The sequence below is a fragment of the Nocardia sp. alder85J genome (genome assembly GCF_020176955.2).
Taxonomy (GTDB): domain Bacteria; phylum Actinomycetota; class Actinomycetes; order Mycobacteriales; family Mycobacteriaceae; genus Nocardia.
This window is the reverse complement of record NZ_JAIUCZ020000005.1, coordinates 227,123-342,465: the sequence shown is the minus strand read 5'-3', so window position 1 is coordinate 342,465 and position 115,343 is coordinate 227,123. Positions and strand designations below refer to the sequence as shown.

The window sequence follows — 115,343 nt, the reverse complement described above, 5'->3', positions numbered from 1 at the left end:
GGATCGCGGTCCACCACCCGCGGATCGTCCTCGTCCTCCTCGTCGGAGCGGGCCGAAACCTCCAGGGCCAGTGGCCGATAGCGGATCTCCACCGGATACGAGCGGCCGGATACCTCGACGATCGGCGCGGGCGTGCCGTCGGCGGCGGCGAAATGCCGGGCGAACAGTTCGGGATCGATGGTCGCCGAGGTGATGATCACCTTCAGATCGGGCCGCTTCGGCAGCAACTGCTTCAGGTAGCCGAGCAGGAAGTCGATATTGAGGCTGCGCTCGTGCGCCTCGTCGATGATGATGGTGTCGTAGCGGCGCAGCATCCGGTCGCGCTGGATCTCGGCGAGCAGGATGCCGTCGGTCATCAGCTTCACCAGCGTCCGGTCCGACACCTGATCGGTGAATCGCACCGAATAGCCGACCACGTCACCGAGTTCGGTGCCGAGTTCCTCGGCGATGCGTTCGGCGACGGTGCGCGCGGCCAGCCGCCGCGGCTGGGTGTGGCCGATGACACCGCGGATTCCGCGACCCAGCTCCAGGCAGATCTTGGGGATCTGCGTGGTCTTGCCGGAGCCGGTCTCACCCGCGATCACCACGACCTGATGCGCGGCGACGGCCGCGGCGATGTCGTCGCGGCGGGCGGACACCGGTAACTGTTCGGGATAGCGGATCGCGGGCACCGCCGCGCGGCGGGCCCGGATCCGGCCTTCGGCGGCCGTGATCTCGGCCTCGAGATCGTCGAGATTGCCGCGGGCCTGGTCGAGCCGCTGGCGCAACCGGTGTTCGTCGCGGATCGAGAGATCGGCCAGGCGGGTGCGCAGCTCGCGGGGAATGGCGGCGGTCCTGGTCATTGCACTGTTCAGGGTAGCGAATCGTGATGCGGGGTGACGGACGGCGGTCGGCTACTGCGGTTACCGAACGGTTGCTATCCCGGCGAGAGCCTCGTCGCGGTGCAGGCGATATGTGACGATTTTTCGCATGACCGCTGGCAAAGGAACCCCGTTCTGGATCCGTCTACTCAGAGTTGCCTCACTTTTGCTGGGTATCGTGTCGCTGATTCTCACCCAGGCCCGGACGCTCGCGGAACCGGCTGCCTCGGCGATGCATCGCCTGACCGGGCGCACCCGATTCGGGCACCGCGAGTCGGCCGCCTGATGGCCTCGCCGCGCGCTGTGCGATTGCTCGTGGCGGTGCTGGGCGTCGTCGCGCTCATCCGCGCCTCGGTCGCCCGCACCACGGACCGGGACCGGCCGGACCGGCCCACCCGGCGGACCGGCCCGCCGCCCCCGGCCACCGTCCCGGTGCCCGAACCACGCACGGCCCCAATCGGACTCGCCTCACCGGCACCGGACGGCGAGCCGGCCGCAGGCGTACCCGGGCTCCCCGTCACCGGAAACCCGCCCGGGACGCCGTCCGCTTTCCCGGCATTCCCCGCGATCGCCCACCGGCTGGGACAGGGTGCGCCGGACGCCGGTCCGGCTGTCGCGACGGTCGAGGCCACCGGTGGGAGGCCGGGCCTGGATGGGCCCGCGCCGAACACACCGCTGTGGCAGGTGGCCGGCACCGCCCTCTCGCCGGTCGACACGACGTGGCCCGCGCCAGGCGGGGCCTCGGCGCTGGCCGTATCCGGCGCGCACGACGGGGTCCGGTCGGTGGCCGGTCGTCTCGGATCGCTCGGGACCGCGTCGGACACGGACGACGAGGTGGACATGTTCGCCGAGGTCCTGCGCGACACGCTCGCGAATATGCGCGAAGCCACCGACGGCATGTCCGCAGAGGATCAGGCGATGGTGGCGGAGTGGTCGGCGATCGGGGCGGCCCTGGATGATCCGGTCGAAGCCCGGGCGGCGGAGCGGTCTGTGGCGGGCGCGGCCGTGGCCGGTCCGGTCGAGGACCGGGTGGGGGAGCGGTCGGCGGTGGGTGCGGTCGTGGACGGTTCCGCCGGGGCGCGGGCCGCGATGCCGGTGCACGCCGTGAGCGAGCTCACCGCATCGGCGGGGGGCGACAGCGGCGCGGGGACCACTGCCGGTGGGACCGGGGCCGGGCAGTCCGGAGGGTGGGATGCCGCGGTCGCGGGCCGTCCGGCCGGACCGGCCGAGGTCGGTTCGGGGGCCCGGACCACGCGCGGGGGCGGACTGGTGCGGCCGGCGCGCGGTCCGGCCGACACGGCCGTGCTCGAGGCCGTGGTGTGCGACGATCCGGAGATGGACGGTGCCGGTCCCACGCCCGGATGGGTTCGGTTGCTGCGGATCGGGTTCGCTGTCCTCGGCGTGGTGGCGCTGGCGTGGAGCGGGACGCATCTGTCCGGGCAGCCGCAGGCGGACCACTACAGCTACTTCACCATCCAGTCGAACATCGTGGCGGCGGTGGTGTTGCTGGCCGGTGGCCTGTTCGATCCGCGGGGGCGGATCTGGCAGCGGGTGCGCGGCGCGGTGACGCTGTATCTGCTCATCACCGGCATCGTGTACGCGGTGCTGCTGGCGCATCTGGAGACCGCCGACCACTATCCCTGGGTGAACGACGTGCTGCACCGGGCGATGCCGATCGTGCTGCTGCTGGACTGGGTGGTGGTCCCGGTGGCATTGCGGCTGACCGTGCGGCTGGTGGCGGCGTGGTTGCTGTATCCGGTCGCGTACGGGGCGTATTCGCTGCTGCGCGGGCTGGTGGTGGACTGGTACCCGTATCCGTTCCTGAATCCGGTGCACCAGGGCTACCTGTCGATGTCGCTCGGCCTGATCGTGCTGGTCGGCGTATTCTCGCTGCTGGCGGTCGCCGTCGTCGCCCTCGGTGACCTCGCCGCCCGGCTGCACGGTCCGGCGCCGCGATAGTCGCGGCCGGGTGCGGCGCGGCGAGTCGACACCGGAATACCGGGATACCAAGAGGAGATCGATCGTGGGTGCGTTGTGGCATGGGTTCGCGGACATGGGCGCGGTGGAGCGGGACGGAGCGTTCGTGGTCGCCCGTGGCGAGGGCGCCTACGTCTGGGATGCGGAGGGTAACCGCTACCTGGACGCCACCGGTGGCCTGTGGTTCACCAACGTCGGCCACGGCCGCCGGGAGATCGCCGACGCGGTCGCCGCGCAGCTGTCCACGCTCGCGCACTACTCCAACTTCGGCGATCTGACCGCGCCGCCGACTGTGGAACTCGCGCAGCGCCTGGCGGATCTGGCGCCGGTACCGGGCAGCAAGATCATGTTCACCTCCGGCGGTTCGGATTCCGTCGACACCGCGGCCAAACTGGCCCGGCGCTACTGGGTGGAGCAGGGCCGTCCGGAGAAGACGCTGCTGGTGGGGCGGCGGCTGGCTTATCACGGCATGCATGTGGCGGGGACGGCGCTGGCCGGCATCCCCGCCAACCACGACGGGTACGGCGAGCTGATGCCCGCCGCCCGGACCGTCGACTGGGACCGGGCGGCGGCGCTGTCCGACCTGATCGGCGAGGTCGGCGCCGATCGGATCGCGGCGTTCTTCTGCGAGCCGATCATCGGCGCGGGCGGGGTCTATCTGCCGCCGGAGGGGTATCTGACCGAGGTGCGGAAGGTGTGCCGGGACAACGACATCCTGTTCGTCGCCGACGAGGTGGTGACCGGATTCGGCCGCATCGGCGGTTCCTGGTTCGCCTCCACCCGGTTCGGGCTGGAGCCGGATCTGATGACCACGGCCAAGGGGCTGACCTCCGGTTATCTGCCGATGGGCGCGGTGTTCGCGGCCCCGCACGTGGCGGAGCCGTTCTTCGCCGGCGGCGTGTGGTTCCGGCACGGCTACACCTACGGCGGTCACGCCGGCGCCGCGGCGGCGGCGCTGGCCAACCTCGACATCGTGGAGCGCGAGCATCTGCTCGATGCCAGCAAGAACCTGGAATCGCTGCTGCACGAACACTTCTCGCCGCTGGTGGAGCATCGGCGGGTGTCCGAGGTGCGCAGCGGCCTCGGCGCCGTGGCCGCGGTCCAGCTCGCCGACCCGGCCGAGGGGCCCGCGATGGTGAAGGCCCTGCGCGCACAGGGAGTTTCGGGTCGCGCCGCCGGTCAGGGCGCCTTGCAGATCTCGCCGTCGTTCGTCGCCGGTGAGGAACAGATCGCCGAGATGGCCGCCGCCTTCGCCCGCGCCCTGGGCTGATCGCGGAGTCGCCGCGTTCCGGCCCGGAATCCCGTGCGGGTTGCGGGCCGGCGCGCGTCCTGGTGCGGCAAGGGCAGCGCAGTGGCCGACAGGGGCGGCGGGAAGCGGAATTCCTGTCGGGGGGTGGTGTCACCATGAAAGCCGAGGGCGTGTTCCGGGCATCGTCGCGACCATCGTGACGCCGGTCGGTCACGCGGATGCTCGGTGGCCGGAAGGTGGTGGGGCGTGGGTGCTTTCGCGGGTGAATTCGCCTGGTCGCGGTGGGTGGTGGTGGCGGCTTTCGTGCTCACGGCGGGGCTGGTCCTGACCAGGCTGGCCGCCGCACCGGCGCCGGTCGCCGGAATCTCTGTGGCGCACCCGGTTTCGCGTCCGCGCGACCACGAGTCGGATGCCGCGCATCTGCTGATGTGCCTGGTCATGGTGGCGATGCTGATGTTCCCGATCGCCGCGTCGGCCGCCGCGCAGACGGTGCTCACGGCGATGGTGGCGGTCTTCGCGCTGCTGCTGGCGGTCCGGTTGCCCGAGCGGCACACCCGCGGCCCGGCGGCCCCGGTGGTGTTCGGCTACCACCTGCTGGCGGCGGGGGCCATGCTGTACGCGATGTCGGGCCATCACCATGGTCACCGCGGCCCGGTGGCGCCCCTGCCGGCGCTCGCGGTCCTGTTCCTCGCCGACGCGCTACTGATGTTGCTGCCGGGCACGAGACGCCTACTGAGACACGTCATTGCGCACCCAGCCGGTTCGCTGGCGGGCGTGCCGCACCTGGTGATGGATCTGGGCACCGCCTACATGCTGCTCACGGCCGCACTGGGTTGAGTGTGCGGTGTCAGATCACCACCGGATGGTCGAGGACCACCCGGCCGCCGAGGCGCACCCAGCCGTCGGAATCCCACTCGGTGAACAGCTGGGAGCCGGAGCCCTGGGTGAGGAGCAGGCTGCGGCGGAGCTTCGAGGTGAGGGCGATGGCCGCGGCACCGGTGGCCTCGTCCTCCTGGATTCCGAAGGCGGGCGCGAACATCCGGCTGCGGACGGCACCGCGGCTCTCGTCGGTCCAGCCCCAGACGTAGTGCTGGCCCGCCGGGAAATCGGCCGGGTCCAGCGTGGACAGCAGGTCGAGGCTGTCGAACTGGTGGAATTCGAAGGCGGGCGCCCAGTCCGCGCGGGCGCGGATCCAGGTGACCCCGCCGTCGGGCGGTGAGACCTCGACCGGGCCCGCCGGCACCTCCAGCACCCGCACCGGGGTGCCGCGCTCGACCAGCCACCAGGCGGTGCCGACCGTCGGATGCCCGGCGAAGGGCAGTTCCAGCGTCGGGGTGTAGATGCGCATCCGGGCGCGCTCGTCGATCGGCTCCTCGACCACCACGGTCTCGCTGTAACCGGCCCGGGCCGCCAGCGCCTGATGATCGACATCGACGACATCACCGGCGCGAGCGATGCCGAGCGGGTTGCCGAACCGGCCCGCCGCATCGGTGAACACGCGCACGACCTCGACCTGTGTGCCATCGCTCTCGGGGATGCCCATGACAGTTCAGCGTACCCGCAGCGACGCCGCTCACCGGGCTCCGGACCCGGCCGCGGACACGACGATGCCCCTGCCCGCGCACGGGCAGGGGCATCGCCACGTCGACCGGTCACATCACCCGGGAAACACCCGGTGGCCTGGCCGTCGGGGCGTCAGACGCCCGCGGCGGCCAGCGCCTCGGTGGACTGCACGGCCTGGCCGACACCGGCCACGATCGCGGCCACCCGCAGCGACTCGAAGATCACCTCGCGCGACACGCCCGCTTCGCGGAGTGTGTGCTCGTGGGCCTCCAGGCAGTGCTGGCAGCCGTTGATCGACGACACCGCGAACGACCACAGCTCGAAGTCGGCCTTCTCGACGCCCGGACTGCCGATGATCTGCATGCGCAGGCCCGCCCGCAGATCGTCGTACCGCCCGCCGAGAAACGCCTTGCCTCGGTAGAACACGTTGTTCATACCCATGATCGAGGCGGCGCCGAGGGCGGCGTTGTAGGCCTCCGCCGACAGGGTGTCGGCGGCCTCCGCCGCGATTTCGCGCAGCGTGGTGGCGGAGCGGGTCGCCGCCGCGGCGGCCAGCAAGGTGCCCCACAACTGCTGCTCCGTCAGCACGGTGGTGCGCGCGATGGACGACAGGTTGAGCTTGAGGTCCTTGGCGTACTCCGGCAGCGAATTCTTGAGATTCTCGATGCTCATGGGTCCTCCTGTGTTTAACCGAGATCGGCGGGCTACCGAGATCGGCGGGCTACCGCGACCGGTGACGACTGTCGCGAATCAGACGGCGGCGGAGAGCAGTTCGCCGGCGTTGATGGTCGGGTCGCCCTTCTTCCAGTTGCAGGCGCACAGCTCGTCGGACTGCAACGCGTCGAGCACCCGCAGCACCTCGTCGACGTTGCGGCCCACGGAACCGGCGGTGACCGAGACGAACTGGACGATGTTGTTCGGGTCGACGATGAAGGTGGCGCGGTCGGCGACACCGTCGGAGTTCAGCACGCCGGTGGCGGCGGCCAACTCCCGCTTCAGGTCGGAGACCAGCGGGAAGGGCAGGGTCTTCAGATCCTCGTGCTGGGCCCGCCACTGGAAGTGCACGAACTCGTTGTCGACCGAGGCGCCGAGCACCTGGGCGTCGCGGTCGGCGAACTCGTCGTTCAGCTTGCCGAACGCGGCGATCTCGGTCGGGCAGACGAAGGTGAAGTCCTTCGGGTAGAAGAAGACGATCCGCCACTTGCCCGCGTAGTCGTCACTGGTGACCTGGGTGAAGTAGTCGTCGGGCTGCTGGGCGTTCACCTGGGAGAGGTCGCCACCGATCACCGCGGTCAGGTTGTAGGAGGGGAACTCGTCGCCGATGGTCAGCAGGGGCATGCTTCTGTCCTCGTTTCCTTCGAATGTCGGATCGTGTCGCATCAAGGTCTGTTCGCGGCCGGCTCGCATCGGGATGGTCCGTGCGGAGGCTCACCTGTGATCTTGCCCGGCCATCGGTAAAAGGTAAAGGTGATAAGTTGCACTACACTGATAGGCGTGCCTGATCAGACTTATCAGCCCACCCTGTCACAGCTGCGTGCGTTCGTGGCGATCGCCGAATACCGCCATTTCGGCACGGCCGCCGCACGACTCACTGTGAGCCAGCCCACGTTATCGCAGGCGCTGGCATCGCTGGAAAACGGCCTCGGATTGCAGTTGATCGAACGCAGCACCCGCCGGGTCCTGGTCACCGCGGCGGGGAAACGACTGCTGCCGCAGGCGATGGCGACGCTGGAAGCGGCCGATCGATTCGTGGCGGCCGCGGCCGGCGACGCGCTCGGCGGTCATCTGCGCATGGGCATCATCCCGACGGTTGCCCCCTATGTGCTGCCGAGTCTGTTGCCGGAGTTGCGGCAGCGATTGCCCGCGCTGGTCCCGCATGTGATCGAGGACCAGACCGCCCGGCTGCTGGACGGTCTGCGCAGCGGGGTGCTCGACGTGGCCGTGCTGGCCCTGCCCACCGAGGTCTCCGGCATGGTCGAGATCCCGCTGTACACCGAGGCATTCGTCCTGGTGCTGCCGCGCGGCCACGAACTGGCCTGGCGCACCGACGTCTCCGTGGGGGCGCTGGAGGATCTGCCGCTGCTGCTGCTCGACGAGGGGCACTGCCTGCGGGATCAGACCCTCGACCTGTGCCGGTCCGAGGACGTCCGGCCCGGCACGGTCGGCGACACCCGGGCGGCGTCGCTGGCCACGGTGGTGCAGTGCGTGGCCGGCGGGCTCGGCGTCACGCTGATCCCGGAGATGGCGGTGGGCGCCGAAACCGGTCGCGGCAAACTGGATCTGGCCCGTTTCGCCGACCCGGTCCCCGGTCGCACCCTGGGCCTGGTGTTCCGCGGTTCGACCGCGCGCACCGAGGACTACGAACAGTTGGCGGAGATCATCCGGGCGCAGCGGCCGGTGTGAGCGCGGGCCGGGGTTCGCACTTCATCGAATCCTCATACGAGCGTCCCTAGTGTGGCCGCAGGTCGCACCCGGACGGCCGGAGTTCGCCCCTCGGAAGGCTCACGAGATGACTGTCCCCTCCCCGTCGAGCCGCCGCCCCCGCCGTCCGGGTGTGACCGTCGTCGTCCTCGTGACGGCCGTGCTGGCCGCGGTCATCGGAACCAGGGGCGGCGCGGCCGGTGACCCCACCCCGGATCCGGCGCGCTGGCAACTGGTCTGGCGCGACGAGTTCACCGGCGCGGCCGGTACCCGGCCGGACCCCGGCAACTGGGGTTACGACCTCGGCGGGGAACCGCAGTGGGGTAACCACGAATGGCAGTACTACACCGATCGCCCGGCCAACGTGGCGCTGGACGGCCAGGGCCATCTGGTGATCTCCGCCCGCCGCGAACAGCTGCCGGGCATGACACCGTGCCCGGACGGCCCCTGCGACGTCACCTCCGGCCGGATCACCACCCTCGGCCACTTCGCCCAGACCTACGGGCGCTTCGAGGCGCGCATGAAGATCCCGGCGGGCAAGGGGTTGTGGCCGGCCTTCTGGATGATGGGGACCGCCGACCGCCCGTGGCCGGACAACGGTGAGATCGACGTCATGGAGACCATCGCCGACGATCCGGGCACGGTGTACGGATCCGCCCACGGTCCCGGATTCGCCGATCCGGGCTATTCCCAGGGCCATACCGGCAGCGCCCGGCTCGCCGACGACTTCCACACCTACGCGGTGGAGTGGGGTCCCGACCGGATCGACTGGTTCCTCGACGACACGCTCTACTACTCACTCGGCCGATCCCAGCTGAAACCTGAGCACACCTGGGTGTTCGACCAGCCCTTCCACCTGCTGCTCAATCTCGCGGTGGGCGGCGGCTGGCCCGGTCCGCCCGCCAGTGACACGGCCTTCCCGGCGGATCTGCTCGTCGACTACGTGCGGGTGTACCGGGCGGCCGGGCGCTGACGGCGGGAAGGGCAGGACCGTCGCGGTCGGGGGTATGGTGGCGTCGGCGAAATCCTGATTCGCGACTCGACCAGCCGGAGTGCGCGTTCCGGTGGGTGGCGTTCCGGGAGCCGGAGCATCGGATGGAGTAGGCGGCGTGCGGATTCATCACCTCAACTGCGGCAGCATGGCACTGGGTATGGTCGACCACTGCCTGTTGATCGAGACGAAAGCCGGTCTGGTGCTGGTGGATACCGGCTACGGGCTGGGCTGTGTGCGGCAGCCGGGTCGCATGGTGGGTCCGAGCCGGTTCCTGCTCGGGGCCAGGCTCGCCGAGCACGAGACCGCCTACCGGCAGATCCAGGGGCTGGGCTACGACCCGGCCGACGTGCGCCACATCGTGCTCACCCACCTCGATTTCGACCACGCCGGCGGATTGTCCGACTTCCCGGACGCGGTCGTGCACATCCACGGCCCGGAGTTCCGGGCGGCGATGGCCGGGCGCACCGCGGCCGAGCGGCTGCGCTACCGCGCCGCGCAGTGGTCGCACGGGCCGCGCTGGATGGTCAACGAGGTCGAGGGCGAGGCGGAGTGGTTCGGTTTCCGGGCCGTGCGCGACCTGCCCGGACTGGCGCCGGAGATCCTGGTGGTCCCGCTGCCCGGCCACACCCGCGGCCATATCGGGGTCGCGGTGGACACCGGCCGGGGCTGGCTGCTGCACGCGGGGGATTCCTACTACGTCGGCAGCGAGGTCGATCCGGCGCAGCCGCGGACGCCGCTGCTGTGGCGGGTGGCCGAACTGGGTTCCACGGTGACCGGGCCGTCCTTCCGCGACAACCGCCGCCGCCTGGTCGAATTGCAGCGTGCGCACGGCGGGGAGGTCACCGTGTTCAGCTCGCACGATCCGAAGGCGTTCCAGCGGCTGGCTGGCGTGGCGGTCCGGCCGGCGGGATAGACGACACGCCGTGTCCACCGGTTCGGCGCGCGCCGATCGGCGCCGCGGGATGGTTCGATGGATCGATGCACGACTACGGGGCCGCCCCGGGTGCCGGGGATGCCGAAGCCAGCGAACCGGTCGACGACGACCAGCCGCATCCGGCGTTTCCCCGTTCGAATTCCGCCGGTGACGAGCTGTTCGCTTACGGCACACTGCAATTCGCGCCGGTGCTGGAGGCGCTGCTGGGCCGGGTCCCGCCGTTGCGGCTGGGCGTCACGAAGGGCTGGCGGGTGGCCGCGCTGCCCGATCGGGTGTATCCGGGGCTGATCCCGGATTCCGAACGCATCGCGGTGGGCATCGTCGTCGCCGGTCTGACCCGCGCCGAATGGGAGATTCTCGACCGGTTCGAGGACGCCGAATACGATCTGCGGCCGATCCGGCTCGTGCGGCCCGCCGCGGCGCCGGGCACGCACCGGGCCGATCCGGGATCCGGCGCTGCGGTGGTCGCGGCGTACGTGTGGACCGCGGCGGTGACCGCCGACGACTGGTATCCGGAGGTGTTCGCGCGGCAGCGACTGGCCGAGTACGCGCAGCGCTGCGAGCGGTGGCGCGAGCGGGGGATGCCGGCGGACGGCTGGTGAGTTGCCGGGGCCGTCCGGTGGCTCGCACTCTGCACCGTCGATGCACGATACCAAACTGCCAAATTGGGCATAATGCTCAAATTGCCGCTTATCTCTTGTTCACCTGACTTATTCGGTCCAGCATGTTGTCATCGAAATGCTCAGTGATTCCCGGCGCTCGCCAGCGCCCGACGGACGGGTGGCACGATGACCGAACTCGCAGACCGCGGCGCGGACCCCGTGCTCTCGGCGCCCTACGATCCGGCCGACCGATTCCGGGCCGGGGGCGGGCCCGCCGTCCTGACCGGGGTGCAGGCGATCGCGCGGTTGCTGGTGGAGCAGCATGCCCGGGACCGGCGGGCCGGACGGCGGGTGGGCACGTTCGTCTCCGGTTACCAGGGTTCGCCGCTGGCCGGGGTGGACAAGCTGCTGGCCGGCATGCCCGAGGTGCTGGCCGCGCACGACGTGCGTGTCGTACCGGGGCTCAACGAGGAATTGGCGCTGACCGCGGTATGGGGCAGTCAGGCCGCACTGCCGCGGACCGGCGCCGCCTACGACGGTGTGGTGGGCGTCTGGTACGGCAAGGGGCCCGGACTGGACCGGGCCACCGACGCCCTGCGGCATGCCAACATGTACGGCGTCGACCCGCGCGGCGGCGTCCTGCTGCTCGTCGGCGACGACCCGGCGGCGAAATCGTCGACGGTGCCGGCCGTGTCGGAACGATCGCTGGCGGCGATGAACATCCCGGTGTTGTTCCCGCGCAACGCCCGCGAGATCGTCACCCTCGGCCTGCACGGGGTGGCGCTGTCGCGGGCCTCCGGATGCCTCGTCGCGCTGAAGATCGTGGCCGATGTCGCCGACGGGGCCTGGACCGTGCCCGCGGCGTTCGCCGGCCCGGATCCGGTGACGCCCGAAATAGTCTGGGAGGGGCGGCCTTTCGTCTACCGGCAACGACCGATGGGGGCGCCCGCGGACAGTCTGCCCGCGGAGGCGGACCTGTACGGGCCGCGGCGGCGCATGGTGGAGGAGTACGCGGCCCGCAACGGCCTGGACGTCATCGAGGTGAATCCGCCGCACGCGCGGATCGGAATCGCCGCTGCCGGAACCTGTTTCGACTCGGTGCGGCAGGCGCTGGCCGACCTCGGGGCCGACGACGCCGCGCTGTACCGGGCCGGGGTGCGGCTGTTGCGGATCGGAATGCCGTATCCGCTGTCGCCGCAACGGATCCGGGAATTCGCCGCGGGCCTGTCCGAACTGGTGGTGGTGGAGGACAAGACCGCCTTCGTGCAGACCGGGATCGCCGAGATCCTCTACGGCGGGGTGGATGTCCCGCGCCTGCTCGGCAAGGTCGACGCCGCCGGGCGGCCGCTGTTCCCGGCCGACGGTGAGCTGACCGCCGGGCGGATCGCCGCTCCGCTGCGCCGCGTGCTCGGGGACCGGCTGGAGCTGAGAAGACCGCTGCCGCAACCGTTGTCGCTGGAGCCGTTACCGGTGTCGCGCACCCCGTACTTCTGTAGCGGCTGCCCGCACAACCGCTCCACCGCGGTACCCGAGGGCTCCCTGGCCGGCGGCGGCATCGGCTGCCACACCCTGGTGATGGTCTCCGACCGGGCCGACAGCCGGGTCACCGGGCTCACCCAGATGGGCGGCGAGGGCGCGCAGTGGATCGGCCGGGCGCCGTTCACCGACGTGCCCCACATGTTCCAGAACATCGGCGACGGAACGTATTTCCACTCCGGGCAGCTGGCGGTGCAGGCCTGTGTGGCCGCCGGGGTGAACATCACCTTCAAACTGCTGCACAACGACGTGGTGGCGATGACCGGCGCCCAGCCGGCCGCCGGCGCGCTGACGGTCCCGCGGCTGACCCACAAGCTGGCGATCGAGGGCGTCCGGCGGATCATCGTCTGCGCCGACGAACCGCAGCGTTACCAGCGCGGCGAGCTGGCGCCGGGAACGCTGCTGTGGCACCGGGACCGGCTCGACGAGGCACAGCGGCTGCTGCGCGAGGTGACCGGGGTGACGGTGCTGATCTACGACCAGCACTGCGCCAACGACGCCCGGCGGCAACGGAAACGGGGCACCCTGCCGGTCCGGCGCACCCGGGTGGTGATCAACGAGGCCGTCTGCGAGGGGTGCGGGGATTGCGGCGTGCAGAGCAACTGCCTGTCGGTGCAGCCCGTGGACACCGAATTCGGGCGCAAGACCCGCATCGACCAGACCTCCTGCAACACCGATTACAGCTGCCTGGCCGGTGACTGCCCGTCGTTCGTGACGGTGGACCTGCCCGCTGCCGATCCGGCGGAGGCAGCCGAGCGGACGGGTGCGCGCGTGCGGGTGCGACCGCTGCCCGAACCACCGGAGGTTCCCGAGATCACCTCGGCACCGCCGACCGGCACGCGCAACATCCTGCTCGCCGGGATCGGCGGCACCGGGATCGTCACCGTGAACCAGGTGCTGGCGACGGCCGCCGCCCGCGCCGGATACCAGGTGGCGGGGCTCGACCAGACCGGTATGGGGCAGAAGGCCGGTCCGGTGATCTCGCACCTGCGGTTCTCGGCGGGAGCGCTGGAACCGGCCAACCGGCTCACGCCCGGCCGTGCCGACTGCATCCTGGCCTTCGACCTGCTCACCGCGACCGACGCCGCGCGGGCGGCCTACGGGTCGCCCGAGGTCACGGTGTCGATCGCGGGCACCAGCGTCACCCCCACCGGCGCGATGGTCTACGACCGGTCGGTGGCTCATCCCGACACCGGCGCACTGTTGCGGCGGCTGGAACAGGTTTCGCGCTCGGTGTGGAGCGTCGACGCGCTCGCGGCCACCGAGGCGCTGTCCGGCAGCACCACGGCGGCCAACTTCCTGCTGGTCGGCGCGGCGTATCAGACCGGCGGCCTGGGTCTGCCGGCCGCGGCGATCGAGGACGCCATCGAGCTGAACGGGGTTGCGGTGGCCGCCAATCTCGCGGCCTTCCGCTGGGGCCGGGTCGCGGTGGCCCGTCCGGACGACTTCGCCGCGGCGATCGCGGCGCCGGTGCGGCCCGGCGCTCCGGCGCTTCCGCCGGAGCTCGCCGCCGAGCTGGCCGCCACCGGGGAGACCCGGCGGGTGGCCGAACTGCGGGCCGCCGAACTGGTCGGATACCAGAACGCGCACGTCGCCCGCGAGTATCTCCGGATTGTGCAGCGGGCGTGGGCGGCCGAGCGCGCGGTCACCGAGCGCACCGACTTCAGCGAGCAGGTGGCGCGGGGCCTCTACAAGTTCACCGCCTACAAGGACGAGTACGAGGTGGCCCGCCGCCTCACCGATCCGGCCTTCCTCGACGAGATCGCCGCGCGGTTCCCCGGCGGCACGGCCCTCACCTACCGGCTGCATCCGCCGGTCCTGCGGGCGCTCGGGCGGCGCACGAAGATCGGCCTCGGTCCGCGCGGTCACCTCGCGCTGCGCCTGCTCGCCAAGGGAAAATGGTTGCGTGGCACCGGATTCGACCCGTTCGGCTACGCCCGGGTGCGGCGCGTCGAGCGCTGCCTGCTCGCCCATTACACCGAGACGGTGGCGGAGCTGATCACCACCCTGGCGACGGACTACGACCGGGCGGTGGCCATCGCCGCACTGCCGGATGTGGTGCGCGGCTACGAGGACCTGAAGCTCGCGACCCTGGCAACCTATCGGGATCGCCTGCGGGAGTGGGGCATCGAGCCGCCGCAGTTGCCCTGAGCGGACCGGTCAGCGGCGGCCGGACCGCTCGGTGACGGTGCACGGGCCGTCGTGACGGATCTGTACCCGCAGCCGTTTCGCCTCACAGGTGTTGCGGTAGTCGATGCCGTCGGCGCCGCACACCGGGGCGTAACGGGACGGGCAACTCGGCGCCGCGCGGAATGGCGTGGGTGGAGCGCCCACGGTGGGCGCCGCGGTCAGTACGGTCAGCACCGCCGCCACGACGAGGGCGGGGAGCACAGCCACCAGCAGACGAGCCGAGCGCATGCGATCGTCCTTTCCGGACCGGGATGAGGAGGATGCAACGACAACCGTGGAACGGCTACAGCATATCGGCAGCAAACCTCTTCCGGTCCGGAATCGTCGGGCCGGATCAGCCGTCGACCGCGACCTCCCAACGGCCCCGGCCACGCAACCGTGCACACAGCCGCCGGGTCGGGACGTGCAGGTGCAGCGCGAGGACGTGGGCGTGCGGCAGCCCGGCGGCCAGCGGGGCCCAGGTGTCGCCGCCGTCCGCGGTCGTCCAGACTCCCAGCCAGCCGGCGACCCAGGCCCGCTCCGGATCGGCGGGATCCAGGGTGATCGCGGTCAGCGGCAGCCGGGGCAGGGCGCCGGAGCGGTCCTTCCAGGTACTGCCACCGTCCTCGGACCGGAACACCGTGCCGTCACCGGCGGTGCCGTGGACCACCCAGATCCGGGCATCGTCGGCGGCATGGACCGCGATGTCGGCGACGGCGGCGCCCGCGCGCGGCACACGCGTCGGGCGCAGCGGAAGCCAGCGCTGGTTCACCCATGCGGTGTGCAGGACGCGTCCGTCGCGTAGTCCGGCCAGGACCCGGTGCGGGTCCGGAACCGCCAGGCCGGTGACACAGCCCGGACCCGGGACCGGCAGACGGTCCCAGTGATCGCCGTCGTCGCGCGAAATATGCAGCGCGCCACCGCCGATCGCGAGCGTGTGCCCGGTGGCGCGCAGTGGTGGCCGCCACGGCCACGCTGCACCGCGGTTGTCGGCCGAGTGAATGCGGGGTGTGCTGGGTGCCGGGCCGTGATGATTCTCGTCGCCGGCCGGGCGGTGGTTGCTTTCGTTGCGGGCCGGGCCGATTGCGGTGTTGTTGTTGTCGCTCGGGTGGCCGCCATGGTCGTCATCGGCTGGGTAAAGGTCGTATTCGGCGTTTGTCGCGGTGCCGTCGCTGTTCCGGATCGGGTAGGTGCGGTCGGCGGTGTGCGCGTCGTCGATCGGATGGCGGCGGCTCCCGCTGTGGGCTGTGCGGTCGTCGGCGACGGGTTGATGGGCCGTATGCGCGGCGCGGTGGGTTCGGGTATCGGCTTCGGTGCGGCCGGGTGTGGGATCCGGCTCGACGGGATGGCATGCCGGGGCACCGAATTCGGTGTTCTTCGGGCCGTGGCAGTGGTGCCAGGTGATGCCGCGATCCGGGCTGCGGTGCAGGCCGCTGTCGCCGCCGAGGTAGAGGGTGTCCGGGGTTGTGGGGTCGGTGGCGAGGGTGTGGTGCGCGCCGGGGACCGGGGTGTCGGCCGGGCTTCCGGTGAGAGCTCGCCAGGTCCATCCGGAGGGACCGCGGTCGCCTCGGTGCAGGCCGATCGAGCCCGCGTAGATCCGGCCGGGATCGTCGGGGGCGACGGTGAGCAACCAGCTGTAGGGCGCTTGTGTGGTGTCCACGCCGGGCGGGACCTGCTCGGCGGTCCAGACCGCTCCGGTGCGCCGCCACAGGTAGGCGGTGGGGGCGCCGTCGGCGTCGTACGGGGCGCCGGCGCCCCAGGCGTAGGCGACCGCCGGATCCGCCGGTGCGACTGCCACTGCCAGGCGGATGAACGGGGTGGGGGCACCCGGCAACGGTGTGGCGAGGAATGTGGTGCCGCTGTCGGTGGAACGCCACAGTCCGTCCGCGCTCGCCGCCAGGACCTCACCCGCGCCGAGTGCCACCGTCCAGGTGCGGACGGTGCGTCGCGCGGTCCAAGTGGCGCCGCCGTCGCTGGAGGTGGACAGGCCGCCGGTGGTGGCGGCGTAGAGGCGGAGGCTCGACGCGGGGTCCACCGCCAGGGCGAAGAAGCCTTGGCCGAGAAAGGGTTCCACACAGCGCGTGGTCCAGGTGGCACCGCCGTCCGTGGAGGCCAGCAGCCCGGTGCCGAGGAACCATCGATGGTCGCCCTCGCCGGTGCCGCAGTAGACCGTCCGCGGCGACCGGGGATCGAAGGCCAGCGCGCCGACGGCCGGCGCGGGGACCCGGCCCGGGCGTGCCGTCCAGGTGTCGCCGCGGTCGTGGCTCTCCCGGATCTCACCGTCGCCGGTTCCGGCCAGCAGATGCGCCGGATCCGACGGATCGAGCGCCAGCGCGGATACCCGCCCGTCGGCGTTCTCGACCGGACACGCGCAGTCGGAGCTGCCGGGCACGAATCCGGCCGTGCCGCTGCCGATCACGGCGTGCGAGGGCACGCCGATGATGTCCGGCGCCGCGCTGACCGAATTCGGGCTGCTGCCGGTATTCGACACCGGCTGCCATCGAGCCGGCGTCGACGCCGGTAGGGCTGCGGCGGCGAGGATCTCGCGGGCGATGGTGGTGGCGCCGGTGTCCGGTCCGGCGGCGTGCAGTGGCGGCAGCGGCACCCGGCCGGCGGCGCGCTCGGCGAACAGACCCAACTGGCCCGGTCCGACCGCGGCGTGGACGGCCGCGGCGGCCGCCGATTCGTAGCCGGCGTCGCCGAGCAGGCTCAGCAGGTGCAGCAGCGGTGCGCCACCCGGTAGCCGCACTCCGTCGGTGCCGGGGGAGTTGTCGTCGGGATCGTCCACGTCGGCCATAGTTGTCACCGTCCGCTGTCGGTTCGTCGCCTGCCACCCTCCCGGGTACTCGACCGCACCGCGGCGGTCGTCGCGGGCCGACCGCCCCGCGACGACCTGCGGCACCGGGCCGGCCTCGCCCGCCGAAACAGGTGAACCCCACTGCGGCAACGGGATTCGTGCACGAAACGACGGTGTGGACGAGCCGCCGGAGACCGCCGCCCCACCCGGAACGGGCCGGCGACCCCCCTTCGAACCGGGTCACGCTGGCGCGGCGCCCTGTTCGGCACCGCGATGCTCAGAAGCGTAGACCGCGGGCGCCACCGGCGTCCGGCGAATCCGAGGCATCCGGCCGGTCAGAGTTGCTCCGCGGTCACCTGCAATCGCAGGTGTACGTCGGCCCACTGCTCCAGAGCGGTGACCCCGGTCGCCGCCCGCAGCGCCGGGCACAGCCGATCGACCGCCTCCGCGGCCGCCGCCAGTCCCGCCCGGCGCAGTACCGCGGCGGTCGAGGCGGCCCGCTCGAACCAACTCGGCGGCAGGTGCCGTACCCCGCGATGCACGACCTCCGCCGTCAGCGCGAGACCAGCGCTCACCGCGTCGGCCAGCGGATCCGGCGGGACCGCGATACTCTCCGGCACCCACGTCGATTCCCCGGCGGCGAAACACGGGACGACGACCGATTCGCCCGCGACGACCGCGGTGGGCTCGACGACGAGCAGCCCGCCGCGGCGTTCGATCCGGCCGGCCAGATAGCGGACCGGTCCCGGATCGCCGGCGAGGGCACGAGCGAGGGCGTCGAGTGCGCCGGGCGCGATCGCGCTGTGCGAGAACGTGATCCGGGCGGTGCCGGCCGGGCCGCGCAACCGCGCCACCAACCGCTGCTCGCCGGGCAGATAGTGCAGATCGTCGACGGTCTCCACGATCATCGCCCGCACCGACGCGCCGTGCACCCGTGGCCGGATCGGCGCCGGCGGCAGCGCGGCCAGCCGGGCCGACTCCGCTGCCAGATCGCCCACCAGCAGTTCCGGTGGCAGCGCATCCCAGGCGCCGGTCGACGGCAGCACCGAGGTGCGGGCCACTCGCGAATTCGCCAGTCGCACCCGCCGATTCGCGGACCGGACCGCGCTCTCGGTCACCACGTGCCCGGCCGCCAGTTCGGTGAACCGCACCGAGCCCGTGCGCCGCGCCCCCAATTCGGCGGCCTGCGGCGCGGTCGCGCCGGATTCGACGGTGACCGCGCGCACGGCGGTGAGCACCAGGCGAGCCTCCGGATGCGCGAGATACACCTCGACCCCGCGGTTCTCGTCGTCGCCGTACGCCCGCGCGCCCAGCCCGGTCAGCCGCAGATGCCGCAGCGGTGTCTCGGCCGCCTCCTCGGTACCCAGCGCCGACACCGGATCCACGACCGCGGCCCGGCGGCGTGCCACCAATTCGGCCACCAGCGCCGCGGTCCGCAACGGATCGTGGCGAGCGTTGCGCTCCCGATAGGCGGACAGCTGATCCAGCAGTTCGTCCAGCGCGTCGAACGGCCACCGCGCCCGCGCCCGATCCAGCTCTCGCCGCGCGGCCGCGAACACCCCCGGCAGTCCGGTGCCGGCATGCGCCACGCCGTCGTCGAGGAGATCGGCCAGCGGCACACTCACCGCGGCCGCCGCGGTGACGGCCGGTGTGGCGTCACCCGGTTCACCGACGGTCACCGCCATCTCACCCGCGTCCGGATCGGTGGTGTCGGCCACCCGGAACGCCCACACCGCCAGGGCGATCGCCTCGGTCCGGGCGCCTCGCGCGGCATCGGCGCGGGCATAGCCGAGATCACCCGGCACCAGGAAACGCACTGTCACCGACGGTAATTCGACCGACGGCACGGGGTCCGCCGCCGTCGCCCGCCGTACCGTGGCACGATAGCCGGCCCGCCGCGCCCGCACGGCGGCCGCGAATCCCCGCGCACCGAGCCGCTGCCGCATTTCCTCGTCGCCGAACTGCCCGGGCGACCACCGCGTCGGCTCGCTCGCCGCGCCCTCGACATCGACGGCCGAGCGGGGATCGCCTGCCCGGGTCGCATCGCTGCCGGTCGCGTCCGGCCGATCGCCCGGTCGCGACCCGGCCGCCGCTCGATCGGAAGTCGAGTCGGTTCCACCGGCCGCGCCGGATTCCGCGACGGTTCCTGCCGCGCCTGGCGAGGCGGCGCGTGGCTCGGCCCGGTCGATCATCGGGCGGGCGGCACGCGGTCCCGGATCGGCTGCACCGGGCCGGTTCGGAACGGCTCTGGTGGGGCGGTCCGATGGCACGGTATTGCCGGTGCCGGTCGGCGTATGGGCCTGGTCGGAGTGGACGATCGGTGCTTCGGCCGTGTCGGGGTGGCCGGGTGGTAGCGGGGTACCGCCGCCGTGCATGGCCGGGACGGCGCTGTCGCCGGCTCGGTCCGATGCCGGGGCCACAGGGATCGACATCGATTGCCGCGCTCGGCCACTGGCGGGTGTGCCGGCCTCGTCACCCGCCGGGCGCTGCGAGAGGAGGGCGTCGGCTGCGGTGTTCGCTTGCGGTGCAGTGCTGTTCGTGACGAGGGGCTTTGCCGAGCGGACGCCGGGGGCCGTGGCCGCCGGGTGGCCGCCGGCGGCTGCGTCGCCGGGGGAGCCTGCGTCGCCGGGGGAGGCCGGTGGCAGGTCGCCGGTGGGTGGCCGGTCCCGGTACGCCATGACCGTCGCGACGCGGTGGCGGCAGGTGGTGGTGGCGCCGCAGGAGCAGGGGGCGGCATCGACGGTGACGCCCCGGGGCAGCGTGGTGCGGACGCCGTCGGCGAAAACAGCCGTGACGGTGCCGTCCGGGGACTCGTCGAGTTGTGGTGGGGCGGCGGCATTCTCCTTCAGGGCGCGTTTGACGATGCCGCGATTGGCCAGGGTGATGAGGGCGTCGTCGGTGAGGGCCAGCAGGTCCGTTCGCATCGGGTCACCCGATCGTTTCGGCGACGAAGGTGGCCAGTTCGCCGGGGGTCATCGCGCCGACATGGACGCCGACATCGGCCAGGCGCTGCCCCAGCGCGCGGTCGAACACCGGGTCGGCATGCTCGTCGAGGGCGGCCAGGCCCAGGACGACGGTGCCCTCGGCGACCAGGCCGGCGGCGGTGCGCACCAGCCAGGCCGCATCACCGCCCTCGTAGAAATCGCTGATCACGGCGATGATCGCGCGGCGGGGCCGCGTCACCAGCCGGGCGGCGTAGGCGAGGGCGCGGGCGATATCGGTACCACCGCCGAGCTGTACCCCCATCAGCAACTCGACCGGATCGTCGACGTCACCGGTCAGATCCACCACCTGCGTGTCGAAGGCCAGCAGGTGGGTACTGATCCCCGGCAGGCCCCACAGGCAGGCGGCGGTCACCGCGGAGTGGATCACCGAGTTCACCATCGATCCGGACTGGTCCACCACCAGGATCACCTGCCAGCGATCGAGGTGGCGGCGGGTCCGGGAGTGGAAGTGGGCCGTCTCGATGTACAGCCGCCGTTCCGCCGGTCGATAGTGGGACAGGTTGGTGCGCACCGTCTTCGGGAAGTCGAAGTCGGCGGCGCGCGGGATGCGGCCGGGGCGGCGGGAACGGGTGCCGAGGAAACTGGCGCGAATCTCGGTGGCCAGCTTCGCCATCAGATCGCGGACCACCTGTTCCACGATCCGGCGGGCCTGCCGCAGGATCTCGGGATTCATCAGATGTTTGGTGCGCAGGACCGCTGCCAGCAGATCCGCATTCGGTTCCAGCCGCTGGAGTACCTCCGGATCGGTCACCACCTCGTGCAGGCCGAAGCGTTGCACCGCATCCCGCTCCAGGCGCTCGATGGTGTCCTTGGGGAACAGCCGGTGGATGTCGTCGAGCCAGTCGACCGCACGCACCACCGAGGCCTCGCTGCCACCGGTGCGGCGGATGCCGCGGCGGTCCAGATCGCCGTCGCGTTCGTACAACCAGTCCAGTGCCGCGTCCTGGGCGGCGGCGTCACCGTCGAGACCGCCCGCGGCGACCGCCGCGCCGGCCGCGCCGAGGATCAGCCGCCAGCGTTCCAGGGTCGGATCGAGTTCAGTCATCCACGCTCCCTGCGGAATTCGGCGCCAATGCGTAGGCGGTGAGCAACCGGTCCGCCCGTTCTTCGATCGCCGCGGCCCGGGCCAATTGTTCCGGCGCGGCGGAGGTCCGCAGGAGACTCGTCCCGGAACCTGCCAGCCCTCGCCGGGCCAGCAGTCGTTGCGCGAGTTCGGCCCGTTCACGCGGCGGGAACCAGGCGAAGGCCAGCCGCAGCGCGGGGAGCGCGGCCAGGAAATCCTCGGCGCCGAAGCGGTCGACCAACTCGTCCAGCACCGCGAGCACCGGCAGATCGGTACTTCCGTTCTCCAGCACCGTGTCCCGGGCCAGGGCGAACAGGCCGGCGAGGAAATCGCCGAGTTGCCGCGGTACCGCCGCGGAGCGGACCGCGGCCGCCACGGTGTCGGCGGTGCCCGCACCGAGCGCGGTGACCAGCCCGAGCGCGGCCCCGCGCAACGCCGGCGGCCGGTCGGCGGCCGTGCATCGCCGGAACACCCCCACCAGATCGGCGCGGTCGACAGCGAGGGCCGGTGCGGCATGCAGGGCGGCGTCACGCACCGCCACGATCGCGCGCAGCAACCCCTCGTCGGCGGGTCCGGGCCCGCCGCGCAGGCCCTCCACCAGCCAGAGCAGCCGCCGGACGGTGATGTCCGCGAGCGTGCCGAGCGCTGCCGAGCCCGCGGCCGCGAACAGCCGGTCGTGCCGCCACAGTTCGAGGATCACGGTGAGCAGGGTGCCGAGACCCGCTGTGTCCGAGGCGGATCCGATCAGCCCGCGGACGGTGCCGACGATCCTCGCGGTCAGCTCCGGCAATCCGCACAGTGCCGCGTCGAACAGCACCCCGGCCAGCGCGCCGGGATCGCTGCCCGCGGCCCCGAAGCGATCCACCAGGGCCGCCGCGGCCGCCTCGGCGCAGGTCGCCCCGTACGAACCTGCCTCGATCAGGGCAGGCAACCGCAACGGCGAATCCTGGATCGACCACCGCTCGGTCAGCGCCCCTCGCTGCGGCGACGGCCCGCTGCGCCGCTCGAATCCGGGGATGCCCAGGATCCGCAGCCGATGCAGCACCCGCGCCGAATCCAGGCCCGGCGCGGCGGCCAGATCGATGGTGACCTCGCCTTCGGGTATCCCGCAGCGCACGAGCTCGGCGGCGGCATCGTGAACCAGCGGCGGATGCTGTGTGTCCCGATGCAATCGGCCGACCGTATCGCCCGACAACGCCGCCACCATCTCGACCACGATCGGATCGGTCCCGGCCCGCAGTTGCCCCCGCCCGGTCCACGGCAGCGGCCGATCCAGCGCCTCGGTGATCAACGCCCCCGCCAGCCCGTCGAGAGTGTCCGTGCGCGACGGTGATTCGTGCCCGCGCAACCGGGCCAGCCCGAGCGCGAGCGTGCGCGCACCGATCAGATCGGCCGTCGACACCGCCTGCCGCCGCGCCCGCAACCGCCCCACCACGGCCGCGACCAGCCCCTCCGCGGCCGCCGCCGTCCCTTCGTGCCAGACCTGCTGGTAATAGGCAGGCGAGGGCATCCCGGCCTGATATCCGCCGAACGCGTCCAACCGCCGGAACCCGAACGGCACCAGATAACTACCGCCGACCGCGCCCTCCGGAAATCGCGGCACCTCCGGCCACGGCACCCCCGCCGAGGTCTCACCGGTCGCGTCACCCACACCGCCCTCGGCCGGGCTCCCGCCGGCAACGCTGGCAAAACTACTGGTGGCCGACATCGCGGGGGCAGCGCTCGCAGCAGCGCCGGTGGCCGGCATCGCGGGGGCAGTGGACCGCTCGAGCGTGGCGCGGAGGCGGCGGACCAGGGCGGGGCGGTGGAAGCCGCCGGTGACCACGACGATGGGGGACGGTGGTCCGGGGCGGTGGGTGACGTCGGCGACGGCGACCGATACCCAGCGGGCCATGTACTCCTCCCGGGCCGTATCGCCCGCACCGGCCTCGTCGTTGCCGCGCACCAGGTCGAAGTAGGCGGCCAGGCGCTCGGCGAGTACGGCGTTGCCGGTGGTGGCGGAGTCGATCTCGAACAGGTGGTCCCACAGTGTGTCGATGTTGTCGACCGCGAATTCCCGGCACAGCCGGGTGACGGCCGATTCGTAGCGGCGTTCGGTGTCGGAGAACCGGTTCTCGGTGTCGGCGAAGGCCGGATGCCAGGCGGGCAGGTCGATGAACCGCACCTCGGCACCGGCGGCCCGGCCCTCGGTGAGGGCGAGCCATTCCGGCGAGTAGTCGCACAGCGGCGCCCAGGACCGGTGCCGGACATGGTGGTCGCGGTAACCGGTGTAGATCGCGATCGGCAGATCGTGGCCGAGCAGCAGTTCGTCCAGCCGGTCGTTCATATCGGCGGGACCCTCGATCAGCACGTGGGCCGGGCGCCGGGCCCGGATGGTGTCGCGCACCAGCCGGGCGCAGGCCGGGCTGTGGTGGCGGACGCCGAGGAACGTGATCGGCGGATCGGCGGAGGCGGCGGGATCGGTCACGGCTCAGCCCGGCAGCTGGAATCGCGCGTCGTGCAACGCCTTCCACGCGCGGCCGGATTTCCGCGGCACCTGCTGCTCCAGGTAGCGGCGGACCCGGGCCAGATCGTCGGGGTCGTCCTTGGCGGCGGTGCCCGCCAGACAGTGCACGATATCGGCGGCATCGCCCGCCTCACCGCGCAGATACCAGCCGCGCAGCCCGACGGCGTGCGCCACCGACACGGCCTCGGCGGTACTCAGCACGGCCGACATCCGGTCCAGCGGATCACCGGCGACGGTACTGCCGGAACGCAATTCGCGGAAGGTGGTGACCAGGACCTCCAGCACATCGCGCGGCGGCGCCTGCGGTACGCCCGACCGGCGCAGCAGGGTCTCCGCCTCGGCCTGCACCAGCGCCAACTCGGCCGTCAGATCCGGAATGGGGAAGACGGTCTCGAAATTGAAGCGCCGCTTCAACGCCGCGCTCATCTCGTTGACGCCGCGGTCCCGGGTGTTGGCCGTGGCGATCACGTTGAAACCCTCGACGGCGTAGACCATCTCGCCGAGTTCGGGCACCGCCAGCACCCGATCCGACAACAGCGACAGAATCGAGTCCTGGACCTCCAGCGGGCACCGGGTGATCTCCTCGAAACGCACGATCTTCCCGTCCCGCATCCCGCGCAGCATCGGCGCCGGCACCAGTGATCGCTGCGACGGGCCCTCCGATACCAGCAGCGCGTAGTTCCAGCCGTATCGGATCTGGTCCTCGGTGGTTGCGGCCCCGCCCTGCACGGTCAGGCCGGAATCGCCCGACACCGCGGCGGCGAGCAACTCCGACAGCAGCGACTTCGCCGTGCCGGGCTCACCGGTCAGCAGCAGGCCCCGGGTGGTGGCGAGGGTGACCAGCGCGCGGTCGACCAGCGATACGTCGCCGACGAATTTCCTTGCCACACCCAGCTTCTCGTCGCCGACGATGAAGCGCTTCGCGGCATCGAGGCTCAGCTGCCAGCCCGGTGGGCGGGGCGCCTGGTCCTGCTCGCGCAGCCGGGCGAGGTCGCCGGCCCAACGCCGCTCGGCGGGCGGCCGCTGCATCCGATCGGTGGTGACGGTCATCGGTGTCCTGCTTTCAGCCAGGCGAGGTCGCGGAAAGTCTCCGACGCGGTCACCGCGTCGAGCTCGGCCCGCGGCCCCCGCCGGCTCGCCAGATGATCCTCGGCAAGTCCGAGGAACTGCATACACGCGGCCGCCTGGCCGGCCTTGATCGCCAGGCTCGGCGGTGGCAGCAGTCCGCCTCTGCGGTACAACAGCATTCGCCGCTGCGCAGGCGTCGGTGCGAACGTGTCCTCGGTGTTCACGCGGTGCTGCGTGAGAGCGGTCATGGTTCCTCCTCGTGGACGAGCCGCGGTGCGGGTGGCGGGTGCCTTACCGGCCTGGTTCGATCAGTGGATCAGGTTTTCCAGATCGCGCAGCAACTCCGAGGCCGCGAGAGGGCGTAGATCGTCGAACGCGAGCCCGGTCGGATCCGGGTCGTAGCGGTGGCTCGGCTGTCCGGTCGTGATCAGCCGGATCCCCGTCAGCAGCTGTTCGTCGAACTCCAGGGCGGAGCCGGCGAGAATGCCCGGATCGAGGTCGATGACTGCGGTCCGCCCGTCGCCGAGATCCCGGAACATCGCGTCGCACACTCCGTTGTCGTCCGGGGCGCCACGTTCCCACCCGGCGGTGGTCAGGCTCAGCACCTTCGTGGTCGGCACCGTGAGGTCGTCGAACCGTTCCAGAGTGCGGCCGTATTCCTCCGAGGTGAGTGCGTAGGTCTGACGGTACAGCTGCGGAAACGGTTGCAGGATCTCGTAATCCGCGAAGAGTTCGGTCCAGGCGCCCAGGACGCCGGTCAGGTGCAGCGGATGCGCGATACCGATCAGCGCGTCGTCGGTGAGGACACAGATGTCGTCGGCGGTGTCGGCGAGGCTGCGGTCCTCCGCGATCCGGAAGGATCCGGTGACGGCGCCGGAGTCGTCGAAGGTGGCCCACACCAGGCGCCGGCTCAGGTGGCGCAGGAGCGGATGGTCGACGAACACCTGCCGATGGCGTGCCGCGGTCCAGCGGCGTCCGTCGACCATGGCTCGCTCCAGCCGCCGGATCTGATCGGCCGCAATGGTTTTCGCGTCCTTGCGGAGCGCCGAGAAGCGGCGGTGCGCCTCCGGGGCCAGGTCCGGGTCGTCCTTGACGCCGGGTTTCGGAAGCGGCTTGCGTGGCGTGCCGTCGGCATCGCGCACGAGGGGCCGCAATTGTTCGTCGAAACCGACGAGGAACGACCGCGGTCCGTAGTCCAGGCGCAGTGTGCCGTCGCCGTCCAGGCCGAGGTCGGGAACCAGCAGATCGGCGAGCTCATCGGCAGACATCTCGCGGTCCTCGGCGATCCGGTCGATGCGTTTCCGGGCCTCCGTCCGGAGTCCGGCGAACTTCACCTTCCCGGCGATGCTGTCGAGTTGCATCAGCGCGATCTCGCTGCCGATGGCGACCAGCGCGTCCAGCCCGGCCACCGCCCGGGTGTGCGCCTTCTCACCCGGCCAGGCACGGATGTAGAGGGTCAGGCGGCGTGCGGTGTCGTCGTCGCCGAGCAGCCCCAGGGCATGCAGCATCCAGGAGTGTTGTCTGGGAAAACCGGTCAGCTCCCACATCGTGAAGAGGCTCCAGGCGAATTCGGCCAGCGAATCCGGCTCGGCCAGTTCGATCAGCATCGGAACCCCGGCGTAGTCGCCGTCCGGTGAGCACAGCGCGAGCATGGTGCACACGGCCGTGACCGCCTCCGGCGGCAACGCGGAACCCGTGCCGCGCAGCACGATCGGCGCGAGGGCTGCCGGCGTCAGCCACTCGGGCAGCGCGGGCACGGTGGCGGGCAACAGCTGGAGCGGATCGGCGGCGAGTTCGGCCTCGATCGCGGCCCCGGCCAGGTCGCCGAAAGCCGTCGCGGCGGTGCGGATCTCGTCGCCGTGGCCACTCCCGTCCAGCGCACGGAGAACAGTCCAGGCCTGGGCGCGGTCCGTGCCCGGCTTGCCGAGCGCGGCGGGGATCACCTCGGGTAGACCGTCGCCGAGATGGCGTTCGAACCAATCGAGCGCCACCGCGCGGTGCCGCTTGGTACTCAGCCGGTGGGTCATCAGCGCTGTCACCTCGGCGCCGGACACCGGCAGCAGCAGTTCCGCCGGGACGAAATTCCTTGTCACCGCGGGGATCAGCCGGTCGGCCAGCGCATCGCCGAACCGGGCGATCACACGCCGGGTGAAGGCGCCGGAATCGCGGTCGTGGATGTGGTCGGCGGTGAGGGTGGCCAGATGGGGCGCCACCGCTGTCAGCGGTGCGTGCAGCAGCGGCCCGTGCCAGTAGAACGGGCCGGCATTCGGAGTGGCGATCGCGTGGGCGAGGTGGTCGGCCCAGTCGGCATCCCAGTGATGCCGGCCGATCGGTGTTGCGGCCCACCGCTCCTGCTCGCCGGGCTGCCAGCTCAACGTGGTGGGTCGCCCCGGAGCGGTGCAGGCGACCACCGCGGGAGTGGCCCGGGTGCGGTCCCGCTCCCACGGCGGCACGCGCAGCAGCTCCGGCAGTTCCGCCGGTGACGCGACCGGCAGCGCGGGGCCGACACCCGCACGCGGCGACGCGATGCCGAACTCCGCGGCCACGTCCGGCCGAACGGCGGTGATCAGGCGCCGGATCGGCTCGTACCCGCTGCGACCGTCGGTGAGTCGCAGTGCGCGCCGCGGGAACCGCAAGGCGGTCTCCGCGACGATGGTGCGCATGCCGGCGTCGCCGCCGTGCTCCAGGATCAGATCGAACGCGCGATCGGACGGCATCGGCGCCAGTAGCCCGAGCAGGGTGCGCCGGTCGTCGAATGTCGTGTAGCCCTCGAACGACCGCGCCAGGTATTCCGCGGCGGGCGGCCCGACGTGCGCCGCGACAGTCGACAGCATGTCGGCGTTCTCATGGACGCCGTATCCGAGCGACGGGAGCGCCGCCAGCTGTGTGGCCGTCGTCGCCGAGCACGCGTGCCAGAGCCAGTAGCCGTCATTGCTGCCCTGCGCCGGTGTCGGTGTCGACGACCGCAGATCGGCGTCGAGCCAATCCTGTTCGGTCGGAAGCAGATACGAGGTCGCCATCCGCATCGACAAGCTGCCCGGCTGCGAGCGCAAGCGTCGGAGGCATCCGACGGCCTCGACGTAGTCCGCGTCGGACGCTGCCGCCAGCCAGGCACGCAACCGCGGCAGGATGTACCCCATCGGATGGGTGTAGGGCTGGTGGGGTTCGTGCGGCTGTAGGTGGTACGCAATGGTTCTGTCGTGGTGGTGCGCGATCGGCTCCAGGCCCGCTGCCAGCACGCCGATCTCGGCGGCGCGGACCACCCCGTACGATTCGACCCAGGCGTCGGCGAGCTGGTTGCCCGATGCCGAATGGTTCTCCTCGAACGCTGTCGCCTGCATCGCGGTCACGCCGCTCGCCGCGACGCCGAGCGGGTCCGGATCCTCGGCACCGGCGAGAGCGGCACGTGCGGCGCGAGCCAGTTCTCGCTGTCCCGCTTCCGCGGTCAGGGCCAGCCCCTCGGCGAAACGGCTGTGCTCCTGCACCTTACGTAGCCATGCGTTCGGATTCTTGCCGGGCCGGACCGGCCGTACGGGTCCGCGGCCGCGGAAGGGGACGGTCCTGGCCCACCAGTGATCGGGCACCACCCAGGTGTCCTCGTCCGGGTGGTCGGTGTGGTGCGTGGTGGCGGTCATATCTCCCCCGAGCTGAGCCGATTTCGTCATTGGTCGTCGTGACTTTAACGCCGGCGACCGACAAGTTTCACCGATGGCGGTCCGGTACATCCGGAACATCGGGACAACCGAACGGAACTGAGCCCGTGACCGGCGTCTTCGATATTCGCTTGTGTGACAGCCCGATTCGAATCGATGCGGCGAAGCACCCGGCGAACCGCACACGGTCGATTCAGTGGACACGGCGAACCCCGGGGCGAATCGCGTGTAGTGGGCCGGGGCGGGCACCGCAACCTCGGTGCGAACTACCCGCGGTGGGTCCGCCCCGCCGATTTGCGCTTCCTGCCGACGGTGGCGGCGCCGCGACAATCCGTCCCAGCGGCACGACAGTGCCGACACCGGTTCGGCGCGGGGCGCCCCTGATGTCGACGCCGTGCTGCGCGCAGGGGCGCAGCACGATGCTCGCCCGATAGGCGTCGTGGTCCGATAGCCCGGCGCCTCGTGCGTCCGGGTCGAGTTCGGTCAGCCGATCAGATTCTCCAGGTCGCGCAGCAGTTCCGAGGCCGTGACAGGGCTCAGCTGGGCGAAGGTGGGGCCCGAACGGTCGTGCCCGGAGTGCCCTCGGCCGGTGGAGACGATCCGAATCGCCGTGAGCGTCTGTTCGTTCCACTCGAGCGCGTCACCCGCGATGATGCCGGGATTCAGATCGATCAGCACGGTCCGGCCGTTGCCGAGGTCTCGGTACATCTCGTCGATGATCCCGGCGTCCATCGGGGCGCCCCGCTCCCAGCCGTGGGCTGTCATGCCCAGCAGTTTCGCGGTCGCGACGGAGCGGCCGTGGAATCGGTCCAGCGTGTGGGCGCGTTCGTCGGCGCGGAGCGCGCAGGTCCGGCGCTCCAGTTGCGGAAAGGGTTGCAGGATTTCGTAATCGGCGAACACCTCGCCCCAGTCGCCCAGCGCGTCACCGAGGTGCAACGGGTGGGCGATGCCGATCAGCGCATCGTCGGCGAGCAGAGACGTGCCGTCGGTGGCGTCGGCGAGGCTGCGGTCCTCCGCGATCCGGAAGGATCCGGTGACGGCCCCGGACTCGTCGAAGGCGGCCCACACCAGTCGCCGGCTCAGGTGGCACATCAGGGGATGATCGACGAACACCTGCCGATGCCGTGCCGCGGTCCAGCGGCGTTCCTGGACCATGGCCCGTTCCAGTCGCCGGATCTGCTCGGCGGCAACGGTTTTCACGTCCTTGCGGAGGGCGCCGAGACGGCGGTGCGCCGCCGGGGCCAGCTCCGGGTCGTCCTTGGCACCGGGTTTCGGGAGCGTCTTGCGCGGTGCGCCGTCGGCGTCCCGGACAGTGGGCCGCAGCTGTTCGTCGAAGCCGACGACGAACGACCGGGGGCCGTAATCCAGGTGCAGGGTACCGTCCTTCGCGAGGCCCAGATCGGGGACCAGCAGATCGGCCAGTTCGTCGGCCGAGATCCCGCGGTCCTCGGCGATCCGGTCGATTCGTTTGCGGGCCTCCGTCCGCAGGCCCGCGAACTTCACCTTCTCGGCGATGGCGTTGAGCTGCATCAGCGCGAGGTCGCTGCCGATGGTGACCAGCGCGTCCAGCCCGGCGACCGCCCGGGTGTGCGCGCTCTCGCCCGGCCAGGCCCGGATGTAGGGGGTCAGCCGGCGGGCGGTGTCGTCGGTGCCGACCACGCCCAGCGCGTGCAGGATCCAGGATTGCTGGACGGGATATCCGGCCAGTTCCCACATCTGGAATGCGCTCCAGGCGAAGTCGGCCAGCGACTCGGGCTCGGCCGCCGCGAGCAGCCGGGCGATACCGGCGTAGTCGCCGTTCGGTGAGCACAGCGCGAGCATCGTGCAGACCGTGGCGACCGCCTCGGCGGGCAGTGCCGAACCGTTGTCGCGCAGGACGATCGGCGCCAGCGCGGCCGGAGCCAGCCAGGCGGGCGGTATCGGCAGCGCCGGGGGCAACAGCAGCAGCGGGTCGATGTCCAGTTCGGCGCTGATCGCCGCGGCCGCCTGCTCGCCGAATTGTGCTGCGGCGGTGCGGATGGCGTCGCGGTGGCCGCGTTCGTCCAGGGTGCGCAGCACGGCCGAGGCCGAGGTCCGGGCCCTACCCGGTTTACCGAGGGCGGCGGAGATCACCTCGGGCAGGCCGTCGCCGAGGTGGCGTTCGAACCACGCGAGCGCCACCTCGCGGTGCCGCTTGGAGTCGAGCCAGCGGATCATCAGTGCCGTGACCTCGGTGCCCGCCACCGGCAGCAGCAACTCGGTGGGTGCCAGTGCCTGGGTCGCGGCGCCCAGCAGCCGATCGGCGAGCAGGTCGCCGAAACGGCCGAGGACCCGCCGGGTGAAGACACCCGAACCGTAGTCGTACACATGCTGCGGCGTGATCACGTCGAGGTGCGGCACGACCGCCTCCACCGGCGCGTACAGCAGCGGGGTGTACCAGTGCCACCGGTTGGAGTTCGGATTGGCCACGGCGGCAGCGAGTTCCGAGGCCCAATCGCCGGTGCGGCGGATCGTCTCGATCGGGCTGTCGGCCCATTCCTGTTGCTCACCCGGCTGCCAGGCCATCGTGGTCGGCCGGGGTGTGGTCGTGCAGGGCACCACCGCCGGGGCAGGCCGGGCGCCCGCGCGCTCCCAGGGCGGCGTACGCAGCAACTCCGGTAGCTCCGCCGGGGTCGCGATGCCCCGCACCGGAGTACGACCGGCGGGTGCGGGCACGGTGACGCCGAATTCCGCGGCCACCTCCGGATATACGGCCGCGACCACGTCGCGCATCGGCTCCTGCCCGGTGCGGCCGACCGACATTCGCAGCGCGCGGCGCGGGAAGCGCAGTGCCGCATCGATCACCGTGGCCCGGGTGCCGGCCTCCGTCGCATGCTCGAGCATCAGGTCGAAGGCCCGATCGCAGGGCAGCCGGCCGAGGACGGCCAGCACCATGCGCCGATCGTCGGAGGACATGTAGGGCCGCAGCACGCGAGCCAGATAGTCGGCGGCCGCGGGGCCGACATGTGCTGCGGCGCTGTAGATGATGCCGGAGTTGTCGGTGAGCCAGCCCTGGGTCGCGGGCAGCGCCGCCAGCTGTGCGGCCGTCGTCGCCGAACACACGTGCCAGAGCCAGTTGGCGTCGTCGCTGCCGTAGGCCGGGTCCGGGCTCGCCGACCGCAGATCGGCATCGAGCCAATCCTGTTCGGTGGGAAGCAGATACGAGGTCGCCATCCGGATCGACAGGCTGCCCGGCTCGGCGCGCAGCCGGCCCAGCCGTTGGACGGCCTCGGCGTATTCCGCCTCCTCGGCCGCGGCCAGCCAGCCGCGCAGCCGTGCCAGGACGACGCGGATCGGCTGCCCGTAGGGACTCCGGTGCGCGTACGGCTGCACCCGGAACTTGACGCTGGTGTCGGTGCTCCAGATCAGGTTCAGGCCCGCGGCCAGGGCCCCGATCTCGGCGGCGCGGGCCGGGCCGTACAGCTCGACCCAGGCGTCCACGAGTTGCCTGCCCACGCCGTCGTCGCGCAGGCCGTTGCCCACGCCCAGCGCGAGCAGGCCGGCGGCCGCGGCGCCGAGCGGGTCCGGCTGGGCCTCCCCGACCCCGGCGGCGCGGGCCGCGGCCGCGAGCTCCGGCTGCCCGCCGTCCACCGTCAGCGTCAGCGAATCACCGAACCCGTTGTGCTCCTGCATCTTCCGCAACCACGCGCCGGCCCGCCGGCCCGGGCGGATCGGCCGCACCGGACCGCGGCCGCGGAACGGGGCCACCTTGGCCCACCACTGATCGGGCACCACCCAGGTGTCCTCGTCCGGGTGGTGCTGGTCGGTACCGCGGGCGGCGGTGAGGATGGCGGTCATATCTCCCCCGAGCTGGAGCCGGTGTCGTCGGTCGCCGTGACTCTAACGGCACCCGCCGACAGGTTGCGGCGGTGGCCGGTCCGGTACGCCCGGAACGCCGAAACGCCCGCCCGGAACCGATCCCGGGCGAGCGTCTCGACTATTCGATTGTGCGACAGGCCGATTCAGACCGACACGGCGGCACGCAACGCGTGCGGCTCGATCGCGCCGCGGATCAGGGCCCGCTCGTCGATCGTTTCCGCACGGTACGGCAGCTGCGACAGCTTGGCCGTCATCACGGCCACGGGGTCGGCGACGGGGTTGCCGGCGACACCGAACAGGAACGTCCACTCGTGCTCGTCGGACGCGTAGGGGACAACGGTGTCGAACAGCGTGGCGAAGCGGTGCCAGGAACGCTTCAGGGTCTCGTTGCGCCACATGGTCTGACAGCCGGCCTGCGCTGCCAGCACCCCGCCCTCGGACAGCAATGCCCTGCAGCGGGTGAGGAATTCGTCCTCGTACAGCCGGTTGTGCTGCGCGTCCTCGACCCGCTCGTCGGGCAGATCGATCACCACGACGTCGTAGCGCACGCCCTCGGATTCCGCCTGTGCCAGAAAATCCCAGCCGTCGGCGTAGTGCATCCGGATCGCGCCGTCACCGGCGACCGCCGCGGCCAGGTCGGCCTCGGTGTAGCCGTAGGGGAGATGCTTCGCGCACAGCTCCACCTCCAGCTGGTCGATGTCGACATGGTCCACCCGGGACGCGCCCGCGGCCATCGACATCTGGCTGGCGACACCCTCGCCGGAACCGATGATCAGCACGTTGTCCAGCTTCGCGGCCAGCGCGTAGGCCGGCACCAGCATGGCCTCGTGATAGGTCAGCTGGGACAGTTCGGTGGACTGGCGGTCGTCGTCGGAGAACAGCGACACGCCCTGCTCGGTCGTCGCGATCACCATGTGCTGGTACGGGGTGTTCGTGTCGACGATCACGTCGGACAGCTCCCACACCCGGGTCAGGCCCGCACCCACCGGCTCGTGGATCCGCCGGGCGGTGTGCCCGCGCTGCACCACCTCCATGTGGACGCTGCCGGGGGACAGCTCCTGCTGCAGCAGTTCGACCGCCTTGGTGGCGCCCGCACCGATGCTGCCGCAGGTGAAGACGTCCACGAAGATATCGCCCGACTCCGGATAGGTGTGGATCGAGGCGTGCGACTCCGACAGCAGCGCGAGCACCGTCACGCCCTGCGGGTCGAACTTCTTGTGGACGACTTCGCAGATGGTCACCCCGGCGGCGACCAACGATTTTCGGAGCGCTGCCTCGAGTCGCTCGAGATCATCGCAAAGAGCTGCGTCGACTCCACCGAACTCGGCCAGCACATGCCAACCGGTGAATTCTGCCGTCATGGGCAAACTCACTCTCGCTCAGCGCCGATGACACGGACGGTCAAAGGCGGAAAACCGTTGAAGGATACGGACGAATAGCTCGCCGTGTAGGCGCCGGTATCGAGGATCCGAACGGGATCACCGGCTCGCAACGTGGTCGGAAGGAGGACCCGCGTGCGTTGATAGAGTACATCATCTCCGTCGCAGGTCGGACCCGCTATCACGGCCTCGCCCCGCGAATCGCCGTCCCGATCGGTCTCGATCCGGTAGGCGATGTACTCGTTCTCGGTCTCGGCCATTCCGTTGTAGCGGCCGATGTCGAGGTATATCCAGCGCCGCCCGTCCGGCGCCTGTCGCACGTTCACGACCTCGGCGTGGATCACGCCGGCGTTGCCCACCAGGGCGCGGCCGGGTTCCACCACCAGATCGGTGTGCTCCGGGAGGTGGCGGGCCGCCGCGTCGGCGATCACCGCACCCAGCGCGGACAGCTCCGGCGCCGCCTCGACGTACGAAATCGGAAGTCCCCCACCGATGTTCACGGAAGTGACCGGAATGTCCTTGGCCGCCAGCGCCTCGACGACGGCGCCGGCCTGCTCGATGCCGATCCGCCATGCGGCCGGATCCAGCTGTTGCGAGCCCACGTGGAAGTACGGCCCGGCCACCCGCAGTCCGAGATCGCGGGCACGCACCAGCAGCCGCACCGCCTCACCGGGCGCGCAGCCGAATTTGGTGCCGAACGGGGTCTGTGATTGCGGGGCGGATGCCAGGAACCGGCACTCCACCTCGGAGCCGGGCGCGAGCTCGCCGATGCGTTCGAGATCACTTTCGGTGTCGAACGCGAATCGGCGCACACCCGCGGCGTACGCGGCCGCGATGTGGGCGGATTTCTTGATCGGATTGCCGTAGCAGAGGGTGCCCGGGTCGACGCCCAGGGCAATGCACTGGTCGATCTCGCCGATGCTGGCGACGTCGAATTCCGCGCCCCGCGCGGCCAGTAGGCGGATGATCTCCGGCATCGGAGATGCCTTGACCGCGAAACGAATTCGTGTGGGGTAGTCGTCCCCGAGTCCGCTCAGTGCGGACCGCAGCGCATCGAAGTTGTCGCGCACCCGGGCGAGATCGATGACGAGAAATGGCGACTCGGGCGCGTGTGAACCGAACAATCTAAGGGAACCCTCTTTCTTCCGGGCAGTCTCCCGCTACAGGCAGCGAGCGATGACACTATCAGTGAACAGCAGGTGAACACGAACCAGACAGCAGTCGACATGGGCGCACGACCACTCCGGAACCGGGCGCGCGCCGAGGCGCGCGGTGTTCAGAAAGCGGCGTGAGCACCGGGTTTTCGGCGGCGGATGACAGTGATGATGGGGTGCAGGACAGCCCGCACGTACACGTGGGGTGCGCTCATCCGGCAGTCACCGCCAGCTCGTCGAATACCACCTCGCCGGCGGCATCCGATTCGGCGAGATCGACCACGGCGTGCAGCGACCAACCATGGTCGCCGGCGGGGTCGTCGAGAACCTGGCGGACGTGCCAGAAACCGGGCCGCTGCTCCACCTGGAACAGCTGCGGGCCACGGGCGTCGGGTCCGGTGCCGATGCTGCCGTACTCGTCGTAGTAGGGAACCAGCGCGGTCTCCCAGTCGAGACCGTCGCCCAGCTCGTCGAGCGCATCCCAGCGCCGCAACGCCGCCAATTCCACGCGCCGGAACATAGCATTTCGCACGAGCACGCGAAAGGCCCGCTCGTTGGCTGTGATCGGGCGCACGGTCTCCGCACCGAACGCGAGCTGGTCCGAATCGCTCTCCGCGCCCGGGTTCGTCAGCTGCTCCCACTCGTTGAGCAGGCTGGAATCCACTTGGCGGACCAGTTCACCGAGCCACTCGGTGATGTCCTCGAGTTCCTCGGTGCGCGCGGACTCCGGGACGGTGCGCCGCAGGGCCCGGTAGGCGTCGGCGAGGTACCGCAGCACCAGCCCCTCGGAGCGGGCCAGGTCGTAACCGCTGACCAGTTCGGCGAAGGTCATCGAGCGCTCGACCATCTCGCGCACCACCGATTTCGGCGACGGGCTGAACTCCGACACCCAGGGATGGCCGCCACGGTAGGTCTCGAAGGCCGGTTCGATCAGTGCCGCAAGGGGTTTCGGCCAGGTGACGTCCTCGATGAGCTCCATGCGCTCGTCGTATTCGATGCCGTCGGCCTTCATCTCGGCGATGGCGGTACCACGCGCCTTGTGCTGCTGCGCGAGCAGCAACTGACGCGGATCCTCCAGCGTGGACTCGATGACCGACACCACATCCAGCGTATAGGTCACCGCATTCTTGTCGAGCAGTTCGAACACGGCCAGCGCGAAGGGGGACAGTGGCTGGTCCAGTGCGAAATCGCGTTGCAGATCGACGGTCAGGCGGGCGCGGCGGCCGAATTCGTCCGGCTCGTCGAGTTGCTGGACCACACCGGCATTGCGCAGCGCGCGGTACAACCGGATCGCCTTCAGGATGTGCTTGCGCTGCGCCGGACGCGGTTCGTGATTGTCCTCCAGCAGATGCCGCATCGCGTCGAAGCAGTTGCCCGGGCGCGAGATCACATTGAGCAGCATCGAATTGGTGACCCGGAACCGGGACACCATCGGCTCGGGCCGGGCCGCCACCAGCCGGTCGAAGGTCTCCTCCGACCAGGACACGAAGCCCTCGGGCGGTTTGCGTTTCTGGACCCGCTTCAGCTTCTTCGGATCGTCGCCGGCCTTCGCGACCAGCCGCGCGTTCTCCACCTCGTGCTCGGGCGCCTGCACCACCACGGTGCCCACCGTGTCGTATCCGGCGCGACCGGCCCGGCCGGAGATCTGGTGGAATTCCCGGGCCTTGAGCCGACGGGTGCGGACACCGTCGAATTTGGTCAGCCCGGTGAGCAGCACCGTCCGGATCGGCACGTTGATGCCGACCCCGAGGGTGTCGGTGCCGCACACCACCTTCAGCAACCCGTCTTGGGCCAATTTCTCGACCAGGCGGCGGTATTTCGGCAGCATGCCGGCATGGTGCACGCCGATGCCGTGCCGGATCAGCCGCGACAGCGTCTTGCCGAAGCCGCTGCTGAAGCGGAAGCTGCCGATGGCCTCGGCGATCGCGTCCTTCTCCGCCTTGCTGGCGAAATTGACGCTGGTCAGCGCCTGCGCTCGTTCCAGTGCGGCGGCCTGGGTGAAGTGCACCACGTACACCGGCGCCTGCGAGGTGGTGACCAGATCCTCGAGGGTTTCGGTGATCGGTGTGCGCGCGTAGGAGAACAGCAGCGGCACCGGCCGCTCGCTGCCGGCGACCACCGACGTGGACCGGCCGGTGCGGCGTTCGAGGTCGGTGGCGAAGAAGTCGACCTCGCCCAGCGTGGCCGACATCAGCAGGAACTGCGCGCCCGGCAGTTCGATCAGCGGAACCTGCCAGGCCCAGCCGCGATCCGGATCGGAGTAGTAGTGGAACTCGTCCATGATCACCTGGCCGACGGCGGCGTTCGCGCCCTCCCGCAACGCCAGGTTCGCCAGGATCTCGGCGGTGGCGCAGATGATCGGCGCGGTCGGATTCACCGCCGCGTCACCGGTCACCATGCCCACCCGATCGGCGCCGAACACCTCGCACAGGGCGAAGAACTTCTCGCTGACCAGCGCCTTGATCGGTGCGGTGTAGTAGCTGCGCTGACCGCGGTTGAGCGCAGCGAAGTGCGCGCCCACCGCCACCATCGACTTCCCGGATCCGGTGGGCGTGGCGAGGATCACGTTACCGCCGGTCATGAGCTCGAGGAGGGCTTCCTCCTGGGCAGGGTAGAGCGTCAGGCCCTGGCCGGCGGCCCATTCCGCGAACGTCTCGTACAGCCAGTCCGCGTCGACGTCGGAAACGGCGCGATCGGGGACGAGTTCGGACAGCTGCACCGGGCTATTCTGCCGGGCCGCCGATTCGGCCGGTACGCGGCCCCCTTCGCGGGTGTCCCGCTGTCAGTGGGTGTCCTCGGAACCGTCGCTGTCGCCGAAGCCGGACTGTTCGGCCAGGAAGCGCTCGAACTCGGCGCCGATCTCCTCGCCGGTGGGCAGATCGGCATCGCCGGCCAGCAGGCTGGACTGCCGTTCCTGCGCGGTGACGAAGCTGTCGTACTGCCGTTCCAGGGCGTGCACCACCGTTTCGACCTCGGCATTGCCGGCGATGTGCTCGTTGACCTGTTCGCGCACCCGGGCGCCGGCCTCGGTCAGGGCCGCCAGCGGCAGTTGCAGCTCACCGTTCTCGGCCACGTTCTCCAGCAGCGTCTGCGCGGCCTCCGGATAGGCGGTCTGCGCCAGGTAGTGCGGCACATGCACGGAGAAGCCGATCGACTCGTGGCCGTACTGGGCCATCCGGTACTCCAGCAGCGACGACGCGCTGCCGGGCACCTGCAACTCACCCGGCCAGCGCTGATGGTCGCCGATGAGATCGCGGTCGCTGGCGTGCGCGGTGACGCCGAGCGGGCGGGTGTGCGGGATCGCCATGGGAATCGCGCTCAGGCCGATGGTGCGGCGCACGCCGAGCTGTTCGGCCAGCAACCGCACGGCGGTCACGAACCGCTCCCAGCGCAGATCCGGCTCCAGGCCCGCCAGCAGCAGGAACGGGGTGCCGGCGGTGTCCTTCAACGCCCACAGGTTCAGCTCCGGCTCGGCGTAGTCGGAGAAATGATCGGTCTTGAACGTCATCAGCGGGCGTCGCGACCGGTAGTCGAGCAACTCGTCCACATCGAACGAGGCGACCAGTTCGGCCTCGAGGCTCTCACGCAGATGGGTGGTGGCCAGCCGGACCGCGTGACCCGCGTCGGTGAACCCTTCCAGCCCATGGACCAGCACCGGACCCGCACCGTCGTCGGACGACAGCTGCGGAGCGGGGAACTCCAGCTCGTACATTCGCGACTCGTTGTCCATCGCGTACTCCTTCCTGCGGGTCCAGTGCGCCCGGCGGGCGTCGCCACCGGATCGGGCTTCGATCCGACTGGGGCGGCGCCGGTCGTGGCGCGGTTCGCGGACCACCGTCATTGTCTCTCATGGTCTTCGGTCGCCGCGTCCGGTGGGGTGAACCCAGCATCGCTAGGACAACACGCGTGTAGGCCTCCGGCATTCCCGGGGTGGAATTCGGCGTGGCGGCGGTGGCCGGTCCCGGCGGTTCGGCATAGTGAACGCCGTGATGCTGCGGGAGGTGTCGCGCCGCAGGTGGGGCCGGGTGCCGGGCGTGATCGTGCTGGGCGTGCCGGTGCTGGGCGCGCTGGGTTCGGCGTGCGGGTCGACGGTGACCGGACATCCGGTCCCCGCATCCTCGGCGACCTCGGTGCAGCACGTCACCGGTGGTCTGACCGCGCTGCTGCCGCGGCCGGAGCGCTTCCCGCCGCACTACACGATCGTGGTGCTGCCGCCGGAGCAGGCGCGGCGGGCCGCAGGCGATCTGCGCGGCATACCGGCCGGGGCCGAGGTGGAGCCCGCCGCGTGCGCGGCGCCCGTCCCGGAATTCGACGCCGGCCGGGCCGCGATCGAGGTCGGCAGCGACGACGAAGCGCGGGTCACGGTCACCGTCGAGCTGGTGCGCACCGACGAGGCGCTGGCCCGGGTGCGCGAACGGACCGGGCGCTGCGCGCTGGTCCGGGTCCGGCAGGGACCCCTGACCACGACCGTCGTCAGCGTCCCGGAGCCGCTCCCGGGTGTGGCGGCCGACGACGCGTTCGCGCTGCGCCGCACGGTGACCGGAACCCGGGGCGGGGCGGGGCTCACACAGTCGATGCACACCCGGCTGGCGCAGATCGGTGATGTGCGGATCAACGTCACCTGCCTGACCTTCGGCGACGAACTGCCCGATACCGGCACGCTCGACCAGGTTTTCACCGCCGCCGTGGACGGTGTGCGGCACGGCTGAACACCGGCTGCCACCCCGCATCGCACCGGTTGCACGACCGTGCGGCCACAGGTGGCCCGACCACCGTATCAGCTGAGTCCGACACGAAAGTGCCTGCGGCGGCCTGGTTTCCGGCGCCCGCGCACAGCGCGGCACGTTGTCCCCAGGGCAGGGGAAGCCCCAGGTCGCCGGGAACACCGGGCAGCGCGGGCCGGGCAGGCTCTGTGGCATGACCGATCCCGCCGAATCCGCGCCCGCCGTCACGGCCCGATATGCCGTCGCCGAACCTGTCACCGCCGAACCTGCTACCGCCGAATGTGTCGCCACCGGCTGCGGCACAACCGAACACATCGACGCCGGGCATCGCGGCGCCGGGGAGCCGGCCACCCGTGATCTCGCCGCTGGGTATTCGGCGGTCCGGGGTCTCGCTGCCGGGTATCCCGCCGCCGGTGATATCGCCGCTGGGTACGTGGCCGGCGGTTCCGGTGGCCTGTGTGACGCGGAGCGGCCGCGCGCCCGCCGTGTCGAGTCTCGCGAATCCGGTTGCGCGCGCTGGGATCCGCCCGGTCTGCGCATCGACGAGCCGAGCGAGTTCATCGCCGCCGTCCCGGCGTTGCTGGGATTCGTGCCGGATCGGTCGCTGGTGGTGTGCCTGTTGCAGGAGGCCGAGGAGCGTCCCGGTTCGGTCTACCTCGGCGCGGTCGCACGGCACGATCTGCCGCCGGACCACCGCCTCGCGCAGGTCCGGATGGTCCGGCAGCTCGCGGCGATCTGCGCGCAGGAAGGAGCCTGTGGCGCTCTCGTATTGATCGTCGACGATCGGGAGGACACCGCGGGCCGCGATCGTGCGCGGGCCGGCGGCCACCTGATGCGGATGCTGGCCGGGGCGCTGCTGGCCGACGGCGTGGATCTGGCCGACGCCTGGATGGTCGGCGCGATCGGCGCCGGGCAGCCGTGGTGGAGTCTGCTCGATCCGGAAGTCACCGGGACGCAATCGGATCCGGCGGCCTCCCCGGTGGCGCTGGCGCAGGTCCTCGACGGCCGGCCGATCCGCGCGGGCCGCGCCGAACTGGCCGCGGTGGTCGCGGCCGATCCGGAGCGGGCGGCGGAGGTGGCCGGCGTACTGCCCGCGGCGGCGGAGGCCGCGGCCCGCGCCCGCTGCGCCGTCACCTTGCACGCGCATCGGCGCGCACTGCTCGAGCAGGTGCTGGATCGGGTCCGGGCCGTCGCCTCGGATGCGCCGGTACGACCGCGTGACATCGCGGAGCTGGCGGTGGCCTTGCGCGACACCGTGGTTCGCGATGTCCTGTTCGCGCTGCCGCTGACCGCGCACGCCCCCGCCGCGGAGACATTGTGGGCGCAGCTGTGCCGGGCACTGACGGGGCCGGATCGCGCCGAGGCGGCGACGCTGCTCGGTTACAGCGCCTACGCCCGCGGTGACGGCCCGGTCGCCGGGGTCGCCCTGGCCGCGGCGGCGGCCGCCGAGCCGCGGCACACGCTGGCCGCACTGCTGGAGACGGCGCTGCGGACCGGCATGCCGCCGCACGAGGTGCGGCGGCTGGCGCACAGTGGCATGGCCCGTGCCGCCACGCTCGGTGTGGATCTCGGGATCGATCCGAGGTGGCACGCGTGAGGCGGGCGGCCCGGACTAACCGCGCCGGGCGCTGTGCGCGCGGTCACCCAGCGATCGCAGGAAGGTCCAGGCGTCGGAGACGATCTCGGACAGATCGTTGTGCCGGGGCTGCCACCCGAGTTCCGCGACGGCACGCTCGCTGGAGGCGATCAGCACGCTCGGATCGCCGGCCCGCCGGGGTGCCTCGACCGCCGCGATGGGCCCGCCGGTGACCTCCTCACAGGCCGAGATCACTTGGCGCACCGAGAAACCGGTGCCGCTGCCGAGGTTGAAGATGCGGTGCTCACCGGGGCGCGACTGCGCGAGGGCCAGCAGATGAGCCTGTGCGAGATCGCGAATGTGGATGTAGTCGCGGACCGCGGTGCCGTCCGGGGTCGGGTAATCGGTCCCGAAGACCGAGATCGTCTCGCGGTGCCCGAGTGCGGTGTGCAGTACCAGCGGAATGAGATGTGTTTCCACCACCCGGTTCTCGCCGAGACCGCCGTAGGCGCCGGCGACGTTGAAATAGCGCAGGCTGGTCGCGGCCAGCCCGTGCGCGTTCGCATAGGAGGTGATGGCGTGATCGATGGCGAGCTTGGACGCACCATAGGGATTGGTCGGCCGGGGTGCGGCATTCTCGGGAATCGGCACCTGCTCCGGCTCGCCGTACACGGCGGCGGTGGAGGAGAACACCAGGCGCGGGGTTCCGGTGCGGCGGACGGCCTCCAGCAGGGCCAGCGTCTTCACGACATTGCCGTGCCAGTACTTCTCGGGCTGCTGCACGGATTCACCGACCAGCGATTGGGCCGCGAAGTGCAGGACGCCGTCGAAGGATTCGGATTCGATCAGGTCCACACCGGCGGTGGCGATATCGCCCTCGACGAATTTGGCGCCGGTGGGCACTCCGTCGGCATTACCGGTGGACAGATCGTCGACCACGACGACCTCGTGGCCGTCCTCGAGCAGAACCTGTGCGCACACTCCGCCGACATAGCCGGCGCCACCAGTCACCAGAAGTTTCATGCCTTCGATCTTGCCCTACACCAGCTTCACCTGGACGGCGTGCGCCATCTCGTCGGACAGTTCGAATTCCTGATGCCCCGGCAGCGAGATGATGACCGCGCCGGGCCGGACCTCCACGGTGACCCGCGCGTCCGGCACCACACCGGCCTCGCGGAGTTGGCCGATGATCTCCGGATCGGCCTGGATGTGCTCGGACAACCGGCGCACCACCACCGCGGAGGTCTGGCCCACCGGCAGATCCGACAGCCGGATCAGCTTCTCCTCACCGCTGGCGGGCGGGAGGACGCCGAGTTCGTCGAGGCCGGGGATGGGGTTGCCGTAGGGGGAGGTGGTGGGGTGGTTGAGCACTTCCAGCAGCCGGCGCTCGACCTCGTCGCTCATCACGTGCTCCCAGCGGCACGCCTCCGCGTGCACGTTCTGCCAGTCCAGGCCGATCACGTCGACGAGCAGTCGTTCGGCCAGCCGATGTTTGCGCATCACCGACACCGCCATCGCCCGGCCCTTGTCGGTCAGTTCCAGGTGCCGGTCGCCGGCGACCATCAGCAGGCCGTCACGTTCCATGCGGGCGACCGTCTGGCTCACCGTGGGTCCACTCTGTTCGAGGCGCTCGGCGATGCGCGCCCGCAACGGGACCACGCCCTCCTCCTCGAGGTCGTAGATGGTCCGGAGATACATCTCCGTGGTGTCGACCAGATCCTTCACGTATTACCCCTTCGTCGGCACGAATTCTACCCACGTGTGGTGGCGGTTCCGTACGCCAGCATAGGGCGCTCTTCCTGCGGAAACCTTTCCGAACACCGGGGCCGCGGCGTGCCCGCGCCGATTGTCCGGCGCGTCGCGCGCGCTGTATGTATTTCTACTGCATCGCAACCGGAAAGTGGGTTGCTTCCTTCCCCTGGTCAGCGTGGCGAACAGCACGTCGCGGGGGGTAACGGACATATCGGTGCGCCGCGGGCCCGGCGATACAGTGGCAGCCATGGCACCAGGACCGAGCAGCGACGCGGCCGTCGTGTGGACCGACAGGTTCCTCGACTACCGGTGGACGCCGGAACATCCGATGAAACCGGCCCGATTGCAGTTCACGATGGCGCTGGCCCGCGGTCTCGGCCTGCTCGACGGTGTGGAGACCCTGGCGCCCGCGGCGGCGGGGGAGTCCGACCTGCTGCGCATCCACACGCCGGCCTATCTGGAGGCGGTGCGCCGGGCCGAACCGCCGCCGCCGGGTGCGCAGGTGCCCTCGGCGCCGCCGTTCGGGCTGGGCTCGGCGGACAATCCGATCTTCCCGCACATGCACGAGGCGGCCTCGGTGATCGTCGGCGGCACGCTGGCCGCCGCCGCCGAGATCGCCGCGGGCCGCACCCGGCGGGCGGTGAGCATCGGCGGCGGTATGCACCATGCGATGTCCGCCGCCGCCTCCGGATTCTGTGTCTACAACGATGTGGCGGTGGCGATTTCCTGGCTGCTCGACCACGGCTTCGACCGCATCGCCTATGTAGACGTCGACGTGCACCACGGCGATGGGGTGCAGCGGGCCTTCTACGGCGACCCGCGGGTGCTGACCGTCTCGATCCATCAGCATCCGGCGACGCTCTGGCCGAACACCGGCTGGCCGGAGGAGACCGGCGCCGGCGCCGCGGAGGGCACGGCCGTCAACCTTCCGGTCCTGCCGGGCACTCGGGATCCGCAGTGGCTGCGCGCATTTCACGCGGTCGTACCGGGCGCGCTGGCGGCGTTCCGGCCGCAACTGCTGGTGAGCCAGTGCGGGGTGGACACCCATCGTGAGGACCCACTGGCCGATCTGGAGCTGACCGTCGACGGGCAGCGCGCGGCGTTCCGGGCGATGCGGGAGCTGGCCGACCGCTACGCCGAGGGACGCTGGCTGGCCGTCGGTGGCGGCGGATACGGGCTGGTGCGAGTGGTGCCGCGCGCCTGGACCCATCTGCTCGCGACCGCCCTCGACCGCAGCGTCGACCCCGGCACCGAGATCCCGGCGGACTGGATCGCGCAGGTCCGCGAGTACGCCCCGGCCGTGGAACCGCCGCGGACGATGGGCGACGGCGCCGACATCTCGTTCACCCGCTGGGACGGTCCCGGCGGTACCCCAGCTACCGGCGACGAGCGGGCCGACCGGGCCCAGCGGGCCGTCGACACGGCCGTACTCGCCACTCGCCGGGCCACTTTCGGCCTGCTGGGCCTCGACCCGGAGGATCCCCGTGATTGAGCAGTCCGCGTCGTCCACCCCGGACGATCCGCCGCCCCCACCGGAACACTGGTTCGCCGACGTCCTGGCCGCAGACGGCGGCGTGGTACGCCTGCGCCCGATCACCCCCGCCGACGCCGACGCGTTGCAGCGATTCCACGCCGGATTGTCCGACCGCACCCGCTATCTGCGCTATTTCGGCCCGTATCCGCGGATGACGCCGAAGGATCTGTACCGCACCACCCATGTCGACTATCGGGATCGGGTCGGGCTGATCGCCGAACTGGGGTCCACGATCCTCGCCGTCGGCCGCTACGAACTGCTGCCGGAACGCGTCGAGGCCCGCGCGGCCGAGGTGGCGTTCGTGGTCGCCGACCAGCATCAGGGCCGCGGGCTGGGCTCGATCCTGCTGGAACATCTGGCGGGCGCGGCCGCGGAGAACGACATCGAGATCTTCGTCGCCGAGGTGCTGGCCGAGAACCACGGCATGGTGACGGTGTTCCGCGACGCCGGATATCAGGTGCAGCGCAGCCGCGACGGATCGGTGCTGCACCTGGAGTTCGCCATCGATCCGACCGAAGCGCTGCTGTCGGTGCGCGATTCCCGGGAACTCGCCTCGGAGGCCCGCAGCGTCGGCAATCTGCTGGCCCCGCGCTCGGTGGCGGTGATCGGCGCCACCCCGTCGCAGAGCCGGGTCGGTGGCGCGGTACTGGCGAACCTGCTGTCCGGGGTGTTCCAGGGACCGGTCTACCCGGTGAACCCGAACCGCACCTCGGTACGCGGGGTGCGCGCCTACGAAACCATCCGCGACATCCCGGACGCGGTGGATCTGGCGGTGGTGGCCGTGCCCGCCCCCGAGATCAAGGCGGTCCTCGACGACTGTATGACCAAGGGCGTCAAGGGACTGGTGGTGCTGACCGCCGGCTTCTCGGAGACCGGCCCGGCCGGCTTCGCCGCGGAACGCGATCTGGTGGCGGCGGCCCGGGCGCACGGCATGCGCGTGGTGGGCCCGAGCGCGCTCGGCATCGCCAACACCGACCCGGCGGTATCGCTGAACTCGACGCTGGCCGGGGTGCTGCCCGGCCGCGGCCGGGTCGGATTCTTCTGCCAGTCCGGACCGCTCGGCGCCGCCATCCTCGGTGAGGCCGCCGCACGCAAACTGGGCCTGTCGACCTTCGTCTCGGCGGGTAACCGTGCCGACGTGTCCGGCAACGACCTGTTGCAGTACTGGGATACGGATCCGGACACCGATGTCGTGCTGCTCTATCTGGAGACCTTCGGCAATCCGCGCAAGTTCTCCCGGATCGCGCGGCGGGTCGCGCGGACGAAACCGATCGTGGCTGTCTCCAGTGGCCGCAATTTCGCGCGGCCCGCGGCCGATCCGCTGGACCGGGCGCTCGAGCGCGACCTGTTCGCGCAGGCGGGGATCATCCAGGTCGACACCATCGCGGAACTGTTCGACTGCGCGATGCTGCTGGCGTATCAGCCGTTGCCGGCCGGTCCGCGGCTGGCGGTGATCGGCAACAGCGCGGCGCTGGGCTGGCTGGCCGTCGACGCCGCGCGCGGCGAGGGTCTGGCGGTGGACCGGCCGATCGATCTGGGCCCGCAGGCCATGCCGGCGGACTATCTGACCGCGGTGGCCGCCGCGATGGCCGATCCCGGGGTCGACGCGGCGATCGTGATCTTCGCGCCGCCGGTGCCGACGGCGGTGCCGTCGTTCGCGGAGGCGATCCGCTCGGGTGCGCAGCCGGGTACCAAACCGGTGCTCACCACCTTCGTCGCCGGTCAGGGCATGTCGAATCTGCTGACCGTCCGAGGCACAGACGGCACCGTCGAGCACGGATCGATCCCGTCCTATCCGGATCCGGAGCGCGCGGCCCGCGTCCTGGCCCGGGTCCGGCGCTACGCCGACTGGCGGACCCGGCCGGTGTCGCAGGTGGTACGGCCACCGGATATGGACACCGCGCGGGCGCGGGCGCTGGTCGCCGGCTGGATGGATCGCACGCCCGGCGGCGAGTGGCTCGGCGAGCTCGAGGCGGCGGAACTGCTGGGCCGCTACGGAATTCGGGTGGTGGAGTTCCGCGAGGTCCGCGATGCGGCGGCGGCCGAGGCCGCAGCCGCGGACCTCGGCTATCCGGTGGCGGCGAAGGCGACCGGTGAATTGTGGCGCAACCGGCCCGATCTCAACGGGGTGCGGCTGGATCTGTGGCGTCCCACCGAGGTTCAGCGCGCCTACGCCGAATTGGCCGAGGTCTCCGGCAACGAGGTCGTGCACATCCAGCGGATGGCCGTCAAGGGTGTCGCCTGTGTGCTGCGGGTACAGGACGACCCGTCCTTCGGCTCGGTGATCAGTTTCGGTCTGTCCGGCACCATCATCGACCTGCTCGGTGACCGGGTCTACCGCGCACTGCCGCTGACCGAGGCCGAATCGATCGAGCTGATCGACGCCCCGCGCGCCGCCCCCCTGCTGGACGGCAGGACCGGCGTCCCGGGCCGCACCATCGGCGAGCCGGTCGACAAACGCGCCCTCGCCGAACTCGCACAACGCATTTCGGCCCTGTGCGACGACCTGCCGGAGGTCCGCGAACTGGCGATCGAACCGGTGCTCGCCTCCCCCCGACGCGCCTCGATCCTCTACGCCCGCGTCCGCATCGGCCCCGAACCCAGCCGCTTCGACATCGGCCCCCGCCGCCTGGTCTGACATCGCACCCGGTCGACCTTGGCGGACCGCCGACTCGGGGCGTATCCACCCTCGGAGTCGTTGTCCGCCGGGCATACCGGCTCGGGCGGTGCGGCTGGGGGGAGGGGCCGGTGCCGAGGGACCGGACGGTCGGCGCTGCTCGCGTTTCCGGCCGACCATCGCCGGGCACGCCGACACGGGCGATCGGCCCGGGGTCGGTTGTCCTGCGGCCGCATTCGCTCGGGCGGGCCGAGTCCCGGCACCCTGAGGCGCCGCTCCGGACCGATCCGGCCTGCCCGGTGATCCGGCCGGGCAACTCAGGCCGGGCAGCTCAGGTCTTCGGGTAACCGCGGCGCCGGGGCGGGCTGGTTCGGGGCGGGGAAGGGGGTGCGGAAGGTGAAGGCGTGGGCGGTGGGGCCGTGGGTGCGCAGGTGGGTGATGCGTTCCTCGGCGTCGGCGACCGTGGGGACGGTGCCCGCCGGAATCCACCAGAGTGCCTGATACGCCTCGGCGAAGGGGGCGAACCAGTCGCGGCGGCGGCGCATGACCGGGGCGTGACCGCTGCGGTAGACGAACTCCGCCAGGGTTTCCGGGGAGGTCCACACGGTCATGTTGACGATGATCCGATCGTCGCCGAAGGCGCGGATCGCGGTGGCGTCACCGTCCTCGGTCTGGAGTCGCCAGACGAATCCGGGCGCGGCGTCGGCGAGGGCGTTGATCTCGTCGAGCGCGCCGACGAAACCGGCCAGGCGCGCGCTGGTGAGCGGTTCCAGCGGGAGGGCGATGTTGACCTGAGCGAGATGATGGTCGTTCACCGGACCAGAGTAACGAGTCAAATGAGGAGATCTTATCGTTTCGCCGGAACTCGATGGTGTCAGAACGCGCGAGCGGTTTCGATGTGCCCGATACTGGGCGGTATGCGCGAAGATCAGATCGAGGCGGCCACCGCACCGCTGCGCGACGACATCCGATTCCTCGGCGCCATCCTGGGGGAGACGATCCGCGACCACGAGGGCACCGAGGTGTTCGACCTCATCGAACGGGTGCGGCGCGAGGCCTTCCGGGTGCGCCGGTCCGAGGTGGACCGGGGCGCCGTCGGGGACATGTTGCGCGGCATCGACATCAGCATCGGCATTCCGCTGATCCGCGCGTTCAGCCACTTCCTGTTGCTGGCCAACCTGGCCGAGGACCTCCAGCGCGACCGCCGGCGTTCGGCACATCTCGCAGTGGGCGCGCCCCCGCAGGATTCCAGCCTGGCCGCGACCTATCGCAAACTCGACACCGCCGAGCTGGACGCCGCGGTCGTCGCCGACCTGCTCACCGACGCACTGGTCGCCCCGGTGATCACGGCGCACCCGACCGAGACCCGCCGGCGCACGGTGTTCGACGTCCAGGCCGGGATCACCGATCTGATGCGCCGCCGTCAGCGCTACGCGCCGAGCGAACCCGAGTATCCCGAATTCGAGAAGCAGATCCGCCGGCAGATCCTCACCCTGTGGCGGACCTCGCTGATCCGGTTGGCGCGCTTGCGGATTCAGGACGAGATCGAGGTGGGGCTGCGGTACTACGAGCGGACCCTGCTGGAGGTGATCCCGCGGATCAACGCCGAGGTGCGGGCCGCGCTGCGCACCCGCTGGCCGGATTCCGAACTGCTGGCCCGCCCGATCCTGCGGCCCGGCTCCTGGATCGGCGGCGACCGGGACGGCAACCCCAACGTCACCGGCGCGGTGGTCCACCGCGCCACCCATCGGGCCGGTGAGGTGGCCTTCGGCCACTACCTGACCGAGCTGGAGGAGCTGGAGAAGTCGCTGTCGCAGTCCTCCCGGCTGGTGACGGTCTCCCCGGAACTGGGCCGGCTCGCCGACGCCGGTCACGACGATTCGCCGCAGCGCGCCGACGAGCCCTATCGCCGCGCGATCCGCAGCATCCGGGCCCGGCTGAGCGCCGCCGCGCAGCGGGCCCTGGCCGATCTGCCGCCGGTGGCGCCGGCCGCACTGCCGCCCGCGGTGACCGCTTCGGCGGGCCGGGCCGGGACCGACAGTCTCGGCGGCGCGATCGTCGCCGACGGCGCGCAGCCGTACGCTTCTCCGGCCGAACTGCTCGCCGATCTGGACATCATCGACGCCTCGATGCGGTCCACCGGTGACGATCTGCTCGCCGACGACCGGCTGGCCGGTCTGCGCGGTGCGGTGGAGACGTTCGGATTCCACTTGCAGGGCCTCGACATGCGTCAGAACTCGGAGACCCACGAGCAGGTGGTGGCGGAGCTGTTCGCCTGGGCCGGTGTGCATTCCGATTACGCGAGCCTGTCCGAGCCGAAGCGGGTGGAACTGCTCGCCGCCGAACTCGCCACCCGCCGCCCGCTGGTGGCCCCGGCCGCCTACGAAGCGGGCCCGGGGGCCCGGCTGAGCGAGCTGGCCGTGAAGGAACTGGGCGTGCTGCGGGCGGCGAAGGTGGCCCTGGACAGCCTGGGCCCCGACGCCGTGCCGAACTACATCATCAGCATGTGCACGTCGGTGAGCGACATGCTGGAGGCGGCGCTGCTGCTGAAGGAGGTCGGCATCCTCGATCCGGGCGACGACATCTCCGGCCCCAGCGGCCCGGTCGGCGTGGTGCCGCTGTTCGAGACCATCGACGATCTCCGCCACGGCGCCGAAACCCTGAGCGCCACACTGGAAGTGCCCGTCTACCGTCGGCTGGTCGCCGCCCGCGGCATGCGGCAGGAGGTGATGCTCGGCTACTCCGATTCCAACAAGGACGGCGGTTATCTGGCCGCGAACTGGGCCCTGTACCGCGCCGAACTCGATCTGGTGGAGGTCGCGCAGCGCACGGGAATCCGGTTGCGGCTGTTCCACGGCCGCGGTGGGACGGTCGGCCGCGGTGGTGGCCGCAGTTACAACGCGATCCTGGCGCAGCCGGCGGGCGCGGTCCGTGGTTCGCTGCGGCTGACCGAACAGGGCGAGGTGATCTCCACCAAGTACGCCGACCCGAGCACCGCCTACCGCAATCTGGAATCGCTGGTCGCGGGCACGCTGGAATCCACCCTGCTGGACGTGGAGGGCCTCGGCGCCGACGCCGGGCCCGCCTACGAGGTGTTCGACGAACTCGCCGAGGCGGCGCGCCGGGCCTATGCGCGGCTGGTGCACGAGACGCCCGGATTCGTCGAATATTTCCGGGCCTCGACACCGGTCGCGGAGGTGGCGGCGCTGAATCTCGGCAGCCGCCCGGCCTCGCGCAAACCCACCAGTTCGGTGCAGGATCTGCGGGCGATCCCGTGGGTGATGGCGTGGAGTCAGGCGCGGGTGATGCTGCCCGGCTGGTACGGCACCGGGACCGCGATCCAACAGTGGGTCGGCGGCGATCCGCAACGGCTCGCGACCCTGTCGGAGCTGTTCCGGCGCTGGCCCTTCTTCCGGGACGTGATGTCGAACCTGGCCCAGGTCATGGCCAAGGCCGACATGCACATCGCCGCCCGCTACGCCGAACTGGTCCCCGACGAGACCTTGCGCGACACCATCTTCGGCATGATCCGCGAGGAGTACGACCGCACCGTCCGGATGCACGCCGCGGTCACCGGCGTCGGCGAACTGCTCTCGGACAATCCCGCGCTCGCCGAGTCGATCCACAACCGCTTCCCCTACCTGGAGCCGCTCAACGCGATGCAGGTCGACCTGCTGCGCCGCCGCCGTGCCGGCGACGAATCCGAACTGGTCGAGCGCGGCATCCTGCTCACCATGAACGGCCTGGCCACCGCCCTCCGCAACTCCGGCTAGGTACCGTCCGGGCCCCGCAAGTCCGCGCGGGCAGGGTGACTCACCGCCGGGACGAATGACGATGTCACGCAGTCTCTTCAGCCGACTGCCCGGTCGGGCAAGCCCGGTTCGGACTGCGTGGTCAGAACTACCCGGTCTGGACGGCGTGGCTGGGACTGCCCGGTCTGGACGGCGTGGCTGGGACTGCCCGGTCAGGACGGCGTGGCTGGGACTGCCCGGTCAGGACGGCCGGGTCGGTACGGCGTGGTCAGGACGGCTGGTCGGACGGCATGGTCAGGACCGTGCGGCCGGGAGGATGGTGGCCTCGATGCGGTGGATGCGGTCGCCGGTGACGACGAAGGTCTCGGTGATGTCGACGGTGATCAGCCGGCTGCCGCCGAAGCCGGAGTCCAGCAGGTAGCGAGCGGTGACGGTGTCGCCGGAGGTGGACATCCGGACGTCGTGGACCGCCTGGATGACGCTGTACTGCGGACCGTGTTCGAGGTCGTGGGTGAGTTGCGGTCCGGAGAATCCGGTCGGCAGTCCGTCCTCCACGCGGGTGCAGTCGTCCGCGAACGGGACCGCGCTCGCGTCGTGGGTGACCAGTGCGTCGATGTAGGCCTGAGCGATCGCCTCCCGGGCATCCGGTCCGGTGGCGGACGCCGCGGTCGCGACGGCCGGTACCGCCGCGGCGGCCAGGACCAAGACTGCAACCTGTTTCATTTTCATGGCTGGATCGTAGCGGCCCGGGGTTGGACGCGGACCCGGTCCGGCGCGGTCTGCGGCGAGGGCGGACCGGTGCGGCGGGGAGCGCCAACGGGTAGGAATTCCCCTACCCTTGACGCGTAGGAAAATTCCTACCTATAGTGGCCCCGTGATCCGACGACTCGAATCCGGCACCGCCGATCGAGTGTTCGCCGCCCTGGCCAACCCCACCCGGCGGGAGATCCTCGAGCTGCTGCTCGACGGCGAGCGCACGGTGCAAACCATCGCCGAGCGGTTCGACATGACCCGGCCGAGCGTCTCGGAGCATCTGCGGGTGCTGCTGGGCAGCGGTCTGGTCGGTGAGGAGAAGCGCGGCCGCTATCGCTACTACCGGGTCGAGCTCGCTCCGCTGCACGAATTGCAGTCCTGGCTGAGCCCGTTCGAGCGGTTCTGGCGGCACCGGCTGCGCGCGCTGGACGCGGTCCTGGACGACATGCCGGACGCCGAACCGGCCGATGACGAAAACCCCTGTGACGGAGAGGTATCCCACCGATGACCGATGATCTCACGACGATCGAACTGGACCACTTCTACCCGCACCCGCCGGAGAAGGTGTGGAAGGCGCTGACCACACCGGAGCTGTTCGCGCGCTGGCTGATGCCCGCGACCGGCTTCGAGCCGGTGCCGGGCAACGAATTTCGCATGCAGACGCAACCCATGCCGGGGGCCGGATTCTCGGGTAATGTCAGGGGCACCGTGCTGGAGGCCATCGCGCCGAAACGGCTCAGCATGACGTGGAACGACGCCGAGTCCGATATCGAGACCGGGTGGGTGATCACCTGGCAGCTCGAACCGGAGGGCACCGGAACCCGAGTGTTGTTCAGCCACAGTGGTTTCGACCCCGACGATGTCCGCGCGCAACGAGTCCGGACGATCATGTCCAAGGGCTGGAGCGGGATCGCGACCAGCCTGGGTGCGGTGATCGACTCGTTCTGAGCGCCGGAATGCGCGCGACGGCAACCCATCACGACGGGCCCCGCCAGAAGATGTTCCGGCTCGGGCCCGTTCGTCGCGATCCGGGACGGGTGTCACCCGCCGAATCGTGTGATCAGCCGGCTGTGATCAGCTGGCGTAGGCGCGCAACCGGTCGGCCCGCTCACCCTTGCGCAGCTTCGCCATCACCTCGCGCTCGATCTGCCGCACCCGCTCCCGGGACAGGCCGAACAGCTTGCCGATCTGGTCCAGGGTGCGCGGCTGGCCGTCGTCCAGGCCGTAGCGCAACCGGATGACCTGCTGCTCGCGCTCGTCGAGCGTGGCGAGCACGCTGCGCACGTCGCGGTGCATCAGGCCGGCGATGACGGCGCTCTCCGCGGAGGTGGCCTCGGAATCCTCGATGAAGTCGCCGAGCGGAGCCTCCTCGTCGTTGCCGACCGGCATGTCCAGGCTCACCGGGTCGCGGCTGTGGTCGAGCAGATCGGCGATCTTGTCGACCGCGATGCCGGACTCACGGGCCAGTTCCTCGTCGGTGGCCTCGCGACCCAGCTGCTGATGCAGTTCGCGCTTGATCCGGGCCAGCTTGTTGACCTGTTCGACCAGGTGGACGGGCAGCCGGATGGTGCGACTCTGATCGGCCATGCCACGGGTGATGGCCTGCCGGATCCACCAGGTGGCGTAGGTCGAGAACTTGAAGCCCTTGGTGTAGTCGAACTTCTCCATCGCCCGGATCAGGCCCAGGTTGCCCTCCTGGATCAGGTCGAGCAGCGGCATCCCGCGGCCGGTGTAGCGCTTGGCCAGCGAGACCACCAGGCGCAGATTGGCCTCCAGCAGGTGCTGGCGGCCGGCCTGGCCGTCGCGCACCAGGATCGCCAGCTCGCGCTTGCGGGTCGAGGACAACCGCTTGCCGGTCTCCAACAGGTACTGCGCGTAGAGGCCCGCCTCGATGCGCTTGGCCAGCTCGACCTCGTCGGCGGCCGTGAGCAGCGCCGTCTTGCCGATCCCGTTCAGGTACACCCGTACCAGGTCGGCGGCGGGGCTCTGAGCGTCGAGGTCCGACGAGTCGGTGGCGCGCACTTCGGTCGTGGCGGGGCTTGTCATGACTTGCCTCCTGTCGGTGGTGTCTCACTCCGATCAACGGAACCGACATACGGAAAGTTCCCCGGCATCGCGCCGATAAACCCTGCTGAGCTGCGCTTACTTGTTCCTTCGGCTGAGAAGTTCCTAAGAACACACTTCTCGGGGAACCGCAGGCGTTCCTCCGGGGCCGACTGTGGCCGAACGGCAACCGCGCGGCGGCCGGATCGTGATCAACGGGGGTGGACGAGCCCGTGCCGGACCAGACCCGTCACCACGGTGAGCGCGTCGGCGGCGAAGTCGGAGGTGGCCGTGGCGCCGGTGTGCGCCACGGCCAGCAGATCGACCAGTTCGTGCAGCGGCAGGCCGTCGGCGCGCATCCCGGCCAGCAGCGCGGCGGTGGTGTCGTCGATCTCGTGCTGCCAGCGCGGCCCGTCGCCGCGGTGCACCCGGACCACCCGCTCGTCCCAGCCCTCGGCGCCGGGCAGGGAGACCCGTTCCAGGGCGGTCGCCGGATCGACCGCGTACCGGGAGCTCCAGGCCACGCCCGGATCGGCGGCCACCCGCCGCAGCCAGGCGGAACGCTCGAAATAGCCGATCGCCTCCGCCCCCAGCGGGTCGTCGAAGCCGTGGGTCAGATCCTCGGCCAGCAATTCGGTGGGGGCGTCGACGACCCGCAGGTAGACGAAGCCGAATCCGATGCCCTCGACATCGGCGGCCTCGAAGGCGTCCAGCCAGGCCTCGGCGCGCGCCTGCGTCTCCGGATCGCGCTGGTCCAGGCCCGCGTCGCGCAGCCAGGTGCCTACGTAGAGGGCGGGGTCGGCGACGTCGCGCTGCACGATCCAGGCGTCGATGCCGTGATCGGGCAGCCACTGCGACACCCGGGTCCGCCAGTCCTCGCCGGCGCGGTGCACCCAGGACGCCAGCACGGCCGCGGTGCCGCCCGGCGCCAGCAGGTCCGGCACGCCGGAGATCACCAGTTCACTGGCACCGTCGAGAGCCAGGCCGGAGTCGCGGTAGGTGTGCTCGACGCGGGCCGGCCCCACCACGAACGGGGGATTGGCGACCACCTGATCGAAGCGCCGCCCGGCCACCGGCTCGAACCACGACCCCGGCAGCAGTTCGATGTCCAGGCCGTTGAGCGCCGCGGTCGCCTCCGCCAGCCACAGCGCGCGCTGGTTGACGTCGGTACCGGTGACCCGCCCGGCGTAGGCGGCCGCGTGCACCGCCTGCACGCCGCAGCCGGTGCCCAGATCCAGCACACTGCCCACCGGCCGGGTCGGCGTGGCGCGCAGCAGCGACAGCGAGGCGTGCCCCACGCCGAGCACATGATCGGTGGACAGCCGGCGCCGCTTCCAGCTGTGCTCCGGTCCGGACAGCGGTGTCACCGGCACCGAGTCGTCGAGGTCGGACAACACCCAGCGGTTGCCGTCGCCGAGATCCAGCGGGCGCAGGTCCAGTGCCGCCCGCACCCGGTCGCCCTCGTGCTCCAGCAGTCCGGCCGCCACCGCCGCGTCCAGCTCGACCGGGGCCAGCGCCGCGGCCACCTCGTGCTCGGGCATCGCGTCGCCGAGCAGCAGCAGCCGGACCAGGGTGCCGAGTTCGCCGCCGTCGCGTACGGCCCGCCGCACCGGCACCGGCTCACCCCGGCCGAGCGCGGCGTGCACGTCGTCGCCGAGCAGTGCGAGCAGGGTGCCGGTGTCGTAGCCCACCCGACGGAGGGCGGTCCCCAGATCGGGGGCGAGCGCGGCGAGCAGGGACGTGCTGGTCGGCTGTGTCGTCGGCATGAGACGAACTCTGCCACAACGGTTGCAGGCGGCCGGGTGCGCGAGCCCGGCGTCTTCCGTGTTGCCTCGAAGATTGCCGGACAAATAGCAAATCCGTATCGGCGAAGGCGAATTCGAGTCGCTGACCTGCGAGTGAAACAAGTTCTAAATGTCCGAATTCTTGTTAGAGTGATCTGGCTCACCAGGAGGTCCCACGTTGTCAACCGAGCACGAGGCCGGGGTGCCGGCCACCGATTGGGCCGAGGCCTATCAGAGCCCCGACTTCCAGCGCCTGCGTCGCAGGCTCCGCCGCTTCGTCTTCCCGATGACCGCGCTGTTCCTCGCCTGGTACGCGCTGTACGTGCTGCTGGCCGACTACGCGCACGGCTTCATGTCGCAGAAGGTCGCCGGGAACATCACCGTCGGCCTGATCTTCGGTCTGCTGCAATTCGTTTCGACCTTCGTGATCGCGGCGCTCTACGTCCGCTACGCCGGCCGTGAGCTGGATCCGATCGCCGGGGAACTGCGCGACGAGCTGGAAGGACACCACCGATGACTCCGCTCGCCGCCGCCGTCGAGGGCAGCCGCCCCGGACTCAACATCACCATCTTCGCGATCTTCGTCGCGATCACGCTCGTCATCGTGTTCCGGGCCAGCCGCGACACCCGTACCGCCGCCGACTATTACGCCGCGGGCCGGGCCTTCTCCGGTGCGCAGAACGGCATCGCCATCTCCGGCGACTACCTCTCGGCCGCCAGCTTCCTCGGCATCGCCGGATCCATCGCGATCAACGGGTACGACGGCTTCCTGTACTCGATCGGCTTCCTGGTGGCCTGGCTGGTGGCCCTGTTGCTGGTGGCCGAAATGCTGCGCAACACCGGCAAATTCACCCTGGGCGACATGCTGGCCTTCCGGATGCGGCAGCGGCCGGTGCGGGCCGCGGCGGCGACCTCCACCCTGGTGGTCAGCCTGTTCTATCTGCTGGCGCAGATGGCCGGGGCGGGGGTGCTGGTGGCGTTGTTGCTCGGCGTCTCCGGTGACGTCGGCCAGGATCTGGTGATCGCGGTGGTCGGCGCGATCATGATCGTGTACGTGCTCGTCGGCGGCATGAAGGGCACCACCTGGGTGCAGATCGTGAAGGCGGTGCTGCTGATCGCCGCGGCCGCCGCCATGACGGTGTGGGTGCTCGCCGAATACAACATGAACCTGTCCTCACTGTTGCAGGACGCGGTGAACCACGGCGGCAAGACCGGGGCCAAACTGCTCGACCCCGGTGTCGCGTACGGCAAGACGGGCACCACCAAGCTCGACTTCCTCTCGCTCGCACTGGCTCTCGTGCTCGGGACCGCGGGTCTGCCGCATGTGCTGATGCGGTTCTACACCGTGCCCAGCGCCAAGGACGCCCGGCGTTCGGTGGTGTGGGCGATCGGGCTGATCGGGCTGTTCTATCTGTTCACCCTGGTGCTCGGCTACGGCGCCGGGGCGCTGGTCGGACCGGAGAAGATCGCCAAGGCGCCCGGCGGCAGCAATGCCGCGGCCCCGCTGCTGGCCCTGCAACTGGGCGGGCCGTGGCTGCTGGGATTCGTGGCGGCGGTGGCGTTCGCGACCATCCTCGCGGTGGTCGCGGGCCTGACCATCACCGCCTCGGCCTCGTTCGCGCACGACGTGTACGCGAATGTGCTGAAGCGCGGTTCGGGCGACGATCGCAGCGGTGAGGTGCGGGTGGCCCGGATCACCGCGGTGGTGGTCGGCGCGGTCGCCATCGTCGGCGGCGTCCTCGCCAAGAATCAGAACGTGGCCTTCCTGGTGGCGCTGGCCTTCGCGATCGCGGCCTCGGCGAATCTGCCGACGATCTTGTACTCGTTGTTCTGGAAGCGGTTCAATACCACGGGCGCGCTGTGCAGTATCTACGGCGGCCTGCTCATCACGATCGTGCTGATCGTGTTCTCACCGGCGGTGTCGGGCAGCAAGACGTCGATGATCAAATCGGCCGACTTCCACTGGTTCCCGCTGTCCAATCCGGGCATCGTGTCGATTCCGCTGTCGTTCCTGCTGGGCTGGCTGGGCACGATGCTGTCCCGTGAGCACGACGAGGCGAAATGGGAGGAGATGCAGGTCCGGTCGCTCACCGGCGCGGGCGCGGAGAAGGCCGGGTAGTCACCGATCCGGTGGCCGTCCCGGTTCGGCCGGGCGGCGCCGCCCGCGGTCCGGCGAAATCGGTTGGACAGCAACAGTTACCCTGCGCGGAAGGTCTTCCGGTAGGCGAGCGGCGGGACGCCCAGCTCGGCCCGCATGTGGTGCCGCAGTGAGCCCGCGGTGCCCAGCCCGGCGGCGCGGGCCACCTCGTCGATCGGCAAATCGGTGGACTCCAGCAGGTGCTGGGCGTGGCGCAGGCGTTGTTGCAACAGCCAGGCGCCGGGAGCGATACCGGTTTCGGCCTTGAACCGGCGGGTGAAGTTGCGCACGCTCATCCGCGCGTGCGACGACAGCACGGTGAGATCGATCTCGGCGTCGAGATGCCGGAGGGCCCAGGCGCGGGTCGCGGCCGTACCGTCGGTGCCGTCCTCGGGCACATGACGCTCGATGAACTGGGACTGCCCGCCCTCTCGCCACGGCGGCACCACGCAGTAGCGCGCGGTCCGATTGGCCACCTCGCTGCCGTGGTCGGTGCGGATCAGATGCAGGCAGAGATCCAGCCCCGCCGCGAGGCCCGCCGAGGTGTAGACGTTGTCGTCGACCACGAACAACAAATTCTCGTCCAACCGGACTCGCGGAAATCGCGCGCGGAAGGTGTCGGCGTGCGCCCAGTGGGTCGTCGCGCGCCGGCCGTCCAGCAGCCCGGCCGCGGCGAGCACGAACGCACCCGTGCAGATCGATACCAGCCGTGTCCCGGGCCGGATCCGCGCCAGCGCGGCGCCGACCTCCGGCGGCAGGGTGCCGTCGACGCGCGGTTGCCGCAACCGTGCGCCGGGGATGACCACGGTGTCGGCGGTGGCGAGCAGTTCCGGCCCGCCCTGCGGCACGATCGCGTAGCCCACCGTCGATGCCACCGGCATCGTGTCCAGTCCGCACACCCGGACGTCGTACAGCGGTCTGCCCTGCGGGTCGGTGGCGTGGCCCAGCACCAGCGAGGGGATCGCCATATCGAATCCGACCACCTCCGGCAGGGCGAGCACCGCCACCCGGTGCGCAGTGATCGCATCCCGGTCGGGCACCGGCCGGCTCGGAGCCGCCGGACGGCCGCTGCCGTTGCGCGGCGCCGGGCGGGGATCGGGCACCCGGCTCGTACCCGGCACGGCCTGATCGCGGCGTGCGGATCCGCCGGACGCCGGGCCGGCGGCGGAGGCGCTGTCGTCCCCGGGTGCGGGGCGGCTCATTCCGGTAACCGTCCGGTGCGCGGGTCACGCGGGGTCAGGCAGTAGACGCCGCCGGTGGGGTCGTTCATGACGATCCAGTGCGCGCCGCGGGAAACCCTTCGGGCGCCGTGCTTCTCGTGCCAGGAGGCGACCGCCTCGATATCGGTGCAGGCGATGTCCGGATGCGCGCCGCCGGGGCGATCTTCGCCCAAGCGCTGCAACAGCATTCGGAACGGCAGGCCGGAAGGCGGTAGCAGGCGGACGAATTCGGGTTCGGCGGCGGGCTGGAGTTCCCAGCCGGTCAGCGCGGCCCAGAACGTCACCTCCCGGTCGTAGACGCCGGGGGCGATGTCGACACTGAGCTGATCGAGCCGGCTGAGTTCGCCGCCGGGCCCGGCGACCGGCGACGGGATCCGGCGGCCGTCGTCGGTGGTCAGGCAGAACGACTGGCCGTGTGGCGACCGCAGCTGCGACCAGGTGTCGTGATCGGCCACGGTCACCGCGCCGAGCGCGTGCGCGTGCCGCCGGGCGGCCGCCAGATCGTCGACGTCGAAGTCCGGATGTGCGCCGCCCGGCCCGCCGACCGCCTGGGCGCGCAGATACGCGTCACCGTCCGCCGGGATCAGTGTCGCGAACTCGCCGTGTTCGCCGCGGCGCTCGGACAGCCGCGTGCCGGTGACCGCGGACCAGAAGTCGAACGCCGCGTCGAAACGGTCGGCCGGACGGTCCAGGAACACCCAGGTCCAGCGGATCATGCGGGACACCTTCCGATCGGTCCGGCCGGAGCGGCTGGCCAGATATTGATGGATTGTGGCATTCAGGCCACTCGCGCCGCAAGCCATCGTCCAGGACGATCTGTGACGTGACCGAGCTGCAGAACCCCGCCCCCGCCGCCGCCCGGACCCCGGCCCGCCGCCGGCGGAGCCGGTTACAAGTCCACCGCCGGCGGAGCCGGTTACAAGTCCACCGCCGGCGGAGCCGGTTACCAGTCCACCGCCGGCTGCATCCGGCCTGGCTGGTGGCCGCCACCGGATTCGTCGCGCTGATCGGGGCCGCCGGTTTCCGATCCGTGCCCAGCGTGCTGATCGACCCGCTCCACCGGGAGTTCGGCTGGTCGCACGCCACGATCGGCACCGCGGTATCGCTGAACGTGCTGCTCTACGGCCTGATCTCGCCGTTCGCGGCGGCCCTGATGGACCGCTTCGGCATCCGCCGGGTGGTGGCGGTCGCGCTGGTGCTGATCGCCGCCGGCAGCGGGCTGACGGTGTTCATGACCCAGCCCTGGCAGTTGCTGGCCACCTGGGGGCTGCTGGTCGGCCTCGGGGTGGGCTCGATGTCGATGCCGTTCGTCGCCACCATCACCGGCCGCTGGTTCGTGCGCAACCGCGGCCTGGTGACCGGCGTCATGACCGCCGGCGGCGCCACCGGCCAGCTGGTGTTCCTGCCGCTGGTGTCGGCGCTGGCGCAGGCCCACGGCTGGCGGACGCCGTCGCTGGTGGTCGCGGGTACCGCGCTGGCGGTGGTGCCGCTGGTGCTGTTGTTCATCCGCGACTACCCCAGCGATATCGGTGAGACCGCCTACGGCGCCGAACCCGGCAGCGGCGTGGGTGTGCGGGTGCGGGTCACCGGTGGTGCCTCGCGCGCGCTGTCGGTGCTGTCGGCGGTGTCCTGGAAGCCGCAGTTCTGGCTGCTGGCGGGCGGTTTCGCGATCTGCGGGGCGTCCACCAACGGCCTGGTCGGCACCCACTTCGTCAGCGCCGCCCACGACCACGGCATGCCGCCGACGACCGCCGCGAGCCTGCTCGCCACCGTCGGCGTGTTCGACGTGGCCGGCACCATCGCCTCCGGCTGGCTCACCGATCGGCTGGATTCCCGGTGGCTGCTGGTGGGCTACTACTCGCTGCGCGGGCTGTCGCTGATGATCCTGCCGATGCTGTTCTCCCCGCACACCCAGCCCAGCATGTGGGTGTTCATCGTCTTCTACGGCCTGGACTGGATCGCGACCGTGCCGCCGACGGTGGCGCTGTGCCGGAAGTTCTTCGGCGACGACGGGCCGATCGCGTTCGGCTGGGTGTTCGCCTCGCACCAGATCGGCGCCGCGCTCGCGGCCACCGGCGCCGGTGTCATCCGCGACACCCGGGGCAGTTACGACCTGGCCTGGTTCCTGGCGGGCGGACTGTGCCTGGTGGCGGCGCTGATGTCCGGTGCGATCCGGGGCCGGATCACGACCGGTTCACCCGTCGATGGAGCGGTGGTGGCCTGATTCCAGCGCGGCCTTCGCGGCGCGGCGCTCGTCCCAGCGGCTGGGCTCGTCCTTGCGGCGGGGCGGCCGGTCGTTGGCGACGAGCACCGCGATCCACGGCAGCGGGATCGACACGCCGATGATCAGCAGCGAGATGAGCGCGTTGCTCCACATGCTGTAGGCGACCGCCGCCAGCACCAGGCACGGGATGCGGAACCCCATCAGCAGCGAGTACCGCCGCACCCGCGCGCGGTGCTGCTGCTCCAGCGAGGGCGCGGCCTCCGTGATCAGCGCCGGGTGCTTGTCCTCACCCGGGAAATAGCCCGCCGCGGGCCGCTCCGGACGCGGCACACTCCCGGGCGGGAGCGTCTCGAACGTCCGGTGCGGGTTGTCGCCGCCCTCGACGCCGCCGGTCCGGACCTCGTGGTCCGGGGAATCGGGGAAATCGGGGGAGTCGCCCTCACGCTGCATACCTTCGAGTCTTCCACCGCCCGAGATCGAATGCACACCCCGGCCGGGTGCGCGCATCCGCGGCCCGTCGGACACGACCGCCCGGCATCCGGCTGGCATCATTGACAGGGTGAATACCGATACCCTCGTACGCCCGGACAGCACGACCGACGAGTCGACCGACAGCGACACCCCCAAGTTCTTCCACTACGTGAAGAAGGACAAGATCGCCGAGAGCGCGGTCATGGGCACCCACGTGGTGGCGCTGTGCGGTGAGGTGTTCCCGGTCACCAAGTCGGCGAAGCCCGGTTCGCCGGTGTGCCCGGACTGCAAGCACATCTACGAATCCCTGCGCCGGGACTGAGCCGGGCGGGCCCCGGCGCGGTCAGTCGTGCGCCCAGCGCCGGCGGAGCCGGCCGAAGGCCCACCGGACCCCGTGGTGCGGCAGCCGTACCAATCGGCGGGCCGCCGAGCTGCTGCGGGCCGGCCAGAACTCCTGCACGGCCGCGTTGAACTCCGCCCCGAGCACCACCGCGAAGCCCAGGAAGTATGTGAACAGCAGGAAGGCGATGGGCGCCCCCAGCGCGCCGTAGCTGACCCCGGTCCGGGTCACCCAGCCCAGGTAGCGCCGCAGCCCGTCGCAGGCGGCCATGAAGAACACCCCCGCCACCACGGCGCCGGCGAACAACCGGTGCCAGGGCGGGGAGCGGTGCAGGGCCAGCTTGTACAGCGTGGTGAGCCCGATGATCAGCAGCAGCACCGTGCCCGGGTAGTAGAAGGCGTCCACCAGCCGCAGCCCCGGCTCCCGCCACTGTTCCGGCAGGATCCGGCCCAGCAGCACCGGGCCCAGTGCCACCACCGGCAGCACGAACACCGCCATGATCAGGAACACCAGGTACAGCACCAGCGAGACGATGCGCTGCCATACCGGGTGCCGGGCGTCCTGCTGATCGTGCGCGGCCGCGATGGAGTCCACGAAGGTCGCCATCGCCGACGAACCGGCCCACAGTGACAGCACGAATCCCACGGACACCACCGCGCCCCGGCCGCGCTGCAACACGTCGTGCACGGTCGGCGCTATCAGATCGTCGACCACGCTGGCGGTGAACAGGTTCCGGCTGAAGCTGATGATCTTGCCCTCGACGATGTGCGTGGTGTCCGGCCCGAAGAACCAGCTCCCGATGTAGCCGAGGCTGCCCAGCACCCCCAGCAGCAGCGGCGTCAGCGAGAGCATCTGCCAGAACGCCGCCGCCGCCGATTTCGCGAAGATCGAGTCCCGCCACGCCTTCACCCCGACCCGCACCAGCAACTCGTACACCGGCCGCCACCCGTTCAGCAGCCGGGCGACCGCCCGCTCGACAGCGCCCCGTCCGGGCTCGACGGCACGCGGTGCGGTCCCGCGCGGGCCGTCCCCACGTGGCGTGTTGCCGGGACGCGGGGTGTTCCCGCGTCCCTCGGGACGTGCTGTGCTGCCGTGCTCGTCGACGCTCCCGGTCGAGTCCGGTGTGTCGGCACGCTCGTTCGCACGGTGTGTGCTCGCGCGCTCGTTCGCAAACGGTGCGCTCGTCTGCTCGGTGCCGCGACGGGCACTCGTACCCGCGGCGGCACGGTGGCCGGGCGCAGGTTCGGGGGGATGGGCGGGGCGGGGCGGCGTGTCCATTGTCACTACAGCATCGCCCACCAACCGGCGATTTGCCGTCCGCCGCCGCGCCGCCGGGGCCGCTCACCCGGCAAACCCGCACGGGGAGCGAGGCTTTCCGCCGCCTTCGCGCGACCGGCCCGGGACCGGTGGCGGATTCCCGGACAGCGGCGCGCCCGCGACACGGGGGGTGCGGATTGGGCACGTGCCGGTATTGCTCGCTAACCTCTCTGGAGTGACTTCGGGTGGTGGTAGTTCGTTACGTGCATGGCAGCGCAGGGCTCTCACCAAGTATCTGACGTCGAAGCCACGCGACTTCCTCGCTGTGGCCACGCCCGGCGCCGGTAAGACCACCTTCGCGCTGCGGCTCGCCTCGGAGCTGCTGGCCGATCGCACGGTGGATCAGATCACTGTGGTGGCGCCGACGGAGCACCTCAAGCATCAGTGGTCGTCGGCGGCGGCCCGCGCCGGGATCGCGCTGGATTCGCGATTCTCCAATGCCACCGGCGGCACCTCCGGTGATTATCACGGCGTGGTGGTGACCTATGCCCAGGTCGCCTCGCACCCCTTCAAACACCGTGTGCGGACGGAGAACCGGCGCACCCTGGTGATCCTGGACGAGATCCACCACGCCGGTGACGCCAAGAGCTGGGGCGAGGGCGTCGCCGAGGCGTTCGGCGACGCGACCCGGCGGCTGGCGCTGACCGGCACCCCGTTCCGCAGTGACGACTCGCCGATCCCGTTCGTCACCTACGAGCCCGACGAGTCCGGGTTCCAGCGGTCGCGGGCGGACTACAGCTACGGCTATTCGGAGGCGCTGGCCGACAACGTGGTCCGGCCGGTGGTGTTCCTGGCCTACTCCGGTGAGGCGCATTGGCGTGACAGCGCGGGCGAGGAGTATTCCGCCCGCCTGGGTGAGCCGCTGAGCGCCGAGCAGACCGCCCGCGCCTGGCGGACCGCCCTGGACCCGGCGGGCGACTGGATGTCGAAGGTGCTGACCGCGGCCGACATCCGGCTGCGGCAGTTGCGCGCCACCGGGCTGTCCGACGCCGGTGGCCTGGTGATCGCCACCGATCAGGAGAAGGCGCGCGATTACGCCGAACTGCTGGAACATATTTCGGGGTCGACACCGGCGGTGGTGCTGTCCGACGATCCGGGCTCCTCGGACCGGATCAGCGAGTTCGCCGCCGGCACCGATCCGTGGATGGTGGCGGTGCGGATGGTGTCCGAGGGCGTCGACGTGCCCCGGCTCGCCGTGGGCGTGTACGCCACCAGCGCCTCGACCCCGCTGTACTTCGCGCAGGCCATCGGCCGCTTCGTGCGCGCCCGCCGACCGGGGGAGACGGCGAGCGTCTTCCTGCCCTCGGTGCCGGTGCTGCTGGATCTGGCCGCGCAACTGGAGGTGCAGCGCGACCACGTGCTGGGTAAGCCGCATCGGGAGAAGAACGCGTTCGAGGACGAACTGCTCACCGACGCGAACCGGCAGAAGGACGAACCCGGCGAGGAGGACCGCAAGTTCGTCGCGCTGGCCGCCGATGCCGAGCTGGATCAGGTCATCTACGACGGTGATTCGTTCGGCACCGCCACCTTCTCCGGCAGCGACGAGGAGGCCGACTATCTCGGCATCCCGGGCCTGCTGGACGCCGATCAGATGCGCGCGCTGCTGCGCGACCGACAGTCCCGGCAGGTGGCCGATCGCAGCGCCGCCGCGAAGGTGGCCGAGCTGGCCGAACCGGGGCCCAGCGCCACGGCCGCGGCGGAGCGGGTCGCCACCGCCGACAAGCTCGGTGAATTGCGCCGAGAGCTGAACAGTCTCGTCGCGATGCATCATCACCGCACCGGGAAGCCGCACGGCGTGATCCACGGTGAGCTGCGCCGCGAATGCGGCGGGCCGCCCACCGCGCTGGCGACCGCCGATCAGCTGACCGATCGGATCGCCGCGCTGCGCCGGATGTGACGGGCGCGACCGCGCGGCGGAAACAGCATGTGGCGCACAGAAAACGGGCGGCCCGTGCGGGCCGCCCGTCGTGGGTTCTGTTGGAGGATTGTGTTGTTCGAGCGGACGGGAGGAGCTTTACAGCGCCGGCGCCGACTCCGTGTCGATCACGGCCTCGAGCTCACGAAGACGATCCATGTGCTCGTTGGCGTGATGCTGGCAGAAGAGCAACTCGCCACCAGCGGGCAGGACAGCGCGGACACGCGCGGCTGCACCGCAGCGGTCGCACCGGTCGACCGCCGTCAGTGGGGTGCTGGTCAGTGTTTCTGGCATGACTCCTCCGTCCTGGATCCCGGCGCAGAAGACCGTTCACCTGGTATCGGGCCCGCGGACCCTTCCGCGGGCTCACCCGCCGCTACTTCCCAGCAGTGGCCTATGACTACTTTCTCAGACGTTCGGCGACGGTGCTTTGTTCCCGCAGATGTTTCTCTGTGTTTTCCCTTACATGACCAGGCATTTCGCTGTCAGCGAACGTGCAGGTCGGGGCACTCGGAAACGCTGCTGCGAACCGCCACGAACACTGATCGAGTTGTCTAACCGGAGACTACCCCGCCGCCCCGACACTCACACCACAGTTATGGCAAACGCTCTGTTCAGCGGACCGCACGGCGCCGCTGCGGACCGGCGGCTAGGGTCGAACGATGGTCGAAGAGACGGCGGTGATCCCGGCGGGGGTGCTGGTGCATCTGTGCACCGAGGCAGAGTGGGCCGCGGCGCGGGCCGCGGGCACGCGGCGGGCGCCCTCCCTGGACAGCGAGGGGTTCATCCACCTGTCGGCCCCGCAGCAGGTCCACCTGCCCGCCAACCGCTTGTTCGCGGGCCGGGAGGACGTGGTGCTGCTGTGGCTGGACCCGCAGCGGCTGGCGGCCGAGGTGCGGTGGGAGCCGGGGGTGCCGGATGATCCGGACGCGATGCTGTTCCCGCACGTCTACGGACCGATCCCGGCGGCCGCGGTGATCCGGGTGACCGATTACCGGCCGGAGGAGGACGGGAGCTTCACCGCGCTGCCCGCCGCGACCGGCCCGGCCTGATCCCGCTCGGCGGCGCGATCGCGCATCCGTTCCAGCTGTCGTGACACCGCGACCGCGACGGTGGCGGCGACGAACCCGACCGTCACCGCCGTGAGGTGCCCGTAGTCGGTGAAGGTGCGGCCCGTGGCGGCGCTGTAGCCGTACCAGCCGAGCAGCCCCACCGCCCACATCAGTCGCGGCAGGCCGCGCAGATGGAAGGCGAGGGCCGCGAGCACGCTGGAGAAGCCGTAGGAGGACCCGACGTCCGCGGCGACGGCGACCTTCAACGGGATCAGCCGGTGGTCGACCGCGTAGGCGATCCCGGTGACGGTCAGCAGGGTGGTGGCCACGTGCCCGATCGCGAACATCATGATCCAGCGCACCGTGCCGAGCCAGCGCTCGGCGAAGGCCATCAGGGTGAGGAAGCCGACGATGGTGACCCACGGGAATCCGCCCTCGGTCCAGAACGCGGACGCCACCAGCACCTGCACCGGATCGCGGCGCATGTTGTGCAGATTCGTCGAGGCCGACAGGATCAGCCGGTGCCCGGCGAACTCGCTGATCCCGCGCAGCGTCCACCAGGTGATGAACAAGGTGAACGCGTAGGCGCAACTGGCCGGGGCGGCCGCGAGCAGGTCGTGACCGGCCCGCAGCAGGCCCCGGAACCGTCCGGGGCGCCGGATCTGTTCCCGGAACGCCTGGAGCTGGGTCTCGACGTCGATGGTCCGGGTCCAGGGCGAGCGGTAGCGGGACAAGACGGTGGCAGCCACGCCCGACAGTGTGGCATGCGCGACTATCGCAGCCGGCCCGTCGAGCCGTCCGTGCCGCCGCCGGCGGGCGCGGGAGTGACGCGGTAGTCCTCGTTGTCGGTGAGCCCGACGTTGATCAGCAGCATCATGGTCACGACGCTCACGCCGATCATCAGCGGCAGCAGCAACTGCACGCCGTCGGCGCCGTGCGGTGCCGGGGCCGGGTCCAGGTGCTCGGCGTGCATCGCGGTCATCCCGGTGTAGTGCATGCCGCAGACGGCGATGCCCATGATGATCGCGGCGCCGATGCTGGCGATCGTGCCGCGCACGTGCAGGGCGAACCACAGGGCGGCCGTTGCCGCGACGACGGCGATCACCAGCGACAGGGCCACGATGCCCAGCGAGTACGAGAGGGTGGCGTCGGTCCGCATGGCGAACATGCCCGCGTAGTGCATCGCGCCGACCCCGAGGCCGGTGATCAGGCCGCCGGTCAGCAGGGTCCAGCCGTCCCGGCCGGCGCGCTGCCCGCGGGTCACCAGCGACAGCCCGATCCAGACGACCACGACGGCGATCACGGCGCTTGCCAGCGTCAGCGGCACGTTGTAGCGGATCGAGGCGCCGTCGATCGAGAATCCGAGCATGGCCACGAAGTGCATGACCCAGATCCCGGTGCCGCCGATCGCGACCGCCGCGCCGACCAGCCAGCCGCCCGGTCGTTCCGACACCCGGGCGCGGCGTGCGCACTGCAATCCCAGCAATGATCCGGTGAATGACATGATGTAGGCGATCACCGGGGTTACCCACCCGTAGGCGAAATGATGTGTGTGCAACACGCGAACTCCCTTGCGGGCACAGGTTTCTCCAAGGTTCCGCACTGTTGCGGCGGCCGGAAATCTACGGCACGGCAGCGGCGGTGTCGATCCGCCGAGCTGCGGCGATGCTTTCGACTACAAGGACGCGATTCGGGTCTTTCACGTTGTAATCGATCGTCAGTAACTAGTTGGCGACATGTATCGGAGGCCGATGCGGCGTCTTTCCGCCACAATCGGAACGGGCCGTCGCACAGGCCGGCCCGGCCGCGGAACAGGAGGCCCGGATGGCCGTTCATCACCAGCGCGTCGGCGGGACGACGTACACGTTCCACGGTCCGGTGGAGTTGCTGGCGAAGGCGACGCCGCGCCGCAGCGGTGACGAATTGTCCGGTTGCGCAGCGCATTCCGATGCGGAGCGGGCCGCGGCGCAATGGGCGCTCGCGGAGCTGCCGTTGTCGGCGCTGCTGAACGATCCGGTGGTTCCGTACGAAAGCGACGAAGTGACCCGGTTGATCATCGACAGCCATGATCGGACCGCCTTCCAGCCGATCGCGCACCTGACCGTCGGGGGTTTGCGGGACTGGTTGCTGACTGTTTCCGCAACCCCGGATGCGGCGGCGACACTGGCCGCCGTGGCCCCCGGACTCTCCCCGGAGATGGTGGCAGCTGTGAGCAAGATCATGCGAAATCAGGATCTGATTTCGGTTTCAAGCGCGGCCCGGGTGGTTTCCGCATTCCGGACCACCATCGGAACCCCCGGAACCCTCGCGACCCGGTTACAACCCAACCATCCCACCGACGATCCGCGCGGGATAGCTGCCGCGATTCTGGACGGGCTGCTGCTCGGTTGTGGCGATGCGGTGATCGGGGTCAATCCGGCCACCGACTCGCCGGCCGTCACCGCCGACCTGCTGCGACTGCTCGACGAGGTGCGGCAGCGCTTCGAGATTCCGGTGCAGACCTGTGTGCTGACCCACGTCACCACCACCCTGGGCCTGATCGAGGCGGGCGCCCCGGTCGACCTGGTGTTCCAGTCGATCGCCGGGACCGAGGGAGCCAACGCCGGCTTCGGGGTGACGCTGTCGCTGCTGCGCGAGGCGGCCGAAGCGGCCCGATCGCTGCACCGCGGCACCGTCGGCGGCAATGTCATGTACTTCGAGACCGGGCAGGGTTCGGCGCTCAGCGCCGGCGCGCACCGCGGGACCGACGGCCGGCCGGTGGATCAGCAGACGCTGGAGGCGCGGGCCTACGCGGTGGCGCGCGAGCTGGACCCGCTGCTGGTCAATACGGTGGTCGGATTCATCGGGCCGGAGTATCTGTACGACGGCCGCCAGATCGTGCGGGCCGGCCTGGAGGACCACTTCTGCGGCAAGCTGCTCGGCCTGCCGATGGGCGTCGACGTCTGCTACACCAATCACGCCGAGGCCGACGCCGACGACATGGACACGCTGCTGACCCTGCTGGCCGCCGCCGGGGTCGCGTTCGTGATCACCGTGCCCGGCGCGGACGACGTGATGCTCGGCTATCAGAGCCTGAGCTTCCACGACGCGCTCTATGCCCGGCGGGTGCTCGGCCTGCGGCCCGCGCCGGAATTCGCGGCCTGGCTGGACCGCCTCGGCATGCTGGACGCGACCGGTGGCGTGCGGGCCGTCGAACCGCTGTCCTCCCCCCTGCGCGCGCTGGCGGCCCGATGACGACCGAGGAGCACCCGGAAACCGGTGCCGCATCGGAGTTCTGGGCCGCGCTGCGGCGAACCACGCAGGCGCGCATAGGTTTGGGCCGGGCCGGGGACGCGCTGCCCACCGCCCGGGTGCTGGAGTTGCGCGCCGCGCACGCGGCCGCCCGGGACGCGGTGCACACACCCTTGGACACCACGGAATTCGCGGACCGGGTGCGCGGCGCGGGACTGGGGGAGCCGTTGCTGGTGCGCAGCCGGGCGGGTGATCGTTCCGAGTACCTGCGCCGCCCGGACCTGGGCCGATTGCCGGAATCTGCCGAGGCGCTCGCGGCGCTGCCGAGCACGGGCGCCGAGATCGGGGTGGTGCTCGCCGACGGCCTGTCGCCCCGGGCGCTGGCCGAACACGGCATCCCGACCCTGCTCGCGCTGAAAGACGCACTGGCGCAGCACTATCGGTTCGCGCCGCCGGTGATCGCGACCCAGGCCCGGGTCGCGCTGGGCGACCACATCGGCCCGGCGCTGGACGTGGCGACGGTGCTGGTGCTGATCGGGGAGCGGCCGGGCCTGTCGGTGGCCGACAGTCTCGGCATCTACCTCACCCACCTGCCGCGACCCGGTCGCACCGATGCCGAACGCAACTGCGTCTCCAACATCCACCCCCCGGAGGGGCTCGGCTACGCCGCCGCGGCGGCGGTGACCGCGGGCCTGATCGCCGGGGCGCGCCGGCTGGGCCGCTCGGGCGTGGAGCTCAAGGACACCTCGGTGCGAGGCGGCACAACCATTGCGGCGCCGGACGATCCGGCGGTCGCCGCAGGTGGCGACCCGGGGTCCGCCGGGCGAGCGGGCCACCTCGACGCGGACTGACGAGGATTTCCGGAGCGCGCCGGATCAGTCGCGGCTGGGCCAGTAGCGGCTGGCGTGCTGCCCGTCGACGCGGGTCAGGTCGGGCTCGTCGACGTCGGTGATACCGACCTGGAGCAGCAGCACCATCGTCACCATGCTGACGCCGACGATCAGCGGGGTCAGCAGTTGATGGGCCTGGGCGCCGACGACCCGGTGCACGTGGTCGGTCATCTGCGCGCTCATCGCGAACATTCCGGTGTAGTGCATGCCGCACACCGCGATACCCATGATGGCCGCGGCGCCGACGGTGACGAAGATGCCGCGGACGTGCAGGGCGAACCACAGCGCCGCGGTGGCCGCGACGACGGCGATGAGGACCGACAGCGAGACCAGCAACGGGTCGTACCGGACGACGGCGTCGGTCTCCATCCCGTACATCCCGGCGTAGTGCATGGCCGCCACCCCGAGGCCGGTGATACCCCCGCCGATCGGCAGGGCCGCGGGGTCGCCCGGCCGCCGCACCACGATGAACAGGCCCAGCCATACCACCACCATGGCGATCAGCGCGCTGAGCAGGGTGACCGGCACGTTGTAGCGAATGATGGTGTCCTGCACCGAGAAACCCAGCATGGCGATGAAATGCATGACCCAGATGCCGGTTCCGCCGAGCGCGATCGCGGCGGCCACGGTCCAGCCGCCCCGGCCCGGACGGGTGCGGGCCCGGATCATGCACCGCAGCGCCAGCAACGATCCGGTGAAGGACATGAGATAGGCCAGGGCCGGTGTCAGCCACCCGTATGTGAAGTGATCTATTTCCAGCATTGCGGACCCCTTGCCAGGGAGGATTCTCGATGTTCACGGGCAGGCCCGTGCGCCGAACGCTAGCGTGAAAGATGCAGGCAGGAAATATGCCCGACGCCGTCCAGCGAAATTTGCTGGGTTTGCTGACGGTCGATTGCCCAGGTAGCTCACCCGGCATGGGTCCGCGGCGCCGGACGAGGTCGTTTCGGAAATCGTCCAGCCTGCTTGACCGATCGGGACAGGACGGACGGCGGCCGCAGCGCACGATAGGCGACTCCGTCGCGGTGCGCGATAGGCGACTCCGTCGCGGTGCGCGATAGGCGACTCCGTCGCGGTGCGCGATAGGCGACTCCGTCGCGGTGCGCGATAGGCGACTCCGTCGCGGTGCGCGATAGGCGACTCCGTCGCGGTGCACGGCCCCGGCGACTACAGCATCGGCCGCAGATCCAGCCGTCGCATCATGCGGTCGACCAGATCCGGTGGCATCCCCGGTTCCCGCCGGGCCGACAGCGCCGCCGCGCGACCGGCCTCCAGCACGTCCTCGCTGATCTTGCGGAACATGCCGGTGAACCGCATCATCCGGTCGAAGGATTTGGCCGGATCGGCGCTTTCGGCAGCCTCCGGATCGGCGCGGGCGAGCCGCCGCTCGATGGTTTCGCGCAACCGCTGATAGATCTCGTCCGGCAGATCCTCGCTGTCGGCGATCTCCTCGAGCCGGCTCAGTTCCGCGCGCAGGATCCGCGACCACAGCTGCCGCTCCAGCAGCCGCTCGGTCTCGGTGTCGGCCTGGACGCGCGTGGCCCGGACCACCAAGGGCAGTGTCGGTCCCTGGAGCAGCAGCGTGAACAGCACCACCGCGAAAGCGGCGAACAGGATCTCGGTGCGCCCCGGGAACGCCCCGTGCTCGGTGGTCAGCGGCACGGCCAGCGCCAGCGCGACCGTGACCACGCCGCGCATCCCCGCCCACCACGTCACCACGGTCTCCCGCCAGGTGTGCGGCTCGTCGGCCTCGCGCCGCGGCTTGTTCAGCAACACCATCGACAGCAGCAACCACGCCAGCCGCAACAGGACCACCACCGCGACCACCACCGCCGTCCCGACGAGCAGCCGCGGCCAGCTGCTCCCGGTCGCCTCCAGCACGGTGGTGAGCTCCAGCCCGATCAGCCCGAACGCGACCCCGGTCACCAGCAGATCGATGACCTCCCAGAACGATTCCCCGACGATCCGGTACGCCGAATCGCTGAAATCCGCCGCCACATCGGTGAGATACAGCGCGCAGACCAGCACCGCGAGCACCGCCGACCCGTGCCAGACCTCGGCCAGCCCGTACGCCGCGAACGGCAGCAACAAGCCCAGCGCCACCTGCCAGGCGGCCTCGTCCAGCCGCCGCATCAGCCGGCTGCCCACCCAGCCCAGCACCAGCCCCACCCCGACCGCGACCAGCGCCGAGACCAGGAAATCCAGCGCGGTGTGCCACGCCGAGAACCGCCCGGTCACCACCGCCTGCACCGCGACGTCGTAGATCACCACCGCGGTGACGTCGTTGAACAACCCCTCGCCCTCGAGCACCGACACCAACCGCCGCGGCAACCCCAGCCGATTGGCCATCGCGCTCACCGCGACCGGATCCGGCGGGGCCACCACCGCCCCGAGCACGAAGGCCGAGGCCAGCGGCACCGCCGGATACCAGAGATGGAACACCACCGCGACCGCCACCGCCGTCGCGATCACCAGCCCCACGGCCCGCAACAGGATCGGTCCCGCATCCGCGGCGAACTGCTGCCAGGAGGTGCGCCGCGCCGCGGCATAGAGCAACGGCGGCAGCACCAGCGGCAGGATCAACTCGGGATTGATGTCCACATTCGGCACGAACGGCAGCAACGCCAGCACCAACCCGAACACCGTCATCAGCACGGCCGGCGGCAGCCTCGTCCGCTGCCCGATCGGCTGCGCCAGAATCGTCGCGAACGCCAGACAGAAGACCAACACCCACTGCTCCACGCAAGGAGTCTGCTGGCGCCGACCGCGATTGTCACACCGATCCGTCCGGCGCGTCGCCCACACCCGGACACGCATCGGCCCGGACGCCGAGGCGTCCGGGCCGATGGTGGGACCGACTCAGTCCAGGTAGTCCCGCACTACGCCCGATACAACGCTGTGCTCATCCTGCGATTTCGCCGGTGGCCAGGAAGCGCTGTGCGCGTTGATATCTTGGATTGAGGCGCAGGCTATGAGACCAACCGACTGTAACGGTCTAGCGAATGCCTGAAGCACCGGGAAGACCAACTCGAGCTGGCCAAAGATCTCAAGCCGGGTCGTCTCATGCGGTTATGGCGTCGTCCGAGTCCCTGACGTACTCAAACCTCCAGCGAGTTCGCCGTTCGGGCTGCATGTTTCGGGGTGCAGCTGTGCCGCCGCGGCCCTTCAATTGTGCACGACGCCCAATCGACTGCGGCCAAGTGCAGTCCGTCGATGGAGATCCCGAGTTCCTCGTGCACCTCGCGCTCGCAGGCGGCCCGCGGCGACTCGCCGCGTTCGACGTACCCGCCAGGGATGTCCCAATGCTCTTTGTAGGTGGGCTTCACCATGAGCACGACGGGGCCGTTCGGGACGACGATGCCGACAGCGATCCGAGGGGTTGCCATCGGTAGCTGGATTCCGGCGGTCATGTGACCATGCTAGATGTGAGGGCTCCACGAGCGCAGGCTCTGGCGAGTTCGTTGTGGCTACTCAGCAGCCGGTGGTTGCCGCTCGTCCTTTGCGGCTGCGACGAATTGTGCGGTACGGGTACGTAGGTTGCGCAATGCGGTGGGGCTATGGTCGAGGCGTAGTGCGTCGCCGAGCACTGGGCGACCAACGGCGACGGCAGTTGCACCTGCTGAGAAGTAGTCACCGATATTGTCGAGTGTCACTCCACCGACAGCGACGAGCGGTATATGTGGGAGTGGATCACGAACTGCCGCAATGTATTCTGGTCCCAGAGCGAATGCTGGAAAGACCTTCAAGGCGGTTGGTCGACTTCGCCAGGCGGTCACGATCTCCGTGGGAGTGAAGACACCGGGCAGTGAACCGAGCCCGGCCGAATTGGCAGCCGCGACAACGTCAGGGTCGAATGTGGGGCTGACCACGAAGCGAGCGCGGGCATCGGCGGATCGTCTCACGTCATCGACCGACATCACCGTGCCAGTGCCGATGTAGGCAACATCACCGACCTGGTCAACGACAGCGCGAACCGCGGCCAGCGCGCCAGGAGTGGAAACGGTGATCTCAAGACAGCGCACCCCGGCGTCGATCAGGGCGAGCGATACATCCACGAGCGGTACTGGTTCTGCGGCGCGCAGGATGACCAGTAGTCGATGCTCGGCGAGAACTTGGGAGAGTGGTTTCATCACCTCAACGCTCGAATCTTTGGACGCGCTGTCGTGCTCACGGTTGCTCCGGGGGCAGACTTGCCTGCGCTCGCTCCGGTCGGAGCTGGAGGAGAAAGCGATGCTAGTCTCCCAGAGTCCAGGTTGAGCGAGGTTGTCGGTGTCGCGGAAGCCGATGACGGGCGGTGGGTTGCGGCGCGGGGTCTCGATCCTGGCTTCATCGGTCGATCGTGCGTGTCGGTGGGGCGCTAACGGAGAGGGGTGTGCAGGTGGGAACGCCATTGACAGGCTCGGTGCTGGAGACTCTGGACGAGATCGGCAGTAGCACAACGACCGGCGTGATCGTGGTCTGCGGCTTCCCGGCCTCCGGCAAGTCAACTGCCGCAGCATATTTGGCAAATATGCTCGATGCGGTGGTGCTCGACAAGGATGGATTCGCGCCGAAGCTCGAACAGTCGGTAATGGGCGAGCTTGCGGGAAATCCATACGATCGAGACAGTGCGACGTACCGTAAAATCGTTGGACCGTACATTTACGAAGCCCTGGTTCGGAACGCGCTAATGTTCGGCCGGCGGCAGCCAGTGATACTCGATGCTCCATTTATTGAATATGTCAAGCACGCGTCAAAGCAAAGTATTTCATTATCAGAGTATATTCGCGGCATGAGCGACGATCCGGTGAACGTGAAAACCGTCTGGATTTCGAGTAGTTCAGAGGAGATTCGCAGCCGTATGATTTCGCGCCGGGCCGAGCGAGATGCTCCTAAGCTTGCCGATTGGGAAGGGTACCGCTCCACAGTTCTTGATTCCGGTGTTTCTGGCGATGCAAAGCTGGTTGCCGATGTGTTCGTATACAACTGATCGTGGTCGTCTAGTTTCTATTGAAGAGCTGGCCGATCTGGTTTTGCTGCGCGCTGCCGGAAACCTCGGAGCATCAAGATACCTTCTCGGAATCTGTGGTCCCCCTGCGGCTGGCAAATCGACTCTCGCGGCGTCCCTCCGCGATGCGATCAATGTCGGCCGCCGCTCCATTGCAGCAGTTGCACCTATGGACGGATTTCACTTTCGTACAGCCGAACTGGCGGAATCTGGCCGACTGGACCGCAAGGGACAGCCTGACACCTTCGATGTCGTGAACTTCATCGATCGCCTCCGTCTGCTGAGGAACTCCGATACGGAAATTGCTGTTCCGTGGCCGCTCTATGATCGTGCTATTCATGATCCGCGCCCGGATGCTCTGACCTTGGATGGGAATTCGATAGTGATTGTTGAAGGAAACTATCTGTTACTCGATTCCCCTGGCTGGAGCGCTGCTCGAGGTTTTCTCGATGAGACTTGGTATCTGGATGGTGACCGTTCGGTAATTGAGGAACGTCTGATCCAGCGGCATATCCGAGGCGGCAAGGCAATCGATGAAGCTCTACGGAAGGTGACGGCGAGCGATCTCCCGAATGCAGAATTGATAGCTGGGACAAAGTTGAGAGCCGATTACGTGATTTCGGAATACGACGGTCAGTTTCTCATGGTTCCGAACGAGTAACGTAATTCTGCCAGTCGCGGGTTCCGAAGTGCTGACATGACGTAGTCGCAACCGTGCTGGCCATCTCAAGCGATTCCGTAAAACCATAGCCTTGTGTGGCGTAGTAGCAGTATGCACCATGAAGGATATCGCCCGCGCCCAGCGTATCCACCGCGTCAATCGGTGCGATTTCGATCTCGCTAAGGTGGCGGTCCGTCGAGCACATTATAGGGTCGGAGCCACGTGTGATGGCTGCCTTTGTGGGACCGCACGCGTGGATGAATTCCAGCACTCTGGCGGAGTCGGCTGACTTCATTCCCGGCGGCGTGAAGTCTGACGAGCAGATAGCAACGTCCACCAGTGGCAGAATCGATTCGTGCACGTCTTTCCATCGACCGGCATCGAGCACGACCGGTATCCCGAGATTCCGCGCAGCCGCTGCGACGCCGTACGCGAGATCAGGATGGTGGCCGTCGATAAGGACAATGGTTGCTTGTGAGACGAATTCTATGAACGTGTCACTGAACGGCGCATAGCTCCTTACGGCGTCGAGTGAGACAACTGTTCTGGAGCCAGAATCGCGAGCAACCACAATCGATGAAACCGGCGGTTGTTGCGTGCTGTCTGGAGTCGCGTCGATCAACTGCACCTGTTGACTGAGCAGATCGTCGCGTACAAGATCGGCGACTCGATGCTTGCCAAGTGAAGTCAGGAGTACCGGAGATTTTTTTGCGAGAAAAGCATAGGTCACTGCCGCATTGGCAGTTGGTCCGCCCGCACCGAGGAAATGATCCCGCACAGTATTTTTGCTATTCTCTGCTGGAAAAGCATCGACACCGTAGGCCATGTCCAACGTTACCAGTCCGGCAAAGAGCGCTGTCTGCATGTGCTACTCGTTTCGATCGGGAGAGTTTATCATCATGTGCTCAAGAGTGGCGGTCTGGTCGGAGTATGCATGGACCTTCACGACTGCGACGAACTCGTTCGTGCCGGCGTTCTTCTGGAGAGTGCTCCAATAGTTCGCAAGATACCAGCTCGCCCCCGTCGTCCCCCGGGGGCCGAGTCCAGCACAATAGATCCAGTACCGGTCCGGGTGAAGATTCGGATTCGGCCGAACTCGGGCGATGAGCCCCATGTTCGTGTCATCCGTGGAGCTGTATTGAGTCCCGTCGCGAAGCTCGACGTATTCGAGGTAGGTGCCTTTCTTCGGGTCGTCCTCGATGGTGAACAGCGGATTGCTAGCGGTCTGGAGGTACATGTGGGTGCAGTCGTTGCTCGACAGGCCAAACGATATGTACGGCCGATCGCATTGTGCAACAACCTCATGGTCGCTTTGAATCTCGGTGAGAATTGATGTGTACCTCTGAAGCACCGAGAAGACGTACAACATCCCGCGAACGTCGTTCTCCGCCAGGGCGCTGGGCACGTCGATACGATGTTTGGCTGAGAACGCGCTGTTCTTCTTACCGAAATGATGCTGGCGGGGGATATCGGCATCCGATAGGGCACGCAGAGAGTTGTCGGTCAGCTCGAAGGTTGGATATACGAGCGTTGTTCCGGCTGTGACCATTTCGGCGCCCAGGAAGGTCTCGAAGTCGGAGTCGGTCAGTGGCAGCCGACTCCCGGGGCGAGCAGCTGCCGCCGTCCCTGCCGTGTTCTCGTCGGCGAACAGCATCTCGGCGGTCCAGCCGGGAAACATCTCTTCCAGAACGCGGCAGTGATGTCCGCGGGGAAGTCCTCGCAATTCGCCGGAGAGCCACCTATAGAACTGCGCCTTGGTAGGTGCAGCATCGACCAGCTTGGGGTTGAGGCGGCGTGCGGTTGCGTTGTATGCCCGGGCGAAGTCCGAGTGTCCGTGCAGGTGTTGATCCTTCAGAAGCGCCTTCAGTGCGGTGGCCATGGATCCCCCAAAAGTCCTGATCGTCTTGCAATTACGGCAATCATACACCCATACGAGACGTAACGAGACTATTTGGGTCGAAATTTAGGAAACTAGTCTCATAAGGCACCGATTGGGGACGTTTGTGTCTCGTAACTGTCTCTGTGGCAAGGCATTTCCGCTCTTGCCGGAAGGAGAGACATCCGATGAGCAAACGGAACAGTTCGGCCGGACCCGGCAGGCCTCTGATCAGCCTGAGGGATGCTGGCCAGCTTGCCGGCGTATCGCCCAAGACGATTCGGCGTTGGGTTAATGCGGGCTTCTTGGACGGGTTCCAGGTAGGTCCCCGGTTGATCAAGGTGGACAGAAACCAAGTGCTTGCGCAGGTTCGTCCGCTTGCGCCCCGTGATGCGGCCAACCTGGCTGGGAATGCCCACTTCGGCGGTCTCGGCAATGTGGAATTGTCTGGCGGTGCGGCGTGACCAGCCGCGGCGAGCGTGCGCTACAGGCGCGAATTGCGGCGCATACGTCATGGGCGAACACGCCGGACCGGACTGCGCGGACCGCCAAGGCTCGCGCCGCCCTGCTGAGCAAGTTCGAGCGGGATGTCGACCCGGAGGGCGTACTGCCGTCCGACGAGCGGGCGCGGCGTGCCGAGCATGCCCGCAAGGCGCATTTCACCCGTTTGGCGCTTCGGTCGGCTCAGGCCCGGCGCAGGCACTGCCGCAACCCGCACAAGGGATCGACCGCCGGGGGTGATCCGGCATGAGGCTTGCTGCCGAGATTCTGGCCGTGCTGCTGATTCTGGCGGTCCTGCTTCTCATCCTGGCGCCGAGCACGGTGCTGGCGGTGGTGTTCGTGGTGGTGCTGTGGGCTGTGTGGCGGCGTCGGCCGGGCCGGGTGGGGGTGCGGCGATGAGTGCGGGTGACAGCTTCTATTTCTCTTACGACTTGTCGACCGGTGAGCCGGTCGGTGTGTTCGATGCCTGGCGTGAACCGCGTAGTCGCGGTGAGTTGTTCGGTCCGGTGGTGCCGAGTCCGGGGGCGATTCAAATCCCGTTCGGTGCGCGGTCGCAGTCGCCGGTGCGTCGTCCGGCTGCGGTGATGGTGCCGCCGGTGCAGAAGGCGCGGGGGGTCTTGTGGGCTGCGGCGGTGGTGTTCGGGGCGGGTCTGTTCACGGGCTGCCTGTTGTTCGGTGGCCGTAGCGAGTCGGTGCCGTCGGTGGTGGTGTGCCAGGCCCCGAGTTCGTATCCGTTCACACCGGAGTCCGGCACGGCGCCCGCGAATTGCGGTCCTGTGCAGCAGGTTCCGGCGACACCGGGATCGGTGGTGACCCGGTGAGCGACGACATGGAGAAGAAGGCCCCGGCGGTGGGCAGCGGTGCGCCGTTGCATGATCCGGCCGAATTGCTGGCGGAGCTGGATTCGATCGTGCGTGATCAGGAGTCGTTGCGGCAGCGGGTGATCGCGTTGCAGGCCCGGTACGAGGAGTTGCAGCCGGACGCCGAGCGTTTCAACGAGCCTGGTGAGTACGAGTGGGAGACGAAGGAGTTCGGCAGCCTCAACGTCAAGTGGGCCGCGAAATCCCTCCACGATGCCGCGGACCGGATTCGGTGGCCGGGTCCGTGGTTCGAGCTGGCCCGTGAGTACGCGGTGAAGGTGCGGGAGTATCGGCAGCACGACGCCGGCCGCGACCAGGTCGGGCAGGCGGCGGATGCGGATCCGGGAGCGGCCGGGAGGCCGCCGCAGGCGAGTCCGCCGGCCGGATCCCGTATGCGGGAGTCGATGAGCTGGGTGCCGGCGGCGGAGAGCGCGCAGTCCAGTGCGCTGGCGGACTACCAGCCGGGTAACGCGCTGGTCGATCGGGTCGAGGACGCCGAGGCTGATCGGGGGCGGTCGCGGTGAGCAAGTATTTCGGTCCGCTTCAGTTCGCGGTGGCGCTGGGTCTGCCGGTGTGGGCTTTCGACCGTGCGAGAGCCGATGGGCTGATCCCGGTCCCGGATGCGGGTATCCCGTCGCGGCCGGTGCGCTGGTCGGAAACGGCTGTCGCGGAGGCGATCGCGCGGGCCGAGGAGATCCGTGCCGCGGTGGGTGCGGTGCCGGATGTCGGTGCGGTGCGGGCCGCGGAGGTCCTGTCGCAGCGTCTGGGCTGTGTGGTCGATGCGGAAACGGTCGAGGAACTCGCTCGGATGCAGGTGATCCCGGAGGTCGGCGAGTACAAGGGGTATCGGTTGTACTGCGGCCGGACTTTGGAACGGTTCACCGATCTCGCGACGCTCGGGCGGGCCGAGGCCCGCGGGCAGCTGTTGACCGCCGCCGGTGCCGCCGACTATCTGCGTGTCCGTGTCAGCGACTTGTCGCATGTGGTGGGTGCGAAGTGGCTGGAACCGGTCAAGTACGGCCGCAGCAGGTGGCGGGTGCAGGTGGCGTTGTTCCGGGTCGCTGATCTCGATGTCCTGCTGACGCATCCGGGGATCGACTGGGAGGCCGTGCGGGCGACCCCGGCGGGGCGGCCGTCACCGTTGGCTGCGCTGACGCGTGGCCGGGCCGGGGAGGCGCGGTGAGCGACGGTATCCCGGTCTACGAGTGGCGGATGGCGCCGGCGCATCTGCGGACGCGTCGTCAGCTGGCGGCGGAGGGTTTGCGGCCGAACGGGCAGGACATCGCGGGCATACTGCCGTTCCGGCGCCACGGTCGTGAGTACGAGGCGCACCTGTTCGACCGCGGCCTCAGTGCGCCGAAGCGTCCCGCGACCGGCGCGCAGCTGGCCGCGCTGGCGAAAGCGACTCGTGAGCACCAGTTGCGGGCCGCCGAGCGGCACGGCCTCGAGCGCAGCGAATTCGACCAGCCCGCCGGGCCGGGCGCGGCATGGGACACACCCAGCGCTCTCGCCGGGTACACGGGCCGGGGCAACTCCCTGGCTGCCGCGGTGGCCAGGGGCGCCGAACGCGAAGGGATGGACCGATGACGCAGTTGGGGCCGCGGGACATGCACGTGTTGACGATCCTGGCCGAGATGTACGGCGCGCCACTGGATCTGGTGGTGCAGATGCTGGGTGTCAGTCAGTCCCGGGCGTACCGGATCGTGGCGAAATGGGTCGAGGCACACATGGTCCCCGCTCACCGTGTACGGCCGGTGCCGGGTTCGAGCTGGGTGTATCCGTCCAGGACCGCGTGCGAGGTGCTGCTGGATCGGCCGGTGCGCTACTGGGTGCCTACCCCGAAGATGGCCGCCCACACCAGGGCTGTGCTGGAACTGCGGCTGGCGCTGACCAGCATGGATCTGGAGCGGTGGATCTCCGAGCGTGCGTTGCGCGCCGAGGTCGGCGTAGTCCATGCCGGGCAGTCCCGCCCGCATATCCACGACGGCCGCTACCTCACCGGCGCCGGTGAGTGGTGGGCGGTCGAGGTCGAGCTGACCGCGAAAAGCGCTGCGGCAGCACGGTCGGCGGTGTTCCAGGCGCTGCAAGTCGCGCAGCGCGCGGACTGTGCCGGGCTGACCTACTTCTACCGCGGTGACGCGGTGAACAACGTGATCCGGACTGCGGCGGCGGGTCTGGATCTGTCGAGCGGGCCGAAGCTGACCGTCCGCGATCTGGACGAGCGGCTGGCCGAGGCACGGACCGAAACCTCTTCTCCCGCAGCACGGCCCGGACTCCGGGTGATCACAGGCGGCGCCGCCGGCCACCACAACCCCACTGACAAAGGAAAGGCGATCTGACATGACCTGCACCAACTTGATCACCCCGGACGACTGCGGATCGTCCGCCCTCACTTCCACACCACTGCCGGCGCCGGCCGTACCGCCGCCGGTGACGGAGCAGCCGGGTATTCACATTCAGCCGACGATGCCGCCGATCGGGATCCATCATGATCCGCTGGGCTGGCTGCCGGACTTCTCCGCGTGGCAGTGGGACAGTGTCGGCCACGGTGCGTTGCTCGGTGCCGCGGTCCTGGTGACCGTCGGGTTCGGTGCGGTGGCGGTGCTGGTGCCGGCGGCGCTGCTGGGGTGGAAACCGGCCCGGTTGCGGAACTGGTTTTTCGCGAGCGTGCTGGTGATGCCCGGTGCCGCGGCTCTGTGGGCGTGGGATCTGTTCGCTCCGGTGCACGATTTCACCCGGGCTGCACAGGAATTGCTGGCCGGTGGGTTCGTCGGTGGCATGGCGGGGATGGCGCCGTTGCTGATTCCCGCGGTGTGGGCGGTGGCGACTGTGGTTCACGCGAACCGGCGCATGCAGCTGGCCACGGTCGGTTTGCGGAGCCCGGCGCGCACGGAGCGGGCGTTGTGGGTGCAGGCGCAGCGGGAGCAGCGGGCCGCGGCCCGGTTGTCGCGGCGGCATCTGCCGTTCACGACCGGCGGGTTCAACCCGCAGTTGGTGATCGGCCGGTTGGCGGTGGAGACCGATCAGGCCCCGCCGACGGGTGTGACGCGAACCCTTTTGGGGCGTAGTGAGTCCCGGTTGATCCTGCCGTGGATCAATGTCGCCGAGCATATGACCACGGTGGCGTCGTCCGGCTCGGGCAAGACGACGTTGATGCTGCGGGTGCTGGTGTCGTGGTTCGTGACGACGTGGGCGCGGCATCGGCAGTGGTGGCGCCACGATCGGCCGGGCCGGCCGTTGGCGATCATCGTGGACTGTAACGGCGGTCCGGAGTCCCGCAAGGTCGCCGCCCGTGCCCGTACCTGGTTCACCGCGTTGGGGGTGCGGTCGGATCGGGTCGGGATCTTCCCTGATGATGTGGCGCTGTCGATGTGGCCGGGTACCGGATTCGATGCGCTCGGTGCGGGGGAGCAGCAGGTGGTGGTGGACGATCTGCGGTCGGTGCTGTCGGCGATGATCTCCGGTGGCAGTACCCCGACCACGGACACCGAGCGGTATTTCCACGAGATCCGCGAGACCCTCATCCATTTGATCGTGGACGCGCCGGCGCGGGTGGTGCTGCTCAACGGTGTCCCGACGCCGGTCGGGGCGAACCCGCCACGGTCGTGGCTGGAGTTCCTGTCGCGGTTCGACGTGGAGAAGCTGTCGCGGTTGTGGGGCGGGCAGGCCCAGGTCAGCCCGTGGGCGGGGGTGATGGGCGTGGATATGGAGATCGCGTCCACCATCGACGGCAAGCAGCCGGTCATGAACTCCGCGCGCGCCGAATTCGCCAACCTCTACCGATCGCTCGGCTCGGCGTTCGACGGCACCAAGCAGCTGACCGACTTCGATGTCATCTACATCGTCCTGGAAGGCGTGAAGACCCCCGACCGTGCCCGTGCCCAGTTCGGGGCGCTGGGGACGATGTTCGAGCAGCTGGCCGACAAGCAGCACGGCCGCACCTCCCTGATGGTCGTCGACGAATTCTCCGCGGTCTCCGACGGGAAGACCCGCGCGGTCAAATGGGTGGAGCGGCTGCGTAAGGCCGGTATCGGGTCGTGGTGGATCGCGCAATCGTGGCAGGGACTCGGTCACGACGACGACAACCGTGCCGCCCTGGTGTCGGCCGCCTCCGGTGGCAGCCTGCTGGGCCGGTCGACCGACCCGGAGACGTTGTCGAAGGTCTACGGCACCCGCCCGAAGTTCGAGCTGTCCCGGAAGTTGATCGGCGGCAACCGTGACGGTGACGAGGGCAACATGCAGCCGTCGGATCAGTTCCTGATTCCGCCGAACCGGTTGCGCGCCATGGCCAAAGGCGACGTGGTGCAGGTCGCCGGTGGCCGTGCCCGGTGGGGCCGGGTGTCCCCGCTCGATGACGCCGAACTCCAGCGGATGCGGCCCTTGCCGGGGCTCAACGAGTTCACCGGCCCGGCCCGGTCCAGTGGTGACCCCGCCGGTGTGGCGCCGGTGATCGACCTCAGCAAGCGCCGTCTGGCGTGAAACCGACTGTGTGACAAGGAGTTATGAGCATGTCTTTCTCGAATCCGATCGAACCCGAAGACCACGGCGAGGAACTGGGTGGGCGTAGCCCGGCCGAGCAGGCCCGCGAACAGCAGATCTTGGAGGCACTGACCGCCGACCTGGCCGGCAGTGCCGCGGCCCAGCTGGCCGCGCAGCTGGTGCCGGTCGTCCCCGACGGCGGCATGGTCGGCCGCGCGGCGGCGCCGCATGTCTCGCGGGTCACGAAAGCCCGTGACGGGCTGCGGATCTGGGGTCCGGCCGTCGGCACCACCGCGGTCGCCGCGACCGTGGACGCGGTGGTGCCGTTGCCCGCCCCGGTGGAGGTGTATGTGGCTGCACTGGCTGGGTTCGCGTGGTGGCACTGCGCCGGCCGTCCCGGCCCGGCCGACTCCGTGCGCATGGTCGCCTGCACCGTCACCGACCAGTACGCCCGCCTGCGTGAGCGGGTCACCCGGCTCGCGCAGCGGCGCGGCGCCTACGAGGACCGGCGCACGAATCCCGGATCGGTGCAGTGATGCTGACGATCACCGATCTGTTCTGCGGTGCCGGTGGTTCCTCTACCGGCGCGGTCCAGGTGCCGGGGATCACGGTCCGGATCGCCTCGAATCACTGGGATCTGGCGGTGCAGACCCACAACACGAACCATCCCGCCACCGACCATTTGTGCGCGGACCTGTCCCAGGTCGACCCGCGCTACTTCCCGGCCACCGACATCCTGTGGGCGTCGCCGGAGTGTACGAACCATTCGCGGGCGAAGGGGCAGAAGAAGATCCGGCCGGCGACCCTGTTCGAGGAGGAGCCGCTGCCGGACGCGGCCGCGGAGCGGTCCCGGGCGACGATGTGGGACGTGCCGCGGTTCGCCGAGGCGCACGGCTACAAGGCGATCATCGTGGAGAACGTGGCCGAGGCCGTCGAGTGGTCGCCGGAGTGGTCGCCGGCGAAGGGCGTCCTGTTCCGGTCGTGGCTGTCGACGATGGATGCGATGGGCTACGAGCACCACATCGTCTACCTGAATTCGATGCACGCCCAGCTGTTCGGGCCTGGTGCGCCTCAATCCAGGGATCGCCTGTACGTGATGTTCTGGCGCCGAGGCGACCGCCGGCCGGATATCGAGCGCGTCACCCGCCCGGCCGTATCCTGCCCGGACTGCGGTCCGGTCCAGGCGGTGCAGGCGTTCAAACCGGACGCCTCGAAGGTCGCCCGCTACCGCTCGCAGTACGTCTACCGCTGCCCGAACGTGAAGTGCCGCAACCGGATCCTCGAACCCGTGGTGCGTCCGGCGGCCGAGATCATCGACTGGTCCGATCTCGGTACCCGAATCGGTGACCGGGTGAAACCGTTGGCGGACAAAACGATGTCTCGGATCCGGGCGGGAATCGAGAAGTATTGGATCCCCGGCGCCGGGCTCGCGGTGCCCGTCGAGGGGCGTGAGGGCAAGCAGGCCCGGCCGGTCGATCAGCCGTTGCGGACGATGTCGACACGCAACGAGACCGGGTGGGCATTCGTGGCCGAGCTGCGCGGCGGCGGGTCGAAACACCGGCCGGTATCCGATCCGTTGTGCACCGTCACCGCGTCCGGCAACCACCACGGGCTGGTCACCACCTACTACGGCAAAGGCGCGACGGTGCCCGCCGGCGACCCGCTGCCGACCTGCACGACCGTCGACCGGCACGGGCTGATCACCCCGGCGGGCGGCACGTGGCGGGAACGGGCGACCAGCACCCGCGAGCCGATCCCCGCGCGTACCGCAGTCGAAACCGACGGCCTCGCCACCGGTCCGGCGGTCGATATCAACGATGTCCGGTTCCGCATGTTGGAACCCCGGGAGATCGTCGCCGCGATGGACTTCCCGCCCGACTACGTCGTCCTCGGCAACCGCCGCGAACAGGTCCGCATGGCCGGTAACGCCGTCACCCCGCCCGCAGCCCGGGACCTCCTCGGCGTCGTCGCCGAATCGCTGGGCGTGCTCGCCTGACACCGCACCACACAGACCCCGGGTCTCAGCGGATCCGGTCCACCGAGAAAAGGAACCGAAAAACAATGACCAACAGTACTTTTCGTATCACACCGGAGCTTCCGGCCTGGGTGTGGGCGTTGCCGCCAGCGACCCTGCTCGACCTGTTCGACGCCGATGTCGCCCAGTCGGCTCACACGCGGTCGATGCAGGACTACTACTGGCTGCAACTGCGCCAGATGGCGCTGCACCTGATCGTGGACGCCCCGGCACCGCCGGCCACGTGCACCGCGGAGTTCTTGTCCCGGTTCGACCCGTACACCCTGGCCGGGTTGTGGGGCGGCAACACCTACTCCAACACGTGGACCGGGGCGCCGGGGGTGGATCGGCAGATCGCCGCGCTGCTGGACGGGCCGCAGCCGATCCTGTCGGGCCTGCTGGCCGAGTTCACCAACCGGTTCCGGCTCTGGGCCGTCCTCCCCGACCAGCTGCACGCCGCGGTGCGCGCCGTGCACCCCGACTTCGTGTTCCCCGCCATCGATGAGGAGTACTGATCATGTCCGAACCCAGCACCGTGGACGAAATCGTCACGGAGGTCACGAAGTTCAGTGCGGCGATGCGTGCGGCGATGCAGCGGCACGCGCAAGCATCGAACTGGCTGGACCGCCGCCGCGCCCGCAAGGACATCTCCCGGCTGGTCCGGGTCGAACGCCGCGAGCAGGACCAGGCCCGCACCCAGCATCTGACGTGGACCAATCAGGCCGTGGACCGGTACCGGGTCCACGCGAACGCGGTCGCGGTGCGCGCCGGCGACCCGGCCGTCGACCACACCCGCCGTGCCCGGGACGCCCGGGCGCTGGCCGAGCATCGGGAAGCGCTGGGCGCCCAGTTCATCGGCGACCGGCATCTGACCCGGACCGAGCAGGGTATCGCTTTGGACGGGCTGGACGCGGCGACGGTGTTCCCGGAGTTCACCTCCGGCGACATGTTCGCCCGCGCCCACAAGGTCAAAGGCATCCAGGCCCTGCACTACCGTGCCCGGGTGGCGCGGGAAACCCTCGCTGTGGAGCGTGCCGCCGCGGAGCGTGGTGGCTGGTACGGCGGGTGGGCGCACACCCGGACCCCGTCGGCCGGGCAGTCCCGGTATCGGGCGGAGATGGTGTGGACCGACCAGGACGGTGGCCGGCTGGCCGAGTCCCGCTGGCATCCCAGTGAGCACGGTGCCGCGGACTGGATGCGCCGCACCATCGACGACACCGCCTATCGGCCCGGTACCACGGTGCATGCGCAGGTCGAAGACACCCGCGCCACCCATGCCGGTGGCCGGGTGCTGTTCGACCGGTCCGGTGACCCGCAGTTCGTCGCGGCGGGTGTGCAGGACCGGGAACACACGCTGCGCGCACGGGCCGCCACGGGGCAGCAGCATGTCGACCGGCCGGTGCCGGGGGCCGGTGCCGAGGGGGACCGGTCACGTGGCGTAGTGGAGTCGTTGCAGACCCGGTTGAATCTGTCGATCGAGCACAACGGGCAGCTGACCGACCGCAACGGCCGGTTGACACAGCAGCTGGCCGCGGTGACCGCCGACCGGGACCAGCAGCAGCAGGCGCAGGAAAGCTACCGGCTGTATTTGCAGGATCTGATCGCCGACCGGGATCGGCTGCAAGCCGAGCTGGACGGTGCCGACACCGAACTGGCCGACACCGTCGCCGACCGGGACCGGTTGCGTGGGGAACGCGACGAAGCGGTCGCCAAGCTGGCCGAGCGCACCCCGGCCGCGGAACGGTACGGCAGCCCGGAACGGCAAGCCGAGCACGCCAAGACGGCGCGGGAGCCGGAGCGGTCCGCGCTGGCCGACTACCAGCCCGGACACGCCCTGGCCGAGGCGGTCGCTCGTAACGGTGCCGGCCGCGACGGGTTCGAGCACGACGGGATGCAGCGATGAGCAGCACCAGCGACGACGACCGCGCGCGCCGCTGGGCCGACGGCACCGCGAACGGCCCAGCGGCCGAGCTGGAGGTGCCCGCGGGCGAGTTGTGCATGGACAACCTGCTGATCTCGCTGGCGCGGGCCGGTCTGGACCGGATCGACGCGGCGATAGCCGACTATCACGCCGCCCGAGTCCCGGACCCGCAGGAAGCCCTGTGGCGTACCGACTACACCCGTGCCCGCATGCGGTGGGATCTGGCCGAGGACCGGCCCTACCCCGGCCATCCCGACGCGGTCTGGCTGCGGGAACGCGCGAGCGAGATCCAGGCGCGGTGGGCCACCGATCCGGTGGTCGCGCCGCGGTGGGCGGAGCTGCATCACCTGAACTTCTCCCCCTACGACGTGCAGGGAGCGGAGTTGCCGTCCATGCCGGGCGAGGCACCGCCCGGCATGGACCCGGTCACGTGGCGCAGCCAGTTGCAGGCACGCGATCTGGCCGGCCACGCCCGATGGCCCGAAACCACCACAACTATCAATCGAGAAGGAACCGAACCAGTGAACGACACTACCCGCGCCGCCGACGGCGCGAACCCGCACGAAACCGAGTCCGAAACCGAGACGTGGACCGAGCAGCAGATGCGAGCGGACTACATGCAGGCCCAGCCGTACCGGCCCGACGATCCGGCCGCCTACGACCCGGCCGATTCCGTCGACTACGCCGAGTACATGAACCGGTGGGCCAACGGTGACCAGAAGTGGTCGGATCAGTGGTTCTACCTCGGGGACCCGGACAGCGCCGCCGCCATCGACCGCAACTTCCTGTCGCCGGTCCAGCAGCGCAGCGAGGACCAGGCCCGCTACATCGCCGAGCACGGCATCGAACGCGACGAGACCGGACGACTGACCTCGCACTACGTCACCCGCGTCGAGGACCGGCGCGACGCCGAGCAGGCGATGCCGTCACAGGTGGCGGACTACCGGCCCGGCAACGCGGTAGCCCAGCGTCTCGCGAACACCGAGCGCGACGGGATCGACCGGTGAGCGCGCCGGCCGTCGAGACGACCATGCCCGCCCAGGGCACCGCCGAACCCGCCCGGGTGCCCGCGCGGCCGGCGGCCCTGCGACCGGTGTGCACCACGGCACCGAAACCCGCCGTGGTGGTCCGGCCGGTCCCGGAAGCGGTGGGCGGCACGGATCTGGAAGCGCGGTTGGCCGCGGCGAATCAGCGGGCCGCGGAGTTGGAGGAGCAGCTGGCCGCCGCGGTCGCGGCCCGGGATGCCGCCGAGCATCACGCTGCGGATCTGGAAGACCGTAACCGGGAGTTGGCCGGTGATCTGGACAACGCCCTGGATCAGCTGTCCGGGCATGCCCTGCACGCCGAGCAGGAGCGCCTGTTCCATGTCCCGAGGTGGTCCCCGTGGACCGCGTCGGCCGATCGAGAGGGATACGACCGATGAACCCGTCAACCACTGTCCACCCTGTCAACCGTCCGTCAACCGGTCGGCTGGATATCGCGGAGCTGACCGCGATATTGATGACGCTCGTCATCGGCGCCGGCGCGTTCGCGTGGTCGTTCGCGGCGTTGACCGAGCTGTCGGCGATGGCCGGGATCACGCCGCAGCTGGCGTGGGCCGGACCGATTTTCGTGGACGGCGCGATCGTGCAGTCCGCGGTGGCGCTGGTCTCGCTGCAACGCCGCGACCGGCAGGGCATCGTGATTCCCGCCGCGACGCGCGTGTTCTTCTGGGGCGAGTTGTTCGCCGCGGAACTGATCAGCGTGGTCGGAAACGGGCTGCACGCTGCGGAATCCGGGCATCGACTGTTGCCCGCGATGATCGCGGCGTGCGTCGCCGGCGCGGCACCGTTGTTCGGTCTGGCCGCTACCCACGGCCTCACGGCGTTGATCGAGGTTCCCCGCAGCCCGGCCCCGGCGCCGGAGGCCGGGTTGACACCGGTTTACACCGACTCGACACGGCTTGACAGCGACTTGACGGGGGTTGACAACGACCGTCAAGCACTGGACGCGGGGTTGACAGTGACCGTCGAGACGGTGGACAGCGACCCGCTCGCCGACCGCGATGCGGAGATCCTGCGACGCCATGCAGCGGGTGAGTCGACGCGCACGATCGGCGCCGCGGTCGGTCTGTCCCACGCCCGTGTCGCGAAGATCATCGCCGCCATCGACGCGGCCGACGATGACGACGGGGAGGTGTTGAGCCTGGTTCGCTGACCGGTCGCCCGGTGGTGCGGGAGGGTGTGCGGCGGTACCTCCCGCGTCCAGGGCACGCAGCGTCGCCGGGCCGGCGATGGCCATCCGGCCACCCTGGACTCGCGAGCCTCTACCGCCACACGACCACAGGCCATACAGGGCAGGCAGCGAGCCTGCCCCCTCACCCCTTCCACCTCGAACCCCTTTGGAGGACGCCATGACCAACACACTGACCGAACTGGACCAGATCAACGCCGAACTGATGGGCGCCGGCGCTCGCAACCCGTTCGGCAAGGACGTGCAGCCCGGCGAGGGAGTGACCGGCGACATCGTGTCGGTCGTCCGCCGGCATCGCCACAACTCCCAGGGACAGCCCCTGTACTGGGTCGACCGGCGCCCGACCGCCGTGAACGGTGGTGACCCGGTGATCGACTCGCAGCTGATTGTGGAGACCGACGCCCGCGACGACGACCAGGACGACGGGCTGCGGGTGGTCACCCTCGATCGTGACGTGCAGCGCGCGATCAGCGCTGGAGTACGCCGCGCCCGCGCCAACGGGGTGGCCATCGGTGGCCGGCTCGAGGGCCTGCTGTACGTCGGCCCGGTCGAGGGCGGCGGCTACGGCCGTGTCTACGACCTGGGTGCCTACATCCCGCCGGCCGCGTAGCCGGACCCAGCACCGAAGCCCCCGGCCCGCCGAAGGCCCGGGGGCTTCGTCGTACCCACAGCCGTTTCGACCGGTCATCGTTTCGCCGAGTGGCGTGTCACATCAAGAACACCAATCCTCATCGAGCATCGAAGCGCGTGTGCTAACCTGCCCGTGACCTGGTCATTGACCGGTTTTGAACAGAAAATTGAGGCGCGTCGGAGGTAGTCAGCACCAATGAGTCAGCCAGCACCGCTTCAGCAGCCGATCGTCATCGAGCCTCTCGACGCTGCCCCCTATCTCGGCCGTATGGGCATCCTGATCCCCGACGTTGTGGCCGCGATCAAGGCGGGTGATACTTGGGCCGGCAGCATGACCAGCCATCATCCTGTCACCGCCGCTGGTCTCATACGGTGGATCTACGTCGTCGGCACAATCCGCGAACGACTGGCCGGAACGCGACTGTGGATCGGGGACGATCCGAAGAACCGCCCCATTTCCGGGCGAACGGATGGTACCTACACGCTGTCCATCGCCGGAGGCAATGAAGTCACCGGCATTGCCGACCATCCCAAAGGCCCGTCAGCGGCGCGCCGCCGAGGAAAGGCTACCGAGGAAGCAGTGAACGGCACCGTGCCGTTGATCACGGTCCACGCCCTTCGTGGTGATATCGATGATCATGACAGTGACCTGCGCGTGCAGCCACCGCACGGACCGTGGTTTCTGCTGTACTACCGCGACACCGACACTGTACGTATGGAAATATCCCTTCCGGTCGGATTCAAAAACGGCCAGTTCACAGGTTGGAAGGTGCGAGTCATCCTCGATGAATGGAGGCCGGACAGTGGCAGCGCGAGGCCGCGCGACATCGGCGGAGAAGACGTCGACTTCCAGGTTGTCCAGGTCGGCTGAGACGTATCTTGATCCGGACAGGATCCGGATCGCGCGGATGCGTCGGGGGATGACGAAAGCCGAGCTGGCGCGGAAGCTGTCGGTGATGCCCCGCACGATCACCCGGTACGAGTCCGGCGAAGCGCCACAGAACAGCGCTGCGGCTCTCGGGGAAGCGTTGGACTTTCCGGCCGAGTACTTCGATCGCGGCGATGCACCGGTGTTCGACTCGAACGAGGTCCGTTTCCGGGCCGCGCGGCGCGCCAGCGCTCGCGAACGTGATGCCGCTGTCGCGGCCGGAGTGTCCGGCGTCGAGATCGACCGCTGGATCTCGAAGCGGTTCATCCTGCCGGAAATGACCTTGCCATCGTTGGCCGGCAACGCGCCGACGACTGCCGCGCAAATTCTGCGCGGTGTCTGGGGGCTGGGGACCAAGCCGCTGCCGAACCTTGTGCAGCTGTGCGAATCTCGCGGTATCCGCGTCTACAGCCTGCCACCGGTCGCCGACGCGGTCGATGCGTACTCGATGTGGCGTGCTGGAACCCCGTACGTGTTCCTGGCACGCTGCAAATCGCCGGAACGAATACGGTTCGACCTCGCTCACGAGATCGGCCACCTTGTTCTGCACGACGGTGAGTCGTGCGAGACGGCTGCCCTCGAGCGAGAAGCCGACTCCTTCGCCTCCGAGTTCCTGATACCGGCTGCAAGCATTGTCGAGTACCTGTCGCCGACCCCGACCGTCCAGAACATCCTGACCGTGCGCAACCAGTTCAAGGTGTCCGCGATGGCGCTGGCCATGGCGGCGCACAAGACCGGCCGGATCAGTGACTGGAACTACCGCCAGATCTGCATCGACTTGTCCACACGAGGATTCCGATCGTCCGAGCCCGGTGGAATGCCGAACTACGAGATGTCCCGGGTGTTCCCGCAAGTACTCAACCGGTCGAACTCGACGGTCAGTGCCCGGGTGATCGCTGGCGACCTGGGCCTTCCGGTCAGCGACGTATACGCGCTGACGTTCGGCGCCGAACTGCGAACCGCTCAAGACACCGAGGTCACCAGCGAGACAGACCACAGCCATTCCCTGAGCCGATATCGGCTACACGTCGTGTAAGGAACTCACCACCGAAGCCCTTGGCCAGATGGCTGAGGGCTTCGCTGTGTCCACAGCCTCCTGGCTGGCGTGGCCACGGTTCCGGTTCATCCCCGACTGTTCCCCGGGCCCTTCCTCCGAAGGCTTTCCGTGCACGGGCGGCGGGTTGCTCAAGGGTGGCCGCAGGCCATCGCCGAAGGCGACGCGACGCAGGAGCGCCCTTGAACAACCCGATGACCGTGCACACACTGTCCGGCCGAGGAAGGGCACGGCACGTGTCACGGCAGCAGCCGATCAGCGGCTCGGGGGTCGATCTGGGGCTGTCGAAGGCGCGAAAACCGCGCACAAAACGCGCGAATAGGTAGCACACTCGTGTGCTACCTATTCGCGCTCTCGACCACCACACCAACCCTCCTCTGATCTGGGCAAAGGGCATGATTTCTGCTCACTCCCCACCCCCACCCCCGTTCGACATCTCATACACACTTCGTGCGCACGAGATGTCGAACGGGGGTGGGGGTGGGGAGCAATCAGAAATCAAAAAGAAGGAGAGGAGAGTTGGTGTGGTGGTCGAGAGAAAAAGAAGTGGTGGCGTTGGGTGGGCCTCGAAAGGTTTGCCAGTGGGTCACTGTGGGAGACGGTGACGGTGGTGCGGTCGTCTGCATCAGCTGGGATTTACGGCACGCGACTGGAAGTGATGGCCGGACAACGTAGCGCGTGTGACGGTGGATCCGTGGGGCGCCGGTTCGTGTGAGGCACAGTTGATGCAGGGCGCTGCCAGGTTGGTGCGGGTTCCGCGAGCTGCGCTCGCGCGGTCGGCGCGCGGGTGCTGTGTCCCTCCGGTATGGCCTGATCTGAGGGCTATCACAGCCGGAACCTGTCCCGCGCGCCTGGCATAGCATCCGGCGGTGGAGCGGGGAGGGCGCGGGCCAGAACCACGGCTGCGATGTGACGCCCTCAGGCCATACCGGAGGGACACAGCACAAGCCAGGCTGTCGGCTGCCAGGTGGAAGGGACCACCTGGGAGCTGGTTTAGCCAGGAGCATGGGACCACCTGTTAGCCAGTGATGGGACCGCCTGACCGGCAGGTTTTGCCAAGTTATGGGACCACTCCGGTGTGGTAGCTGGGGGTTCCGGTCGCTCGGCCGCTGTATTGGCGGATGAGCTACCGGGAGGTGTCGGTGATCGAGATCAGGGAGATGCTGCGGCTGTGGCTGCAGGGCCGCGGGCTACGGGAGGTAGCGCGGCTGTCGGCGGTCGATCGGAAGACCGCGCGGCGATACATCGAGATGGCCCAGTCGTGCGGGATGGACCGTGACGGCGGCGTCGAGCAACTGACCGACGACCTGCTGGCCACGGTGGTCACCGGGGTCCGCCGGGCCCGCCCGAACGGCAGAAGCGATGCCTGGGAGGCCGTTGCCGGCCAGTCCGAGCAGATCAAGGCGTGGATGGAGCAGGGCCTGACCCTGACCAAGATCCACGTCCTGCTGGGCCGGCACGGGGTGGTGGTGTCGTATCGGACGTTACATCGCTACGCCACAACCGAATTGGGGTTCGGGAAGAAACGCGCGACGGTCCGGGTGGCGGACTGCGAGCCCGGGGCCGAGGTTCAGGTCGACTTCGGCCGCCTCGGGCTGCTCACCGACGCCGAAGGCAAGGGCAGGGTGGTGAAGGGCCTGATCTTCACCGCGGTGTATTCGCGGCACGTGTTCGTCTATCCGACGTTCCGGGAGACGTTGAACGATGTGATCGCCGGGTTCGAAGCGGCGTGGGTGTTCTTCGACGGCGTGTTCGCGGTGGTGATCCCGGACAACATGAAAGCGATTGTCGATCAGGCGGATTCGACTGATCCGAAGTTGAACGACTCGTTCCGCGAATATGCCGAGTCCCGCGGTTTCGTCGTGGATCCGGCGCGGGTCCGTTCCCCGCAGGACAAGCCCCGGATCGAACGCTGCGTTCCTTACGTTCGCTCGAATTTCTTTGCCGGAGAACAGTTCCGGGATCTCGCGGACTGCCGGGATCGGGCGCAGCGGTGGTGCCGGGACACGGCGGGAATGCGGATCCACGGCACGACCCGCCTGCGGCCGGGTGAGGTGTTCGCAGCCGACGAGCATCCGTTGCTGAAACCGTTGCCCGACACCGTGTTCGACATCCCGTCTTGGGTGAACCCGAAGGTCGCACCCGACCGGCACGTCCAGGTCGCCAAGGCCCTCTACAGCGTCCCCGGTGATCTGATCGGGCAGCGCTTGACCGCGCGGGTCGATGCGGCGACGGTGAAGCTCTACTTCCGCGGCGCCCTGATCAAGGTCCACGCCCGCGTCGAGGCCGGGCGGCGGCAGACCGATCCGGCGGACCTGCCCAGCGAGTTGACCGCCTACGCGATGCGGGACCTGAACGCGTTGGGCCGCACAGCGTTCGATCACGGCCCGCATGTCGGCGCCTACGCCGCGGCCGTGCTCGAGCATCCGCTGCCCTGGACGAAGATGCGGCAGGTCTACCGGCTGCTCGGCCTGGTCAACCGGCACGGCGAGCACGCGGTCAACGACGCCTGCCGACGCGCGCTGGACGCCGAAGTCGTCGATGTCGGCCTGATCGACCGCATGCTGACCCGTGGCAGCGCCGCGGGCGGGCAGCTGACGTTGCTGCCGCCGCCGGCACCGTCACGGTTCGTTCGCTCGACCACTGATTTCTCGGTCCGGAGGCCCTCATGACCAGCAGCAGCACACGCCGTCCCGCCGCGGCACCGGCGGCCAAGCCGGTCGAGATCACACCCGAGCTGAAGTCGTTGATGCGCCGGCTCAAGCTTGGTCAGCTGCTGGATACGCTGCCGGAGCGGCTGGCGCTGGCGCGGTCGAATCGGTTGCCGCACCACGATTTCCTGGAGATGCTGTTCGCCGACGAGGTCGCCCGCCGGGACCGGGAGTCGCAGCAGCGCCGCGCGAAGACCGCGCACCTGGACCCGCAGATGCAACTGCAGGCTTGGGACGACACGACCGCGGTCAGCTTCGACCGGGAACTCTGGGCGGAGCTGTGTTCGCTGCGGTTCCTCGCCGACGCCTACAACGTCCTGATCATGGGACCGGTCGGAGTCGGAAAGACGTTCCTGGCCAACGCATTAGGCCACGTCGCCGTCCGCCGCAACCACACGGTTCACACCGAGCGCGCCGACAAACTGTTCAAACGGCTGCGCGGTTCACGCTTGGACGGCTCCTACGAGGACGAGATGCGCAAACTCCACCGCGTCGACCTGCTCATCATCGATGACCTGGCCCTGCACCGCCTGGAGGCGCCCGAGACCAACGACTTCTACGAGCTGATCGTCGAACGGCACCGCAAAGCATCGACGGTGATCACCAGCAACCGGGAACCACCGGAAATCCTCACCATGATGGCCGACCCGCTGCTCGCGCAGTCTGCAATGGACCGCTTGCAGTCCGCAGCCTACGAGCTCGTCGTCGAAGGCGAGTCCTACCGGCAGCGGCAGAAGCCCCACCGGGGCCGCGCGGCCGGCCCAGCCGACGGCTCGGATTGACCGGCAGCCCGGTCATCGGTCACCATCACCACACGGCCCGCGACCGGGCACACCCCGGTCCCATGCTCATGGCTAACCAGTGGTCCCTTCACCCTGGCAGGCGACAGCCAGGCATCGCGCTTCCGACCGAAGTACAGCGCGCCCGCTGGGCGCGGAAGAGCATCGCCTCGGCGGCGGGCCAGGCCACCCAGAGGGCCAGGGCGCGGAGGCTGCGGCAAGCTGGTCTACCGCGGCAGCCAGGTGAGGCGGCAGAGATGTAGACGCCAATTCGCGGCAAAAGACTCGCGACTCAGACCAGTCAAATCCGCTGGTGGAGGGCATTTTGTAGCGCACTTTTACTGCGTAGCGCGGAACCGCTCACAGGTCCCCAAGGTTCAGCCCGCGTGCTTCGTCGGCGGCCCGCGCCGCGGCAGTCGATCTGGTGTAGCGGTCGATCATGTCCCGGGTGCTCCAGCCCGCGATGGCCATGAGCCCACCTTCGGTGCCGCCGGCACCGAGCCATCGTGACGCGCCGGTGTGTCGAAGGAGGTGCGGATGGAAGTTCTTTACCTCGGCGAGTCGGGCCCGGTAGCCGAGCGTGTCGTGCAGGGCGTCGTACGTGAAGAACTTTCCTCGCTCACCGAGCCACAGTGCGGGGGAGTCCTCGCGGAGGTGACCGCGGCGGACCCGGAGGTACCGATCGATCGCACGGGCGGTCTGCGGGCTGAACGGGACGATCCGCCCCTTGCCACCTTTGCCGCGCCGGACGACGACCAGCCCACGCTGAACATCGACATCGGCTACCTCGATGGCGACGCACTCGCCGGCACGCATCGCGGTTTCGACCATCAACCGGATGACGGCTTCGTCGCGGCGGTCGCGGAAGTCCTTGCCCTGGCACGCCTTGATCAGTCGCCGGATCTCGTCATCGGTCAGGGACTGGACCACCTTGTCGTCCAGTTTCGGCGGCTTCAGCCCGAGGAGCAGATCCTGGTCGAGTTCATCCTCTTCGACCAGCCACGCCGAGAACCTCCGCAGCGCGAGCTGCCGACTACGCGCGGTGCTCGCTTCCAGGCCGGAATCGAGCACCGCCGCGACGAATGCGTTGACCGCCGCACGATCCAACACTGGTACCTGATCGTTATCCGTGCACCAGCGGAGGAACGCGCGAACGCCGTCCCCGTACGACTTCACGGTCTGCCCTGACTTGCGCTCGGCCCGCAGGGCCAGCTCCCATGACGGCAGCAAAGCTGCCAGGTCGACCGAACGACTACCGCTCCCCATCCCAATATCTTGACTAGGAGCGCTGTGCTTGTCGAGTATTTCTGGATTGAGCCGCAAACTCGCAGGTCAACGGCCCAATCCAGAAGGAACCTCAGTCCAGGTAGTCCCGCAGGACCTGGGAGCGGCTGGGATGGCGGAGTTTGCTCATCGTCTTCGACTCGATCTGGCGGATGCGCTCGCGGGTGACCCCGTACACCTGGCCGATCTCGTCGAGGGTGCGGGGCTGGCCGTCGGTGAGGCCGAAGCGCAGGCGGACCACGCCGGCCTCGCGCTCGGACAGCGTCTCCAGCACCGACTGGAGCTGGTCCTGGAGCAGGGTGAAGCTCACCGCGTCGACGGCGACGACCGCCTCCGAATCCTCGATGAAGTCGCCGAGCTGGGAATCGCCCTCGTCGCCGATGGTCTGGTCCAGCGAGATGGGCTCCCGGGCGTACTGCTGGATCTCCAGCACCTTCTCCGGGGTGATGTCCATTTCCTTGGCCAGCTCCTCCGGAGTGGGCTCGCGGCCCAGGTCCTGGAGCAGCTCGCGCTGGATACGGCCGAGCTTGTTGATGACCTCGACCATGTGCACCGGGATGCGGATGGTGCGGGCCTGGTCGGCCATCGCGCGGGTGATGGCCTGCCGGATCCACCAGGTGGCGTACGTGGAGAACTTGTAGCCCTTGGTGTAGTCGAACTTCTCCACCGCGCGGATCAGGCCCAGGTTGCCCTCCTGGATCAGGTCCAGGAACGCCATGCCGCGGCCGGTGTAGCGCTTGGCCAGCGAGACCACCAGGCGGAGGTTGGCCTCCAGCAGGTGGTTCTTGGCGCGGTTGCCGTCACGCATGATCCACTGCAGGTCGCGGCGCACCGCCACCGCCAGCTTCTCGCCCTTCTCGGTGAGCTCGCGGAACTTCTCCGTGGCGTAGAGGCCGGCCTCGATGCGCTTGGCGAGCTCGACCTCCTCCTCGGCGTTGAGCAGCGCGACCTTGCCGATCTGCTTCAGATAGGCGCGCACCGAGTCGGCGGAGGCGGTGAGCTCGGCGTCCTTGCGGGCCTGCCGCAGCGCCTCGGACTCCTCCTCGTCCCAGACGAAGTCGCCGGAGGCCTTGTCCTTCTCGGTGGGCTCGTCGGCCTCTTCCTCGTCGGCCTCGGCGGCGACGGGGGCGGCCACGCCCGGCTCGCCTTCCTCCTCGCCGACCTCGTCGACGAGCTCGTCCTCGTCGGTCAGGTCGTCGTCGGAGACGTCCAGATCGTCGAGGTCGTCGAGATCCAGCGACTCGTCGTCGGTGAGAGTCTCCTCGACCTCACCGTCGGGGCCGATCTTCTTCGTCGCGGCTTTCTTGGCAGGCGCCTTCTTGGCTGCGGCCTTCTTGGCAGGCGCCTTCTTGGCGACGGCCTTCTTGGCGGGTGCCTTCTTCGCGGCAGCCTTCCGGACCGGCCGTGCTGCGGTGGTGTCTGCGGAGTCGGCGGCCTCGGCCGATTCGGCGGTCTGTCGGGTATTCGTGGCTACCACGTACGCCCTTTCGTGACGGTCTCGTGCGGCGTCACGCCAGAGTGATCATCCGGCGGAGCGGTTCTGTCGGGATAACCCGGCTCGGGCCGGGGTCGTTTCTCCGGCTCACCGCCGGGCATTGTCCATTGTAACGATCGAACCGGGGTGCTCATGGCGCGATACCGGCATCGACTGCCATCGCGGCGCCGACGATGCCCGCGGTATTCCTCAGGTGGGCCGCCACCACGGGAGTCCGGTTGCCGAGCAAGGGGATCCAGTGCTCGGAGTCGCGGCTGATGCCGCCGCCGACCACGAAGACGTTGGGCCAGAACAGATTTTCCAGGGTCACGAGGACCTTGGTGACCTCTGCGGCCCACTCCTTGTACGACAGATTCTTTCGTTCCTTGACCGAGGAGGCGGCCCGGTGCTCGGCCTCCTTGCCGCCGACCTGGATATGTCCCAACTCGGTGTTCGGCACCAGCGTGCCGTGGTAGAGCAGGGCCGAGCCGATGCCGGTGCCGAAGGTGAGCAGCATGACCAGGCCCTCGGTGTTGCGGGCCGCGCCGTAGCGGTCCTCGGCCATCCCGGCGGCGTCGGCGTCGTTGAGGACGACCACCTCGCGCCCGCCCAGCGCCAGCGAGAACAGGCTGCGGGCGTCGGTATCGATCCAGGCCTTGTCGATGTTGGCGGCGGTGCGGGCGATGCCGTTGACGACCACGCTGGGCAGCGTGATGCCGACCGGGCCGTCCCAGTCGGCCTGGGCGACCAGCTTGGCCACCGTCTCGGCGACGGCGTTCGGAGTCGACGGATGCGGGGTGGCGATCTTGACGCGCTCGTGCGCGAGATCGCCGGTGGCAAGATCCACCACCGCGCCCTTGACGCCGCTACCACCGATATCGATTCCGAATGCAAGCCCGCGAGCGGACATCGACAACTCCTCGTTCCCTGTCGTGCCGACGGAAGTGTTTGCTGCGAGTTGTAAGAACCCGTGCGCGCGCACCTTACCCGGTCACCGGACGACGAGCCGGACGAACGAGTCCGGCTGTGTCGTCCCCGACAAGCCTAATGCGCGACCGGGCCGATCTATGTTCCGATGGACGTCGTGCCCGAGACGAACTCCCGCATGACCGTGACCGACCCCGACGACTCCCTCGTGCCCGCCGCCGAGATCACCGAATTGCGGCGGGTCGCCGCCCAGCTGGCCCGCGCGGCGGCCGACCACGTGCGCACCCGGCGGCCTGAGGTGTTCCCGGCCCCCGGGCCCGGCCCGGCGACCTCGGCCGCCGCGCCGCACGGTGTGGTGCGGAGCAAGAGCACCGCGACCGACCCGGTGACGATCGTGGACACCGAATCCGAGGATCTGATCCGCACCCTGCTGAGCCGCTCCCGGCCGGACGACCGCGTGATGGGCGAGGAGGGCGGCGGCAGCGTCGATCCGGACGACGATCCGGCCGCCACGGTGTGGGTGGTCGACCCCATCGACGGCACCGTGAACTTCATGTACGGCATTCCCGCCTACGCCGTGTCGGTGGCCGCCATGCGCGGTGGCCGCTCGCTGGCCGGTGCGGTGGTCGACGTCGTCGGCGAGGTGACCTACAGCGCCGGACTCGGCGCCGGCGCCACCGCGACCACCGCCGGCGCCACCCCCGTTCCGCTGCGCTGCACCGAGGTCCGCTCCCTGGAGATGGCCCTGCTGGCGACGGGCTTCGGCTACGGCGCCGGCCGCCGCGCCACGCAGGGCCGCCTGATCGCCGAGGTGTTGCCACACGTTCGCGACATCCGCCGCATCGGCTCGGCCGCCCTGGACCTCTGCATGGTGGCCGCCGGTCGCGTGGACGCCCACTACGAGCACGGCCTGAACACCTGGGACTGGGCCGCCGGCGGCCTGATCGCCGCCGAGGCCGGCGCCCGCCTGACCCTCCCGCCCGCCGGCACCCTGGCCGGAACCGGCGAACTGGTGGTGGCCGCCGCCCCCGGCATCGCCGACCAGCTCACCGCCCTCTTCGACCGCTGCGGCGCCTCGGCCCCCATCCCGGACTAGCTGTATTCCGGCCTCCGCTGCGCTGCGGCAGCGTGCGCGGCCCGGGAACTGCTCGGCATGGCAGGGGCGTGGCGGCCGGGATTCAGCACTTTGCCTTGCGGGCCGCCTCGAGGAGTTTCGAGTCGATCGACGGGCCGCCGGGGGCCGGATTCTTCAGCGACTTCAGGACCTCCTCGGCGTCGGTGCTGGGGCGCAGGTCGTTGCCGAACAGCGAGCCCAGCGCCAGGTCGACCTCGTCGTCGCCGCGATGGTCCTCGATCAGCTCCGCGCACGGGGCGATCAGTTGCACCGCGGCCGCGGCGGGCCGGCCGTTGACGCCGAAGCGGATCTGGCCGTTGCACTCCAGATCGCCGTTGACGTACACCGGGTCGTTGGCGAACGGGGGCGCGGGCGGGCTCGCGAAGCCGTAGTCGCTGAGCCGGGAGGCGATGTGCTCGGCCACGCCCCGCTGCCCGGAACCGTTGTAGACGCGCACCTTCGACTGGGCCAGCGGCGCCGGCTCGACATCGCGCAGGCGCGACGCTCCCACCCGCTGGCCGAGGCCCTCGGGCTTCGGCGCGTTCGGGTCGGTGGCCGCGGACGGCGTGTTGCAGGCCATCGCGGCCCGGCTGTGCTGTTCCGTCGTCGCCGCCTTGATCCAGACGATCACGCAGATCAGGGCCAGGATCGACACCAGGGCGACCCAGGGCTGATAGCGACGGCGCGGGAACGGCCGGCCCCGTTTGTCGGTGGCACGGCCCTCGGTGATCAGTGAAACCACGAGGACACCTTACGAGTTCGGGGCGACCTTCGCGTACGCCGGCAGTGGTGTGCCGTCACCTTCGCATATCGGACCGGTAACGACGTGGCCCTTGTTCGCTGTCAGCGAACTGCGGCGCGCCGGAGGCCGTGCGGCGCAATCTCGGGCCGGTAACGATTCGCTGGACGTCCGGACACGAAAACGGGGCGCCGGACGGCTCGAACCCCGCCGGGATGACGATTGCCCCTCAGTTTCGGCGCGGATGGGTTTTGATTGCGACTTTTGCCGCCGGGTCCGCTATTGTCTGGCGGCCCGACTCGAATCGAAGGATGTGAATCACGAGGTGAGATTCGGGAACAACCAGGGCATGTCCTGCGTTGACCGAGCGCGATCCGGTACGGATTTCACAGATCCGGCCCGGTCGGCGACGGGTGTGCACGTGATGTACACCACCGGCGGGACGGTACTCGGCCGAGCCGATTCCCCAGTGGGATCGACGGCGGTGAGTCCGGTTCCGGGATATACGGAGTAAGGACGAGGGGAAGACGACATGGCAACCGACTATGACGCACCACGGCGTAGTGAATCCGACGAGGTGTCGGAGGACTCCCTGGAGGAGCTGAAGGCTCGTCGTAACGAGGCTGCGTCCGCCGTCGTGGATATCGACGAATCCGATACCGCGGAGTCGTTCGAGCTTCCCGGCGCGGACCTGTCCGAGGAAGTGCTTTCGGTTCGGGTGATCCCGAAACAAGCTGACGAGTTCACCTGCTCCAGCTGTTTCCTGGTGCACCACCGCAGCCGGCTGGCCACCGAGTCCGGTGGTCAGTTGATCTGCATGGACTGCGCAGCCTGACGGCCCGCACCGCACCTGCACAGGAAAAACAATCTGCCGCGACGGTTCAGCTCGCGCTCGGTACGCCGAGCGCGGCTAGGACCTGCTCGGGCTTGCGCGTGCTGACGAGCCAATACGGCGCCGGGTCGTCGGGATCGTCGAGCACCAGCAACACCAGCGGACCGATCCAGGGCCGATGCTGCACATATGCGGCGGGGTCGAGCTGGCGGCCCAGTGCTGCGCTCTTGGCGCTGGTCGGCACGGCGGCCGCCCGGGCTACATACGTTACCGGCAGATGGGCTTTGTCCGCGCGCAATTCGAGAGTTCCACCGGGTGTTCCGTCCGATTCCGGGACGGCGGCCACCTCGACCCGGTGCCGGCTCATCCAGAGCAATGCCCAGACCGGGATCGGGAACAGCAGCACATAGGGCAGCCAGGCCCGGATTCCCGGCGCTCCCATATGGATCTCGGCCGCCAGCAATCCGGTGATGAACAGGCCCACCGGCCACCACCACAGGGGCACCCACAGTCGCTCGGAGTACACCGGCGCGGGCGGGTGCTGTTGCGAGGGGACGGGATCGGTGACTGCGGGTGGCTGGTCGGACACGACTTCAGCCTAGCGGCTGGCGATCGGCCCTCCGCCGAGCGCGTAGGCTCGCTGGACGTGACCGGTATTCCACCCATCGCCCTGCTGCGGCTCGACCCCGGTATCCCTGTGCCCACACGCGCTCATCCGGGCGACGCCGGGGTGGATCTGTGTACCACCGAGGACGTCGTCCTGGAGCCGGGGGAGCGGGTGCTGGTCGGCACCGGCATCGCCGTCGCGCTCCCGATCGGCACGGTCGGGCTGATCCATCCGCGGTCCGGCTTGGCCGCGAAGGCCGGGCTGTCGATCGTCAACACCCCCGGCACGGTCGACGCGGGCTACCGGGGGGAGATCAAGGTCTGCCTGATCAACCACGATCCCCGCACGCCGATCGAACTGCGCCGCGGTGACCGCATCGCCCAGCTGCTCGTGCAGCGGGTCGAACTGGTCGACTTCGCAGAGGTGGATCGGCTGGACGAGACCGCGCGCGGAGCAGGCGGTTACGGGTCCAGTGGCGGACATGCGAGCCTTGAGACGGAGCCCGGCGGGGTGGGCACGGTCGGCAAGGAGGCCTGAGATGTTCGGACGGAAGAAGAAGCGCGACGAGTCGCCGTACGACGACTACGCGTACGAGGACGGCTACGAGGACCACCGCTACCCCGGCGACGCCTACGACGAGGACGAGTACCGCACGGACGAGTTCCCGGACGACGCGTACCGGGAGGAGCCGGTCTACGCCCAGGCCGCCGCGGCCGAGGACATCGCCCCCGCCGACGAGCCCGCCCCCGAACGGGAGCGCCCGGCCGGTGGGCCGTACAACTTCGAGGAGGTCGAGGGCCTGCTCGACGACTCCGACGATCAGCGCCTGGACCTCGGTTCGGTGATCCTCCCGGTTCCGCCGGGCGGGCAGTTGCAGGTGGAGATGACCCCCGACGGCACCCCGCAGGCGGTGCATCTGGCGACGCAGTACGGCCGGCTCACGGTCGCGGCCTACGCCGCCCCGAAGTCGCCGGGCCAGTGGCGGACGGTGGCCGCCGATCTGGCGGAATCGCTGCGCGCCGACGGCGCCCGGGTGTCGGTGCAGGACGGTCCCTGGGGCCGGGAGTTGCACGCCGTCACCGAGGGTGCGGACCTGCGCTTCATCGGCGTGGACGGCTACCGGTGGATGGTGCGCCTGGTCGCGGCCGGGCCGTCCGGCGCGGTCGACGACGGCCAGCCGCTGGTCGCCGCCGCCCGGGCCATCCTCGGCGAGACCGTCGTCCGCCGCGGTGACGAGCCGCTGCCGGTGCGCGAGCCGCTGCCGGTGGTGCTGCCGCAGGAGCTGGCCCAGCAGTTGCTGGCCGCGCATCAGCAGCAGGTGGTCGCTCAGCAGGAGGCGCTGGCCGCCCAGGCGGCCGCCGCCCAGGCCGGCGCCGGGCAGGCGACCGGCAGCTTCCCGGTGGTGTCCACGGAGCCGGAGCAGCCCCGTCGCGGCAGCGAGGGGTCGGCGATGCAGCAACTCGGCCGCGGCTGAGCGTGGCCGTGAACTCCGGCCGCCGCCCGGCGGTCTCCGCGGTGTGGCCGGATATCCGGCCCGGCGATCCGATCACCGTGGTCGGGCTGCCCGGCACCGGCTCCGATGCGGACTTCGCCCGGCGCGCCTTCGAACCGGCCTGTGCCGCCCGGGCATTGGCCTTCGTCGCGGTCGAGCCCGATCCGCGCGCGGTGGTGGCGAGCTACCGGGCCGCGCTCGACGCCGCGGCCCGGTCCGGTCCGGTGCTGGCCGCGGGCATCTCGCTGGGCGCGGCCGTCGCCGTCGAATGGGCGATCGACAATCCGGATTCCGCCGTCGGCGTGATCGCGGCGCTGCCGGCCTGGACCGGCGCCGACACCGGTGACTGCCCGGCGACGCTGAGCGCGGCCGTCACGGCCGCGGCGCTGCGGGCCGAGGGACTCGATCCGGTGCTGGCCCGGATGCGGGCCGGTAGCCCGCCCTGGCTGGCCGCCGCGCTGACCCGATCCTGGACCGCGTTCTGGCCCGCACTGCCGTCCGCCCTGGAGGAGGTCGCCTCCTACGCCTGGCCCGAACCGGAAACCCTTGCGGCGCTGCCGGTTCCGGCGACCGTCGTGACGGCCGTCGACGATCCGGTACATCCGTACCCGGTCGCCGACCGCTGGGCCGAGCTGATCCCGGACTGCGTCGTGCACCGCATCACCCTCGACGAACTGGGCGCCGACCCGGCTGTTCTCGGAGATCGAGGGTTCGCCCGAGCGGGAGTGGGTATTCGCAGGTAGAACAGGTTGCGCGGCGCAATGAGGCCTCCGCGTGGCCGTGCCGGCGGGCGGCATCTACAGTGGCGGTATGCGGCCACCAGCCGGTCGTGTGGGAAGACCCGACGACGTGCGAACCCACGCCGTCCGCAGTCCAGGAAGTGTTGCGACATGCCGTTCACGGGCGGAAGAAACGCGGGCTCCGACCCCGCGGGACAAGCGCGTTCCGGTGCCGGGCTGAAAGCCGGGCCGGACAGCGGGTATTTCCGTCGGCTGAGCCGGCGGTTGACAGCCGATCTCGGCGATCTCGACGCCGACGAACTGGTCGAACAGGCCGCGCAGGAGACGGGCGCGTGTCGCGCCGCCGAGTGCCGGCGCGGCGAGGAGGTCACCATGGTGGGCCGGCTGCGCAGCGTGCAGGCCTGTCCGCAATCGGTCGCCGCGCCACTGGAGGCCGAATTCTTCGACGGCACCGACGCGATCACCCTGGTGTGGATCGGACGCCGTCGCATCCCCGGAATCGAGCCCGGCCGTCGTATCCTGGTCCGCGGCCGCATCGGTGATCGTGATGGCGCCAAGGTGATGTACAACCCCTACTACGAACTACGCGGGAATTCCTGACGCATGCCGATACCCAGTAACGACGAGTTCGCCGAATATCCCGATCTCGCCGATCCCGACCGTACCGCCGTACTCCCGGTGGTCTCGCCCGGAGGGCCGCGGCCGGACGCGGCGTACGCCGCCGAGGCCGTGTCGGCCGAGCAGCGTATGGCCGAGAAGCGTACGGCCGAGCAGCGCGTGACCGAGGAGCGCGAGGAGGCGGCCGAGCAGTCGCTGCTCGAGCAGCTGGGCGGGCTCAGCGGCCTGGTCTACTCGACGCTGCCGGTGGTGGTCTTCGTGCCCGCCGACACGCTCTGGGGGCTGACGGCGGCGATCTGGTCGGCGCTGGGCGTCGCGGCCGCGATCCTGGTGTGGCGGCTGGTGCGCCGCAGCCCGATCCAGCCGGCCATCTCCGGCTTCCTCGGCGTCGGCATCTGCGCGCTGATCGCGTACCGGACCGGTGCGGCCAAGGGTTTCTTCCTGTTCGGCATCTACGCGAGCCTGGTGTACGCGGCGGCCTTCCTGCTGTCGCTGCTGGTTCGCTGGCCGCTGGCGGGGGTGATCTGGGGGGTGCTCAACGGGCACGGCACCGACTGGCGTTCCGACCGCCGGGTGGTGCGGCTGTACGACCTCGCGACGGTGGTGTGGGTGCTGGTGTTCGGCGCCCGTTACCTGGTCCAGTCGCATTTCTACGAGACGAACAGCACCGGCGTGCTGGCCGTCACCCGGATCGCGATGGGCTGGCCGCTGACGGCGCTGGCCCTGCTGGTCACCGTCTGGGCGGTGCGCCGGGCCGATCACCTGCCCGCGCGTCGCGGCGCCTGAGCTGCCCGTATTTCCTGCCACCCCACCGTGCGGGGTGTGCAGAACCCTTCCAGGTGGGGGTGAACCCACCCCTGGGGTGCCTATTTCGGCGGCCCGGTTCATCGCACGATCGTTGTGTCATCTGAACGATCGGGGAGAGGACCACCAGTGGCTACCGAGACCAAGCCGGGTATTTCACAGAGTCGCGCCGTCGCCGCCGAGCTGGACCGCCTGATCGGACCCGCGGCCGCCGGCGACCAGCGTGCGGTCACCGAGGTCATCCGGATCGTGCACCCGCTGGTGCGGCGCTACTGCGCGGCGCGGCTGGGTTCCGGCGGGAACGCGTATCTGACCGTCGACGATGTGGCGCAGGAGGTGCTGCTGGCGACGGTCCAGGCGCTGCCGCGCTACCGCGACCAGGGCAAGTCGTTCCTCGCCTTCGTGTACGGCATCTCCGCCAACAAGATCGCCGACGCCTTCCGCCGGGCGCACCAGCATTCGGCCTATCCGGTGGCGGAGTTCCCGGACGAGGCGTCCACCGCCGCCGGGCCGGAGGAGATGGCGCTGCACTCCGAGCAGCGCCGGGCGACCAAGCAGCTGATGGAGATCCTGGCACCCGCGCATCGCGAGGTGCTGGTGATGCGGATCGTGCTGGGCTGGAGCGCCGCCGAGACCGCCGAGGCGATCGGCACCAGTGCCGGAGTGGTCCGGGTGATGCAGCACCGGGCGCTGAACAAGCTGCGCGCCGAGCTGGCCCGCACCGCCGCCTGAGGCCCGGGATCGCTCACGCCGTGTTGTTGACGCCCAGCGCCTTCCGCAACTCGTCCTCGGCCTCCACCGTGGTCACGAACAGCAGCTCGTCCTCGCCCTCGATGGGGTCGTCGGACTGCGGCACGATGACCCGGCCGCCGCGCAGGATGGTCACCAGGGCGGCATCGCGGGGCAGCGTCAGCGACCGCACCGACCGCCCGGCCAGCGGAGTGTCCGAGGGCAGCGTGATCTCGACCAGATTGGCCTGGCCCTGGCGCAGCGTCATCAGCCGGACCAGATCGCCGATCTGCACCGCCTCCTCGGCCAGCGAGGCCAGCAGGCGCGGGGTGGACACCGCGACATCCACACCCCAGCCCTCGTCGAACAGCCATTCGTTGCGCGGATCGTTGACCCGCGCGACCACCCGCCGGATCCCGAACTCGGTCTTGGCCAGCAGGCTGAACACGAGGTTCACCTTGTCGTCGCCGGTGGCGGCGATGACCACCTCGTAGTCCTGGAGTCCGGTCTCCTCCAGCAACTCCAGCTCGCAGGCGTCGCCGTGCAGCCAGGTCGCCGTCGGCGCCGCGGCGGTGTCGATATGGTCCAGCCGGCGCTCCAGCAGCGTCACCTGATGGCCGCTGCGCAGTAGTTCCTGGGCGATGGAGCGGCCGACTGCCCCGGCCCCGGCAATCGCTACTTTCACTATCGGTCCTCGGTCGATGGGGCGGCGGCGGCCAGTGCGGCGGCGGCGCCGACGGTGCCGGAGATGGCGGACACGTAGACGGTGTCGTCGGCTTGCAGCACGGTCTTGGTCGTGGGCAGCACACCCTTCCCGAAACGGAGCAGGAAGGCGACACGGACACCGGTCGCATGCTCCAGATCGTGCACGGTACGGCCGTACCACTCCTCGTGCAGCGCCAGTTCGGTCACCGAGACGGTGCCCGTCGGATCCCGCCAGCTGGTGCTCTTCTCGTCGCCGATCAGGGTGCGCAGGAAACGATCCGTGGTCCACGGCACGGTGGCGATGGTCGGGATGCCCAGGCGCTCGTACACCGCGGCCCGCTTGGCGTCGTAGATGCGGGCGACCACCCGCTGCACGCCGAAGGTCTCCCGGGCCACACGGGCGGAGATGATGTTGGAGTTGTCGCCGGAGGAGACGGCGGCGAAGGCCCCGGCCTGCTCGGTCCCGGCCCGTTGCAGCACGTCGCGGTCGAAGCCGACGCCGGTCACCTGGCGGCCCTCGAAACTCTTGCCCAGCCGCCGGAAGGCGCCGGCGTCCTGGTCGATCACGGCGACCTCGTGGCCGACCCGGACCAGGGCGCGGGCCAGCGACGATCCGACGCGACCGCACCCCATGATCACTACGTACACCGTGCCAACCCCAATTCCGAAACCGTGGTGTGCGGTTTGTGCTGCTGTCGGGGGAACGGTACCTCCCGTCCGGCCCTCCCTGCGCTTTCCCCCTCCACATCTCGACCAAACGGACATCGCCGGTGGTGACGGCCACTGCCGCCGCGGATCGGCCGATCGAACGGGTGCGTTCCGAATCTGCACAATGAGCGAACGTAGACATAAACATTCCATTATGAATGTCCGCCGCGCCGCTGGTGGCGGACGGGCGAACACCGAATCCACGAACCGCCGGGAGACCAGGGGCTGCCCGGCGCACCGCCTCGCCGCGGCGGTTCCTAAGCTGGGCCGATGTCCCCGTCGATCACGTCCCCCGCCCGCCCGGCCGCCGTTTCCGCGGTGTGCCCGGTCCGTTCCGCCCGCCGCGTGCGCGGTGTCCGATGAGCAGCGAGAGCAGCTGGGCCGGAAGCGTTTTCGAGGTCCGGCTCGGGCCGCCGGGGCACGGTGGATTCTGTGTCGCGCGGCACGAGGGCCGGGTGCTGTTCGTGCGGCACGGGCTGCCGGGGGAGTACGTGCGGGCCCGGGTGACCGAAGACCGCGGCGGCTCGTTCTGCCGCGCCGAGGCGATCGAGATCCTGGAGGCGTCGCCGGACCGGGTCCCGGCGACCTGCCCGGTGTCCGGTCCCGGCGGGGCCGGCTGCTGCGATTTCTCCTTCGCCACCCCGCAGGCGCAGCGGGCGCTGAAGGCCGCGGTGGTCTCCGAGCAGTTGCGCAGGTTGGCCGGTTGGGACGCCGAGGTCGAGGTCGAGCCGATTCCGGACGCCGCGACCGCGCGGGTCTTCCGGCGGCCGGGTTCGCCGCTGGCCCAGGGCACCATGTCGCCGGGACCGCTGGAACGACTGTCGTCGCGCACCGGCCGGGATCCGATCGGCGCCGGTCCCACCCGGACCGCGACGGCCGAGGCGGCGGAGGTGGGCTGGCGCACCCGGGTGCGGCTGGTGGTCGACGAGACGGGCCGGGCCGGGGTGCACGGCTATCGCAGCACCGCGGTGATCCCGGATCTGCGCTGCCCGCAGCCGGTGCCGGGGGCGATGGCCGGGATCGCCGACAGCCGGTGGACACCCGGCGCCGAACTGGTGATCGCCGTCGACGGCGACGGCCGGCGGCACGTGGTCGAGATCGCGCCCGCGGCTGTCGAGCGCGGCCGGGCGGGGCGCGGGGGTCGCCGCAGCACGGCCGCGCGGCGGGCGGCGACCCATTCCGTCCGGGAACAGCGGGTGGTCGAGGGCACCGGCCGGGCCGTGGAGTACGTGGCCGGGCGCCGGTGGGAGGTCGCGACGACAGGTTTCTGGCAGCCGCATCGCGGTGCGGCGCTGTGCTATTCGGACGTGATCGCCGACTGGGCGGCGACCGGCGCCGACGCGGTGGCCTGGGATCTGTACGCCGGGGCCGGGGTGTTCGCGGCGCGGCTCGCCGAACAGGTGGGTCCGGCGGGCGCGGTGGCGGCGGTGGAATCGGCGCCGTCGGCGGTCGCGGACGGCGCCGCGGCGCTGCGTGATCTGCCCTGGGTGGACCCGATCGCGGCGCGGGTGGAGCACTGGGTGACCGATCCGGGCGGGGACGCGCCGGAGGTGGTGGTGCTCGATCCGCCGCGCGCGGGCGCGGGCAAGGACGTGATCGCGGCGCTGGCGGCGGCCGGGCCCGCGCGCATCGTGCACGTCGGCTGCGATCCGGCGGCGTTCGCGCGCGACATCGGGCTGTACCGCGCGGCGGGCTACCGGCCCGCGCGGATGCGCGCGTTCGACGCGTTCCCGGCGACACACCACGTGGAATGTCTCGCGCTGCTGGAACCGGTATCGGGGCGGTGACACGCGCGGTAATCTGGGGAACCCGAGAGCCCGGTCTATGTTCCACCTCACACCGGTGCGGCGACGGCGCAGGTGGCGATCGCTCCCGTGATCGGCACCCGATAGTCCTCCGTAGACTGTTCGAGATCGACGAGCATCAGAGGGAGCGAGAGCGGTGGGATTTCTTTCCCGGGTCGAGACGCCCGAGGACCTGCGTCGGCTGACGGTACCGGAGCTGGGCGTGCTGGCCGAGGAGATCCGCGAGTTCCTGGTTCGCAAGGTGGCAGTTACCGGTGGGCACCTGGGGCCGAATCTCGGCGTGGTGGAGCTGACCATCGCCCTGCACCGGATCTTCGATTCCCCGGCCGATCCGCTGATCTTCGACACCGGCCATCAGGCGTACGTGCACAAGATCCTCACCGGGCGCAAGGACGGCTTCGACACGTTGCGGAAATCCGGTGGGCTGTCCGGATATCCGTGCCGCTCCGAGAGCCCGCACGACTGGGTCGAGTCCTCGCACGCCTCGGCGGCGCTGTCCTACGCGGACGGGCTGGCGAAGGCGTTCGCGCTGACCGGGCAGCATCGGCACGTGGTGGCCGTCGTCGGCGACGGGGCGCTGACCGGCGGCATGTGCTGGGAGGCGTTGAACAACATCGCCGCCGGGCCGGACCGGTCGGTGGTCGTCGTGGTGAACGACAACGGCCGGTCGTATTCGCCGACCATCGGCGGTCTGGCCGATCGGCTCACCGCGCTGCGCATGCAGCCCGCCTACGAGCAGGCGCTCGACGCGACGAAGCGGTTCGTGCAGGGCATCCCGCGCGTCGGCGGCTCGGCGTATTCGATGCTGCACGCGCTGAAGACCGGCATCAAGGACGCGGTGGCGCCGCAGGAGCTGTTCTCCGATCTGGGGCTGAAGTACGTCGGCCCGGTCGACGGGCACGATCTGGTGGCGCTGGAGGCGGCGCTGCGGCGGGCCAAGGATTTCGGTGGTCCCGTGATCGTGCACACCGTCACCCAGAAGGGCCGCGGGTACCGGCACGCCGAGGACCACGAGGCCGATCAGATGCATTCCATCGGGGCGATCGACCCGGTGACGGGCAAGCCGACCGGCGGTAAGTCCGTCGGCTGGACCTCGGTGTTCTCCGAGGAGCTGATCCGGCAGGCCGAGCAGCGCGACGACATCGTCGCGATCACCGCGGCGATGCCCGGCCCGACCGGCCTCACCCCGTTCGGGAAGCGATTCCCGGAGCGGATGTTCGACGTCGGCATCGCCGAGCAGCATGCGATGACCTCGGCGGCCGGGCTGGCGCTCGGCGGCATGCATCCGGTGGTGGCGATCTACTCGACGTTCCTGAACCGCGCCTTCGATCAGCTGCTGATGGATGTGGCGCTGTTGCAGCTGCCGGTCACCCTGGTACTCGACCGGTCCGGCGTCACCGGTGAGGACGGTGCCAGCCACAACGGCATGTGGGATCTGTCGGTGCTGGGCATCGTGCCCGGGATCCGGGTCGCCGCGCCGCGCGATGCCGCCACTCTGCGCGAGGAACTCGCCGAGGCGCTGGCCACCGGCGACGGCCCCACCGCAGTGCGTTTCCCGAAAGGCGCGATCGCCGAGGACATCTCGGCGGTGGAGCGGCTCGACGGCGTGGACGTGCTGCGGATGCCGGAGGGCGATTCGGCCCGCGCCGCGCACGGCGACGTGCTGCTGGTCGCCGTCGGCGGATTCGCCGGGGTCGCGGTCGAGGCGGCGGATCTGCTGGCCGCCGAAGACCTCACGGTGACCGTGGTGGACCCGCGCTGGGTACTGCCGGTGCCGGACACCATCGTGAAACTCGCCGGGAACTACCGCCTGGTCGTGACGGTGGAGGACAGCGGCGTGCACGGCGGCATCGGTTCGACGGTGTCGGCCGAACTGCGCGCCGCCGGGCTGGATGTCCCCACCCGCGATCTGGGCCTGCCACAGCACTTCCTGGAGCAGGGTTCCCGCGCGCAGATCCTCGGTGACCTGGGCCTGACCCCGGCCGACATCGCCCGCCGGATCACCGGCTGGCTCGGCGGCGGCGCCTGACCGATCGCGCGGTGCGCGCCGGTCGGTGAGGCCCCGGCCGGCGCCTGCGACGAGAAGACCGCGCGGATCCGCGGCCGACGCCATGTTTGCCTCGGCGAGGCCGTCCGGCGGTGGTGCGAGCGCTGTCCGCGGGCCGCGCTCAGGCCGCGGTGTCGGGGAACAGGGCGGTGGCCAGCGGTGGCACCGCGAGGTCGCGCTGCCAGGGGCGGGCGCCACCGTCCTTGAGGAAGCCGTCGACGGCGCCCTCGGGGTCGTTCGAGGTGGTGCCGGAGCGGAATTCCGGCAGGCCGTCCCAGCACAGCCGGCGCAGCAGGTCGGGGGTGAGCAGATTCTCCACCGGCACCGAATAGTTCTGCGAGAGTTCGGACATCGCGGCGCGGGCGGCGGTGAGCCGGGCGGCGGCGACCGGGTCGCGGCGTTCCCAGCGGTTCACCGGCGGCGGGCCGTCGTACGGCTGGGCCATCGGCGGCAGCTGCGAATCCGGCAGGGCGCGTGCGCGTTCCACCGCGCCCAGCCACTCCCGCGAATAGCGGCGCTGCCGCGGGCCGCCGAAGACCGGCAGGGCCCGCAACTGGCCGATGGATTTCGGATCCGCGATCGCCGCGGCCACGATCGCCGAATCCGGCAGGATGCGGGCCGGGGCGATATCGCGCTCGCGGGCCAGCCGGTCGCGGGTCAGCCACAATTCCCGCACCGTCGCCAGTTGCCGGGTGCGGCGCAGGGTGTGGATTCCGGAGGTGCGGCGCCAGCGGTCCGCTTTCGGCGGGGCCGGTTCGCTGGTGCGGACGTGCTCGAATTCCTGTGCCGCCCATTCGGTCTTCTGTTGTTCGTCCAGCGTCTCCGCGACCGCGTCGCGCAGTTCGAGCAGCAGCTCCACATCGAGCGCGGCATAGTTGAGCCAGTCGTCCGGGAGCGGGCGGGTGGACCAGTCGGCGGCACCGTGCCCCTTGCGTAACTCCCGGCCCAATAGTCGCTCGACCATCGCGGCCAGCCCGACCCGTTCGAATCCGGCGAGCCGGCCACCGAGTTCGGTGTCGAACAATCGCTGCGGCCGCAGCCCGAGTTCGGCGAGTCCGGGGAGGTCCTGGTCGGCGGAATGCAGCACCCATTCCAGGCCGTTGATCGCCGCGGCCAGCGGGGCGAGCGCATCGGCCGGATCCGGGCCGAGCGGAATCGGGTCGATCAGAAAGCTGCCGGAACCGTTGCGACGCAACTGAATCAGATAAGCGCGATTCGAATACCGGAAACCGGACGCGCGCTCGGCGTCGACGGCCAGCGGGCCGTTGCCCGAGGCCAGCCGCGTCGCGGCGGCGGTGATGTCGTCGACGGCGGCGAGCACCGGCGGCACGCCTTCGGCGGGCGCGAGCAGCGGAATCGCTGCCGATTGTTCGGACTCGTCGGCTACCGGCATAGCCCAGAACTTTACGGGTCGGTCAGAACTGGTCGTCGGCAATCCGGGGACGCGGCCGCAAATCCGTGATTCCAGCGGGCGGTAATCCCGCTGTCGAGGCCAGAACTTCGCAGAAAGCTTCGACATGCGGTCCGAGTTGTGTGGTGCCGACCGTCCACGATGCGCGCAGCTCCAGCTGGTAGGCGTGTGGCGGTCCGGCGATATCTCCGTAACGGACCGAACTGGTGGAAGTAACCGTGCCACCCAACGCCGTGAACGGTTCGCCCCGCGATTCCAGGGCGTCCACCAACCAACTCCAGGCGACTTCCGGTAGTAGTGGATCACCGGCCAGCGCGGCGTCGATATCGGCCTGGATATAGGCGACCAGACGGAACACGCCGTGCCAGGCTTCCTGGCCGTCCGGGTCGTGGAGCAGGATCAACCGGCCGAAGGCGTCCCCCTCGGAGTCGACCGGTACGGTGCCGGCGTCGGGATGTTTGACTTCGGCTCCGATGGCGTATGAATAGGGAGCCAGGCGTTGCGGTGGCCGGATCGGGGCGAGCTCGATCCGAGGGTGCACTGACGCGGTGCCCATCGCCTCGACCGCGGCGCGAAACTGGGCAGGTTCGCCGGCTGGGCCCGGGGTCGGTGCGGCGCCGTCGCGGAAGTCGAGCGGTGTCACGAATGTGAACCGTAATCCCGAACCCTCGCCGCCGAGGGGAGGCGCGCTGGGTGCAAATTTTTCGCTGTGCCGGGATGCAAGCCGAGGGCCGCGAATTCGGTGCGGGAGCGGAACGGCACAATGAATCCCCGTGAGCACACCAACTCGCCGTCGGTTGTCCGAAGCGCCGTTCCTCGTCGCCGCCACCGGCGGTGTGCCGAGTCGTCGTCCCGTCTGGTTCATGCGGCAGGCCGGTCGGTCGCTGCCGGAGTACCGGGAGGTGCGGGCCGGTATCGGAATACTGGAATCCTGCTTCGACCCGGAACTGGTCTGTGAGATCACCATGCAGCCGATCCGGCGGCATCGGGTGGACGCGGCGATCCTGTTCTCCGACATCGTCGTTCCGCTGAAGGCCGCCGGGATCGACCTCGACATCGTGGCCGGCGTCGGCCCGGTGGTGGCGAATCCGGTGCGCAGCGTCGCGGATGTGCGCGCGCTGCCGCGGCTGCGGGCCGAGGAGGTGGGGGCGATCGCCGACGGGGTGCGGCTGCTGCTGGCGGCGCTCGGCGACACGCCGCTGATCGGATTCGCGGGCGCGCCGTTCACGCTGGCCTCCTACCTGGTGGAGGGCGGGCCCAGTCGCAACCACGAGCGCACCAAGGCCATGATGCTCGGCGACCCGGACTCCTGGCACCAACTGCTCGGCATCCTCACCGACATCGCCGTGGAATTCCTGCGGGCCCAGCTGGCCGCCGGGGTGGACGCGGTGCAGCTGTTCGACTCGTGGGCCGGCGCGCTGTCGCTGGCCCAGTACCGGGAATTCGTGCTGCCGTATTCGCAGCGGGTGTTCGCGGAGGTCGCCGATGCCGGTGTGCCGCGCATCCATTTCGGGGTCGGCACCGGTGAGCTGCTCGGTGCGATGGCCGAGGCGGGCGCGGACGTGGTCGGCGTCGA

General features: G+C 69.9%; 103 protein-coding genes (2 of these 103 running past the window's edge). 58 read left to right on the top strand and 45 right to left on the bottom strand.

All coding sequences use genetic code 11. The features are described 5' to 3' along the window. On the bottom strand, positions 1-842 hold the start of the coding sequence (hrpA, locus tag LBW94_RS21330) for an ATP-dependent RNA helicase HrpA (protein ID WP_225052691.1). 3,562 nt of this gene lie to the left of the window's left edge; the window shows 842 of its 4,404 coding nt (coding positions 1-842); its start codon is at positions 840-842; its stop codon lies off the left edge, out of view. A gap of 127 nt (positions 843-969) precedes the next feature. Here hrpA and LBW94_RS21325 point away from each other — a divergent pair, with 127 nt between their 5' ends. The 4 genes from LBW94_RS21325 (at position 970) to LBW94_RS21310 (ending at position 4,923) form a co-directional block, all read left to right on the top strand. Continuing rightward, positions 970-1,146, top strand: coding sequence for a hypothetical protein (locus tag LBW94_RS21325; protein WP_225052690.1), 177 nt, complete (start codon positions 970-972; stop codon positions 1,144-1,146). A gap of 17 nt (positions 1,147-1,163) precedes the next feature. Then, positions 1,164-2,819 (top strand): Pr6Pr family membrane protein, encoded by a 1,656-nt coding sequence (locus LBW94_RS21320; RefSeq protein WP_225052688.1) that lies wholly within the window; start codon positions 1,164-1,166, stop codon positions 2,817-2,819. Between the two features lie 94 nt (positions 2,820-2,913). Beyond that, positions 2,914-4,107 carry an aspartate aminotransferase family protein gene (locus LBW94_RS21315; protein ID WP_225053245.1) on the top strand — a complete coding sequence of 398 codons (1,194 nt, stop codon included), beginning with the start codon at positions 2,914-2,916 and terminating at the stop codon, positions 4,105-4,107. Between the two features lie 225 nt (positions 4,108-4,332). Beyond that, positions 4,333-4,923, top strand: a complete 591-nt coding sequence (locus LBW94_RS21310) for a DUF5134 domain-containing protein (protein WP_225052687.1) — start codon at positions 4,333-4,335, stop codon at positions 4,921-4,923. Positions 4,924-4,933: 10 nt separating this feature from the next. Here the strand turns inward: LBW94_RS21310 and LBW94_RS21305 are convergent, their stop codons facing one another. The 3 genes from LBW94_RS21305 to LBW94_RS21295 form a co-directional block, all read right to left on the bottom strand. Further along, positions 4,934-5,629, bottom strand: a complete 696-nt coding sequence (locus LBW94_RS21305; RefSeq protein WP_225052685.1) for a PhzF family phenazine biosynthesis protein — start codon at positions 5,627-5,629, stop codon at positions 4,934-4,936. Positions 5,630-5,781: 152 nt separating this feature from the next. Further along, complete coding sequence (locus LBW94_RS21300; protein WP_225052683.1) at positions 5,782-6,321, bottom strand: carboxymuconolactone decarboxylase family protein; 540 nt, start codon at positions 6,319-6,321, stop codon at positions 5,782-5,784. Between the two features lie 78 nt (positions 6,322-6,399). Next, on the bottom strand, positions 6,400-6,987 hold the full coding sequence (locus tag LBW94_RS21295) for a peroxiredoxin (protein WP_225052682.1): 588 nt from the start codon (positions 6,985-6,987) through the stop codon (positions 6,400-6,402). A gap of 156 nt (positions 6,988-7,143) precedes the next feature. Here LBW94_RS21295 and LBW94_RS21290 point away from each other — a divergent pair, with 156 nt between their 5' ends. The 5 genes from LBW94_RS21290 to LBW94_RS21270 all read left to right on the top strand — a co-directional run bounded on the left by LBW94_RS21290 (position 7,144) and on the right by LBW94_RS21270 (position 14,287). Further along, entirely contained in the window at positions 7,144-8,052 is a 909-nt protein-coding gene (locus tag LBW94_RS21290; RefSeq protein WP_225052679.1) for a hydrogen peroxide-inducible genes activator, read from the top strand. A 106-nt stretch (positions 8,053-8,158) separates the two neighbouring features. Next, positions 8,159-9,043 (top strand): family 16 glycosylhydrolase, encoded by an 885-nt coding sequence (locus LBW94_RS21285; protein WP_225052678.1) that lies wholly within the window; start codon positions 8,159-8,161, stop codon positions 9,041-9,043. 136 nt (positions 9,044-9,179) lie between these two features. Beyond that, positions 9,180-9,977, top strand: coding sequence for an MBL fold metallo-hydrolase (locus LBW94_RS21280; protein ID WP_225052676.1), 798 nt, complete (start codon positions 9,180-9,182; stop codon positions 9,975-9,977). A gap of 65 nt (positions 9,978-10,042) precedes the next feature. Next, positions 10,043-10,600, top strand: coding sequence for a gamma-glutamylcyclotransferase family protein (locus LBW94_RS21275; protein WP_225052674.1), 558 nt, complete (start codon positions 10,043-10,045; stop codon positions 10,598-10,600). 186 nt (positions 10,601-10,786) lie between these two features. Further along, on the top strand, positions 10,787-14,287 hold the full coding sequence (locus tag LBW94_RS21270; RefSeq protein ID WP_225052672.1) for an indolepyruvate ferredoxin oxidoreductase family protein: 3,501 nt from the start codon (positions 10,787-10,789) through the stop codon (positions 14,285-14,287). A gap of 9 nt (positions 14,288-14,296) precedes the next feature. Here the strand turns inward: LBW94_RS21270 and LBW94_RS21265 are convergent, their stop codons facing one another. The 13 genes from LBW94_RS21265 to LBW94_RS21205 all read right to left on the bottom strand — a co-directional run bounded on the left by LBW94_RS21265 (position 14,297) and on the right by LBW94_RS21205 (position 38,497). Continuing rightward, entirely contained in the window at positions 14,297-14,554 is a 258-nt protein-coding gene (locus LBW94_RS21265; protein WP_225052670.1) for a Kazal-type serine protease inhibitor domain-containing protein, read from the bottom strand. A 106-nt stretch (positions 14,555-14,660) separates the two neighbouring features. Then, the gene (locus LBW94_RS21260; protein ID WP_225052669.1) at positions 14,661-17,102 is read right to left on the bottom strand and encodes a hypothetical protein; all 2,442 of its coding nucleotides are present in this window, start codon (positions 17,100-17,102) and stop codon (positions 14,661-14,663) included. A gap of 335 nt (positions 17,103-17,437) precedes the next feature. After that, on the bottom strand, positions 17,438-20,026 hold the full coding sequence (locus tag LBW94_RS21255; protein ID WP_225052667.1) for a hypothetical protein: 2,589 nt from the start codon (positions 20,024-20,026) through the stop codon (positions 17,438-17,440). Positions 20,027-20,030: 4 nt separating this feature from the next. Next, entirely contained in the window at positions 20,031-21,152 is a 1,122-nt protein-coding gene (locus tag LBW94_RS21250) for a VWA domain-containing protein (RefSeq protein WP_225052665.1), read from the bottom strand. Then, positions 21,145-23,637: a DUF5682 family protein gene (locus LBW94_RS21245; RefSeq protein ID WP_225052663.1), complete on the bottom strand. Its 2,493-nt coding sequence runs from the start codon at positions 23,635-23,637 to the stop codon at positions 21,145-21,147. The genes LBW94_RS21250 and LBW94_RS21245 overlap by 8 nt, the downstream gene beginning before the upstream one ends. 3 nt (positions 23,638-23,640) lie before the next feature. After that, positions 23,641-24,726 carry an ATP-binding protein gene (locus LBW94_RS21240; protein WP_225052662.1) on the bottom strand — a complete coding sequence of 362 codons (1,086 nt, stop codon included), beginning with the start codon at positions 24,724-24,726 and terminating at the stop codon, positions 23,641-23,643. After that, positions 24,723-24,992 (bottom strand): hypothetical protein, encoded by a 270-nt coding sequence (locus LBW94_RS21235; RefSeq protein ID WP_225052660.1) that lies wholly within the window; start codon positions 24,990-24,992, stop codon positions 24,723-24,725. The genes LBW94_RS21240 and LBW94_RS21235 overlap by 4 nt, the downstream gene beginning before the upstream one ends. A 60-nt stretch (positions 24,993-25,052) precedes the next feature. Next, positions 25,053-28,478: a DUF4132 domain-containing protein gene (locus LBW94_RS21230; RefSeq protein WP_225052658.1), complete on the bottom strand. Its 3,426-nt coding sequence runs from the start codon at positions 28,476-28,478 to the stop codon at positions 25,053-25,055. A 402-nt stretch (positions 28,479-28,880) separates the two neighbouring features. Continuing rightward, on the bottom strand, positions 28,881-32,213 hold the full coding sequence (locus tag LBW94_RS21225) for a DUF4132 domain-containing protein (RefSeq protein WP_225052656.1): 3,333 nt from the start codon (positions 32,211-32,213) through the stop codon (positions 28,881-28,883). Between the two features lie 164 nt (positions 32,214-32,377). Next, on the bottom strand, positions 32,378-33,595 hold the full coding sequence (gene speD / locus LBW94_RS21220; protein WP_225052654.1) for an adenosylmethionine decarboxylase: 1,218 nt from the start codon (positions 33,593-33,595) through the stop codon (positions 32,378-32,380). A gap of 8 nt (positions 33,596-33,603) precedes the next feature. Then, the gene (locus LBW94_RS21215; RefSeq protein WP_225052652.1) at positions 33,604-34,737 is read right to left on the bottom strand and encodes a type III PLP-dependent enzyme; all 1,134 of its coding nucleotides are present in this window, start codon (positions 34,735-34,737) and stop codon (positions 33,604-33,606) included. A 241-nt stretch (positions 34,738-34,978) separates the two neighbouring features. Beyond that, positions 34,979-37,486 (bottom strand): DEAD/DEAH box helicase, encoded by a 2,508-nt coding sequence (locus tag LBW94_RS21210; RefSeq protein ID WP_225052650.1) that lies wholly within the window; start codon positions 37,484-37,486, stop codon positions 34,979-34,981. 63 nt (positions 37,487-37,549) lie between these two features. Next, positions 37,550-38,497, bottom strand: a complete 948-nt coding sequence (locus LBW94_RS21205; RefSeq protein ID WP_225052648.1) for a proteasome assembly chaperone family protein — start codon at positions 38,495-38,497, stop codon at positions 37,550-37,552. Between the two features lie 256 nt (positions 38,498-38,753). On the opposite strand from LBW94_RS21205, the gene LBW94_RS21200 reads away from it, so the two are divergent. Beyond that, positions 38,754-39,476: a sensor domain-containing protein gene (locus LBW94_RS21200; protein WP_416276928.1), complete on the top strand. Its 723-nt coding sequence runs from the start codon at positions 38,754-38,756 to the stop codon at positions 39,474-39,476. A gap of 208 nt (positions 39,477-39,684) precedes the next feature. Next, entirely contained in the window at positions 39,685-41,088 is a 1,404-nt protein-coding gene (locus tag LBW94_RS21195) for a DUF4192 domain-containing protein (RefSeq protein ID WP_225052646.1), read from the top strand. A gap of 15 nt (positions 41,089-41,103) precedes the next feature. Here the strand turns inward: LBW94_RS21195 and galE are convergent, their stop codons facing one another. Both galE and LBW94_RS21185 read right to left on the bottom strand, forming a co-directional pair. After that, positions 41,104-42,090 (bottom strand): UDP-glucose 4-epimerase GalE, encoded by a 987-nt coding sequence (gene galE / locus LBW94_RS21190; RefSeq protein WP_225052644.1) that lies wholly within the window; start codon positions 42,088-42,090, stop codon positions 41,104-41,106. Between the two features lie 15 nt (positions 42,091-42,105). Further along, positions 42,106-42,792 carry a metal-dependent transcriptional regulator gene (locus LBW94_RS21185; RefSeq protein ID WP_225052642.1) on the bottom strand — a complete coding sequence of 229 codons (687 nt, stop codon included), beginning with the start codon at positions 42,790-42,792 and terminating at the stop codon, positions 42,106-42,108. Between the two features lie 274 nt (positions 42,793-43,066). Here LBW94_RS21185 and LBW94_RS21180 point away from each other — a divergent pair, with 274 nt between their 5' ends. Both LBW94_RS21180 and LBW94_RS21175 read left to right on the top strand, forming a co-directional pair. Continuing rightward, positions 43,067-44,311 (top strand): acetoin utilization protein AcuC, encoded by a 1,245-nt coding sequence (locus LBW94_RS21180; protein WP_225052641.1) that lies wholly within the window; start codon positions 43,067-43,069, stop codon positions 44,309-44,311. Continuing rightward, positions 44,304-46,991, top strand: a complete 2,688-nt coding sequence (locus LBW94_RS21175; RefSeq protein ID WP_225052639.1) for a GNAT family N-acetyltransferase — start codon at positions 44,304-44,306, stop codon at positions 46,989-46,991. The genes LBW94_RS21180 and LBW94_RS21175 overlap by 8 nt, the downstream gene beginning before the upstream one ends. Positions 46,992-47,287: 296 nt before the next feature. Here LBW94_RS21175 and LBW94_RS21170 read toward each other — a convergent pair whose 3' ends face one another. Next, a complete protein-coding gene (locus LBW94_RS21170; protein ID WP_225052637.1) occupies positions 47,288-47,785 on the bottom strand; it encodes a DUF3291 domain-containing protein in 498 nt (165 codons plus the stop codon). 102 nt (positions 47,786-47,887) lie between these two features. On the opposite strand from LBW94_RS21170, the gene ppc reads away from it, so the two are divergent. Beyond that, positions 47,888-50,743 carry a phosphoenolpyruvate carboxylase gene (ppc, locus tag LBW94_RS21165; protein ID WP_225052635.1) on the top strand — a complete coding sequence of 952 codons (2,856 nt, stop codon included), beginning with the start codon at positions 47,888-47,890 and terminating at the stop codon, positions 50,741-50,743. Between the two features lie 273 nt (positions 50,744-51,016). On the opposite strand, the gene LBW94_RS21160 is transcribed toward ppc, so the two are convergent. Next, complete coding sequence (locus LBW94_RS21160) at positions 51,017-51,451, bottom strand: hypothetical protein (protein ID WP_225052633.1); 435 nt, start codon at positions 51,449-51,451, stop codon at positions 51,017-51,019. A 145-nt stretch (positions 51,452-51,596) separates the two neighbouring features. Between LBW94_RS21160 and LBW94_RS21155 the strand changes: the two genes are divergently transcribed. Next, entirely contained in the window at positions 51,597-51,983 is a 387-nt protein-coding gene (locus tag LBW94_RS21155; RefSeq protein ID WP_416276927.1) for an ArsR/SmtB family transcription factor, read from the top strand. Beyond that, positions 51,980-52,423 carry an SRPBCC family protein gene (locus tag LBW94_RS21150; protein ID WP_225052631.1) on the top strand — a complete coding sequence of 148 codons (444 nt, stop codon included), beginning with the start codon at positions 51,980-51,982 and terminating at the stop codon, positions 52,421-52,423. The genes LBW94_RS21155 and LBW94_RS21150 overlap by 4 nt, the downstream gene beginning before the upstream one ends. 126 nt (positions 52,424-52,549) lie before the next feature. On the opposite strand, the gene LBW94_RS21145 is transcribed toward LBW94_RS21150, so the two are convergent. Continuing rightward, entirely contained in the window at positions 52,550-53,521 is a 972-nt protein-coding gene (locus LBW94_RS21145) for a sigma-70 family RNA polymerase sigma factor (RefSeq protein ID WP_225052629.1), read from the bottom strand. A 209-nt stretch (positions 53,522-53,730) separates the two neighbouring features. Continuing rightward, positions 53,731-55,284, bottom strand: coding sequence for a methyltransferase (locus LBW94_RS21140; protein ID WP_225052627.1), 1,554 nt, complete (start codon positions 55,282-55,284; stop codon positions 53,731-53,733). 196 nt (positions 55,285-55,480) lie between these two features. Here LBW94_RS21140 and LBW94_RS21135 point away from each other — a divergent pair, with 196 nt between their 5' ends. Beyond that, positions 55,481-55,819: a DUF485 domain-containing protein gene (locus tag LBW94_RS21135; RefSeq protein ID WP_225052625.1), complete on the top strand. Its 339-nt coding sequence runs from the start codon at positions 55,481-55,483 to the stop codon at positions 55,817-55,819. Beyond that, positions 55,816-57,420, top strand: coding sequence for a cation acetate symporter (locus tag LBW94_RS21130; RefSeq protein ID WP_225052623.1), 1,605 nt, complete (start codon positions 55,816-55,818; stop codon positions 57,418-57,420). The genes LBW94_RS21135 and LBW94_RS21130 overlap by 4 nt, the downstream gene beginning before the upstream one ends. A gap of 77 nt (positions 57,421-57,497) precedes the next feature. Here LBW94_RS21130 and LBW94_RS21125 read toward each other — a convergent pair whose 3' ends face one another. Together LBW94_RS21125 and LBW94_RS21120 are read right to left on the bottom strand one after the other, a co-directional pair. Continuing rightward, the gene (locus LBW94_RS21125) at positions 57,498-58,640 is read right to left on the bottom strand and encodes a GlxA family transcriptional regulator (RefSeq protein WP_225052621.1); all 1,143 of its coding nucleotides are present in this window, start codon (positions 58,638-58,640) and stop codon (positions 57,498-57,500) included. After that, complete coding sequence (locus LBW94_RS21120) at positions 58,637-59,374, bottom strand: VOC family protein (protein WP_225052619.1); 738 nt, start codon at positions 59,372-59,374, stop codon at positions 58,637-58,639. The genes LBW94_RS21125 and LBW94_RS21120 overlap by 4 nt, the downstream gene beginning before the upstream one ends. Before the next feature lie 245 nt (positions 59,375-59,619). Between LBW94_RS21120 and LBW94_RS21115 the strand changes: the two genes are divergently transcribed. Further along, positions 59,620-60,882 (top strand): MFS transporter, encoded by a 1,263-nt coding sequence (locus tag LBW94_RS21115; protein ID WP_225053241.1) that lies wholly within the window; start codon positions 59,620-59,622, stop codon positions 60,880-60,882. Here the strand turns inward: LBW94_RS21115 and LBW94_RS21110 are convergent. Next, a complete protein-coding gene (locus LBW94_RS21110) occupies positions 60,853-61,332 on the bottom strand; it encodes a DUF3099 domain-containing protein (RefSeq protein WP_416276926.1) in 480 nt (159 codons plus the stop codon). The genes LBW94_RS21115 and LBW94_RS21110 overlap by 30 nt on opposite strands. Positions 61,333-61,441: 109 nt before the next feature. Here LBW94_RS21110 and LBW94_RS21105 point away from each other — a divergent pair, with 109 nt between their 5' ends. Further along, positions 61,442-61,675: a DUF3039 domain-containing protein gene (locus LBW94_RS21105; protein WP_225052617.1), complete on the top strand. Its 234-nt coding sequence runs from the start codon at positions 61,442-61,444 to the stop codon at positions 61,673-61,675. A 21-nt stretch (positions 61,676-61,696) separates the two neighbouring features. Here LBW94_RS21105 and LBW94_RS21100 read toward each other — a convergent pair whose 3' ends face one another. Then, complete coding sequence (locus LBW94_RS21100) at positions 61,697-62,650, bottom strand: YihY/virulence factor BrkB family protein (protein ID WP_225053238.1); 954 nt, start codon at positions 62,648-62,650, stop codon at positions 61,697-61,699. Between the two features lie 535 nt (positions 62,651-63,185). Here LBW94_RS21100 and LBW94_RS21095 point away from each other — a divergent pair. Further along, entirely contained in the window at positions 63,186-64,907 is a 1,722-nt protein-coding gene (locus tag LBW94_RS21095) for a DEAD/DEAH box helicase (protein WP_225052615.1), read from the top strand. 117 nt (positions 64,908-65,024) lie between these two features. Here the strand turns inward: LBW94_RS21095 and LBW94_RS21090 are convergent, their stop codons facing one another. After that, a complete protein-coding gene (locus LBW94_RS21090) occupies positions 65,025-65,219 on the bottom strand; it encodes a hypothetical protein (protein WP_225052613.1) in 195 nt (64 codons plus the stop codon). A 368-nt stretch (positions 65,220-65,587) separates the two neighbouring features. Between LBW94_RS21090 and LBW94_RS21085 the strand changes: the two genes are divergently transcribed. Then, positions 65,588-65,977 carry a DUF952 domain-containing protein gene (locus LBW94_RS21085; protein ID WP_225052611.1) on the top strand — a complete coding sequence of 130 codons (390 nt, stop codon included), beginning with the start codon at positions 65,588-65,590 and terminating at the stop codon, positions 65,975-65,977. Here the strand turns inward: LBW94_RS21085 and LBW94_RS21080 are convergent. Beyond that, complete coding sequence (locus LBW94_RS21080; protein ID WP_225052610.1) at positions 65,917-66,726, bottom strand: rhomboid-like protein; 810 nt, start codon at positions 66,724-66,726, stop codon at positions 65,917-65,919. The two genes, LBW94_RS21085 and LBW94_RS21080, sit on opposite strands and share 61 nt — an antisense overlap. A gap of 23 nt (positions 66,727-66,749) precedes the next feature. Next, positions 66,750-67,538, bottom strand: a complete 789-nt coding sequence (locus LBW94_RS21075) for an MHYT domain-containing protein (protein ID WP_225052607.1) — start codon at positions 67,536-67,538, stop codon at positions 66,750-66,752. 263 nt (positions 67,539-67,801) lie between these two features. Between LBW94_RS21075 and LBW94_RS21070 the strand changes: the two genes are divergently transcribed. Together LBW94_RS21070 and eutC are read left to right on the top strand one after the other, a co-directional pair. After that, entirely contained in the window at positions 67,802-69,211 is a 1,410-nt protein-coding gene (locus LBW94_RS21070) for an ethanolamine ammonia-lyase subunit EutB (protein ID WP_225052606.1), read from the top strand. Continuing rightward, positions 69,208-70,059: an ethanolamine ammonia-lyase subunit EutC gene (gene eutC / locus LBW94_RS21065; protein ID WP_225052604.1), complete on the top strand. Its 852-nt coding sequence runs from the start codon at positions 69,208-69,210 to the stop codon at positions 70,057-70,059. The genes LBW94_RS21070 and eutC overlap by 4 nt, the downstream gene beginning before the upstream one ends. 24 nt (positions 70,060-70,083) lie before the next feature. Here the strand turns inward: eutC and LBW94_RS21060 are convergent, their stop codons facing one another. From LBW94_RS21060 to LBW94_RS21045, 4 genes are all read right to left on the bottom strand, one after another. Beyond that, complete coding sequence (locus tag LBW94_RS21060; RefSeq protein ID WP_225052602.1) at positions 70,084-70,860, bottom strand: MHYT domain-containing protein; 777 nt, start codon at positions 70,858-70,860, stop codon at positions 70,084-70,086. A gap of 405 nt (positions 70,861-71,265) precedes the next feature. Continuing rightward, positions 71,266-72,840: a Na+/H+ antiporter gene (locus LBW94_RS21055; RefSeq protein ID WP_225052600.1), complete on the bottom strand. Its 1,575-nt coding sequence runs from the start codon at positions 72,838-72,840 to the stop codon at positions 71,266-71,268. 356 nt (positions 72,841-73,196) lie between these two features. Further along, entirely contained in the window at positions 73,197-73,508 is a 312-nt protein-coding gene (locus tag LBW94_RS21050; RefSeq protein WP_225052599.1) for an NUDIX domain-containing protein, read from the bottom strand. Between the two features lie 57 nt (positions 73,509-73,565). Continuing rightward, on the bottom strand, positions 73,566-74,228 hold the full coding sequence (locus LBW94_RS21045; RefSeq protein WP_225052597.1) for a bifunctional 4-hydroxy-2-oxoglutarate aldolase/2-dehydro-3-deoxy-phosphogluconate aldolase: 663 nt from the start codon (positions 74,226-74,228) through the stop codon (positions 73,566-73,568). Positions 74,229-74,470: 242 nt separating this feature from the next. Between LBW94_RS21045 and LBW94_RS21040 the strand changes: the two genes are divergently transcribed. Further along, positions 74,471-75,067: an AAA family ATPase gene (locus LBW94_RS21040; RefSeq protein WP_225052595.1), complete on the top strand. Its 597-nt coding sequence runs from the start codon at positions 74,471-74,473 to the stop codon at positions 75,065-75,067. Beyond that, complete coding sequence (locus LBW94_RS21035; RefSeq protein ID WP_225052594.1) at positions 75,018-75,746, top strand: nucleoside triphosphate hydrolase; 729 nt, start codon at positions 75,018-75,020, stop codon at positions 75,744-75,746. The genes LBW94_RS21040 and LBW94_RS21035 overlap by 50 nt, the downstream gene beginning before the upstream one ends. Here LBW94_RS21035 and LBW94_RS21030 read toward each other — a convergent pair. Next, the gene (locus tag LBW94_RS21030; protein WP_225052592.1) at positions 75,727-76,611 is read right to left on the bottom strand and encodes a PfkB family carbohydrate kinase; all 885 of its coding nucleotides are present in this window, start codon (positions 76,609-76,611) and stop codon (positions 75,727-75,729) included. The genes LBW94_RS21035 and LBW94_RS21030 overlap by 20 nt on opposite strands. 3 nt (positions 76,612-76,614) lie before the next feature. Continuing rightward, positions 76,615-77,625 carry a hypothetical protein gene (locus tag LBW94_RS21025; RefSeq protein WP_225052590.1) on the bottom strand — a complete coding sequence of 337 codons (1,011 nt, stop codon included), beginning with the start codon at positions 77,623-77,625 and terminating at the stop codon, positions 76,615-76,617. 185 nt (positions 77,626-77,810) lie between these two features. Between LBW94_RS21025 and LBW94_RS21020 the strand changes: the two genes are divergently transcribed. From LBW94_RS21020 to LBW94_RS20920, 21 genes are all read left to right on the top strand, one after another. After that, entirely contained in the window at positions 77,811-78,086 is a 276-nt protein-coding gene (locus tag LBW94_RS21020; RefSeq protein ID WP_225052588.1) for a helix-turn-helix domain-containing protein, read from the top strand. Next, on the top strand, positions 78,083-78,373 hold the full coding sequence (locus tag LBW94_RS21015) for a hypothetical protein (RefSeq protein WP_225052586.1): 291 nt from the start codon (positions 78,083-78,085) through the stop codon (positions 78,371-78,373). The genes LBW94_RS21020 and LBW94_RS21015 overlap by 4 nt, the downstream gene beginning before the upstream one ends. Next, entirely contained in the window at positions 78,370-78,522 is a 153-nt protein-coding gene (locus LBW94_RS21010; RefSeq protein WP_225052584.1) for a hypothetical protein, read from the top strand. The genes LBW94_RS21015 and LBW94_RS21010 overlap by 4 nt, the downstream gene beginning before the upstream one ends. After that, the gene (locus LBW94_RS21005) at positions 78,519-78,944 is read left to right on the top strand and encodes a hypothetical protein (RefSeq protein WP_225052582.1); all 426 of its coding nucleotides are present in this window, start codon (positions 78,519-78,521) and stop codon (positions 78,942-78,944) included. The genes LBW94_RS21010 and LBW94_RS21005 overlap by 4 nt, the downstream gene beginning before the upstream one ends. Continuing rightward, on the top strand, positions 78,941-79,507 hold the full coding sequence (locus LBW94_RS21000; RefSeq protein ID WP_225052581.1) for a hypothetical protein: 567 nt from the start codon (positions 78,941-78,943) through the stop codon (positions 79,505-79,507). The genes LBW94_RS21005 and LBW94_RS21000 overlap by 4 nt, the downstream gene beginning before the upstream one ends. Further along, positions 79,504-80,166 (top strand): hypothetical protein, encoded by a 663-nt coding sequence (locus LBW94_RS20995; protein WP_225052579.1) that lies wholly within the window; start codon positions 79,504-79,506, stop codon positions 80,164-80,166. The genes LBW94_RS21000 and LBW94_RS20995 overlap by 4 nt, the downstream gene beginning before the upstream one ends. After that, positions 80,163-80,570 carry an RRQRL motif-containing zinc-binding protein gene (locus LBW94_RS20990; protein WP_225052577.1) on the top strand — a complete coding sequence of 136 codons (408 nt, stop codon included), beginning with the start codon at positions 80,163-80,165 and terminating at the stop codon, positions 80,568-80,570. Before LBW94_RS20995 ends, LBW94_RS20990 begins: the two co-directional genes overlap by 4 nt. Next, positions 80,567-81,322, top strand: coding sequence for a hypothetical protein (locus LBW94_RS20985; RefSeq protein WP_225052575.1), 756 nt, complete (start codon positions 80,567-80,569; stop codon positions 81,320-81,322). The genes LBW94_RS20990 and LBW94_RS20985 overlap by 4 nt, the downstream gene beginning before the upstream one ends. 1 nt (position 81,323) lies before the next feature. Next, positions 81,324-83,462, top strand: a complete 2,139-nt coding sequence (locus LBW94_RS20980; RefSeq protein ID WP_225052574.1) for a TraG/TraD/VirD4 family protein — start codon at positions 81,324-81,326, stop codon at positions 83,460-83,462. 29 nt (positions 83,463-83,491) lie between these two features. Further along, positions 83,492-83,998 (top strand): hypothetical protein, encoded by a 507-nt coding sequence (locus LBW94_RS20975; RefSeq protein WP_225052572.1) that lies wholly within the window; start codon positions 83,492-83,494, stop codon positions 83,996-83,998. Next, a complete protein-coding gene (locus tag LBW94_RS20970; protein ID WP_225052570.1) occupies positions 83,998-85,458 on the top strand; it encodes a DNA cytosine methyltransferase in 1,461 nt (486 codons plus the stop codon). Before LBW94_RS20975 ends, LBW94_RS20970 begins: the two co-directional genes overlap by 1 nt. Before the next feature lie 65 nt (positions 85,459-85,523). Beyond that, complete coding sequence (locus tag LBW94_RS20965) at positions 85,524-85,991, top strand: hypothetical protein (RefSeq protein ID WP_225052568.1); 468 nt, start codon at positions 85,524-85,526, stop codon at positions 85,989-85,991. Positions 85,992-85,993: 2 nt separating this feature from the next. Next, positions 85,994-87,379: a hypothetical protein gene (locus tag LBW94_RS20960; RefSeq protein ID WP_225052566.1), complete on the top strand. Its 1,386-nt coding sequence runs from the start codon at positions 85,994-85,996 to the stop codon at positions 87,377-87,379. Beyond that, positions 87,376-88,404 carry a hypothetical protein gene (locus LBW94_RS20955; RefSeq protein WP_225052564.1) on the top strand — a complete coding sequence of 343 codons (1,029 nt, stop codon included), beginning with the start codon at positions 87,376-87,378 and terminating at the stop codon, positions 88,402-88,404. The genes LBW94_RS20960 and LBW94_RS20955 overlap by 4 nt, the downstream gene beginning before the upstream one ends. Beyond that, positions 88,401-88,820, top strand: coding sequence for a hypothetical protein (locus tag LBW94_RS20950; protein ID WP_225052563.1), 420 nt, complete (start codon positions 88,401-88,403; stop codon positions 88,818-88,820). The genes LBW94_RS20955 and LBW94_RS20950 overlap by 4 nt, the downstream gene beginning before the upstream one ends. Beyond that, positions 88,781-89,593 (top strand): DUF2637 domain-containing protein, encoded by an 813-nt coding sequence (locus LBW94_RS20945; protein ID WP_225052561.1) that lies wholly within the window; start codon positions 88,781-88,783, stop codon positions 89,591-89,593. The genes LBW94_RS20950 and LBW94_RS20945 overlap by 40 nt, the downstream gene beginning before the upstream one ends. A 196-nt stretch (positions 89,594-89,789) precedes the next feature. Continuing rightward, positions 89,790-90,239, top strand: a complete 450-nt coding sequence (locus LBW94_RS20940; RefSeq protein WP_225052559.1) for a hypothetical protein — start codon at positions 89,790-89,792, stop codon at positions 90,237-90,239. A 216-nt stretch (positions 90,240-90,455) separates the two neighbouring features. After that, positions 90,456-91,130: a hypothetical protein gene (locus LBW94_RS20935; RefSeq protein WP_225052557.1), complete on the top strand. Its 675-nt coding sequence runs from the start codon at positions 90,456-90,458 to the stop codon at positions 91,128-91,130. Further along, a complete protein-coding gene (locus tag LBW94_RS20930; protein ID WP_266271708.1) occupies positions 91,063-92,223 on the top strand; it encodes an XRE family transcriptional regulator in 1,161 nt (386 codons plus the stop codon). The genes LBW94_RS20935 and LBW94_RS20930 overlap by 68 nt, the downstream gene beginning before the upstream one ends. A 1,139-nt stretch (positions 92,224-93,362) precedes the next feature. Beyond that, positions 93,363-94,913 carry an IS21 family transposase gene (gene istA, locus LBW94_RS20925; RefSeq protein ID WP_225062762.1) on the top strand — a complete coding sequence of 517 codons (1,551 nt, stop codon included), beginning with the start codon at positions 93,363-93,365 and terminating at the stop codon, positions 94,911-94,913. Continuing rightward, a complete protein-coding gene (locus LBW94_RS20920; RefSeq protein ID WP_225062761.1) occupies positions 94,910-95,734 on the top strand; it encodes an ATP-binding protein in 825 nt (274 codons plus the stop codon). Before istA ends, LBW94_RS20920 begins: the two co-directional genes overlap by 4 nt. A 357-nt stretch (positions 95,735-96,091) precedes the next feature. On the opposite strand, the gene LBW94_RS20915 is transcribed toward LBW94_RS20920, so the two are convergent. From LBW94_RS20915 to ppgK, 3 genes are all read right to left on the bottom strand, one after another. Then, positions 96,092-96,997 (bottom strand): tyrosine-type recombinase/integrase, encoded by a 906-nt coding sequence (locus LBW94_RS20915; RefSeq protein WP_266271706.1) that lies wholly within the window; start codon positions 96,995-96,997, stop codon positions 96,092-96,094. A gap of 91 nt (positions 96,998-97,088) precedes the next feature. Then, a complete protein-coding gene (locus LBW94_RS20910) occupies positions 97,089-98,492 on the bottom strand; it encodes an RNA polymerase sigma factor (RefSeq protein ID WP_225061290.1) in 1,404 nt (467 codons plus the stop codon). 148 nt (positions 98,493-98,640) lie between these two features. After that, positions 98,641-99,399 carry a polyphosphate--glucose phosphotransferase gene (gene ppgK / locus LBW94_RS20905; RefSeq protein WP_225061289.1) on the bottom strand — a complete coding sequence of 253 codons (759 nt, stop codon included), beginning with the start codon at positions 99,397-99,399 and terminating at the stop codon, positions 98,641-98,643. Positions 99,400-99,564: 165 nt separating this feature from the next. Between ppgK and LBW94_RS20900 the strand changes: the two genes are divergently transcribed. After that, a complete protein-coding gene (locus tag LBW94_RS20900; RefSeq protein WP_416276925.1) occupies positions 99,565-100,512 on the top strand; it encodes an inositol monophosphatase family protein in 948 nt (315 codons plus the stop codon). Positions 100,513-100,594: 82 nt separating this feature from the next. On the opposite strand, the gene cei is transcribed toward LBW94_RS20900, so the two are convergent. Further along, positions 100,595-101,272 carry an envelope integrity protein Cei gene (cei, locus tag LBW94_RS20895; protein WP_225061288.1) on the bottom strand — a complete coding sequence of 226 codons (678 nt, stop codon included), beginning with the start codon at positions 101,270-101,272 and terminating at the stop codon, positions 100,595-100,597. 529 nt (positions 101,273-101,801) lie between these two features. Here cei and LBW94_RS20890 point away from each other — a divergent pair. Continuing rightward, positions 101,802-102,104 carry a DUF4193 domain-containing protein gene (locus LBW94_RS20890; RefSeq protein WP_225061287.1) on the top strand — a complete coding sequence of 101 codons (303 nt, stop codon included), beginning with the start codon at positions 101,802-101,804 and terminating at the stop codon, positions 102,102-102,104. Positions 102,105-102,150: 46 nt separating this feature from the next. Here LBW94_RS20890 and LBW94_RS20885 read toward each other — a convergent pair whose 3' ends face one another. Continuing rightward, positions 102,151-102,690, bottom strand: coding sequence for a DUF3093 domain-containing protein (locus LBW94_RS20885; RefSeq protein WP_416276924.1), 540 nt, complete (start codon positions 102,688-102,690; stop codon positions 102,151-102,153). A 57-nt stretch (positions 102,691-102,747) separates the two neighbouring features. Here LBW94_RS20885 and dut point away from each other — a divergent pair, with 57 nt between their 5' ends. The 6 genes from dut (at position 102,748) to shbA (ending at position 107,094) form a co-directional block, all read left to right on the top strand. Further along, positions 102,748-103,245, top strand: a complete 498-nt coding sequence (gene dut / locus LBW94_RS20880; protein ID WP_225061286.1) for a dUTP diphosphatase — start codon at positions 102,748-102,750, stop codon at positions 103,243-103,245. A 1-nt stretch (position 103,246) separates the two neighbouring features. Then, positions 103,247-104,182 (top strand): DUF3710 domain-containing protein, encoded by a 936-nt coding sequence (locus tag LBW94_RS20875; protein ID WP_225061285.1) that lies wholly within the window; start codon positions 103,247-103,249, stop codon positions 104,180-104,182. A gap of 8 nt (positions 104,183-104,190) precedes the next feature. Then, complete coding sequence (locus LBW94_RS20870) at positions 104,191-104,943, top strand: alpha/beta fold hydrolase (protein ID WP_416276936.1); 753 nt, start codon at positions 104,191-104,193, stop codon at positions 104,941-104,943. A gap of 147 nt (positions 104,944-105,090) precedes the next feature. Continuing rightward, entirely contained in the window at positions 105,091-105,540 is a 450-nt protein-coding gene (locus LBW94_RS20865) for an OB-fold nucleic acid binding domain-containing protein (RefSeq protein WP_225061284.1), read from the top strand. A gap of 147 nt (positions 105,541-105,687) precedes the next feature. Beyond that, positions 105,688-106,344, top strand: a complete 657-nt coding sequence (locus LBW94_RS20860; RefSeq protein WP_225061295.1) for a DUF3159 domain-containing protein — start codon at positions 105,688-105,690, stop codon at positions 106,342-106,344. 147 nt (positions 106,345-106,491) lie between these two features. Beyond that, entirely contained in the window at positions 106,492-107,094 is a 603-nt protein-coding gene (shbA, locus tag LBW94_RS20855; protein WP_225061283.1) for an RNA polymerase sigma factor ShbA, read from the top strand. Positions 107,095-107,107: 13 nt separating this feature from the next. Here shbA and LBW94_RS20850 read toward each other — a convergent pair whose 3' ends face one another. Beyond that, on the bottom strand, positions 107,108-107,776 hold the full coding sequence (locus LBW94_RS20850) for a potassium channel family protein (protein ID WP_225061282.1): 669 nt from the start codon (positions 107,774-107,776) through the stop codon (positions 107,108-107,110). After that, the gene (locus LBW94_RS20845) at positions 107,776-108,444 is read right to left on the bottom strand and encodes a potassium channel family protein (RefSeq protein ID WP_225061281.1); all 669 of its coding nucleotides are present in this window, start codon (positions 108,442-108,444) and stop codon (positions 107,776-107,778) included. Before LBW94_RS20845 ends, LBW94_RS20850 begins: the two co-directional genes overlap by 1 nt. 419 nt (positions 108,445-108,863) lie before the next feature. Here LBW94_RS20845 and LBW94_RS20840 point away from each other — a divergent pair, with 419 nt between their 5' ends. After that, on the top strand, positions 108,864-110,291 hold the full coding sequence (locus LBW94_RS20840; RefSeq protein ID WP_225061280.1) for a class I SAM-dependent RNA methyltransferase: 1,428 nt from the start codon (positions 108,864-108,866) through the stop codon (positions 110,289-110,291). Positions 110,292-110,445: 154 nt separating this feature from the next. After that, positions 110,446-112,338, top strand: coding sequence for a 1-deoxy-D-xylulose-5-phosphate synthase (dxs, locus tag LBW94_RS20835; protein WP_225061279.1), 1,893 nt, complete (start codon positions 110,446-110,448; stop codon positions 112,336-112,338). Between the two features lie 139 nt (positions 112,339-112,477). On the opposite strand, the gene LBW94_RS20830 is transcribed toward dxs, so the two are convergent. Further along, positions 112,478-113,749 carry a ribonuclease D gene (locus LBW94_RS20830; protein ID WP_225061278.1) on the bottom strand — a complete coding sequence of 424 codons (1,272 nt, stop codon included), beginning with the start codon at positions 113,747-113,749 and terminating at the stop codon, positions 112,478-112,480. A gap of 22 nt (positions 113,750-113,771) precedes the next feature. Next, a complete protein-coding gene (locus LBW94_RS20825) occupies positions 113,772-114,323 on the bottom strand; it encodes a DUF3000 domain-containing protein (protein ID WP_416276935.1) in 552 nt (183 codons plus the stop codon). Between the two features lie 217 nt (positions 114,324-114,540). Between LBW94_RS20825 and hemE the strand changes: the two genes are divergently transcribed. Then, positions 114,541-115,343, top strand: partial view of a uroporphyrinogen decarboxylase gene (gene hemE, locus LBW94_RS20820; protein WP_225061277.1) — the 5' portion only. The gene runs 265 nt beyond the window's last position; only the first 803 of its 1,068 coding nucleotides appear in the window; the start codon lies at positions 114,541-114,543; its stop codon lies off the right edge, out of view.

Excerpts from the sequence above, each read along its gene's own strand:
- LBW94_RS21145 (WP_225052629.1), bottom strand. The coding sequence starts at position 53,521 with ATGACAAGCCCCGCCACGACCGAAGTGCGCGCCACCGACTCGTCGGAC.
- eutC (WP_225052604.1), top strand. The coding sequence starts at position 69,208 with ATGACGACCGAGGAGCACCCGGAAACCGGTGCCGCATCGGAGTTCTGG.
- LBW94_RS21250 (WP_225052665.1), bottom strand. The coding sequence starts at position 21,152 with ATGACTGAACTCGATCCGACCCTGGAACGCTGGCGGCTGATCCTCGGC.
- galE (WP_225052644.1), bottom strand. The coding sequence starts at position 42,090 with ATGAAACTTCTGGTGACTGGTGGCGCCGGCTATGTCGGCGGAGTGTGC.
- LBW94_RS20890 (WP_225061287.1), top strand. The coding sequence starts at position 101,802 with ATGGCAACCGACTATGACGCACCACGGCGTAGTGAATCCGACGAGGTG.
- LBW94_RS21110 (WP_416276926.1), bottom strand. The coding sequence starts at position 61,332 with ATGCAGCGTGAGGGCGACTCCCCCGATTTCCCCGATTCCCCGGACCAC.
- LBW94_RS21020 (WP_225052588.1), top strand. The coding sequence starts at position 77,811 with ATGAGCAAACGGAACAGTTCGGCCGGACCCGGCAGGCCTCTGATCAGC.
- LBW94_RS21090 (WP_225052613.1), bottom strand. The coding sequence starts at position 65,219 with ATGCCAGAAACACTGACCAGCACCCCACTGACGGCGGTCGACCGGTGC.
- LBW94_RS21195 (WP_225052646.1), top strand. The coding sequence starts at position 39,685 with ATGACCGATCCCGCCGAATCCGCGCCCGCCGTCACGGCCCGATATGCC.
- LBW94_RS21235 (WP_225052660.1), bottom strand. The coding sequence starts at position 24,992 with ATGACCGCTCTCACGCAGCACCGCGTGAACACCGAGGACACGTTCGCA.
- LBW94_RS20875 (WP_225061285.1), top strand. The coding sequence starts at position 103,247 with ATGTTCGGACGGAAGAAGAAGCGCGACGAGTCGCCGTACGACGACTAC.
- LBW94_RS20975 (WP_225052572.1), top strand. The coding sequence starts at position 83,492 with ATGTCTTTCTCGAATCCGATCGAACCCGAAGACCACGGCGAGGAACTG.
- LBW94_RS20865 (WP_225061284.1), top strand. The coding sequence starts at position 105,091 with ATGCCGTTCACGGGCGGAAGAAACGCGGGCTCCGACCCCGCGGGACAA.
- LBW94_RS20940 (WP_225052559.1), top strand. The coding sequence starts at position 89,790 with ATGACCAACACACTGACCGAACTGGACCAGATCAACGCCGAACTGATG.
- LBW94_RS21060 (WP_225052602.1), bottom strand. The coding sequence starts at position 70,860 with ATGCTGGAAATAGATCACTTCACATACGGGTGGCTGACACCGGCCCTG.
- LBW94_RS21120 (WP_225052619.1), bottom strand. The coding sequence starts at position 59,374 with ATGATCCGCTGGACCTGGGTGTTCCTGGACCGTCCGGCCGACCGTTTC.
- LBW94_RS21225 (WP_225052656.1), bottom strand. The coding sequence starts at position 32,213 with ATGACCGCCATCCTCACCGCCGCCCGCGGTACCGACCAGCACCACCCG.
- ppc (WP_225052635.1), top strand. The coding sequence starts at position 47,888 with ATGCGCGAAGATCAGATCGAGGCGGCCACCGCACCGCTGCGCGACGAC.
- LBW94_RS20900 (WP_416276925.1), top strand. The coding sequence starts at position 99,565 with ATGGACGTCGTGCCCGAGACGAACTCCCGCATGACCGTGACCGACCCC.
- LBW94_RS21050 (WP_225052599.1), bottom strand. The coding sequence starts at position 73,508 with ATGACCGCCGGAATCCAGCTACCGATGGCAACCCCTCGGATCGCTGTC.
- LBW94_RS21315 (WP_225053245.1), top strand. The coding sequence starts at position 2,914 with ATGGGCGCGGTGGAGCGGGACGGAGCGTTCGTGGTCGCCCGTGGCGAG.
- LBW94_RS21030 (WP_225052592.1), bottom strand. The coding sequence starts at position 76,611 with ATGCAGACAGCGCTCTTTGCCGGACTGGTAACGTTGGACATGGCCTAC.
- LBW94_RS21130 (WP_225052623.1), top strand. The coding sequence starts at position 55,816 with ATGACTCCGCTCGCCGCCGCCGTCGAGGGCAGCCGCCCCGGACTCAAC.
- LBW94_RS21125 (WP_225052621.1), bottom strand. The coding sequence starts at position 58,640 with ATGAGCCGCCCCGCACCCGGGGACGACAGCGCCTCCGCCGCCGGCCCG.
- LBW94_RS21150 (WP_225052631.1), top strand. The coding sequence starts at position 51,980 with ATGACCGATGATCTCACGACGATCGAACTGGACCACTTCTACCCGCAC.
- LBW94_RS21070 (WP_225052606.1), top strand. The coding sequence starts at position 67,802 with ATGGCCGTTCATCACCAGCGCGTCGGCGGGACGACGTACACGTTCCAC.
- LBW94_RS21045 (WP_225052597.1), bottom strand. The coding sequence starts at position 74,228 with ATGAAACCACTCTCCCAAGTTCTCGCCGAGCATCGACTACTGGTCATC.
- LBW94_RS20915 (WP_266271706.1), bottom strand. The coding sequence starts at position 96,997 with ATGGGGAGCGGTAGTCGTTCGGTCGACCTGGCAGCTTTGCTGCCGTCA.
- LBW94_RS21025 (WP_225052590.1), bottom strand. The coding sequence starts at position 77,625 with ATGGCCACCGCACTGAAGGCGCTTCTGAAGGATCAACACCTGCACGGA.
- LBW94_RS21285 (WP_225052678.1), top strand. The coding sequence starts at position 8,159 with ATGACTGTCCCCTCCCCGTCGAGCCGCCGCCCCCGCCGTCCGGGTGTG.
- LBW94_RS21275 (WP_225052674.1), top strand. The coding sequence starts at position 10,043 with ATGCACGACTACGGGGCCGCCCCGGGTGCCGGGGATGCCGAAGCCAGC.
- LBW94_RS21140 (WP_225052627.1), bottom strand. The coding sequence starts at position 55,284 with ATGCCGACGACACAGCCGACCAGCACGTCCCTGCTCGCCGCGCTCGCC.
- LBW94_RS21205 (WP_225052648.1), bottom strand. The coding sequence starts at position 38,497 with ATGGACAACGAGTCGCGAATGTACGAGCTGGAGTTCCCCGCTCCGCAG.
- LBW94_RS20965 (WP_225052568.1), top strand. The coding sequence starts at position 85,524 with ATGACCAACAGTACTTTTCGTATCACACCGGAGCTTCCGGCCTGGGTG.
- LBW94_RS21160 (WP_225052633.1), bottom strand. The coding sequence starts at position 51,451 with ATGAAAATGAAACAGGTTGCAGTCTTGGTCCTGGCCGCCGCGGCGGTA.
- LBW94_RS21180 (WP_225052641.1), top strand. The coding sequence starts at position 43,067 with ATGGCACCAGGACCGAGCAGCGACGCGGCCGTCGTGTGGACCGACAGG.
- LBW94_RS21305 (WP_225052685.1), bottom strand. The coding sequence starts at position 5,629 with ATGGGCATCCCCGAGAGCGATGGCACACAGGTCGAGGTCGTGCGCGTG.
- LBW94_RS21270 (WP_225052672.1), top strand. The coding sequence starts at position 10,787 with ATGACCGAACTCGCAGACCGCGGCGCGGACCCCGTGCTCTCGGCGCCC.
- LBW94_RS21230 (WP_225052658.1), bottom strand. The coding sequence starts at position 28,478 with ATGTTCCGGATGTACCGGACCGCCATCGGTGAAACTTGTCGGTCGCCG.
- LBW94_RS20830 (WP_225061278.1), bottom strand. The coding sequence starts at position 113,749 with ATGCCGGTAGCCGACGAGTCCGAACAATCGGCAGCGATTCCGCTGCTC.
- LBW94_RS21085 (WP_225052611.1), top strand. The coding sequence starts at position 65,588 with ATGGTCGAAGAGACGGCGGTGATCCCGGCGGGGGTGCTGGTGCATCTG.
- LBW94_RS21005 (WP_225052582.1), top strand. The coding sequence starts at position 78,519 with ATGAGTGCGGGTGACAGCTTCTATTTCTCTTACGACTTGTCGACCGGT.
- LBW94_RS20935 (WP_225052557.1), top strand. The coding sequence starts at position 90,456 with ATGAGTCAGCCAGCACCGCTTCAGCAGCCGATCGTCATCGAGCCTCTC.
- LBW94_RS20920 (WP_225062761.1), top strand. The coding sequence starts at position 94,910 with ATGACCAGCAGCAGCACACGCCGTCCCGCCGCGGCACCGGCGGCCAAG.
- LBW94_RS21240 (WP_225052662.1), bottom strand. The coding sequence starts at position 24,726 with ATGACCGTCACCACCGATCGGATGCAGCGGCCGCCCGCCGAGCGGCGT.
- LBW94_RS20970 (WP_225052570.1), top strand. The coding sequence starts at position 83,998 with ATGCTGACGATCACCGATCTGTTCTGCGGTGCCGGTGGTTCCTCTACC.
- speD (WP_225052654.1), bottom strand. The coding sequence starts at position 33,595 with ATGACGGCAGAATTCACCGGTTGGCATGTGCTGGCCGAGTTCGGTGGA.
- LBW94_RS21265 (WP_225052670.1), bottom strand. The coding sequence starts at position 14,554 with ATGCGCTCGGCTCGTCTGCTGGTGGCTGTGCTCCCCGCCCTCGTCGTG.
- LBW94_RS20860 (WP_225061295.1), top strand. The coding sequence starts at position 105,688 with ATGGCCGAGAAGCGTACGGCCGAGCAGCGCGTGACCGAGGAGCGCGAG.
- LBW94_RS21325 (WP_225052690.1), top strand. The coding sequence starts at position 970 with ATGACCGCTGGCAAAGGAACCCCGTTCTGGATCCGTCTACTCAGAGTT.
- ppgK (WP_225061289.1), bottom strand. The coding sequence starts at position 99,399 with ATGTCCGCTCGCGGGCTTGCATTCGGAATCGATATCGGTGGTAGCGGC.
- istA (WP_225062762.1), top strand. The coding sequence starts at position 93,363 with ATGAGCTACCGGGAGGTGTCGGTGATCGAGATCAGGGAGATGCTGCGG.
- LBW94_RS20985 (WP_225052575.1), top strand. The coding sequence starts at position 80,567 with ATGACGCAGTTGGGGCCGCGGGACATGCACGTGTTGACGATCCTGGCC.
- LBW94_RS20825 (WP_416276935.1), bottom strand. The coding sequence starts at position 114,323 with ATGGGCACCGCGTCAGTGCACCCTCGGATCGAGCTCGCCCCGATCCGG.
- LBW94_RS21255 (WP_225052667.1), bottom strand. The coding sequence starts at position 20,026 with ATGCGAACGGACCTGCTGGCCCTCACCGACGACGCCCTCATCACCCTG.
- LBW94_RS21295 (WP_225052682.1), bottom strand. The coding sequence starts at position 6,987 with ATGCCCCTGCTGACCATCGGCGACGAGTTCCCCTCCTACAACCTGACC.
- LBW94_RS20960 (WP_225052566.1), top strand. The coding sequence starts at position 85,994 with ATGTCCGAACCCAGCACCGTGGACGAAATCGTCACGGAGGTCACGAAG.
- LBW94_RS21300 (WP_225052683.1), bottom strand. The coding sequence starts at position 6,321 with ATGAGCATCGAGAATCTCAAGAATTCGCTGCCGGAGTACGCCAAGGAC.
- LBW94_RS20955 (WP_225052564.1), top strand. The coding sequence starts at position 87,376 with ATGAGCAGCACCAGCGACGACGACCGCGCGCGCCGCTGGGCCGACGGC.
- LBW94_RS21010 (WP_225052584.1), top strand. The coding sequence starts at position 78,370 with ATGAGGCTTGCTGCCGAGATTCTGGCCGTGCTGCTGATTCTGGCGGTC.
- LBW94_RS20840 (WP_225061280.1), top strand. The coding sequence starts at position 108,864 with ATGAGCAGCGAGAGCAGCTGGGCCGGAAGCGTTTTCGAGGTCCGGCTC.
- LBW94_RS21260 (WP_225052669.1), bottom strand. The coding sequence starts at position 17,102 with ATGGCCGACGTGGACGATCCCGACGACAACTCCCCCGGCACCGACGGA.
- LBW94_RS20980 (WP_225052574.1), top strand. The coding sequence starts at position 81,324 with ATGACCTGCACCAACTTGATCACCCCGGACGACTGCGGATCGTCCGCC.